The sequence below is a fragment of the Aeromicrobium sp. P2_G6 genome (genome assembly GCF_056403535.1).
On record NZ_JBFUFH010000002.1, the window covers coordinates 166,691 to 277,529 of the forward strand.

Consider the following 110,839-nt stretch of genomic DNA (forward strand, 5'->3'; position numbering starts at 1 on the left):
AGCGTCGGCCAACTCGTAGATCTGCTCCATCCTGCGTCTTTCCGCCGCGACAGGACGCCCAGAATAGAGCGGGCGGTCGCGATGTGGCTGAGCCCGACGTAGCGCGGTGGCTGCGGCCCGTTGTGTCGCGCCTTGTTGGTCCCTAAAGTGTTTAGGTGGTCCAAGCGCGTATTGCAGTGCACCAGGACTGGACTGCGCGCCAACGGGTCCTGGCCGCGGTCACTCCGATCGGGCCGGTGTTGTTGCTTGCCGGGAGCCTGGTCGCCCCCGCTGCTGCGGACGACTTCTCACCAGACGCCCCGAAGGCAACCCCTATCTTGGAGGCAGTTGCAGCCGACCGAGCACGGTCCGGTGTGGGCGGAGTTCTGATCGTGGTGGGCCTGATGTTCTTGGTCCCGGCTCTGGCGCTCACTGTCTCGAGGGTGCAAGGCAGAAGCGCGACCCTGGCCACCGTAGGGGGAATGCTGGCCATGGCGGCGATGGCCGCCGGCTCCCTGACGAACACGTTCTTCTTCACCAGCTACGGGCTCACCAGCCCCGATGTGGACGCCAAAGTGGGTGACCTCGGATCGGCATACGCTGCACTCGGCCCCGTATTGACTCCATTCTTCATCGTCTACCTGGCTGGCTCACTGATCGGATTCGTTGCGTTGGCCGTAGCAGTCTTCCGGGCGCGAAGCGCTCCTCGGTGGGCGGCAATCGCGCTGGCTATCGCGGGGCTGGGGATAGTGGTCGTCGACGCTGGCACCATCGGCGGTGTGATTCTGTCCTTGCTGTTGCTGGTCGCGTTGGTGGGTTGCGGGATCCTCGCTGGTCACGACGCCGCAGGGAACAGGAGCACCGCTAGGGCGCAATCTCTGCCGGAATGACCTGTTGTCGTCGGCAGGATGCGTCTTTTCGCCGCGAACTCTCGACACAGGAGCCGATCCACGTGGCTTGGCATCTGCAGACCAGACTGGCAAGGCTTGGACTGCTCGCACGACGCCTGCTCACAGTGCTGGGCACACCCGCGAAAACACCTCCTGATGTCGGAACGTGAGTTTGTGTAATCGTGTAATCATGTAATCATGACCAATGAGAGTGCAACTGAGAAGATCGTCGGCTGGTTCGAGGGCCGACTGCCTGCCGAGTGGCGCGCGACGCCGGCGCACATCACCCGTGACCGCGAGGAGATCGTGGTCCTGCTGACCCAGCCTGATGTGGAGCTGGCCGACCCGACTGACGTCGCGTTGGCTGAGGCCCGGATCGGTCGTGCCAAGGCTTTCCGTGAGGAGACCCGCAGCCGGCGCGTGGAGATCGCTCGCGAGGCCGAGCACCGGTTCGAGGCCAAGGTCTCTTGGGGAGTCGTCGTGGGCGACCACCGCGAGCTCTGGACCCATGTGGCGGCGCCAGTCATGACCCGCTTGCGTCAGCCACAGCGACAGGTGCTCGACACGTTGGTTGAGGCCGGTGTCGCCCGGTCGCGGTCGGAGGCTCTGGCCTGGTGTGTGCGGTTGGTCGGTCAGCACGAGGACGACTGGCTGACCGATCTGCGCGACGCGATGACGAGCGTATCCGACGTTCGAGCGAAGGGCCCAACAGCCTAGGACTCCTCTAGACGGTTCTTGAAGGGGCACGCATTGCGCACCTCCCATCGGCCTGCAGTCCTAAGGCGGACGCCAACAGCAGAGTCATTCCGCCGCGAGCGGGCCGCTGCAGGCGGCCCTACCCGGCGGTCGTTGGGGCCGACTCTGGAGCTGCAGACCCACGTTGATCGCGTCGAAGGGGATGGTTGGCAGGTACCTCGACGAGGACAATTGGTACGCCGTCTGGATCCTCGATCCACATTTCGACAAGGCCCCATGGTTCTTGGCGCGGCCCACGGACGATGTGAACACCTGCTGCCTTCAGCCGTTGATGCTCAGCTTCGAGGTCGCGAACCTGAATCCAGAGGGTCAGTTTGCTGCCGGGAGGTTCTGTGGATTGCCCACTGACCTCGAGGAAGCCAGTTCCCAAAAAGAAGACCAGCCCAGGTGCATCAGGAGGGCCGAATTCTCGAAAGACGGCGAGTCCCAACGTGTCTCGATAAAAGTGGCGGCTGCGCTCCGGCTGACACGGACGCAGCAGAATGCGGCTAGACAGAGCCTCCATAGCGTTCATCATGCCCGGACTCTCCCTTTCCCGGACGACACCCCACCAGGGCGGGCGCGATGCCGCGCCGTCCCGCGCGCCTTCTGGCCCGCTAGTAGCCCGTCATACCGCCGCGTGCAGGCGCACTCTCATGCCCGATGGTCGGGCGCATCGATTGACCTTGGGCATATTGTGCGCGCCGAAATCTTGATCCTAATCTGAATTACAGCGCCTGCTCGCACAGCTCGTCGCGGTCTGTGACGTGTACACCTGGTTCTTGCTGCGGCGGCATTGAGGAGTGTCCCGGAGCCAAATCGCCCTGGCGCTGACCGAGATCCTGAAAGGACTCCTGAAGTGAAGGTCCTCGTCTACACCGCCCCGGCGAAGGGGCATCTGTTCCCGACCATTCCGATCGTCCTCGAACTGCAGAAGCGGGGCCACGACGTCGTGCTCTATGCCCTTGGATCGGAGGTGGAACGGTTGCGCGGACTCGGGATCACGGCGCATCCGGTCGACCCAGCCCTCGACGACGTGAAGTTGCTCGACTACACCGGCAAGAATCCGCTCGACTCGCTGAAGCTCGGGACAAAGGCCTTCGTCGAGCGCGGCAGGATTGACGGTCCGGAGATGCGGGTGGCGATCGACCGCGAGGTGCCGGACCTGCTGATTGTTGACGTGCTTTCCTGGGGGGCGTGGGCGGTGGCAGAGGCATCCGGCCTGCCGTGGGCGGTCCTGCAACACGCGCCGACGCCACTCCCGTCGGCAGAGGTGCCTCCATTTGGGCCGGGGCTGAAACCGATGCGCGGTCCGTTGGGTCGACTGCGGAATCGGATACTTATGCCGCTCACGCTGGGCGCCGTTGAGCGGGCCATCATGGGCCCGCTCAACGAGTTGCGGTCCAGTTTCGACGCGCCAGTGATTCCGGACGCCAAGACGATGTTCTCCGGCCCGCCGCTGACTCTGTACCTCACGACGAAGGCGCTTGAGTACCCGCGGACCAATTGGCCCGAATCATTCTGCTTCACTGGCCCTCTCAATTGGGATCCGGCGATGGAAGCTCCGGCATGGCTAGGCGAGTTGAATCGACCCATCGCGCTGGTGACGTCATCGTCGGAATTCCAGGACGACGGCAGGCTCATCACCACTGCGCTCGCGGGCCTTGCCGGGGAGGACTTCGACGTCGTCGCCACTATGCCCGCTGGCGTCGAGGCGCAAGCGATCCCCGCCAATGCCCACCTCGAGGAATTCGTGCCGCATTCGCTCGTCCTCCCCAAGGCAGCAGTGGCCATCACCCATGGCGGCTTCGGCGCAACGCAGAAGGCCATCAGTAACGGCGTGCCCGTAGTCGTGGTCCCCTTCGGACGCGACCAGGCGGAAGTGGGCCGCCGAGTCGAGGCCGCTGGACTCGGGGTCTTCCTGCCTCTCAAGAGATTGACACCGGAACGGTTGCGCGCGGCTGTTCACGAGGCAACGGCGCTCGCCCCTGTCGTCCGCGCCTTCGCCGAACGCGTGAGAGCCGAACCAGGCCCTTCTGCCGCTGTCGACCGGCTCGAGGCCCTGGAGAAAGTGCGCTGATCCGCCGATGGCGCGAAGTTGTGCGTTCCGCGATCGCGATCGGGCGACGCGGATACCACCGGTGGCGTGCAGGACCACCCCAGCGAGCGTCATACTGCCGCGAAGAACATCCAGCCTGGTCTCAATCTTCCGCGCTAGCCTTCTCGACCAGGAGGCAAAGATGGGCGTCTACTTCGACTACTTTCGAGCACCCGACGATGGCATCGCTCGCGACACCTACTCGCTGATGGCTGGTCCCCTCAACTCATTCACCGGCGAGGGACCGCCCCTGGACGGCATCTCGACCAAGGGGATCTTCCCGGATCCACATCTCGAGCAGCTCCTGGCAATCGCTCAAGGGCGACCGTACGAACGAGGACCGAAGACCAGCACTGGGCTGTGGCCGCCACCGGACACACCACCGCCCGTGGACGAGACATCGCCCTGGTTGACCGATCCGAGCGTGGAACGGCTCGCTACTCGGGTGCGTGACGGGCTCGCAGACATCGACCCGACGAGGATCACGACGTTCGCACCCTTGTGGGCCGCGGAACAGTACGGCGATTACCCCGCCGAGGTTGCAGCTACCTGGATCACCGATCTGTCGTCCCTCGCCCGGCGTGCCCGAGGCTTCGCCGAGGAGCTGTACTGCTGGTCGTCGCTCTGACGGGTCACGGCTTCAGCGCGCGTCTTATCGCCGCGAGGGAGCGCGAGCTCATGCCGGTGCAAACCCAACGGGGGGAGGAGGCCCTCAGGACGTGCCTGGTGGGCCGTCCAGCACCCTCGGCACGTACTCGACCAACTGGATCTGGCCGTCGAAGGTACGGCTGTCCGTCATATCGAGGGCGACGTCGGGGTAGCCATCGTAGATTCGCTCATGGCCGGTCGCCCCCGTGATCACGGGGAACATCACCACCCGGAACCTGTCGACGAGGCCCGCTTCCAATAGCGATCGGCATAGCGTGACACTGCCGATGGTGCGCATAGACCTGTCGCCGGTGTCCTTCATCTTCCGCACAGCCGCTGCGGCATCGCCGGTGACTAAGGTCGAGTTCTCCCATTGCAACGGCTCGGTCAGCGTCCTGGAGAAGACAACCTTGGACATGCCTCCGAGCACATCCGTTCCCGGTTCGCCCTCTTTCGTGAAGCCGTACATGAGCCGGTAGGTGTTCGCCCCCATCAGGAGCAGGTAGTCCCCTTCGGGGTTCTCGCCCAGCCACGCGAGATACTCCGGCCCCTCGAGGCCCCACCAACCAGGCCAACCCTCGGCGGAGGCATACCCGTCGAGCGAGGTGATGAAGTCGACGACAAGCTCAGGCATGTGTACTCCTCCCGCCCTGCAATACCAGTCTGCACCCTGTGGCGGTCGCTGGCTGAGTGGCGGAGTTGGAGAGCAACGGCCGCGTTATCAGTCCGGGTGGGAGTCCACGAACCGCGCGAATGTCTGGGAAGGGAGATCCCGAGTGTTGCTCCATCCAACTCCGCAGTCCCATTTTGTCGTGCTCTCAAGCACTTGTGAATGGCTCTCTGGAACCGCACGAAGTCGCCCAGTCGAACCCCGCGGAAGGGGCACCACAAGAGCAACAGCAGATCCCGCCGCGAGGCTGCTCAACCTTGGCGTCAAGTCCGGATCCACTGCAGACGGTGGTTCATACCGCTGCGACCAGGCCCATCGTGGCGGATTCCGGGCGCCACTCAGCGTGGCAGAGGGTTCGGGCCAGTCGCGGTGACGAGCCGTTGGGGCACCCAGTCTTCGACGTGATGGAAGCCGTCGTCGAACGGTCCAGCATCGGGCTCGACGGATGCCCGCAGTGAGAGTCGATAGAACTTCACGTGGGTGAAGTCCTCGAACAAGATGTAGACGGGGTCGGGTGTGCTGTTCGGGCCCTGGAACTGCTGTCCTGTCAGGACGGGCTTGTGGGCGTCGACGAACGCGTCGAAAGTGTCGCCGACAACAACGCCGAGGTGCTCCAGCCCCATCTTGTAGACGCGCTGATGCACGGGCGGGATGAGTTCGATGAGCGGGACAGTCTTGCCGTCGAGGACTTCGAGCGGCTCGGCGGGAACGATCAACGAGATCGGGCGGCCGTTCCAGACGTTCTCGCGATTGGCGACCGCGTGGCGTTCCAGCAGGCTCCGCACGTGCGCGTACTGATCCCACTCCGGCACTCGGAACGCGAGGTGGCTGAGCAGGTACGGGCCGATGTCGATGCCGCGGGCCAGGAGGCGGTCCTGCTGCTGCGCAGCGAAGGCCCGATAGTCCCCGATGATGTCGCCCATCGGATCGGCCATCGCCGCCTCCTCTCGGCCGCCATCGTACGACGGGGACCTCGCCGTGATTCAAAGTGTGAGCGTGTGGCTGCGGGCGGACAATGGCAATAGCTGGGAACACAGCCGGGAAATTGCACCATGCTAATCCTCACCAGGGCCTCGGACCGGGGCGTCACGGCAAGGAACGTGACACCCCGCCAGCTCTTCCTGTCCCATGCCCGAAGCTACAAGTTGGACCGCGAAATCGCCGCCGGTGCTGCGCCAGAATCGAGCCCGCTCCGCGCGGTTCGGGCCCAGATTCTCGTCCGGCCGTCGTTCCGGCGCTTACTCGCGCGTCGTGTGGAAGAGCTCCTTGAGGAGGCGACGGGGCCTCCGCCGCGGATTGCGGGCTGTCGAATAGTGCCTCGGAGCACCCGGATCCTTGAGGCGGCCGGCGCGCTGCAGATGCTGATTGATCGGCTCCGGGCACCAGCGCCAGTGCCGGCTCGGGGAGTGGCTGGGGTCAGAGTCCTGCTCACGGATGGCGCTGGACCGCTGTATTACCCAGGAGACAACGACGATCTTGAGCTCGTTGTCCTGGAGATCGTCAAGCAACTGGAACCTCTCACCAATTGGTGAGCGGTTCACGGATCCATCGAGCGCTGGCGAATGCGCGCACGCCAGACCGTTGACCTGCACCGCGTCCAGAGTTATCGTCAAAGTTGTCTGACAACTTATGCAGGGGGGACGGCAAGCAGGAGGAGCGATGGCGGACAAGTCACGTGCTTTTGGGAAGGTCACCTACCAGGAGGCCGCCGACGGATATTTCGAGAAGCGGCAACTGCGCCGCCACGCCGCCTTCTGGTCACTGTGGGCGCTGGGCGTCGGGGCCGTCATCTCCGGCGACTTCTACGGCTGGAACCTCGGCATTGATGCCGGTGGCTTCGGCGGACTGCTGATCGCCGGGGTCGTCATCACGATCATGTACTACGGACTCTGCTTCAGCATTGCCGAGATGTCACCAGCGCTGCCGCACACCGGTGGCGCCTACTCGTTCTCCCGGTCCGCGATGGGCCCATGGGGCGGCTTCATCACCGGCCTGGCCGAGAACATGGAGTACGTCATCACGCCGGCCGTCGTCGTCGGCGCGATGGGCTTCCTGTCGCACGACATCGTCGTCGACCTGACCGACAACGACGGGGACTGGAACAGCCCAGTGTGGTGGTGGCTGCTCTTCTACATCGTCTTCGTCGGGATCAACATCCTCGGCGTCGAGATCACTTTCCGCTTCACCGTGGTGATCACCGTTCTGGCGCTCGGCATCCTCGCGTTCTTCTACATTGCCGTGGTCGTCAAGGGTTCCTTCGACAGCAGCCTGCTCACCAACATCAAGCCCGACGAGGGCGAGAGCTCCTTCCTGCCGAAGGGTGTCGCGGGGATCTTCCCGGCCTTGCCATTCGCGATCTGGTTCTACCTCGCGATCGAGGAGCTGCCGTTGGCTGCTGAGGAGTCTCACGATGTCGGGCGTGACCTCCCACGCGCGACCCTGTGGGGTCTCACGACGCTGGTGCTGTTCGCCGTGCTGACCCTGTTCCTGAACACCGGCGTGGGTGGCGGCGCGAAGACAATCGGCACCTCGGCGACTCCGTTGTTCGACGGTTTCAAGGCCGTGTTCGGCGAAGGCACCGGAGCGTCCCTCTTGGCGTTGATCGGGTTGATCGGGTTGATCGCGAGCTTCTTCACGATCATCTATGCGTACGGCCGCAACACGTACTCGCTGTCCCGTGCGGGCTACTTCCCGCAGGTCCTGTCGATCACCCACCCGACCAGGAACACGCCCTACGTCGCGCTCATCGCCGGTGGGGTGGTCGGTTATGCGCTCACGCTGCTCATCTACTACCTCGGTAAGGCCGAGGGCGACCTCGCGGGCAAGATCGTCGGCGCGCTGCTCTACATGGCCGTGTTCGGCGCGGTGATCTCGTACTTCATGCAATGCCTGGCGTTCATCATGCTGCGTCGCAAGCTGCCGGACATCGAACGCCCGTATCGGAGCCCAGTGGGTATCCCGGGCGCCGCGATCGCCGGTGCGATCGCCCTCGTCGCGCTCGTCTCGCTGTTCCTCAACGACGACTACCGCCCGGGTGTGTATGGCACGCTCATCTACTTCCTGCTCGGCATCGTCTACTTCGCGATCCGAGGACGGCACAAGCTGGTGTTGTCGCCGGAGGAGGAGTTCGCGATGACCCGAGGCGAGCACGGTGCGCATCTCCAGGAAGAGGGCTATGGATCGACTCACGTCTCCCAGATCGAGACTGAAGATTCGCCGCCTCGGTCACCCTGACGGGACCGGGGAAGATCGCCGTCCGATCCTCCCCGCGACCGTCCCACCCAATGCTCTACCGCCAGGTGAGGGGGAGTCGTGTCTCTGGTCCTAGGAGTCGACGTCGGCTCGCAGAGCATCAAGGCGGTGCTCGTCGACGAGAGCGGCGAAGTCGTCTCGTCCGGCTCAGCACCTCTGACGATGGTGCACGAGCACGACGGCTGGGCCGACCAGGATCCGGCTGCCTATCGCACCGCCTTGCGCGACGCCGTGCGGATGGTGACCGATGGCATCGCGGCGGACCGGATTGTGGCCATGGGTCTGGGCAGCCAGGTCGACGGCGTCGTCGCCTGCGATGCCGACGGCACTCCCTTGCGCTCGGCGATCATCTGGCTGGACAAACGTGCCACGGACCAGTGCGACCGACTGGTCTCCACGGTGGGGCCGGAACGGCTGGCCGAGCGTACTGGACTCGTTGCTGATGCTTCGCACAGCGCACCGAAGATGATGTGGATCCGCGAGAACGAACCGCAGGTCTGGCAGCGCGCCGCCATGTTCGCGCCAGTCGGGGCGTATCTGCTGCACCATCTCTGCGGCTCGTGGGCCCAGGACGCCGCGAACGCATCGTCGACGATGGTCTACGACGTCACCAAGGGTGACTTCGACGCACAGCTCTGCGAGGCCGCCGGCCTCGACCCCGCGATGCTGCCGCAGGTCCGGCCCTCGACGGACGTGGTCGGCACCCTGCGGTCCGACGTCGCCGCCGACCTCGGACTGCCGGCCACCTGCGCGGTGGTCGTCGGCACGGGAGACGAGCACGCCGCGTCTGTCGGCGCCGGTGCCATCGAGCCCGGCGTCATCGTCGACGTCACCGGTACGGCGGAGCCGGTGACCACGGTCGGCGACGAGCCTGTCCGCGATCCGCTCTGCGTGGTGGAGACCCACGGCCACGCGGTCCCCGGTACGTGGCTGATCGAGAATCCGGGATTCGTCAGCGGCGGCAGCACCCTGTGGCTCTCCAGCGGGTTGCTCGGCATCTCGCAGGGGGAGGTCTTCGCACGAGCCGGGGAGGCGCCACCGGCCAGCGACGGCGTGCTGTTCCTCCCCGCGCTGTCCGGTTCGACCGCACCGCGGTGGAACGACTCGATGCGGGGTGCCTTTCTCGGCCTTGGCATGAACCACACCTCGGCCCACGTCGCCCGCGCGGTGCTCGAGGGGTGTGCGTATGCGCTGCGCGACATCGTCGACCGGCTCGGCGCGTTGGATCTCGGTCACGGCGAGGTACGGATCGTCGGCGGTGGTGCACGAGACGACCTGTGGGCGGCGATCAAAGCCGACGTGCTCGGCCGGCCGGTACGTCGCGTCCTGTCCAAGGAGGCCACCGCTGTTGGTGCCGCGATGGTTGCGGGGGTCGGTTCCGGGGTGTTCGCGAGCTTCTCGGAGGCATCGGTCGCCGTACAGCTGGACACGAGCACCATCGATCCCGACCCTGGTGCGCAGCAGCGATACGCCGAGGCGTACGGCCGCTACCGTGCCGCCTTTGATGCCGTCGAGTCAGCGTTGGCCACATGATCAGCATTCCCGACCCGAACGCGATCCTCGCGATGCTCCGCGAACGGGGCCACGCCGACCTGCCCGACGTCGACATCCGCATCGGTGCCTCGGTGCTGGACGACGCGATCAAGGACAGCTCCGGTCGCTTTGGCACGCCCGTCATCGTCAGCGACGGCGGGCCGTACACCACGCCGGCCGGGCCAGTCGTCGATCGGCTCGCCGAACAGCTCGGCGACTGCCCGGTCATCCAGCTCGGTACGGGGACGGTGCGCGCCGACGAGGAGACCGTCGAGCGGGCTGTGGCCGAGGTCGGCGACGACCGGCTGATGATCTCGGTGGGCGCGGGCACGCTCACCGACATCGCGAAGGTCACCGCGCAACGCACTGGTAGCCGCCACGTTGCAGTCCAGACTGCCTGCAGCATCAACGGCTTCATCGCCGACCGCAGCGTCCTGGTCATCGCCGGCGCGAAACGAACTGTCGTGTCGCGCTGGCCGGACCAACTCATCGCCGACTCCGACATCCTGACCGCGGCACCAGCCGGACTGAACCTCGCCGGAGTGGGCGACCTCTCCACGGTGCCCAACGCGGTCGCCGAGTGGCAGCTCGCGGCGGGTGTCGGACATGGACCCTCCTACGATTCCGCAGTCGTCGAGCCGGTCCTTGCCGCGATGCCTGCTCTTCCATCGCTGGCCCGAGCCGCGCACGCCGCCGAGCCGGCCGGTCTCGCCGACCTCGCCCGGCTGCTGGCTGGGAGCGGGTTGTCGATGGGAATCGTCGGCTCTACGGCACCCGCATCGGGCACTGAGCACGCGGTGTCACACCTTCTGGAGATGGCCCTCACCGAACGGCAAGAAGCTGGCGCGCCGCACGGCATGCAAGTGACCGTCGCGACCCGGCTCGCGCTACGGGTCTGGCAGCTCGTCGATCGCACGATCAGGTCGACCCGGCCGCATGTCCACGTGTCCGACGAGTCCACACGTCGTGATGCGGTGGCACTCGCCTTCGCCGAGCTCGGCGAGAAGACGGTCGAGGAATGCTGGGCGGGCTACTCCGCGAAACGCAGCTGGCTGCTCGAGCACCGGGCAGATGTCGAGGCGTTGGTCACCGCCTGGGACGCGTTCACCAAGACGCTGTCGCTACCGACCCCGGAACAGTTCGACGAGGTGAGCCATGCGAGTGGTCTTCCCGCACGCGCCGAAGATCTTGGGCCCGGCTATGACGAACCGCTGCTGTTCTGGGCGCTGAGAAATTCGCATCTGCTGCGCGAACGGTTCTCGATCGTGGATCTCGCCGATCTGCTCGGGGTGTGGTCGGACGAGACGGCGCGATCGATCATCACCGACGCCGAGAACGGATGAAGGAGGACCTGTGGCTCATTTCGTGTTCATGCTGACCCACGACGACCGAACCGTCGACAACGCGGCAGAGATCGTGCCGACGTTGGCCGACACCGGGTTGCGGTACATCGGGTTCAAGGACGTCGGAGCAGACCTCGCCCGACAACGTGAGCTGACGTCGCTCGCCCACGACGCCGGCTTCGAGGTCATGCTCGAAGTCGTGTCGACGTCCAAGGAGGCCGAGCTGTCGTCGTTGCGGTCGGCGGCGGAGGCGGGGTTCGACTGGGTGCTCGGCGGCACCCACGGCGCCGAGACGGCGGGCATGCTTCCCGACAGCGTGCGGTACTGCCCGTTCCCCGGCCAGGTCGTTGACCACCCCAGCGTCCTGCTCGGCACGATCGACGAGATCGCTGCCGACGCGGAACGGCTGACCGGGCTCGACCACGTAGCGGGCCTCGATCTACTGGCTTATCGCCACCCGACCGCCGACACCCTCGAGCTGATCCGTGCGGTGGTCCAGGCATCGAGCGGCCCGGTGATCGTGGCGGGATCGATCGCGAGCATCGAGCGAGCCGTCGCGGTGAGCGAGGCCGGCGCATGGGGCTACACGATCGGCAGCGCCATCTTCGACGGCCTGCTTCCCGGTGCTCCGTCCATCGCTGATCAGGTTCGCCGCGTCCTCGAGGAGACGGATTCTGGCGCAGATACAGTGCCCGAGACCCGGACGTAGGCTGGCGACATGCCCGTGAAGAGCTTGCTTGCCGACCGCCTGCGCGACGAGCTGCTGGAAGAGATCGCCAGCGCTCAGATGCAGCCGGGAACCAAGCTGCCGACCGAAGGTGAGCTGGCGAGGCGGTTCAACGTGTCTCGGGCGACCGTGCGGGAAGCGGTGACCAGCCTGGTCGAAGCCGGCTACGTCACCCGTCGTCACGGATCTGGCAGCTATGTCGCCGAGCGTCGGCGGATGCCCCACGGTCTCGACTCGACACTGAGCTATCTCGCGATGATCGAGAGCGCCGGTGCGCACGCCGGGATGCGGGTGCTCGATGCGGTTCTTGATCATTGCTCGAAGCTCGACAGCCCCCTGCAGCTCAGCCAGGGCGACAGGGTCCTGGCAGTGGAGCGCGTCCGGACAGCCGACGGCCAGCCGGTGATCTACTCACGCGACCGCATTCCGGCGCGGCTGCTGAAAGGTGACCTCGATCTACAGAACCTCCACCCCTCGCTGTTCGGATTGCTGAGGTCGTCGGGGCATGCCGCTGACCACGCGACAGCGACCCTGCGCGCCGTCGCCAGCACCAGCCGCACGGCGAAGGTGCTCGGGGTCCGGCGCGGGAAGCCTCTGCTGTACATCGAGGAGATCGACTACGACCGCGATGGAACCCCGGTCATGTTGTCCCGGGAATGGCACGTCTCCGAGGCGTTCGACGTGCGGATCAACCGGCAGGCCCAAACGACGCCGATCGTCTCGTGGAACACAACCAGCTAGCCATGACTTCTTTTAAGGCATCCGTACAGGTATTCGCGTTCCGCTGACGCTGGTGTGAGGGCGGAATAGGCTTCCCGGAAGAGAAGCGGCCCTTTGGGTCCTGAGGAGTAGGTGCACATCGTGTTCAAGCGTCTAGTAGCCGCAGCATTTGTGACGGTCCTGACGGTCGTGGGAGTCGCGCCCGCGGCAACCGCTGCCCCCGGCGACCACGGCAACAATGGTGGCGGCGCATCGCAGCTCCGCATCGATTGGGACTGAGCAGCAACTGATCGGTCCCAGGGCACTCACCTCGGTGGGTGCCCTTGGCATGCGACCCACGAGTCAGCTCATCTGCGCCTCCGCCCCGGCGGCTTCAGCGGACCACCCCTAGTCGCGGATGCGGATCGGTGGCCGGGCTAGGCGAATATGACGAAGAGGAGGAACTCGAGGAGAATCAGGCCACCCAGAATTGTGCCGATCAAGGCGAGTCCCGCCGGCCTCCCGCGCCCATCCATGAGACCCACCACGACGGCCGCCAGAGCCAGCAGACCCATCACGATCCAGATCCAGCCGTTTGAGTCGTCGTCGCCGCTGATGAACATGCCTACGACATTGGCCACGAGTGCCGCGATCCCCAAGCCGAGGGCCAGTTGCGCTCTCGACGGTGCTGAGTCACTGCGATGTGCGTCTGTCACGGTCCGCTCCGATTCTCGAAGGTGCCCCGCCTCGACGGTACGCTCGTCGGCGTCACGGCCGCAATAGACAAGCTGCGCATCGCCGCGAGTGCCCGCCAGATCGACGGCGTGGCGGGCACTCGGGTTCGTTCCCAGGTCGCTAGGTGCACACATCCGGCATAGTCAGGCGGCATCAGGCACGATGACGATCTTGCCGTGGAGCGAGCCTTCGGCCGCGGCCGCGTGAATGTGCGGCAGCTCGCTGAGGGGAACGCGTCGAGCGACATCAACCGTGAGGTCGCCGTTGTCGATTCGTGCGACCAGCCCGGCCAGCTGCTCGCGGTCATTGTTGACGTACAGGTCGATGCCGCGGACGCCGCGCTCGTCATCACTCGGGGCAGGCATCCAGACCGTCGTGCTGACAACGACGCCTCCGTCGCGTACGCGTCCGGCGAGGGCTGTGAAAGCGGCGGGGTCGATCGGGGCCAGGTTCAACAGGACGTCGACGGGTTCGGTGACCGCGGTGGTCAGGTCCGCCGTGGTGTAGTCGACGATCTGGTCAGCTCCCTGAGCGATGACCTGATCGCTGCTTCGCGGGCTGGCGGTGGCGATCACGTGCGCGCCGGCCGCTTTGGCCATCTGCACCGCGAACCCACCGACTGCGCCATCGGCTCCAGTGATCAGGATGCGTTGGTCTGACTTGAGCTCGGCGTGGACGAACAGCGCCTGGAATGCGGTGAGTCCCACGACTGGCATCGCGGCCGCATCAGCCAGCGGGATGGCCTTGGGAGCTTGCGCCAAGCTCTCGGCTGACACCAGGACGTAGTCGGCCGCGGCACCGTTCTCGACGAACGGGAGGAAGCCGACGACCCTGTCACCGACCTCGAGATCGGTGACGCCCTCGCCAAGCTCGTCGACCGTGCCTGCGACGTCGAGGCCGGGGATGTGCGGCAGCGTGAGCGGCATCGGCCCCTGCATCAGCCCCGCGCGGATGTTGCCGTCAACACCGTTGAACGATGTGCCCGCGACGCGAACCCTGACTTGCCCGGAACTGGGGACAGGGAGGTCCACGTCCTCGTAGTGCAGGACGTCGGGACCGCCGTACTCGTGAAATCGGATTGCCTTCATGGTGATGTCTCACTCTCGAATGGAGTGCTTCGAAGTTGAAGCACTCCATGAAAGTAGCAGTGCTTCGAATACGAAGCAAGTGCTTTGAATGCGAAACATCGTTACTCTGATCACATGACTCAGACCCCCTCGTCTTTGGATGCCGTTCAGCTCCGTGCGTACTTCGCCCTCACGGAGGTGGCTGGCCTGCTCAAGCACGCGGTGGAGCAACAGCTGCGTGAGGTCGGTGACCTGAGCTTTGTCCAGTTCCAGCTCCTGGCGCGCCTCGGGCTCGGCTCGTCGACGGGCAGCGAACGCATGACTGACCTCGCTGACGGTGTCGTCTACAGCCGCAGCGGGCTGACCTACCAGGCCGGACTGCTCGAGAAGGCTGGGCTGGTCGCCCGCACCCCCTCGGCGGATGACGACCGGGGCATCACGGTCACCATCACCGACGCTGGGCGAAAGCGGCTCGAGAAGGTCCTACCCGGGCACACCGAGGTCATCAGCGATCAGCTGTTCCAGCCGTTGTCGGTGGCGGACACCCGGGCCCTCGCTGACCTGCTCGTGCCAGTGCGCGATCACATGCGTTCGGCGCCGCCGCGATCCGCGGCTCCTCGCCGCCGGCGCTGAGATCAAGCGCTCCCCGACGCACTCCAAGGAGGTCACGGTCCGGTCGCCGGTTGCTCAGGCGGGGGAGAAGAGCGCGACGGGCGTCGACGTGGCGACTACGCGGGCGTCGTCGACCATGACGTCGAGGTGGGCGAGCGTCTCGCAGACCGCCATCATCTGGTTGAACTGGTCGAGGTCGGCGAGGCGGCGCTCGCGGCGGGTCCACAGCAGGCGCTGGGCGACCTCGAGCGCTGTGGCTGGCGTGCCGAGGGAGCGCAGCACGCGCTCGGCCTCGTCGAACCGCTCGGCGTGATGGTCGAGGAGCTCGTGGACGCGGTCGTGGACGCTGTCGATCGGGTAGCCGTGCGCCGGCATCAGGCGCGCGTCGGGTCGCGTGAGCAGCAGCCGGAGCGACGACAGGTAGTGCTGGAGGGAAAGCTCGCGGGCGCCCAGCTCGAAGCCGATCGAGGGTGTGATGGTCGGGAGGACGTGATCGCCGGTGAAGAGCAATCCACCCTGATGGTCCTGGAACACGATGTGGCCCTTGGTGTGCCCGGGCGTCGGGACGACCTCGAGCTCGCGAGCGCCCAGATCGATCGACTGGGCGTCGAGCCACGAGTCTGGCAGCTCCCACGCCTCGTCGTCGAACGGCTCGGCCGCGGTGAGTGCGGTCATGTCCGCGGCCAGCGCCGGCGCACCGGCTCGCTCGAGCTCGAGGATCGAACCGACCGGTACGTTCGTCCGGATCGCCATGACCTCGCGGAGCCCCGGTTCCTCGGGACGGCCCAGGTGCACACGGGAGCCGAAGAGCCGGCGCAGCTCGACCGCGAACGTGTAGTGGTCGCGGTGGATGTGCGTGACGTAGACGTCGTGGATGTCGGCGGGCGTGTGGCGGATCGTGGCCAGAGCGGCGGTCAGCTCGTGGAGCGCCGAGGGTACGCGCCACCCGCCGTCGATCAGCGCGAGGCCGCGCGCCGTCTCGATGGCATAGACGTTGATGGCGCGCAGGCCGTCATTGGGCATCGACAAAGGGATGCGGTGCACGCCGGGCGCGACCTCGAAGCAGCCGGGATCAGACCAGGCTGAGGTCGGCACGTCCGAGGTGGCGGTCACTCGTGGGCCACCATGACCTTCTCGTCGCCCATGACGGCGATCCGGCGCCCACGCATGTCGCCGACGTCGGCCACGGCGTCCAGCCACTCCTGGCTTGCGAGCGCGGCCTCCATCGCCTCCTTGGTGTCGAAGCTCAGGACCGAGAGGCCGTCCCAGCCTTCCGACTTCTCGCCCATCGCCTCGAGGATCTCGGTGTGATGCCACCGCCGAAGGCCGGGAAGAGCGTACGTCGGGTCGGCGTGATCGTTGCGCCACCAGTCGATGAACTGCTCGTGGGTCCAGTCGCGCGGGCGGGCGGCGAGGATGATCAGGTTGTACATGCGGCTCCTAGGTCGTGGGGTGGTCGGCCGGCGTGCGGCTGAGGTCGGTGGCGAGCTTGACCGCGTCGTCGCGCGACAGCTTGCCGACACGGTTCTGCGGCAACGCGGCGACGCGGTGGACGAACTCGGGCCACTTGAACTTGGCGAATCCCGCAGCATCGAGGTGAGCCGTGACGGTGTCGAGGTCGATCTCGGCGCCGCTCGTGACAATCAGTGCGGCGGCGCGCTCACCGAGCAGCTCATCGGGGACCGGCACGACGCAGACCTGCGCGACGTCGGGCATCTGGGCGATCGCGGCCTCGACCTCATTGATGTCGATGTTGCGGCCGCCGCGGATGATGATCTGCTTCTCGCGGCCCACGATGTTGAGCGTGCCGTCGGGGTTGATCCTGGCCAGGTCGCCGGTCGGGAAGAAGCCGTCGGCTGTCAGTGCCGGCGGCTCGGGTGCGCCGTTGCGGGCATACCCGACGAAGAACGACGGCCCCATGACCTGCAGCTGACCGACCTCGCCGGGGCCGCGGGGGACCCCGTCCTCGTCGACGACCCGCACCGTGGTGCCGGGGAACGGCCGACCGTCGCGGCCGAGGCGTACGTCCTCGTCCTCGGTCGGCAGGGGAGTCGTGTGGCCGAGGCACTCCGACATCCCGAAGACGCGGAGGAACTTCGTGCCGAGCGTACGTTCGGCGCGGCCCAGCGCTCCGGAGTCCATCGGGCCGCCGCCCACCGTCATGGCGGTCAGCGACGAGAGGCTGCCGGTCGAGTCGGGCAGGATCGACAGCTGCAAGGCCATCGTCGGGACGAGCATCGTCCAGCGCACGTCGTGCTTGGCCATGAGGTGCAGCGCAGCGGACGGCTCCCAGCCGTCGAGGGCGACCATCGGTGAGCCGAGCATCGCCGGCAGGTACATCCCGAAGCAGAATGCGGCGACCGACGACAGCGGGACGAGCGCGCCGACAGGATCGCCGGGCTGCAGCCCGACGGCGTCGATCGTGCAGGTGCCGGCGTAGCGCAGGGCATCTTCCGACTGCACGACACACTTGGGCCGCCCCGTCGAGCCGGAGGTCATGGCGACGACGACGCCGCCGCGCCAGCGCTCGACCCCGCTGGTGACACCGGGACGCGCCGTCACGGTCCAGCCGTCGAGGGCCTCGGTGCGCAAGGAGAAGTGGTCCAGCGGCACGTCCCAGCCGATGATGACCGGCTCGGACGCGATGACGACGTCAGGGACGAGGTCGCTGCACGCGATCGCGAACTCGCCAGGAGTCGCGTGCCGGCTCACGACGGCGATCAGGCCACCCTGCATCCCTACGGCGAGGGCCGCGGACAACGTGCGCCAGGTGTTGTCGGCCTGCACGAGCACGGTCGGCGCTCCCTCGACGCTGGCGGCGAGGACGTGCGCGAGCAGCTCCGCCTCGCGCATGACCTCGGCCGTCGTGTGCGGGCCGGAGGCATCGATGACGGCGATCGCGTCGGGCGTCGTCTCGACGCGCGCTGAGAACTCCGCTACCAGCTGCTGCATGGACCTACCTCTTCGTCAGGATTGAATCGTGCGCTCATGGTCACCGGGCCGTCCACCCTCCGTCGACGACGAGGGTCTGGCCGGTCACGTATGACGAGGCGTCCGAGCTGAGGAACAGCAGTGCGCCGTCGACCTCGCCGTCGTGGCCGCCACGGCCGAGCATCGTGTTGCGGCGGACCCAGCGGGCCGAGGCGTCGTTGGTGAACAGGCCGTCGGTCATCTCAGTGTCGAACCAGCCCGGTACGACGGTGTTGACGCGTATGCCGCGCCGCCCCCACTGGCCGGCGAGCTCGCGGCTGAGGCCGACGACCCCGGCCTTGGAGGCGGCATACCCCGCGCCACCGATCGGTGCGGTCGACACCAGGCCGACGACCGACGAGATGTTGATGATGGAGGCTTGCTGGCCTTCCTGAACGGTCTGCGCCACGGCGACCGCGAGGTGGAACCCGGCAGAAAGATTGAGGTCGAGGAGCTCGGCGAAGTCGGCGGGTGACTCGGTCTCCGCGTCCGGCGGACCCGCGCGACCGGCGTTGTTGACCAGCACGTCGACCCTGCCGTGATCGGCCACGACCCGGTCGACGAGTGACTGGCGATCCTCGGCGTCGGTGATGTCGCATCGTACCGGGACGATGCGGTCGTCCTCCTTGGCCAGGACCTCGAGCCGGTCGAGCCGGCGAGCCGCTGCGTAGACGGTCGCGCCGGCACCGGCGAGCGTACGGGCGAAGCCCAGGCCAAGACCCGACGACGCACCGGTCACGATCGCGGCGCGGCCCGAGAGGTCGAACATCGACAAGGGTGATCCATTCACCGATTGACTCCTCATCAGTAGACAGCCGTACGTCCGCCGTCGACGGCGATGACCGAACCGGTCGTGTAGCCCGAACGCGGACCGGCGAGGTGCACGACCATGCCGACGATCTCGTCGGGCTGTCCCAGCCGGCCGGCGGGGAGTCCGTCGACGACCAGGCCGATGAACTCGTCGTCCCAGTCGGCGGCCATGTCGGTCTCGAAGGCGCCGGGCATGACGCAGTTGACCCGCACGGTCGGGGCGTACTCCTGGGCGTATGCCATCGTGAGCGCGTTGAGGCCGATCTTGGAGGCCGAATACATCGCCTCGGCCGGACTCGGCCTGACCGCGCCGATGCTCGAGATGTTGACGATCGAGCCACCGCCCGCGGCCGCCATCCGGGCACCGGCGACCGCCATCAGGCGGAACGGGCCCTTGAGGTTGACCTCGATCGTCTTGTCGAACAGGCCCTCGGGCACCTCGAGCAATGAAGGCTTCAAGGGTGCGATGCCGGCGTTGTTGACGACGATGTCGAGGCGACCGTGTTGCGCGATGATCGCGTCGATCGCCGGCTCGATCGCGTCCCACTGGCCAACGTGCAGGGGGAGCGGAGTGACGACGCTGCCGGTCTCCTCGGCCAAGGCCGCCGCGGTCTTCTCGCAGGCGTCCTCCTTGCGGCTCGACACGACGACCGTCGCACCCTCGAGCGCCAGGCCCCGGGCGATCGCACGGCCCAGGCCGCGGGTCGCACCTGTGACGAGGGCGACCTTGCCCTCCAGCTCGCGCGCGCTCACGGTGCCACCGCCGTCTGCCGCTTGAGCTCGAGCCGGGCGATCGTACGCAGGTGCACCTCGGTCGGGCCGTCGGCGATCTGCAGCGCGCGGGTGATCGCGAAGAGCCGGGCGAGGACCGTGTCGTCGCTGACGCCCGCGGCCCCGTACGTCTGCACAGCGCGGTTGACGACGGTGTGCGCGGTCTCCATCGCGGCGACCTTGATCGCGGCCACCTCCGAACGGGCGGCGGCGTTGCCCGCGGTGTCCATCAGCCACGACGCCTTGAGCGTCAGGAGGCGGATCTGGTCGATCTCCATGCGGCTGCGCGCGATCCACTCGCGCACGACACCGCGATCGGCGAGCGGTCCGCCGAAGGCCTCGCGGGTCACGGCGCGCTGGCACATCAGCTGGAGCGCGCGCTCGGCGAACCCGATGGCGCGCATCGCGTAGTGCATGCGCCCCGGCCCGAGCCGGCCCTGGGCGATCGCGAAGCCACCGCCCTCCTCGCCGAGGATGTTGCTGACCGGCACGCGCACGTCAGTGAACTGCACCTCGCCGTGCCCCAGCCGGTCGCGATAGCCGAACATCGGCAGGTCGCGCAGGATCTCGACGCCGGGAGTGTCCAACGGCACGAGCACCATGCTCTGCTGCCGGTACGACGGGGCGTCGACATCGGACTTGCCCATGAAGATCATGAGCTTGCAGTCGGGATCGAGGACCCCCGAGGCGTACCACTTGCGGCCGTTGAGCACGTAGTCGTTGCCGTCGCGGCGGATCGTCGAGGTGATGTTGGTGGCGTCCGAGCTCGCGACGTCGGGCTCGGTCATCGCGAACGCCGAGCGGATCTGGCACTCCAGCAGCGGCTTGAGCCACTCGTCCTTCTGCGCGTCGGTGCCGTACATCGCGAGGATCTCCATGTTGCCGGTGTCGGGGGCCGAGCAGTTGATGGCCTCGTTGCCGATGATCGACCGACCGACGAGCTCGGCCAGCGGGGCGTACTCGAGGTTCGTCAGCCCGCCGCCGAGGCCGTCGTGCGTCATGAAGAGGTTCCAGAGGCCCTGTTCGCGGGCGATTGCCTGCAGGTCGCGCATGACCTGCGGCTGCTCGTGCGGGTTGTCGTTGGCCTCGACCTGCGCGTCATAGACCGCCTCGGCGGGGTAGACGTGCTCGGTCATGAACGTCTCGAGCTGCTCGAGCAGCGCCGTGGTGCGGGGTGAGTAGTCGAAGTCCACGAGGAACCCTCTTCTCTGGTGTCCGGGCGCTCAGCCGAGCCGGTCGCGACCGGTACGGATGAGCGTGATGATGGTTTCGGGGAGTCGTTCCTGGTCGGGGTCGACGTGGCGGCCCTCGCGGTGGCGGCGCAGGTTGTGGCCCATGATCGCGGCCATCTTGAAGCGGCCGAGAGCGTTGAACCAGGCGAGGTCGTCGACGGGTCGGCCGTACAGCTCGACGAGCTCGTCCTCGCTGGGCAGGCCGGGGACCTCACGGCCCACGCCCGGGAAGTTGGCCCCATCGGCGAACACCAGGAACCAGCCGAGCTCGACGCGCGGATCGCCGACGCTCCAGATCTCCCAGTCGATGACGGCGCCCGGCTCGAGACCGGTCGAGATGATGTTGCCGAGCCGGTAGTCGCCGTGCACCAACGTCGGCGCGACCGACGGCGGGATTGACGAGGCGAGTCGCGCCTCGAGGTCGGCGGCGCCTTGCACGAGCGCTGGCGGCACGGCGGCCATGGTCCGGGACCAGCGCTGCAGCTCGTCGGCCGGGCTCAGGGCCGGGCCGTCAACGGGGATCTTGTCGAGCGGTACGTCGTGCAGTGCCGGGAGGATCTCGGCGGCGCGGCGCATCCGTGCGGCTGCCAGCGTCGGCTCGACCGCCGGGTCGTCCAGCACCGGCTCGAGCGACTCGCCGGTGACGAACTCCATCGCGAACCATGCTGTCTCGGTCTCGTCGATCACGAGGATCTCGGGGACGGGTACGTCAGTCGGTGCGAGCGCCTGCATGATGCGCGCCTGGCGCACCATGTCGTGGCGGCCGACCGGTCGCTGGCCCTGGGGCACGGCCTTGACGACGACAGGGCCGTTCGACGTCGGGACGCGATAGGTCAGCCCCGAGTGGCCGCCGAGCAGCGGTTCGAGGCCGTGGACCTCCAGGCCGGGCTCGGCACCTTGGAGTGCAGCGGCGACGCGGGCGCCCAGCGTGGCTTCGAAGCTCATGCTCGTGGCTCCCGCGGCAGGCCGAGCACACGCTCGGCGAGGATGTTGTGCTGGATCTCGTCGGTTCCGCCCGCGATGCGGTAGCCCGGGGCGCCGAGGACATGCTCGGTCCACGCCCACGTGCCCCACTCGCCGGAGTCGACCGTGAGCTCGGGGCCGAGCAGCATGCGGACGACCTCGGACGTACGGGCCATGGTGTCGGTGGCCAGCAGCTTGCCGACCGACGCCTCGGGTCCGGGTGCCTCCCCGGCGACGACGGCCGCCGCGACGCGCATGCCGGTGAGGCGCTGGACGTAGCTGCGGGTGACCAGGTCGGCGACGGCGTCGCGCTCGATCTCCGACAACGGTCCACGGTGCCGAGCCAGCTCGACCGCGCGGTCGGCGTTGTCGAGGCCGAGGTTCCCGGAGTCGAGGCGTTCGGCTGCGAGCACGGTCAGCGCGACCTTCCAGCCCTCGCCGACCGGTCCCAGTCGCTGCGTGTCATCCAGCACGACACCGTCGAGGTAGACCTCGTTGAAGCTGCTGCCGCCGGTCATCTGCCGGATCGGCCGCACCTCGACGCCGGGGGAGTCCAGCGGCACCAGGAACACCGTCAGGCCGGCGTGCTTCGCCGTCGTGGGATCGGTGCGGCACACCGCAATGCCGAGGTCCGCGATGCGTGCGCCCGACGTCCATACCTTGTGGCCGTCGAGGACCCATGAGCCGTCCCGCTCCACCGCCCGCGTACGTACGGCGGCCAGATCCGACCCGGCCTCGGTCTCCGAGAACAGCTGGCACGCGATGAGGTCGGTGCGCAGCATCGCGCGTACGTACTGCGCCTTCTGCTCGTCGGTGCCCCACTGCGCGATCGTGGGGGCCACGAGCTGCTGCGTCACCGAGAACATCTCGGTGCGGCGCGGTACGTCGAAGGCCGCCTCCTCGCGCTGGAACGCCAAGGCGTGCGCGAGAGGCAGTCCGCGTCCGCCGTACTCAGCCGGCCAGGTCAGTGCACCCCAGCCGGCGTCGAACTTGGCCTGCTCGTAGCGCCGGATCCGGTCGGTCTCCTCGCGCTCCTCGGCGGCGGTCCAGTTCTCGAACACCGCGACCGAGTCGTCGCCGTGGCCCCACGCGGTCGAGCGCCGGGGCGGCGCCTGCTGGGCGAGCCAGGCGCGGGCGCCGGCGATGAACTCCGTGGTGTCGGGTGTGGGCACGGTTGCTGCCTCTCAGACGGCCAGGACGGTGCAGGCGCTGATGCCCGGTGCCCCGTAGACGTGGGTGAAGCCCAGGCGCGGACCGCCGGGGACCTGACGTTCGCCGGCCTCGCCGCGCAGCTGCGTCACGATCTCGTGCACCTGGCGCAGGCCGGACGCGCCGATGGGCTCGCCGTTCGCGATGCAGCCGCCGTCGGTGTTGACCGGCATGCTGCCGTCGATCAGGGTCGCGCCCTTCTCGAGGAGCTGCTCCTGCTCGCCGTGCTCGCAGAAGCCGCACTCGGCCATGTGCATGATCTCGGCGCCGCTCTCGGTGTCCTGCAGCTGCAGCACGTCGATCTCGTCGGGGCGTACGCCGGCGGCATCGAACGCCGCAGCGGCCGCCGTGGTGCTGACGCTGGTGGGAGCTCCGGAGCCCTGGATCGATGGCGCGAAGACCTCGAACGTCCCGAAGCCCCTCGTACGCGTGACAGCCGACAGGAGCGAGACGGGCCGCCCGCCGAGCCTCGTCGCCACGGCTTCGCTGGCCACGATGATCGCGGCGCCACCCTCGCCGGGGGAGCAGAACATGTAGCGCGTCAGCGGGTCGTTGACCATGTCCGCCGTGGCGATCTCCTCTGCGGACATCGGCGTGCGCCGCCACGCGTTGGGGTTGAGCGTGCCGTTGGCGTACGCCTTCTCGGCGACCTTCGCGAGCGTCGGCGCCGTGATGCCGTACTCGCGCATGTAGCGCGCGATCTTGATGCCGAAGAACTGCGTCGTGACCATGAGGCCGGCGTCGCCGTAGCCCGACGGCAGGCCCCACTCCTCGGGAAGTGGTGCAAACGCTCCGCGACCGTGCTTGTCGAACCCCACGGCCAGGGCGATCTCGGCCGAGCCGGAGCGGATCGCGTTGACGGCGGACACCAGTGCGCTGCCGCCGGTCGCACAGCCGTTCTTGACGTTCGTGAACGGGATGCCAGTCAGGCCGAGCTCGGCCACCAGCGTGTCGGCCAGGCCCGATCCGTCACTGCCGCCGAACGCGATCTGCACGTCCGACCACTCGAGGCCCGCGTCGACCAGCGCACCCCGGATCGCCTGGACCGCCATCTCGCGTCCGCTGACCCCGGGCTGCCGGCCGAAGGCGGACAGCCCCGCTCCGACGATCGAGACGCCGTTCATGCGTCAGCTCCGGTGTACGTCGAGGTCGCGAACCGGGGGACCGGCTCGGTCGCGGTCAGGCGTACGGGGGCATGGTCCTCGAGGTCGCCGAAGTCGAGGCAGTCGAGCACCGCCTCGACCTTGACGCCGTCGGCGAGCTCGACGTATCCCACCGCGAACGGCGAGAAGCCCTCGGCCGGCGGCACGTACGGCGGGGACTTCGGCGCGAACCGCTGCACCGTGAAGCCCCACACCGTGCCGTGCTCCGACAGCTCGATGGCCACCATGGCCTGCTGGCCGCACCGCTGACACCCGTCGGCGACCGGAAAGGCGACATTGCCACAGCGCTCACACCTGCTGCCGTGCAGCCGGGGCGCTTCGTGGGTCGTGGTCACGTCATCTCCTTGTCGTGCGGCGGGGTCGTCGGCGGGGTCAGGTCAGCGGCCGACCCACTTGGGCTCGCGCTTCTCGAGGAATGCCTGCACGCCTTCCTTGGCGTCCTCGGACTGCAGCGCGTTGCCGACCGCGAGGTGCTCCATGACCATGAGCGACTGGATGTCGGCGTCGAGGCCGCGGTCGATCGTCATCTTGGTCAGACGCATCATGAACGGGCTCTTGTCCGTCAGCTGCGCGGTGAAGTCGGCGACGGTCTTGTCGAGCTCGTCGGCCGGCGCCGAGGCGTTGATCAGGTCGAAGTCGACGGCTTCCTGGCCGGTCAGCAGCTTGCCGGTCAGCATGAGCTCCTTGGTCTTGCGGATGCCGATCATGCGGGGGAGGCGGTAGATCGGCCCGGCGCCACCGAACAGGGCGCGGCGGATGTGGAAGTCGCCGATCAGGGCGTCGTCGCTCGCGATCGCGAAGTCGCACGAGATCATCAGCTCGAAGCCGCCCGCGGTGACGTAGCCCTCGAGGACCGCGACGGACGGCGTGTTCATCGAGTAGAGGCGGTCACAGACCTTCGCCGAGATGACAGCGACCTCCATCGCGGTGGTCGTGCCGACGTAGTTGGCCAGCAGCTCGTCCAGGTCGAAGCCGGAGCAGAACGTGTTGCCGCGTCCGCGGAGCACCAGCACCTTGAGCTCGGGGTCGTTGTCGACCTCGACGATGATCTCGTCGAGCCGGTGGAGCAGCTCGAGGGTCACGGCGTTCTTCTTGTGCGGGCGGTTGAGCCACACGCGTGCGACCTCGCCATCCTTCTCGAGCACGATGTGGTCGGTGTCAATCACGGCATGTCCTTTCAAAATGAACTGGATTCATTTCAGTATGGGCGACGATGGGTCGCCGGTCAACAGGGAAGTGGTGAATCAGAGGCCGACGAGCTCTGCGACGGCTGCGCGGTGCGTGCGTGAGCTGCCGAAGAGGCCCTCGTCACCCAGCGCGCGGCGGACGTACAGATGCGCCGGGTGCTCCCAGGTGAAGCCGATGCCACCGTGCAGCTGGACGGACTCGTGGGCCGCCCGGACAGCGACGTCCTGGCAGATCGCAGCGGCGACTCGCCCGGCGAGGACCGCCTCGATGGGTTCGAGGTCGAACATTGCTGCGGCATAGCGCGACGCGGAGCGAGCTCGCTCGAGGTCGACCAGCAGGTCGGCGAGTCGGTGCTTGATGGCCTGGAACGATGCGATGGGTCGGCCGAACTGCTGCCGCTCGAGGAGGTATGCCGTCGTCGCCTCCAGTAGATGCGTGGCCATCCCGGTGTGCTCGGCGGCGACGCCGATCGCCGCAGCGGTGGTGACCGTGCTCCATGCGTCCGCGAAGTCGTCCGGCCCGACCAACAGTGCTGCGCCCGCGCCGGCCAACGACACATCGCCCAGGGGGCGGGTCTCGTCGAGGACGCGCCGAGCCTGGATGGAGACGGCCTCCTGGCGCAGGTCCACGGTGAAGAGCGCCGTGCCGGTCCGGGTCGAGGCGGGCACGATCAGATGGTCCGCGGACTCAGCGCTGAGCACTTGACGAACCGATCCGTCGAGGACCCAACCGCCGTTCAACAGCTCAGCCGTGAGGTCGGCTGGTGAGGGCCAGGCCACGGTGGCGGTCTCACGACCGGATGCGACCGCGTCGAGGAGCTTCTCGTCCGGATCGGCTGTCAACAGCGCCTGGACGGCCACGACCCCCGAGGTGAGGATCGGCTCGGTGAGCAGGGCGCCACCGGTCTCCTCCAGCACGACGCCGACCTCACGGAGGCCGAAACCTGCGCCGCCCAGAACCTCGGGGATGGCCAACGTGCCGATCTCGACCTCGGACATCAGGCGATGCCAGGTGTCGTCCGACTTCGTGACGATGGCGCGGACGATGTCGCGCAGGTCGTCGTGCTCGGCGACCGGCGTGAGGATCGACGGATCGGCGCTGGGCGAGACGTCGTACGTGCGCGGGCCGGCGGTGGAGCTGGGGGACATGAGGACCTCGGTGTCGTGACTGGAGCAAACTGAGACGAATTCAGTTTATGTCAGCGACGACGCACAAGCCAGAGGCAAGTCCCAGGATGCCTCCGTCAGGAGGCGACGCGGACCTACTTGGCGTCGACGAGGCGGGCCGCGGCCTCGGCCATGACGCCCGTGATCTGCTCGAGCGTCATCTCGCCGCCGGGGCGGTACCAACGCCACACGCCGACGACCAGCGCGAGCAGCATGCGGGCGGTCAGCAATGCGTCGGTGACGCGGAAGGTGCCGTCGTCGATGCCCTTCTGGACGAGCCCTGTCCAGTTGTGCTCGATCTCCTGGACGAGAGAGCGGCACAGCAGGCGCTCTTCCTCTTCCTTCTTGGACGGCCTCGGGGTGGCGAGGAGGTCCATGTGGTTCTGCAGGATGCGTCGCTGCAACGCGTCGCGGGGGGAGGCTTCGTACGCGCTCGCGACCGCCGCGGCCAACGCGGCGCCAGAGTCGGGAGCGGAGGCGGTGGCGGTCTGGAAGCGCTCGACCGAGTTGCTCAGCTCGAGCCGCATGATGGTCAGCAGGCAGTGCACCTTGGACTCGAAGTAGTGGTAGAGCGCGGTCTGGCCGATGCCGACATCATCGGCGATCGTGGCCCACTTGGTGTGCTCGAAGCCCTCTTCGCCGAACCGGTCGATCGCGGTGGCAATGATGACGGCGCGCTTGGAGCGCGGGCTCTCGGTGCGCGGTGCGGTGTCCACTGTGCTCATCGGTGCGATGTCCCAACTCTCGATGCCATGGTCGCCCAGACCTGAACTCGGCTCACTCGTACAGTGCCACGGGTGAAAGCGTGTGGCAATTCAGGCCCTTTGTGAAAACGCGTCCAGAACTGATATGAGTTCAGTATGACGCATGATGCTCTGAAATGCCCGGAAGACGACCGGTGAACCTGCTGAGCCGCCAGGTCCAGGTCTGGTCCTATCCCCGAGGACCGGTCCGGCCGGAGCACTTCGAGGTCGTCGAGGTGCCGGTCGAACCGGTCGGTCCGGGCGAGGTGCTGGTGCGCAACACCTGGACATCGGTCGACCCCGGACTCAGGCTCCGGCTGCGTGAGGCCGCGCCGGAGGGCTACTTCGTGGCTTTCCCGTTGCATGCCGCGATGGACGGCATCATGACGATCGGCGAGGTCATCGAGTCACGGGCCGACGGGTTCACGGTCGGCGACACGGTGTGGCACGCGCTCGGCTGGCGTGACTACGCCGTTGTCGACGCCTCCGCCGTGCAACTCAGCGGCCTCGGCACCCTGCGTGCGCTCGACACCTCGATCGCCGAGCCGCAGTGGTATCTCGGCGCGCTCGGGGGCATGGGCCTCACGGCGTACGCCGGACTGTCGGTCGTCGGAGCGTTGAAGGGCGGCGAGACCGTGTGGGTCTCGGCCGCCGCCGGTGCTGTCGGCAGCCTGGCCGTCCAGATCGCGAAGCTGCACGGCAATCGCGTCGTCGCCAGCGCCGGATCCGACGACAAGGTCCGGTGGCTGCTCGACGATCTCAAGGTCGATGTGGCCTTCAGCTATCGCGCGGGCCCCGTGAGCGAGGGCCTTGCCGCTGCAGCGCCGGAGGGCATCGATGTCTACTTCGACTGCGTCGGCGGCGATCACCTCGAGGCCGCGCTGGACGGGATGCGCCGGGATGGCCGGGTGGCGATCTGCGGGTCGATCTCGGAGTACGAGTCCGAGCCGGCCGGCCCACGCAACCTGTTCCTCGCTGTGGCGAAGGACCTGACGATCCGCGGCTTCCGGGGCAGCAGCAACCTCGACCTCCTGCACACGATGCAGGCCGAGCTCGGGAGCGCCCTGGCGGATGGCCGGTTGCAGCAGCGCGAGACCGTCTTCGACGGCCTGACCAACGCTCCGAACGCCCTCATCGAAATGATCGCCGGTCGGACGTCCGGCAAGACTCTCGTCCACATCACCGATGCACGCTGAAGGGTTGGCTCCCATGACCACGATGAGCACCAGGATCGACGGCAAGGTCGTGCTCCTGACCGGGGCGACGGGCGGACTCGGCTCGGCCGCCGCGCGTCGGATCGCCGACGAGGGCGGCCACCTCGTGCTGACCGACCTCGATGTCGCAGCATGCGAAGCGCTGGTCGAGACGCTGGCGGACACCCCGGGGCGGCACACCGCGATGGCGCTCGACGTCGCGGTCGAGGAGCAGTGGCGCGAGGTGGCCGCCATGGTCGGCCGGGAGTACGGCCGGCTCGACGCGTTGGTCAACAACGCGGCGATCGGGAGCATCGCGACCGTCGAGGACGAGGAGGTCGAGCACTGGGACCGGGTCATGGCGATCGGGGTCAACGGGGTGTGGCTCGGCATGAAGCACTGCGGGCCGCTGATCGCCGATGCCGGCGGCGGCTCGGTCGTCAATGTGTCGTCGATCCTCGGCACGGTCGGCGGCTTCGGCAACAGCGCGGCCTATCACGCAGCCAAGGGAGCCGTGCGTACGTTGACCAAGAACGCGGCGCTGCACTGGGCGACCTCGGGCGTACGCGTCAACTCCCTGCACCCGGGATTCATCGGCACCGAGCAGCTGCTCGAGCGGCACGAAGGGTCCGAGCGTCACGCGGCGATGCTCGCGGGCACGCCCATGGGTCGCCTCGGCCGCGGCGAGGAGATCGCCGCCGTCGTCGCGTTCCTGGTGAGCGACGACTCGACGTTCATGACCGGGTCGGAGGTCTACGTCGACGGCGGGTGGACGGCGGCCTAGGCGGCTTCTAGTCGGGCACCACGACGAGGCGGCCGCGAACGTCGCCTTCGCGCAGGCGTCGGTACGCATCGAGGGTCTCGCTGAACCGCACGACCTCGATCTCCGCGTCGACCAGGCCGCGCTGCGCCAGGTCGACGACCGCCTCGAGGTCCTGCCGGGGTCCCCAGAACGGCGCGCTGACGTGCCAGCCGAGCGGCAGCTCGCGGCCCTTGGCGACCGTCATCGAGCCGCCCGCACCGCCGATCAGGACGAGCCGGCCGCCAGGGGCGAGCGCGCCGGCGCCCTGTGACAGCGTGCCGTCGGCTCCCACGAAGTCGAGCACGACGTCGACGAGCGGTGTGCTCCGATCCTCCCCGAGCCGGTTGATCGCCTCGCCGACCGAGGCCGCGGTCGTATGGGCGCCGTGTGCGCGGGCCACCTCGAGCGCGGCCGGCCGGGTGTCAACGGCGACGATGTGAGCGGCGGTCGTCTGGGCGAGGATCTGGACCGCGAGATGGCCGAGCCCGCCCACGCCGATGACCATCACGGTGCTGTCCCGGTCGATCGCGTCGCGGTGCAACCGGATCGCATGGTGCGCGGTGAGCCCCGCGTCGGCGAGGGGCGCGAGCTTGGCGGCGGAGATCCCGTCGGCCGCCACGAGCTGCCGTTCGGACGGCACCAGGACGTACTCGGCCAGGCCGCCGGGCTTGCCCAGCCCGCAGCCGACCCGCCGCTCGAGGTGGAGGCAGTGGTTCTCCTGGCCGCGGCGGCAGTTGGGGCACGTGCCGCACGACCAGACGCCGTGCACGACGGCGAGACGATCGAGCCAGCTCGCCGCCACCCCGTCACCGACCTCGACGACGGTGCCGGCGACCTCGTGGCCGAGGGTCATCGGCAACGCGTACGGCAGGGTCCCCGGCGCGCAGTCCATGACGTGCAGGTCGGAGTGGCACAGGCCGACGGCATCGACACGCAGCAGCAGCTCGCCCGGACCCGGCTGGGGGACCGGGATGACCCTGACCTCCGGCTCACTCTGCCACGCCGTGAGCTGGACGGCGCGCATCGTGGGAGAGGTCATCAGGGCTCCAAACTGAGTCGAGGTCGCTGTCGAACGTACTCGACATCGGCCGGAAACTGAACTAGGTTCATCTTGTGGCTTCGAACGATCTCCGGCTGGCGCACTACTACGCGACCCTCGACGACATCGGCATCCGCGACGCGGTCTCGCTCCTTCACGACGAGGTCAACTACGCGATCGTGCTTCCCAACGGGACGCATCGGGGGACCAGTCGCCAAGGCATCCTCGACTACCTGGAGTCGCGTCCTCCGGTGCAGCGCCGGCATCACCTCCTGCGCACTGCCGTCGACGGCGACACGGAGTTCGTCTACGGCGCAGTCACCGACAACGACACCGTGACGGGCCGGTTCGCCGCGGTCGCGCGCATCGACGACGGGGCGATCCGGGCGTACCAGGTGACATTCGACCTCGAGCTCGTCGTGGTCCCGTCGGGGGAGGACGCATGACCGACACACCTTTCCTGGACGCGTGGTTCGAGTTCATGGACTCCGACCGGCCCGAGCGGGTCCTCGACCTGATCACCCCCGACTTCGAGATGTCGATCCAGTTCTCGACGGGCTCCGGCAACGCGGCGGAGTTCCTCGGCGACCGGGCCGGGCTGGTGGCCTACCTCGAGCAGCGCGAGGTCAGTGTGCTCGTGCACCACCTGACGCACGGCGCGCGTGTCGAGGACGTCGAGATGGCGTTGGGCAAGACGACCCGCGACGGGGCCTTCGAGGCGGCATTCAATGTCTCGGCCGAGCTCGACACGGCCGCCAACAAGGTCCGCAGGCTGCTGATCGCGCGTACGCCTGAGATCGAGTTCGGCTGACCCGGTTTTCGTTGGCTGAAAACGGTCTTCCTGGCCACGTTCCTCCGTCGGTACGTTGTGCCGCCTCAGCCTGCAGCCAAGGAGTCCCATGTCCCACCGTGACCTGATCGATCCCGAGTCCCGAGTCAGCCTGGACGCCTTTCTCGAGGCTTTGCCCGGTGGCTTCAACGCGATCCCCGACATACAGGCGCGCCGGGCCACCGCTTCTGCCGTGCTGGCCTCGCTCGAGATCCCGGAGAACCCACGGGTCACCCACGAGGACATCTCGATCGCCGGACCCGATGGCGCGCCAGACATCACCGTCCGGGTCTATCGACCGATCGATGCGAGCGGACCTCTCCCGGGCATCTACTTCATCCACGGCGGAGGCATGGTCCTCGGTGACCTCGACGACGAACACCCCGCGGCCGAGCTCGTCTGCGAGCAGGTCGGGGCCGTCGTAGTGTCCGTGCAGTACCGGCTCGCGCCCGAGCATCCCTATCCCGCCGCTGTCGAGGACTGCTACGCAGGCCTGGAATGGCTGTCGAAGAACGTGGCCGAGCTGGGCGTCGACGCCGAGCGGCTGGCGATCTACGGTGCGAGTGCCGGAGGCGGCCTGACGCTGGCCACAGCACTCCTCGCGAGGGACCGCGGCGGTCCCGCGCTCTCGTTCATGATGCCGATCTACCCGATGATCGACGACCGGAACGAGACGGCGTCAAGCCACGAGATCACCGACATCGGTGTCTGGGACCGGGCCGGCAACATCGAGGCGTGGGAGTGGTACCTCGGCGGGCAGGAGGCCGACCAGTACGCCGCGCCGGCCCGGGCCGCCGACCTCAGTGGCCTGCCACCGGCGTTCATCGATGTGGGGACGGTCGACCTGTTCCTGGATGAGGACCTCGTGTTCGCCCAGCGGCTCATGCGCGCCGGCGTACCCGTCGAGCTGCACGTGCACCCAGGAGCGTTCCACGCCACGGAGCTCGTCGCCCCTCAGTCGGCACTGTCACAGCGGATCTGGGCCATGCGGATCGACGCGTTCCGTCGTGCACTTGCCTGATCCTCATCCGTACGCCCACGGCTGCCCTGACGGCTGGATAGGCTGTCGCTGTCTGCCGGGGCGAAAGGACGTGACGCGTGAGGTTGCGGGGTCCTTCCTCCGACGATCGGGGCTCAGCGGGGCTTGCTGATGCGCGCCAGGCGGGTCGCGGGCGAACAGTTCTCGAGGCCGCGGGTCAGGTTCTTCTCGTCGTCGGCCTGTGGATGGCCTACCTGCTCTGCCGGCACGTGTTCGAAGGGACGGAGCGCGTCGCCCGGGCGCACGCTGACGACGTCTGGTCCTTCGAGCGCTCGATGCGGCTGCCGAGCGAGGCCCGGTTGCAGGAGCGGTTCCTCGAGTCCGACACCGCGGTCCGTGTCATCAACGCGATCTACCAGTACGTCCACTTCCCGGTGATGGTCTGCACGCTGGTCCTCCTGTACGCACGACGGAGGGACGCCTACCGCTGGTTCCGCAATGTCCTGATCCTGACGACGGGTCTCGCGCTGGTCGGCCACATCGCGTACCCGCTGTCGCCGCCGCGGCTCGAGCCGAGCTTCGGCATGGTCGACACCGGCACGGAGTTCGGCCAGAGCACATACGCCGGCAGGCCCGGGACGGGCTTCACGAACCAGCTGGCGGCGATGCCGTCAATGCACGTCGCGTGGGCCGCGCTCATCGCGATCGCGGTCATCCTGTGCCTGCGCAGCCCCTGGCGTTGGCTGGCGCCGCTGTATGCCGTGACGATCCTGATCGTCGTCGTGGTGACCGGCAACCACTACTGGCTGGACGGCATCGTTGGGCTCGCGCTGCTGGCGATCGCGATCCTGGTGCTCCGTCCGCCCCGGACCGTCGCGGCGAAGGTCTAGCGCGTCGCAGTCGCCCGTGACTCGTCGCGTTTGCGGGCGCGATAGGCCGCGGCCTTCATCTTGTTGCCACACGTCTCCATCGCGCACCACTCGCGTCGGCCGCCCCGTGACGTGTCCACGTACGTCTGGGTGCAGCCGGGGCGCGAGCACTCCTTGAGCAGCCGCACTGCAGGACGCTGCAGCCGCGCATGCCGCCCGCGAGCAGGAGATCGCCGCGAAAGACCCCGAGTGGCCGCAGTGGTACGCGGCGCGCATGACGCCGAGGTTGGCCGGCTGAGCGAGGCTACTGGCCCAGCAGGATCTCGAGCAGGTTCTTCTGGGTCGGCGTCGGTGACGGCGACGGCTTCGTCGTCGGCGCCGGAGGCTTGGTCGTTGCCGTGGAAGGCTTGGTGGTCCTGGCCGCGGGCTTCGGCGCCGGGACGACTGGATCGCTGTCAGGCGACGGTGTCGTCTTGCTCGGGGTGGGCGTCGGCTTCGTGGTGGCGCCGGGCGTACGGCCGCCGACGAGCGGCGAGTCGTTGGCGGTCACGGGCAGTGACTCGAAGCGGTTTGCTGTCGCGGAGTCGCCACGGGTGAACGTCAGCACGGCCGCCGTCGCGATGGTCGTCACGACGCCGGTGGCCACGATCTTGTGGATCTTGCTCATCCGCATGGGAGGGCTCCTGTGCTGGGACGTGCCTCGGCCCAAGGGGAGTGGGTGGCCGCGGCAACGCTCGGGACAGACTATCGGTCGACCTCCACCTCAACCGAATCGTCTGGACTCTGGGACTCCTGGAACGCCAGGGCAGTGCACACGTCGAGATGTGCCGCGCCAAAGATGAGCTGGGCGAGCTTGCGTCGGTTCATGGTGCCTCCGGCAATAGATTCCATGGAATGTATGTGCTAGCGTAGCAAACATGATTCCAAGGAATATACTTACGCGGAATGCTGGTGGGGCGGCATGACCGATCTCTCCACGGTCTTCACGGACCTCGTCCGCTACCAGATCGGCCTGTGGAACGCTGTCGACGCGAGGCTTCGAGCCGACCACGACCTGCAGCTCAGCCACTTCGAGCCCCTGCAGATCATCGCGGCCCGGCAGGGTTGCCGGGTGTTCGACATCGCCGAAGAGATGGTCATCTCGGTGGGCGGCACCAGCAAGCTCGTCGATCGTCTCGAAGCGGCCGGTCACGTGCGCCGCACGGCCAATCCGGGTGACCGCAGGTCCTCGATCATCGAGCTCACTCCGGCCGGCAGCCGACTGCTGACCAAGGCCACGGTGACGTACGAGGACGAGCTCGACGTCCGGCTGGGATCGTTGATCTCCGCAAAGGAGCTCGACCGGCTGGCGTCGACGCTCGCGACGTTGCGCTCCGCCACGGCCAAGGCCGGCGACGATGCCTGAGACGATGCGCGCGGTCGTCCTGGACGCGCCTGGACCGCCCGAGGCGCTCGTGATCCGTGAGCTGCCGGTGCCGACACCCCAGCCCGGATGGGTCCTCATCGAGGTCAAGGCGTTCGGTCTCAACCGCTCGGAGCTGCACACGCGGCTCGGCCTTGCCGAGGGGGTCACGTTTCCGAGGGTCCTCGGCATCGAGGCCACAGGCGTCGTGGCCGCCTGTCCCGGCGGCGAGTTCGAGCCGGGCCGGCAGGTCGTGACGATGATGGGCGGTATGGGCCGTCAGTTCGATGGCGGCTATGCGGAGTACACCTGCGTACCAGCCGAGCAGGTGATCGCGTTCGACAGTGGGCTCGACTGGGCCACGCTGGGCGCGGTGCCCGAGATGGTCCAGACGTCGTACGGCTCACTGACTGTCGGGCTCGACGCGCAGCCCGGTCAGAGCATCCTCATCCGCGGCGGCACCTCGTCGGTCGGGATGGCGACGGCGATCCTGGCCAAGCAGCGCGGCATGACGGTGTTCTCGACGACTCGCGACCCGGCACGAGCGGCGTCGCTGACCGCGATCGGCGTCGACCACGTGATCGTCGACGACGGAGATGTCGCCGCGCAGTTGCGCGCGATCGCGCCGGACGGAGTCGACACGGCGCTGGAGCTGGTCGGCACGCCGACCTTGCCCGACACGCTGCGCGGCGTCAGGGTGCACGGGGTCGTGTGCTTCACGGGCATGTTGTCGAACGAGTGGACCGTCCGCGACTTCTACCCGATCGACTACCTCCCGCGCGGAGTACGGCTCACGGGCTACTCGGGTGAGGCGGGCGACCTGCCGGCTGCGGTGCTCCAGGACTACCTCGACGCCGTCGCCGCGGGGGACGCTCAGGTCCCGCTCGACCGGGCGTACGCCCTCGACGAGATCGTCGAGGCGCACCGAGCGCTCGAGAACGGTCATGGCGGCGGCAAGCTCGTCGTGACGGTCTGACCGGGAGGCCGAGAGTTCGACCGGGTCGGGTAGTTTCACGCCATGACGGAGTCCACGCCCGGCAACCCCGTGATCCTCGTGGTGGCCACCCCTGAGCACCACGCCTCGTTGGCCAATGAGTTCGCCAGCCGGTACGCCCGCGACTACGACCTGCACGTCGTCGAGGGCGGCCCTGAGGCGTACGCGCTCAAGGGCTATCTCATGTCCGAGGGCCGACAGGTTGCGCTGGTCGCCGTCGACCACTCGCTCGAGGGTGGTGCGCTGCCGTTGCTCGACAAGCTCCGCGTGGCGTCGCCGACGAGCCGGCGGGTCGCCCTGGTGCCGGCCAAGGGATTCGCCGCGGCGCTCGACGAGCTGAGGCCTGCACTCGGCCAGGGCCGGCTAGACACCTACCTGATCATCCCGCAGGGCGCCCGTGACGAGGAGTTCCACACCGCGATCTCGGAGTACCTCTCCGACTGGAGCTGGTCGGCGACGGCGCCGGTGGTCGCAGGCGTGCAGATCGTGGACGACGGCACGCAGTCGTCCATCCCCGGGATCCGTGACTTCCTCGACCGGATGGGCATCGCGTACGAACGGTTCCTCCCCGACAGTGAGGAGGGTCGCGACCTGATCGCCTCGATCGACGGCGACACGACGCTGCCGATCGTGCGCGCCTTCGGCCGCGAGCCGGTCACCGCGGCGACCGAGCGCACCGTCGCCGCGACGTTCTACGGCACGCCGACCGACCTCGGCGACGACTTCATCGCCGATCTGCTCGTCGTCGGCGGCGGGCCCGCAGGGTTGGCCGCGGCGGTCTATGGGGCGTCGGAGGGGCTCGAGACCGTGGTCCTTGAGTCAGAGGCGATCGGGGGGCAGGCCGGGACCAGCTCGATGATCCGCAACTACCTCGGCTTCCCGCGCGGCGTCTCGGGCATGCGGCTGGCGTTGCGGGCGCGCGTGCAGGCGACGCGCTTCGGCGCGCGGCTCTACACCGGTCGGGCCGTCACGGCTCTCCGCGTCGGCGATGTCCACGAGGTCGACTTCGACGGCGGCACGCTGCGCGCGCGCACGGTACTCGTGGCGTGCGGCGTGACCTACCGCCGCCTCGGCGTCCATGCGCTCGAGGAGCTCGAGGGTCGGGGTGTGCACTACGGCGCCGCAACGAGTGTCGCCCGGGACATGCAGGACCGTGACGTGTTCATCGTCGGTGGCGGCAACTCAGCCGGTCAGGCGGCGATCCACCTGGCACGGTTCGCCAACAGCGTCACGATCGTCGTACGCCGCCAGGGTCTCGAGGCGACGATGTCGGCATACCTGATCAACGAGATCGCGACCCACAAACGCATCACCGTGCGCACCGGCGTGCAGGTCGTCGACGGCGGCGGTGACGGGCGATTGGAGTGGATCGACCTTGAGGACTCGGGCGGGACGACCGAGCGGATGTCGGCCGGCGGGCTGTTCCTCCTGCTCGGAGCCGATCCGGGATGCAGCTGGCTGCCGCCGGAGGTGGTCCAGGACGAGCGGGGCTTCGTGCTGACCGGCCGGGAGATCCCGATGGACCGGTGGGTCGACGGGCGGCCACCGGCACCGCTCGAGACCACGACGCCGGGCATCTTCGCCGCCGGCGACGTCAGGTCCGGCTCGATGAAGCGGGTCGCGTCGGCCAGCGGCGAGGGCGCAGCCTCGGTGTCGCAGGTGCATGCGCACCTCGCACCCACCACCCCCGTCGGCTGATCTGCCCGATCGTCTCACCATTCGAACAGGTGTTCGACAATGTCGCCGGTTTGCCGTAGCATTGTCAATGCGCCGATCCGGAACGAAATGGATCGGGTGAGAACCCTTCAGTGGGCCCCAAGGTTGATGATGACTCCCTGCCCGTACGGTCTGAAGGCTTCTTGTGTCTGTTGCTCCGGTCGTGTCGCTCCTGCACCCGTTGGTGGGTGCGGTCGAGCAGATCGAGGGTGCGTTGGATCGGATGCCTGTCGGTGGGTGGTCGGGTCTGGAACCGGTGGTGTTGCGGGAGTGCGCCGAACGGTTGATGCGGGTCGAGGCACGGGTCAAGGCCCAGCTGATGGCCGTCACCCGGGCGCTGGACGAGACCGGGTTGGCCAAGGCGTCCGGGGCGTCGTCGACCGGGGCGATGTTGGCCGGGTCGTTCGGCGGTGACCGTCGGGCAGCTGACGGGCTGATCAACCAGGCCAAACAGCTCGACCGCGCACCCGCGACCGGGGACGCACTGGCCCGCGGTGACATCGGGCCGGCGCAGGCGGCGATCATCGCCTCCGCTGTCGCCGACCTGCCTGAGGACACCACCCCGGAGCAGAAGCAGGCCTGTGAGGACACGCTGATCGGCGACGCCGGCCGATACACGCTCAAGGACCTGCGGTCGCGGTCCAGGCGGATCACCGACCAGTTCAAACCCGAGCCCCAGGTCGACCAGATCGAGAACCAAACGCTGGAGGACCAGGAGAAGGACGCCTGGCGGCGTTCGGAGTTCTGGATGGTCAACGACGGCGACGGSACCTGCCGCGGCGGGTTCCGSATCCCCGAAGCCCAGGCCGACATGCTCAAGACYGCGATCGARGCCATCAGCGCACCCCGCCGCGACCACCTCCACGACCACACCCCGGCCGCGGAGTCCTACTACGACAAAGACCTGGAATACCGGCACCGCCTCGGCATGGGATTCGCCGAGCTGTGCAACCACCTGCCCGGCGATCAGCTCCCCGGCAAAGGTGGACTTGGCGCTACGTTGATGGTCCGGTTCGACTACGACACCCTCGTCGCCGGCATCAAGCCCGCCACGTTGTCCACCGGCACCCGCATCTCCGCCGGGCAGGCCCGGCAGATGGCCTGCCGGCTCGGCATGATCCCGCAGGTGTTCAACGGCAAATCGCTCCCTTTGGATCACGGACATGAGCAACGCGTCTTCACCAAGGCCCAGAAACAAGCCCTGGACAACCGTGACGGCGGGTGCACCTTCCCCAGCTGCGACAGGCCACCCGAATGGTGCGAAGCCCACCACTGGCGCACCAGATGGGCCGACGGCTCCCAAACCACACTCGACGACGGGGTCCTGATCTGCCCCTTCCACCACCGCACCGTTCACGATGGCTGGGCGATTCGAATGTCACCGGTCGACAGCTACCCCGAATACAAACCACCCGGCTCCGACACCTGGAAACGCAACCACCGCTGGCGACCCTGAGTGCCAAGTTTGGGTTTCAGTCAGGCGTACGGACTGGTCGCCAGCTGGTGACCAGCATCCCGGCCGCGCCGAGGACTCCCGCTGCGGCGGCGCCCAGGCCGATCGCGACACCGTCGAGGTCCAGGCCGAGCGCGTGGTCGAGCGAGGCCTGCCCGCCGCCGAGGACGGCGAGCGCGGTCAGCGCAAACGCCATCGTCATGACGTACTCATAGCCCTCGCCCTCACGGAAGATGAAGAAGCCGTTGCGCCGGTGCACCGTCACGAACGCGACGGTCATGATGCCGATGCCTGCCGCGGCGGCGACCGGCACGAGGAAGCCGGCGAGCAGCGCGGCACCTGCCGCCAGCTCGAGGTAGGAGCTCACGGCGGCGTGCACCTTGGCCGGTCGCAGGCCGATGCTCTCGAACCAACCGGCCGTGCCCTTGAGCCCACCGGGGCCGAAGCCGTGGTTCCACCCGTGTGCGATCAGGGTGACGCCGAGGGCGAGACGGAGGATCAGGGACGCGGTGTCGAGCTCGTTCATGGGACTCCTTGGGTGCGGGCGACGGACAGCCTACGGGTGTCGGACTCGGACCCATCTGGTCAGCAGCCCGTCGTCGGCCTCGATCGCGTGGCCGAGTGTCATCTGGTGGTGCACGGCGTCGTCGCCGTGCGCGATGCGTGGCGCGCCGCCGGCCGCGAGGACCGGGGCGACCGTGAGGCAGAGCTCATCGACGAGGTCGAGCCTGATGAGGTCGCCATGCAGGCTGGGTCCGCCCTCGCACAGCACCCGCAGCCAGCCCCGGTCCGTGAACTCGGCGAGCACCGTGCTCCAGTCGATCTCCCCGTGGCCCTCGGCGATGACCTCGACGGTCTCGCGGAGCGCGGCGAGCGCCTTCGGCTCGGCGTCGGCAGTCGTCACGACGACCGTGCCGGGGGCGACAAGCGCCGGGGGAATGCCGAGGGTGCGGCTCACCAGCACCATCGTCGGGACCGGTGACAAGCCGAGCCGCGCGCGCCGTTCCGTGTCGACCTCGAAGTCGGCGTACCCCTCGTTGCGGGCGGTGCCGGCGCCGACCACGATGACGTCCGCGAGCGACCGGAGCAACGCGAACACCCGGGTGTCGGTCTCGCCGCCCAGCGTCCCGGACTTGCCGTCCTGGCCGGTGGCGGCGCCGTCGAGCGTCGACACGAAGTTGGTGCGCACCCATGGTCGGTCGGTTGCTGGGTACGCGTAGAGGCGTTCGAGCTCGGCGGCGTCGAGGGTCATGCGTGCAGCCTACGAAACGCCCCACGATGCGGCCATCGGTGTGCTCTCATGAGTCATGAGCCCGGTGCCTGCCGCCATCACCAAGGAGATCGCCGGCTTGCGCAAGGCCGTACGCGCAGCTGTGCCGGCCAGGACGGGCGGCAACCTCCTGATCGGCAGCTGGAACCTGCGGGCGCTGGGCGACCTGACCGAGAAGTGGAACGCCGGCCCCAACGACTCGCCCAAGCGGGACTGGCGCTCCGTGGCGCTGATCGCCGAGCTCATCTCGCACTTCGACGTGTTCGCGGTGCAGGAGGTGCGGCGCAACACGACGGCGCTGCGCTTCCTCATGGAGCGGCTGGGTCCGTCATGGCGATTCATCACGTCGGACGTCACCGAGGGCGACGCCGGCAACGGCGAGCGACTGACCTTCCTCTACGACTCCGAGCGCGTCCAGCCGTCCGGGCTCGTCGGTGAGATCGTGCTGCCCGACGCGGTCGACAAGCCGGCCAAACAGTTCGCGCGGTCACCGTATGCCGCCAGCTTCACGACCCGAGGCGTCGAGTTCATCCTGACGACGGTGCACATCATCTGGGGCAAGAACGCCGCGGCTCGGGTGCCTGAGCTGTCGGCATTCGCACGCTGGATGCGGGCCTGGGCGGATCGCACGGATGACTGGAACCAGAACCTCTTCGTGCTCGGCGACTTCAACATCGACCGGCTCGACGACCCGCTCTACCAGGCGTTCATCTCGACCGGCCTGTTCACGCCAGGCGATCTCAGCGCCGTGCCGCGCACGATCTTCGACGACGACAAGTCGCGGCACTTCTACGACCAGATCGCCTGGTTCTGGGACACCGACAGCCCCGTGCTCGCAGACATCCTCACGGGTCTGACCTACAGCAGCGCCGGCTCGGTCGACTTCGTCCCGCACGTGTTCGCCGGGCTGACCAAGAACGCACTCTCGTGGCGGATCTCGGACCACTTCCCACTGTGGGTCGAGTTCCACGTCGACTGAGCGTTTGTACGCTGGCTGCCATGGAAGCCATCAATGTCTCGCAACAGCCTTCGGGCGACGGGTGCGCCGAATGTCTCGCGGACGGCGGGTGGTGGGTCCATCTGCGTCGCTGCGCCGCGTGCGGCCACATCGGCTGCTGTGACACGTCTCCGGCTCAGCACGGCACGAAGCACTTCGAGGAGACTGGTCACCCGGTCATCCAGTCGTACGAGCCCGGAGAAGACTGGTTCTGGGACTTCCGGACCGATCAGGCGCTCGACGGGCCTGAGTTGGCGCCGCCCCGGCACCATCCTGTCGACCAGCCGGTGCCGGGACCGGCAGGTGCCGTCCCGGCCGACTGGCGCGCGCAGGTCCACTAGTCCGTCGGGCTGGGCTGGGTCTCCGGGTCGGTGTCCGGCGCGGCATCTGGGGCGCCGCCAGGTCCGGGATCGCCGCCGGGCAGGACCTCGGGGAATGCCGGGTCAGGCAGGTCCGGCGACGTGGGCTCGCTCGGTTCGTCCTCACCGGGGCCGGTCGGCTCGTGGGCGGGTTCGGGTGGGGCGACGCTCATGCTTCCTCCTGGTGGACGCGTGAGGAAGGCGTACCCGCGACAGGTCGGCTCAATCGCTGGCACGATGAACCTGCTGACGTACGGACGGAGAACCCATGACCACCGAAGCCCTTCCACAGGCGGTTGCCGACTTCTTCGCGGCGACCAACACCGACGATCGCGGCCGATTCCTCCGGGCCTTCGCCGACGATGCCGTGCTCGACGACTGGGGCCACATCTACGCCGGCAAGGATGCGATCGCCGGTTGGAACGACACCGACAACATGGGCGTGTCCAGCCACATCGACGTCGTCGGCTTCGACGAGCGGGACGGGAAGTACGTCGTGTCGATCCAGGTCACGGGCGATGGCTACAACGGTGGCGGGTCGATGACGTTCTCACTGGACGGCGAGCCGATCTCCCGCGTCGTCATTGCGGGCTGAGCTCGCTGACTCGGGTCCGGCGTGGCTAGACCGTTGCGCCGGCGAGCAACGGGTCGCGCCGGGTCCAAGCCCAGCGCAGGGCGATGACCGAGAACGCGAGTGTGATGAGGTTGATCCCGGCCTCGATGATGCCACCCGACCCTTCGGTGTAGATGCCGTTCTCCAGGTCGTACAGCACGTCCATGCCGAGCAGGTACATGCCGGCTGATCCGGCGGCGATGAGCCACAGCAGCGCTGTGGGGGACCGTCTGGCCAGCGCGACGAACGCGAGGACACACGTCAGTCCGAGCCAGGCGTCCGCTAGCGGGAAGGCATTCTCGAACTCGACGTAGGCCTGGGTGGTGTCGCTCTCGATCCACGAGCGGTTGGTGAACCAGATCGTCCAGTACGCCACATTGATCACGACGGCGACGACGAGCATGATCTGGATCCCTCTTGACGTCATGCGCGTCAGCGTAGGGGGATTCGGTTGCCCGCACATGCAGAACCGGCGCCCTCCGAGGAGGGCGCCGGCTGGCGCTGATCTAGCCCTGACGGGCCTTGAGACGCGGGTTCTGCTTGTTGATGACGAACGTGCGACCACGGCGGCGTACGACCTGCGCGCCGGGCTGGTTCTTGAGCGACCGAAGCGAGTTGCGGACCTTCATGTCTGATCCTTTCGTTGCGTGAGCATCACGCACACATGACAACGATTGTCAGGTAGCCGCTATTCCCAGGAACCCGATCGGCCTTGCTTGAGGGAGCTCCGCCGCTTCTTGGCGTCGAGCCGGCGCTGCTTCGAGGCTCGGCTCGGACGGGTCGCGCGGCGTGGCTTGGGCGGCACGATCGCCTGGGACACCAGGTCCTCGAGGCGTACGCGGGCGGCCTCGCGGTTGCGGTGCTGGGAGCGGTACTGCGACGACACCACCGTGATCGTCCCGTCGACCAGCCGGTTGCTCAGCCGCTGGGCGGCGAGCTCCTTCTGGGTGGGGGGGAGCGCGGTGGTGTCGGAGAGCGACCAGATCAGCTCGACGCGTGTGTCGGTGGTGTTGACGTGCTGGCCGCCGGCGCCCGACGAGCGAGAGAACCGCCAGGTCATCTCGCTCTCGGGCAGGGACAGGCGTCCGTTATGACTCATCGTCCGCAAGTATGCGGTACATCGCCTTCCGGGCGTCCTCCACCACGGCCTGGGCCTTCTGGCGCTGCTCCGGCGTGCCGGCCTGCGCGACCTGTTTCCAGGCGTTGATGAACCCTTTGAGCCCGTGGGCGAACTCGCGCATCTCGTGGGTCGGATCGCCCTGGGCGTCCTCCCACGGCGTGCCGAGCTGCTCACGGTTCTCCTCGACGTACGCGGTGCCCTCATCGGTCAGCGTCGCGGTCTTGCGACCCTCGACGCGCTCGAACGTGATGAGCCCCTCGTCCTCGAGCTGCTGAAGCACGGGATAGATCGAGCCGGGGCTGGGGGTCCAGCTGCCGTTCGACCGTTCGCCGATCTCCTGGATCAGCTGGTAGCCGTGCTGCGGCTGCTCGCTGAGGAGCAGGAGCGCTGCGGCGCGGACGTCGCCGCCCCGTCCGCCGCGACGGCGACCACGCGGGCGGCCGGGGCCGCCGAAGCCGGGGCCGAAGCCGAACTCGCGGCCGAAGCCGGGTCCGAAGTCGCGCTCGGGGTTGTGCCTGCCGCGCCGGCGATCTGCCGGGCGGCGCTGTTCTGAGAAGTCATTGCTTCGCATGGGGGTGACCCACTTTCTCTACTTTCGATCGACCACCGATCGGTTGCCGATAGCTAAACGATATATCGCTAATGGATCGAATGCAAGCCAACTTTGATGGGCACGCGAAAATGCCCGGTCTCCGAGGGGGAGACCGGGCATGTCGCTGTGGGGCGGGTCAGCCGCCGGCGACGTAGTTGTTGAGCTGGTCGCGCTCGAACTCGAGCTGCTCCATGCGGTACTTGACGGCGTCGCCGATGCTGACGACACCGACGATGGCGCCGTCGTCGATCACGGGAATGTGACGCACGCGGTGCTCGGTCATGATCGACATGAGGCCGCCGAACGAGTCCTCGGGTGCGCACATCTGCACGTCGGTCGTCATGATGTCGGCGACCTTCATGTCGCGCGGGCTCTCGACCGTACGCAGCTTGCGGACGATGTCGCGCTCGGACACGATGCCCAACATGGCCTTGCCGTCGTCGCTCACGATCAGAGCACCGACGTTCAACTCAGCCAGCACGTCCAGCAGCTCCTGCACCGTGGAGTCGGGGGTGATGGTGTAGACGGCATCGCTTCCCTTGGAAGCCAGGACATCGCTCACGCGCATAAGGGACACACTCCTAGTCTCTGTCTTCGCAGCGTAACCCCCGGCGAGCGCCAAGTGCGAGTGATTGTCCGGCAGGCGCGACGGCAATGTGCATACTGAGGAATGGACGACTGCTGCAACCGCGAGGACTACGACGATACGTTCGGCGACCGGTTCGCTCGCAAGATGGCTCGTCGCTATCGCCGGCGAGGGCTGAGCCGGTCCGAGCGCGCGATCGTCCGCTTCCTCCAGGATCGCGGCATCGAGGGCGCGACCGTCCTCGAGATCGGCGGCGGCCTCGGCGAGCTGCACGTCGAGCTGCTCCGTCACGGCGCGGCGAGGGCGACCAATCTCGAGATCTCGACGAAGTACGAGCCGGAGGCCGCGCGGCTGCTCGACCGCTCGGGCCTGGCCGGTCGTGTGGATCGCCGGTTCCTCGACATCGCCCAGGAGCCCGACGACGTGGCGGCGGCCGACATCGTCGTGCTGCACCGGGTGGTGTGCTGCTATCCGGACCACGAGCGGCTGCTCGGCGCGGCAGCCAGCAAGGCAGGGCGACTGATGGTGTTCAGCCACCCGCCCCGCAACAAGCTGACGAGGTCGCTGCTGTGGTTCGACAACATGGTGCGCAAAGTCAAGGGCGACACGTTCCGGACGTTCGCCCATGAGCCTGCGGACATGGTTGGCGTCGCTCGCCGGTCCGGGCTCCAGGACACCTACCGGTGGCGCGGCATCGGCTGGTGCGTGGTCGGGCTGGAGCGTTAGGGCAGGTCTTCGCGCCCGCCCTCGCTGAGCTCGCGGGAGGTGCCCCCAGGCTCGCGGGTGAAGTCGAAGCTGCGTACGTTGTCGCGCTCCGGCTCCGGCTCGTCATCCGGCTCGTCGGTCCAGTACTCGTCCGGCGGACCCTGATCGGGGAAGTGCCCGAGGTAGGCCATCGCGGCGTCGTGCAGCCGGCCGTTGGTCGCGAGCGCGTTGTCGCCCCACGGCCCGGGCTGCCCGGCGAGGCTCGTGAACGTGCCGCCGGCCTCTCGCACGATGACGTCGAGCGCGGCCATGTCCCACAGCTTGAGCTCGGGCTCGGCGGCGATGTCGACGGCGCCCTCGGCCAGCAGCATGTAGGACCAGAAGTCGCCATAGGCGCGCGTGCGCCAGCAACGGCGCAGCATGGCCGTGAAGGCGTCGCCCTTGCCGATCGCCTCCCAGCCGCCCATCGATGCGTACGAGAACGAGGCGCTGTCGAGGTCGGATACCCGGGAGACCCGGATCTCGCGGGACGACATGAGGGACTTGCCGGTGTAGGCGCCGGTGCCCTTGCTGGCCCACCAGCGGCGGCCGAGGGCAGGCGCCGAGACGCAACCGGCGATGACCTCGCCGTCCTCCTCGAGCGCGATCAGCGTCGCCCAGACGGGCACGCCGCGGACGAAGTTGGAGGTGCCGTCGATCGGGTCGATGATCCAGCGCCGGCCCCCGGCGCCGGCCGTCCCCTCGACCTCACCGTGCTCCTCGCCGAGCACGATGTCGCGGGTGCGAGCGGACTTGAGGGTGCGCCGGATGGCGGCTTCGACGGCCTCGTCGGACTCGGTCACGTACGTCATGTCCGGCTTGGTGTCGACCTGCAGATCGATCGCGCCGAAGCGGTCCATCGAGAGGTTGTCGGCGTTGTCGGCGAGTACGTGAGCGAGGCGCAGATCGTCGTTGTACGAGTGAGCCATGGCCCTCAGAGTACGGCTTTGTGCCCCCAAAACGGCCACCGGCACTCGCTCAGTAGTCGTCCTTCTGGTTCATGCTCGCAAGGATGCGGCGGAACGACTCGACCCGCTCGGGCGGCAGCGTCCCGTCGGCCATGGCGACGTCGAGCGCGCACTCGGGCTCGGTGGCGGAGTGGAGGCAGCCCCGGGGACAGTCCCGCGTGACGTCCTCGAGGTCGGGGAACGCCTTGATGAGGTCGTCGATCTCGACGTGCGCGAGGCCGAACGACCTGATGCCGGGGGTGTCGATGATCCAGCCGCCGAACGGGAGCTCGAGGCTGATCGCCGATGTCGACGTGTGCCGGCCGCGGCCCGTCACGGCGTTGACGTAGCTGACCGAACGGTTCGCGTCCGGCACCAACGCGTTGACGAGCGTCGACTTGCCGACGCCGCTGTGCCCGACGAGCACGCTGACCCGGTCGCGCAGCGCATCGCGTACGCCGTCGAGGTTGCCGTCGCGTTGCGTCACCACGACGCGTACGCCCAGTGGTTCGAACATCGCCACGATCTCGTCGGGGGAGCCGAGGTCGGACTTCGTGAGGCACACCAGCGGCTCCATGCCGGAGTCGAACGCCGCGACGAGGCATCGGTCGATCAGCCCGGCGCGCGGCGGGGGATCGGCGAGTGCGGCGACGATGACGAGCTGGTCGGCATTGGCGACGATGATGCGCTCGATCGGGTCGTCGTCGTCCGCGGTGCGACGCAGCACCGTGCGGCGGGGCGTGACCTCGACGATGCGGGCCAGTGAGCCGTCGGCGCCGCTGACATCACCGACGACGCGTACCTCGTCGCCGACGACGACGCCCTTGCGGCCGAGGTTGCGCGACTTCATCGCCGTGATCGACTTCCCGCTCCCTGAGCTCGGCGAAGAGTCGTCGAGGGTGACGGTGTAGCGGCCGCGGTCGATCGTCACGACCCGGGCGGTGTCGGCGTCGTCGTAGTTGGGGCGGATCTTGGTGCGCGGCTTGGTGTGCCGGCGCGGCCGCTCGAACTGCGCGTGCTCGTCGTCGTCCCTCATGTCATCAGGTCCGTCATGTCATCAGGCGTTCCCAGACCGGGGCGAAGTTGGGGTACGTCTTGACCGTCGTCACGACGTTCTCGACGTAGAGGTCCGGCGTACGCAGACCGAGGATGACGCCGGCGTGCGCCATCCGGTGGTCGTTGTACGTCTGGAACGTCTCGCCGTGCAGCGCGCGGGGGCGGATGAGCAGTCCGTCGTCGAGCTCCTCTGCATCACCGCCGAGCCGGTTGATCTCGGTCACGAGCGCCTTGAGCCGGTCGGTCTCGTGCCCGCGCAGGTGCGCGACTCCGACCAGCGTGGACGGGCGCTCGGCCAGGGCCGCGATGGCGGCGACGACGGGCGTCAGCTCCCCGACGTCGTGCAGGTCTAGCTCGACGCCGTTGAGCACGGGGCCGGCCGTGAAGACAAGATCGGCGCCGTCCTGCTCGACCGTGCCACCGAACGCCGGCACGATCGTGCGCCACGCGTCGCCGGCCTGGTCGGTGTCCTCGGGCCAGTTTCGGATCCGGACGCGGCCGCCGGTGACGAGGGCGGCGCCGATGAAGACGCCGGCGTTTGACAGGTCGGGCTCGATCTCGACGTCGAGCGCGCTGATCGGCCCGGGGTGCACGTGCCAGCGGTTGGGTTCGTCGGTGTCGACGCGCACGCCGCGGCGGCGCAGCTCGGCGACCGTCATGTCGATGTGCGGCATCGACGGCAGCGTGGCGCCGGTGTGCCGCAGCTCGAGGCCCTTGTCGAAGCGGGCTCCGGCGAGCAGCAGCGCCGAGACGAACTGGCTGGACGACGACGCGTCCACCTCGAGCTCGCCGCCGGTGACGTGGCCGGCGCCATGGACCGTGAACGGCAGTGCACCCCGGCCCTCATCGTCGACCTGGATGCCGAGATCGCGCAGCGTCGCGATCGTAGTGCCCATCGGGCGTACGCGGGCGTGCTCGTCGCCGTCGAACGTGACGGCGGCGGTGCCGAGCGCCGCGAGCGGGGGGACGAACCGCATGACGGTGCCGGCGAGGCCGCAGTCGATGTCAGCCGGCTCCGAGCGGTCCCATGCCGAAGGGGTGATCGTCCAGGTGACGCCGTCGCGATCGATCGTGGCGCCGAGAGTCGTGAGCGCTCCGAGCATGAGGGTCGTGTCGCGCGACCCGAGCGGTCGGGTGAGCACCGACGGCCCGTCGGCCAGTGCGGCGAGGATCAGGACGCGGTTGGTCAGCGACTTGGAGCCGGGGACCAGCACCTCGCCGTCGAAGGGCGTGTCGCGGTAGGGCGCGAGCCAGGGCAGCGGGGCAGTCATCGCCCCCAGCCTATCGGCGTCAGCGCGGCGGTTTACCAGGAGAACGTGGTAAACCGCCACTTCTCCGGGCAGATTTGCCCGGAGAAGTGAGGGGTTGCCCGGTGAAGTGACCCCGTACGGCGTCAGCCGCGCAGGTGATCGATCTGGTCGTGCACGGACGCGGCAGCCTCGCTGACCTTGTCCTTGGCGCGCCGGCCGATGAACTTCTTGTGCGGGTCGGGATCGAGCGTCGCCATCAGCAGGCCGCCGGCGATCGAGACGTTCTTGAGGAAGTGGATCCGCTGGTTGCGGCGCGCCCCCGGATCGGTCTCGTTCCAATAGGGGTGCCCCGCCAAGGTCGTCGGCGGCATCGTCGCGGCAAGGCCGAGCGCGGCGAGGCGCGGGAGCCGGCCGCTCGCGAGGGCGAGGCCACCGAGCAGCTGGGCGGCACCGTTGGCGCGGACCAGATTGGAGGCGGTGACGGGCAATTCCGGCGCGAGCTTCTTGATCCGGTCCGCCGTCGCCTGGGCCTTGGCCACGCGGGGGCCAGGATCCTTGAGCGCTGTCGCACCGCCATAGATGAACATCGAGGCGAGCATCGGACGGGCCACCGTGCGCAGGAGGGTCATGCCTCATTCATACCCGAATGCGTGCAGGAGGCAAGCCAGGTGTCACGTCAGGGGCCAGAGACCGGCCCGGAAGGACGCCGCATTGTTGGCGAGCACGGGGTCGCCGGGCGCGGACACACTCACGGTGCCTGAGGAGTGCACGAGATCGTGCGAGTTCGCGATGAACGTCGTGCCCTGGCCCGCGGCGAGCCGGGTCGAGCAGGTCACGGTTCGCAGCCATTGGTTGGCGGCCTCGTCGCAGGTCCACCCGCGACTGACGACTCCGCCGAAGTAGACCGAGCGTTGAAACGCCAAGGTCACGCTTACGGTCTCGGCTGCGGCCCGTCCGCGGTTGGTGGCGCTGATGTCGACCGTGATGCGGCGTTGCAGCAGGGGCAGCAGGTTGTTCGAGACGCGGACGGAGGCGATCCCGTAGTCGGTCGGGACGATCGGCTCGACAGGTGGGGTGGTCGGCTCCGGAGTGCGATCCGCCGACAATGGGGCGCCCTTCTGCTTCGGCTCCGTCTCGGCGGTCGCCGCAGCTGCGGGGACGGACGCGGTCGGCGTTGGCGTAGGAGTGTGCGTGGGCGTGGGTGTCGTGGTCGTCGGTTCCGGCTCGGTTGCCTCTGACGTCGACGGTGTCGGCGCTGGCGTGCTCGCCCGTGGCGAGGAAGCCTCCGGCTGATCTTTGACGGTCGAGCCGGAATCGTTCGTCAGCGCAATCGTGCCAGCGGTGGCGACCGTCACGACGATCGCCGCAGCTACGACACCCTGCGCGCCGGTGCCGGCCACTGCGCTCCCTGCCGCCTTCACAGGGGCGAGGAGCGCCTCAGTGACAGCGCCGAGTCCGCTCAGCGACGCGCCAGCGCTGACATATCCGGCCGCCGCGGTGCCGAGGAGCGCCGGGCCGAGGATGCCGGAGAGGTTGGAGTTGACCTCGGACAGCTCGAGGTAGAGCCCCGTGCATCGGCTGCACTCGTCGAGGTGCGCCTCGACACGGGCCGAGTCGCGGGCCGAGAGGCCCTTGCGGACGTACGCGCCGAGCATCCCCGTGGTCGTGCGGCAGGCTGTGTGCAGGCTCGGCGCCAGATGGTTCTGCAGGTATGCCTGACGCAGCCCCTCGCGGGCGCGGTAGGCCAGGGCCGAGACGCTGTTGGGGCTCATCCCGAGCAGCGGTGCGATGTCGGCCGGCTTCTGGCCCTCGACGTCCAGGTGCCACAGCACGAGCTGCCATCGCTCGGGCAGCGCGGCGAAAGCGGCAGCCGCGGCGCCCTGCTCGAAGCGCATCGCGGCAGGGTCGACGAACTCGACCACGCGATCCAGCTCGGCCTCGTCTCCGGTCGTCCGGACCCGCTTCTGCCGGCGGGTGCGGTCGATGTGGAGCCGGCGGATCGACGTCAGCAGATAGGCGCGGAAGAACTCGTCGGGGCCCTTGCCGGCCTGCAGGAGCGCCAGCACGCGGGTGAAGGACTCGGCGACCAGGTCATCGGCGTCCGGGCCGGGGACGAGCTGCGCGGACAGGCGTGCCGCCGCGGCCCGATGGCGGTCGAAGAGCTCGCCGTACGCCTCGGTCTCGCCGTTGCGCACCGCTTCGATGAGCTGCGCGTCGCTCGCCTCGACGCGGGTGGTGCTGATGTCTGACACGGCTTCCTCCCCTGTAAGCACAACGACCCAGGGACGAGGCGGTCACGAATCGTGCCGAACCGCGTCATGCACGCCTCCCTCATACGTCTCATGTGTGTCCATCGGCGAAAAGGGAGGGAGCGCCTCATGTTCAGCTCGGGATTGGATGATGCGCTCCTCGCCGACGCGGTCCGCGATGGCCGCCCGGATGTCGCTGGCGTTGCACTCGAGGTGGGAGCGAGTGCAGCGCGGCTCGGCGTCCCGCTCCATGAGGTCCTGGACCACATGGAGCGGGCCTTCGCCGGGCGGGAGCCGTCGTACGAAGCGACCCGGGCGGCCGTCCTGGCCTGGGCCGACGAGGCCTTGGTCCTGCACGCGGACATCTCGTGCGAGGATCCGCTGACCTCGTTGGCCTCCACGGCGTACGTCCGCTCGCGGCTGGCGGAGATGTACCGCGGGGCAGAGCGCGACGGCCACCTGGTGTCAGAGCGAAGCGCCCTCGTGGTGGTCGAGCTGCCGGGCCGGCACACGGGCCATGAGATCGAGGAGTCGCTTCGCGCGCTCGACGTGGCGGAGGCCATGCGGGCGGTGTTCGCCGGCGACGAGACGGTGGCCCAGATGTCGCCGCGACGGTTCGCCGCCCTGGTCGGCCGCGAGCGGGCCGACGTGGTGTCGATGAGCCTGCTGCGGATCCTGCTCGAGCGTGCCCTCGGCAGCCACGTCCAGCCGCGGCTGTGGGTCGAGGAGCTGCCACCGTCAGCAGACGGGATCTCCAGGGTCCTGGCCGGCCTGGCGGAGTAGGCCGCAGTGTCGGTGCCTGCGCCTACGCTTGAGGTATGTGCGGGCGCTACGCAACGACCCAGACCTCGGCTTCGCTCAACCAGGCCTTCGAGGTCGACCTGGCCAACTCCTTCGTCGAGCTCGAGGCCGACTACAACATGGCGCCGACCAAGCTCGCGCCGTTGATCATCGGGCGACGCCCCGAGGAGCTCGCCGCCGACGCCCCGCCGCAGCGCGAGCTCATGACTGCTCGATGGGGGCTCATCCCCAGCTGGGCCAAGGACCCGTCGATCGGCAACCGCATGATCAATGCGCGAAGCGAGACCGCCGCCGAGAAGCCGGCATTCAAGAAGGCGTTCGCCCGTCGCCGCGGTCTCGTACCGGCCGACGGCTACTACGAGTGGTACGCCGGCGAGGCCCGCGAAGGTGAGCGCAAGCCCAAGAAGCAGCCGTTCTACATCACGCCCAAGGATCGCTCCGTCCTCGCGATGGCCGGTCTCTACGAGTTCTGGAAGGACCCCGAGACGGACGAGTGGGTCACGAGCTACACGATCCTCACGACCAGCGCCGAGGACGACATGGGCCACATCCATGACCGCATGCCGCTGTTCCTCGAACCCGATGCGTTCGATGCCTGGCTCGACCCTGCGCCCAAGCCGTTCGAGCAGCTGAACGAGCTGCTGATCCCGGCAGCCCCGGGCCGGCTCGACGCCTACCCCGTGTCGACCGAGGTCAACAACGTCGCCAACAACGGACCCCAGCTGATCGAGCCGCTCTCCCCGGAATAGCCGGTGCCTCCGAACGGTTGAACAGGCCAGGAGGTCAGATGCTGACACAGACGATTCCGCGTGAGAGGTCCCTCACGCCACTGAGCCCACGTCCGAAGCCCGGAGTAGGCTGGGAGGCGATGACGATCACCGGCGAAACCCCTGAGAGCGCCGACCAGCGCGACACTGAGACCTCGGAGCAGCAGCAGGCGCGCTTCGAGGCCGACGCCCTGCCATTCCTGGACCAGCTCTACTCCGCCGCGCTGCGCATGACGCGCAGTCCGCATGACGCGGAGGATCTCGTTCAGGAGACCTACGCCAAGGCGTTCAGTGCGTTCCACCAGTTCAAGCCCGGCACCAACCTCAAGGCCTGGCTCTACCGCATCCTGACCAACACCTACATCAACTCGTACCGCAAGAAGCAGCGCCAGCCGCAGCAGATCACGGACGAGATCGAGGACTGGCAGATCGCCCGTGCCGAGTCGCACGGGTCGAGCGGCCTCAAGTCGGCCGAGATGGAGGCGCTCGAGCACCTCCCCGACAGCGACGTCAAGGACGCGCTCCAGGCGCTGCCCGACGACTTCCGCTACGCGGTCTACCTCGCCGACGTCGAAGGTTTTCCCTACAAGGAGATCGCCGAGATCATGGACACGCCGATCGGCACCGTGATGTCGCGGCTGCACCGCGGTCGCCGCATGTTGCGCGAGATGCTCGCCGACTACGCCCGCGATCGCGGCATGGCCGTCACGGGAGCAGGTGACAAGGCATGACTGGTCCGTGCGAAGGGCCCGACTGCGAGAAGGCACTCGAGAACCTCTACCTGTTCATCGACCAGGAGATCGACACCGCGAGCTGCGCCGAGATCCAGTCGCACATCGACGAGTGCACGGACTGCCTCGGCGAGTACGACCTCGAACGCGTCGTCAAGTCGCTCGTGTCGCGGTCATGCTCCGAGGTGGCGCCCGAGCCGCTGCGCGAGAAGGTGCTGTTCTCGATCCGCAAGGTGCACATCGAGATCACCGAGCAGAAGTCGATCTAGCCGCGGTCAGAAGCCGAAACGAAGAAATCCCCGTCCATCGGACGGGGATTTCTTGTTGTCACGCGTTGGGACGCTTGCCGTGGTTGGCGCCCTTCTTGCGACGTGCACGACGCTTACGACCGGTCTTGCCCATGATGATCCTCCTCGGAAGTCGAGGTCTCAGTCTCCCACAGGCGCAATGCGCGCCAGAAATCGCTCCCGGTCGACGATGACCCGGCGCACCTCGCCGGTCGCGAGCAGCGTGCCACCGGCGTCGTGGGCCGCGACCTGGAAGCGTACGAGCCGGCCGTCGGTGTGGATGACGTTCGCCGTCGCGGTGACCTCGGCCCCAACGGGGCTCGCGGCCAGGTGCTGCAGGTCGACCCGTGTGCCGACACTGGTCTGGGTCGCGTCGAGCTCGAGCGCGGCGCAGGTCGCCTCTTCGCACCACGCCAGCACCCGCGGAGTGGCGAGGACCGCAAGGTCTCCGCTGCCGAGCGCCTGCGCGGTGTCGGCATCCGTGACGACATGCGTGACACTCGCCGATTCCATCCCCCCAACCTAACGCTGACGCGTGGGTTGCGTCCGCTGACGCGTGGGTTATGACGGCCCACGCGTGGGTTGCGTCGGCTGATGCGTGGCTTACGACCAGGCGCAACTCACGCGTCAGCGGACGCAACTCGCGCGTCAGCGGACGCAACTCGCGCGTCAGCGGACGCAACCCACGCCTCAGCGGGCGTAACCCACGCGTCAGCGGACCTAACCCGCCCCCTACTCGCAGAGCTCGTGGGGTACCCCAGCGTCAGCGGGGTGGGGTCAGAGGGTCAGGGAGAAGGCCCAGAGGTTGACGTCGGGCTCCGGGGTCCAGTCGAGGTCGGGGCGACGGACGAAACCCAGCCGGGTGTAGAGCCGGTGCGCGGGCACCATGTCGTCGAGGGAGAACAGCAGCACCTCGGTGAGGCCGGCGGCGCGGGCGAGCTCGAGGCAGTGCTCGACGAGGGCGCGGCCGATTCCCCGACCCCGCGCCTCCGGGGCGATCGAGAGCGTACGGAACTCGCCCTGGTGCGGCTCCTTGGCGAGCTGCGCATCGGCGGATCCGTACGGGCACCAGGTCACCGTGCCGAGCAGCTCGTCGTCCTCGATTGCCACCAGGAGGGTGCTCTTCTGCGCACGCGACGCGGCGTCGGCGAGCCAGCCGGCGTAACCGTGGTCGTACGAGCCGTCGGGATAGAGCAGATAGCCGTCGGCGTCGTAGCCGGCAACCGTGAGGGCACCGACCGCTTCGTACTCCTCCTCGAGGGCGGGCCGGATCACCACGTCAGATGCCGGTGGTGTTGCGCGGATAGGCCGCATTCACGTCCGTCATGACGTTGACGAGATAGGGGATGCCGGAGGCAAAGGCGCGGTCGAGAGCCGGGCCGATCTCCTTGGGGTCGGTCACCATCTCTCCACCTCCGCCCAGTGCCGTGACGACCTGGTCATAGCGCGTCTGCGGCGCCAGGTCCGCCGCGACGTCATAGCCGTACAGCCACTGCATCGGGCCTTTCTCCAGCCCCCACGCGGAGTTGTTGCCGACGATCATGACGACCGGCAGGTTGTGACGTACGAGGCTGTCGACGTCCATCAGCGACATGCCGGCCGCGCCGTCGCCGTAGAGCAGCACGACCTGGCTCGACGGGCGGGCGATGCGGGCAGCCATCGCCGCACCCATGCCGGCGCCGAGGCAGCCGTACGGTCCGGGGTCGAGCCAGCCGCCTGGGCGCTTGGGCTCGACGAACTTGCCGGCGAACGACACGAAGTCGCCGCCGTCACCGATCACGACCGCGTCGTCGGCGAGTCGGGGGAGCAGCTCTCCATAGATGCGGGCGGGGTGGATCGGGTCCGCTTCGGCCATGAGCAGCTCGCTGTCACGCTGGGTCGCCGCGGCCACCTCGGCCTGGAGTGCGCCGATCCACGACGACCAGTCGGGTCGCCGGCCGTGCTGTGACGGGGACATGAGCGAGTCGAGCAGTCCCGTGAAGAACAGCGTCAGGTCTCCGCAGGCCGACCCAGCAAGCTCGGCGTGCGTCGAGACCTGGCCGGGGGAGTCGGCGACATGGACGGTACGCGCGGGGGTCGTCCCGTCCTTGCCGCCGAAGATCCCGTATCCCAGGCGGAAGTCCAGGGGCGTGCCGACGACGATCACGAGGTCGGCCTGGTTGAACGAGGTCGAGCGCGCCTTGGTGACGAGCTGCGGGTGGCCGCCGGGCACGATGCCGCGGCCCATGCCGTTCGAGATCACCGGGATGCCGGTCTCCTCGACGAAGTGCAGCGCAGCGACTTCCGCGCGGTCGGCCCAGACATCGGTGCCCAGGACCAGCACCGGACGCATCGACTCGCGGATCAGCTCGGCGATCTTCGCCAACGAGTCCGGGTCCGGCTCGATCGGCGCCGTCGTGTTGCCCGGAGACTGCGTCGTCACCGTGGTGCTGTTGAAGAACTCGTCCATCGGCACGTCGACGAACGTCGGGCCGCGGTGGGACGACCCGGCCAGGGTGAACGCCTCGTCCATGGCCGGGGCGATGTCGTCGACCTTGTGCGCCGTCACGGCTGACTTGGAGACCGTGTCGAGGATCGGCGGCTGGTCGAGCTCCTGCAGGCTTCCGGAGCCCCAGCGGTTGTTGGGCGCGCGACCGCCCACGACGACGAGCGGCGAGCCGGAGAAGCTGGCCTGCGCGATGGGGCTGACGCCGTTGGTCACGCCGGGCCCGGCGGTCAGCACGGCCAGTCCCGGCGTACGCGTCAGCTTGCCGATCGCCTCGGCGGCGAACACCGCCGTCGGCTCGTGGCGTACGTCGATGATCGGCATCGGCGGCTCGGCCTTGACGGCGGCGTCGTACATCGGGAACACGTGCGCGCCCGAAAGCGTGAACATCGTCTCGACGCCGTGCGCGCGGGCCACGTCGACGGCATGGACTCCGCCGTGACCTTCTCGGGGCTCAGTGGTCATGCACGCACGTTACTGGAGCGTCAGCCGAGCGGCTTGGCCCTGGTCGTCGGCCGATAGAGCCACGGGCTCTCGGCCCTGATCTGGTCGAGAACCGCCAGCAGCAGGTCCGCACGGTGCGCGGGCTGTTCGGCGAACAGCTCGGCATCGGCGCGGAGGTCGTCGCGGCCCTGGACACCGAGGGCGAGCTGCAGATGCAGCGCACGCAGGAACGACGAGGTGTTGCGGACACCGGGCGACGGCCACTCGGCCTCGAGGTGGCCGCGTGTGCGGGGCGGCTTGATGCCGGCACCGAGCCGCGCGAGCCACGGCTCGACGATGCTGGGATCGAGCTCGTTGCGGTGCAGCAGCGTCATGACGGCGTATGCCAGCCGGTCGTCCTCGCCATGACGCCAGATGTACGCAGTCGGGGTCAGCACGCGGTCGGCGATGACGTCGAGGAGCACCGTCAGCTCGAGCCGGCCGAAGTGTCGCGACCGCGCGAGGGCGGCCAGCAGGTCGGCGCCGTGCGCGATCGAGTTGGCCCAACCCTGCTCGGGGATCCAACCCCGGTGGTCCTGTTCCCGGACGTACCAAGCCGTCGCCCGGTCGCCCCAGTCGAGGACCGACGAGGCTGACATCAGGTGCTCGTTGTTGTCACGGCCGATGATCTCGGCGAGCATCAGCGCGCTGTAGGAGCGGCGCATGACCGAGACGTCGCCGTCGTGGCCGAGGCCGTAGCGCAGGCCGGGCGCGATGCCGTCGCCCAGCCCGGACAGCAGCTCGTCGTAGACGCCGCGGGTGATCCACGTGGTCAGCAGCGGATAGGCGAGGTCTTCACGCCAGCGGGGATTGGAGTGGCCCAGCATCTCGACGAGCTCGACAGTGCACTCGTCGAGGCTACGGTCGCCGGGTACGTTCATCCCGTTCTGCATCACGGTTTGCCAGTACGCCTCAGACACTCACACATCGTGCCACGTCTCAGGACATAGGCTGACCGGGTGCCCTCCCTGGACGACATCGTGCGTTTCCAGACGTCGTTGAGCCCCGACGACGTCGCCTGGCTGCACGCCCTGGTGACGGACTGGCAGATCATCGCCGACCTGTCGTTCGCGGACCTGGTGCTCTGGGTACCCGACGCCGAGGCCAAGGGAATGTGGGCCGGAGCGCAGATCCGTCCCACGACCGGGCCGACCACGCTGTTCGAGGACGTCGCCGGCACCTTCATGCCATCGGGCCGGATCGACGAGATCGAGCAGGCGCTGACGTCGGGTGAGATCGTTGCGGAGCGGATCGCCGAGCTGCCCGACGGCCGCCGTATCAGGGTCGAGCTCATCCCGGTCACGCACGCGGGCCGCACGCTTGCCGTGATCTCCCGGCGCAGCGCGGAGTCGGCCCTGCGCACCGCCAGCACGCTCGAGGCCTCGTACTTCGAAGTGGCCGGCGAGCTGGCCGAGATGATCCGCCGCGGCGAGTTCCCCTTGCCCGGCACCCGGTCCGACCTGGCCGACTCCTTGCGGGTCGGCGACGGCTTCGTCCGTACGAACGCCGCCGGCACGGTTCGCTATGCCAGCCCCAACGCGATGTCGGCATACCGCCGCCTGGGCCTGGTCGGGGACCTGGTCGGCACCCAGCTCGGCCACGTCACGTCGGGACTCGTCGACCGCAGGCCGACCGATCGGGGAGCGCGCAGCATCCTCGGCGGCGAGGCCAGCACCGAGGCTGAGATCGAGAACGCCGCAGCCTCGCTGCTCCTGCGGGTCATCCCGCTGCGCTCGGACGGGCACCGCAGCGGCGCTCTGATCCTGTTGCGTGACGTCACCGAGCTGAGGCTCCGCGAGCGCGAGCTCGTGTCCAAGGAGGCGACGATCCGCGAGATCCACCACCGGGTCAAGAACAACCTGCAGACCGTCGCCGCGCTGCTTCGGCTGCAGGGCCGCCGGATGGAGCTGCCCGAGGCCCGTGCCGCGCTCGACGACGCGGTCCGCCGGGTCGGCTCGATCGCACTGGTGCACGAGACCCTCAGCCAGTCGTTCGACGACAACGTCGCGTTCGACGAGATCGCGGACCGCCTGCTCCGCACGGTGCTCGACGTGGCCGAGGAGACGTCGAGCAGCGGTCGGGTGAGCGCGGAGCGGATCGGCTCGTTCGGGCTGCTGCCCGGTGCCGTCGCGACGCCACTCGCCATGGTGCTGACCGAGCTGATCCAGAACGCGTCGACGCACGCGTTCGGCACGCAGGGCGGCACGTTGACGCTGGCGGTCAACCGCATCCGCGATCGTGTACGCCTGAGGGTCAGCGACGACGGCAAGGGGTTGCCTGCGGACTTCGACCCGGCAAGCAGCCTCGGGCTGTCGATCGTCACGACCTTGGTCGAGGGCGAGCTGCACGGGTCGCTGGCGTTCGAGCCACGGGTCCGCGGTGGCACGACCGTCGCCATCTCGCTCAACGTCTAGATGCAAAGAACCCCGCGGCCGAAGGCCACGGGGTTCACCGATACGTGCGTACGTCAGGCAGTACGAATACGTGCCCGAGCATTGCGGCGCTTCAGCGTACGACGTTCGTCTTCGCTCAAGCCTCCCCACACACCGTGGTCCTGTCCGGACTCGAGTGCCCATTGCAGGCACTGCTCGCGGACATCACAGCGGCGGCATACGACCTTGGCCTCTTCGATCTGCAAGATGGCGGGACCCGTGTTGCCGATGGGGAAGAAGAGCTCAGGGTCCTCATCCAGGCATGCAGACTTATGACGCCAGTCCATGGGGACACTCCTTCCCGTTCGGTGATGCGCCTTGGGCAGGCCTGTTTGACCTGTGACCAAGGCTTTGACCTCCATGTTTTCAACATTTCAACTGCATTACAAGGGCTGTGCCGTTCGCGAATTGTCGGATGGGTCACACGCTCCCTAGGCTGAGGACGTGAGCGCTAACGTGCGGCCGTCCGGAATGGCCCGAAACCTCCTCCTCGTGGCGGCCATGATCGTCCTCGCGGAAGCCCTGACGTGCGTCGTGCTGGCGGTCCTCGGCCTCTTCGATCTGGGCGATGACAGCGTGGGCACCGGCATCGGTGTATCGCTGATCCTGACGGTCTACGGCGGGTTCCAGGCGTGGGCAGCCTGGCGGGCGACCCAGGGGGAGCAGTGGGCCCGCAGCCCGCTCGTGGTGACCCAGATCATCCAGCTCATCATTGCGTTCAACCTCGCTGACGTACCGACCTGGATCGCGGTGCTGGTGGGGGCCTCGGCGGTCGTCACGCTGGCCTGCCTGCTGGCCCCGCCTGTGACCCACGCCCTCGGAAGTGACCAGTCAGTATGAGAGACTGACGGCCGGGCACAACCCGTGTGTCCCCGCTGCGGCGGGAGCAATGAGCGGCATACTTGCCGCGCCGGCGACCTGATCGGTCCCGATGAGAACGTACGGAACGTCCCCGAGGGATTCCCACCATGGTTGCCACTGATACTGATTTGCACACAGACACGCCTGACCCCGACGACCCGATCTTCGCGCTGCACCGGGGCGGCAAGATGGCGATTGCCGCGACCGTACCGCTGCGCAATGCCCAAGACCTCGCGATGTCCTACACGCCCGGCGTGGCCCGGGTCTGTGAGGCGATCGCCGCCGACCCTGCGCTGGCCCACGACTACACCTGGGTCTCCAACACCGTTGCGGTGGTCACGGACGGCACGGCAGTCCTCGGTCTCGGCGACATCGGCCCGGCCGCATCGATGCCTGTGATGGAGGGCAAGGCTGTGCTGTTCAAGCAGTTCGGCGGTGTCGACGCGATCCCGGTGGCCCTCGACACGACGGACGTCGACGAGATCGTCGAGACGATCGTGCGGCTCGCTCCGACGTTCGGTGGCATCAACCTCGAGGACATCTCCAGCCCGCGCTGCTTCGAGATCGAGCGGCAGCTGATCGAGCGTCTCGAGATCCCCGTCTTCCACGACGACCAGCACGGCACCGCCGTCGTGACCCTGGCCGCACTCATCAACGCGGCCCGCCTGACCGACCGCGAGCTGGACGACCTCAAGATCGTCATCTCGGGTGCCGGCGCCGCGGGCGTCGCGATCATGAAGATGCTCCGCTCGGCCGGGGTGCGCAAGATCGCCGTGGTCGACCGCTCCGGCGTGATACATCCCGGACGCGAAGGACTGGACGTGGTCAAGGCCGGCATCGCCGAGGCGACCGCTCCGTGGGCCAAGCCGGGCACGATCGCGGATGCCCTCGACGGGGCCGATGTGTTCGTCGGCGTCTCCGGGGGCACGATCCCTGAGGCGGCGGTCGCGTCGATGGCGCCCGACTCGATCGTGTTCGCGATGGCCAACCCCAACCCTGAGGTCCACCCCGACATCGCGCACAAGTACGCGCGGGTCGTCGCGACCGGGCGCTCGGACTTCCCCAACCAGATCAACAACGTGCTGGTCTTCCCCGGCATCTTCCGTGGAGCGCTCGACGTGCGCGCGACGCGGATCTCCGAGGGCATGAAGCTCGCGGCGGCCAACGCGATCGCCGATCTCGTCGGCGATGACCTCAGTGAGACGTACGTCATCCCGTCGCCGTTCGATCCGCGGGTAGCCTCAGCCGTGGCACGCGCCGTGACCGACACCGCGCGCCGCGAGGGCCTGGCCCGCCGCCCGTACTGACCCACCTCACAGGAGCTGCATGTTCGCCGTCTACGCAGGCACGATCGACCCCCACGATCCGTTGGCCGGATTGGTCATTGGGGAAAGGCCGGAACCAAAGACTCCGGATGGATGGACCAACGTAACGGTAAAAGCCGCCTCAATAAATCATCACGACGTATGGAGCCTGCGAGGCGTGGGCCTGCGCGAGGAGTCGCTGCCGATGATCCTCGGCTGCGACGCCGCCGGGCTCGACGAGGACGGCAACGAGGTGCTGGTGCACGCCGTCATCAGCGATCCGTCGTGGCGTGGTGACGAGACGCTCGACCCGAAGCGTTCGCTGCTGTCCGAGCGTCACCAGGGCACGTTCGCCGAGAAGGTCGCGGTGCCGACCCGCAACGTCGTGGCGAAGCCTGCCGGGTTGTCGTTCGCCGAGGCAGCCTGCCTGCCCACGGCGTGGCTCACGGCATACCGGATGCTCTTCACCCAGTCCGGCCTGCAGCAGGGCGACACGGTGCTGGTGCAGGGCGCCGGTGGCGGCGTCGCCACCGCGGCGATCACGCTCGCCCGCGCTGCGGGCTTCCGCGTCTACGCGACGAGCCGCGATGAGGACAAGCGCGACAAGGCCCTCAAGATCGGCGCCCACGAGGCGTTCGAGTCCGGCGCCCGGTTGCCGAGCAAGGTCGACGCCGTCATCGAGACTGTCGGGGCTGCGACCTGGTCACACTCGGTCAAGTCGATGCGGCCCGGCGGGACGATCGTCATCGCCGGAGCGACGTCCGGCGATGCTCCGTCGCACGCCGAGCTGACCCGGATCTTCTTCCAGCAGATGCGCGTGCACGGCTCGACGATGGGCACCCGCGACGAGCTGCACCGCCTGGCGCAGTTCATGGACGTCACCGGCACCCGACCGCTGATCGACCGGGAGATCCCGATGGCCGATGCAGCCGACGGACTCGCCTCGGTCATCGCCGGCGACGTCTTCGGCAAGATCGTCCTGACGCTCTAGGCTCACCGAGATTTGGATCGATCTGCACCACGTTGGACCTCGCAGTGGTGCAGACGCATCCAAATCTCGGGGCAGTTAGACGTACGCGTTCCTACTCATCATCGTCGTCGAGGCGTGCCAGCCACGTCGCCAGGCGCTCGACGGGGATCTCGAACTCGGGGTTGAGGTCGACGAACTCGACGAACCGCTCGGCGAGCCAGGCGAAGGTGACCTCCTCGTCACCTCGCCGGCTCTGGAGCTCCTCGATCCCGCGGTCCGTGAAGTACATCGATCAGCTGAAGGCCTGCTGCATCAGCGTGGCCTGCTCCTCGACGTGCCGGTTGTGCGAGCCGACCGACGGGGCCGACGACTCCGGGCGCGAGACCCGCAGCAGCGGAAGGCCGTCGAACTCGCCGCTGTAGTGCAGCGCGACGTGGGGCCACGGACCCTGGTTGGCCGGCTCGTCCTGGACCCAACGGACCTCGCGGGCGTTGACGAACTGGCCCACCGCCGCGTTGAGCTCGGACGTCGGACGCGGGTAGAGCTGCTCGAGGCGCACGATCGCGGTGCGGGACTGGCCCGGCTCCCGCTTCTCGCGCTCGGCGAACAGGTCCCAGGCGATCTTGCCGGAGCAGACCAGGACGCGCTCGACCTTGGACGCCTCGACCGAGTCGTCGCCGATCACCGGACGGAACTTGCCAGACGTGAAGTCCGCCGGCTGCGAGGCCGCGGCCTTGCTGCGCAGCATCGACTTCGGCGTGAAGACGATGAGCGGACGGTGCTGCGTCTGCAGGTTCTGACGACGCAGCAGGTGGAAGTACGACGCGGGGGTCGACGGCTGAGCGACCGTCATGGTGTCGTTGGCGCACAGCTCGAGGAACCGTTCGATGCGGGCCGACGTGTGGTCGGGACCCTGGCCCTCGTGGCCGTGCGGCAGGAGCAGCACGACGCCTGACTTCTGGCCCCACTTGCTCTCGCCCGCCGAGATGTACTCGTCGATGACCGACTGGGCGCCGTTGACGAAGTCGCCGAACTGCGCCTCCCAGATCGTGAGCGCCTCCGGCCGGGCGACCGAGTAGCCGTACTCGAAGCCCAGCGCGGCGTACTCGCTCAGCAGCGAGTCGTAGATGTAGAACGTCGCCTGGTCATCACCGACGTTGGCGAGCGGGGTCCACTCGTTGGCGTTGGTGCGGTCGATGATCGTGGCGAACCGCGACGAGAACGTGCCGCGCCGCGAGTCCTGGCCGGCGAGGCGTACGGGCCGCCCGTCGAGCAGCAGCGAGCCGAGCGCCAGGATCTCTCCGGTGCCCCAGTCGATCGGGCCGGCGCTGATCGACTGCGCGCGACGTTGCAGCTGCGGCAGGACCTTCGGGTGGACCGTGAAGCCCTCGGGCACGTTGGTGTAGGAGTCCGCGATCGCCTTCATGGTCTCGGGCGTGATCGCGGTCAGCAGCTCACCGGCGTGCTCGGGCTTGTCGGGGTAGTCCGGGGTGCGCATGTAACCGGGATCGGTCGCGCTCTCCTTGACCTCGGCGAAGTTGCGCTCGAGCTGGGCCTGGTAGTCGCTCAGCGCGGCCTCGGCCTCCTCGAGCGTGATGTCGCCACGACCGACGAGCGCCTCGGTGTAGAGCTTGCGCACCGACTTCTTGGCGTTGATCGTGTCGTACATCAGCGGCTGGGTGAAGCTCGGGTCGTCGCCCTCGTTGTGACCGCGGCGGCGGTAGCAGACCAGGTCGATGACGATGTCCTTGTGGAACGTCCGGCGGTACTCGTAGGCCAGGTGCGCCACGCGGATGCAGGCCTCGGGGTCGTCGCCGTTGACGTGGAACACCGGCGCCTGGATCATGCGCGCGACATCCGTGCAGTACATCGATGAGCGTGACGACGACGGTGCCGTCGTGAAGCCCACCTGGTTGTTGACGATCAGGTGGATCGTGCCGCCCGTGCGGTAGCCGCGCAACTGCGAGAGGTTGAGCGTCTCGGCAACGACTCCCTGCCCGGCGAACGCGGCATCGCCGTGCACGAGGACGGGGAGGACGGGGTACTCGGCACCGCGGTTGAGCCGGTCCTGCTTGGCGCGGGCGATGCCCTCGAGCACGGGATCGACGACCTCGAGGTGCGACGGGTTTGCCGCGACCGAGACCTTGATCTTGTCGCCGTTGCCGGAGGTGAACTCACCCTCGACGCCGAGGTGGTACTTGACGTCGCCGGAGCCCTGGACCGTACGCGGGTCGATGTTGCCCTCGAACTCGCGGAACACCGAGCCGGCGTGCTTGCCGGCGATGTTGACCAGCACGTTGAGGCGACCACGGTGGGCCATGCCGATGCAGACCTCGTCGAGCTGGTCTGCCGCTGCGGCCTCGCAGATCTCGTCGAGCACGGGGACCGTGGTCTCGCCGCCCTCGAGGCTGAACCGCTTCTGGCCGACGAACTTGGTCTGCAGGAACGTCTCGAAGGCCTCGGCCTGGTTGAGCTTCTGCAGGATGCGCAGCTGCTCCTCGCGGGGCGGCTTGGTGTGCGGGCGCTCGATGCGCTCCTGGAACCAGGCGCGCTCCTCGGGATCCTGGATGTGCATGTACTCCAGGCCGATCGTCCGGGCGTAGGAGTCGCGCAGGACGCCGAGGATCTCGCGCAGCTTCATGAAGCGCTTGTCGGTCTTGAACGATCCGGTGGCGAACTCGCGGTCGAGGTCCCACAGGGTCAGGCCGTGCGACGCCGTGTCGAGGTCGGCGTGGCTCCGGGCCCGGTTGTCGAGCGGGTTGGTGTCGGCCATGAGGTGACCGCGCACGCGGAACGCGTGGATCAGCTCGAGGACGCGAGCCTGCTTGTGCACCTCGTCGTCGTGACTGACGGCGATGTCCTGGGCCCAGCGGATCGGCTCGTAGGGGATCTTGAGGGCGCGGAAGATCTCGTCGTAGAAGTCCTCCTCGCCGAGCAGCAGGGCGTGGATCTTCTTGAGGAACTCGCCGGACTGCGCGCCCTGGATGACGCGGTGGTCGTATGTCGAGGTCAGCGTCATCATCTTGGAGATCGCCATCTGGGCGAGCGTGTGCTCGCTGGCGCCCTGGAACTCCGGCGGGTACTCCATGGAACCGACGCCGACGATGACGCCCTGGCCCTGCATGAGGCGCGGGATCGAGTGGTTGGTGCCGATGCCGCCGGGGTTGGTCAGGCTGACCGTGGTGCCCTGGAAGTCGGTGACCTCGAGCTTGCCGTCGCGGGCCTTGCGGACCATCGACTCGTACGCCGCCCAGAACTCGGCGAAGCCCATCGTCTCGGCGGCCTTGATCGAGGGAACCAGGAGCGTACGCGAGCCGTCCGGCTTCTTGAGGTCGATCGCGAGGCCGAAGTTGACGTGCTCGGGCTTGAGCTGGTTGGGCTTGCCGTTGACGACCTCGAAGCCGGTGTTCATCTCGGGCATCGTCTTGAGCGCCTTGACGATCGCCCAGCCGATGAGGTGCGTGAACGACACCTTGCCGCCTCGTGCGCGGGCGAGGTGGTTGTTGATCACGATGCGGTTGTCGAACAGCAGCTTGACCGGCACCGAGCGCACGCTCGTCGCGGTCGGGACGGCCAGGCTGGCGTCCATGTTGGCGACCGTGCGGGCAGCGGCTCCGCGCAGCACGACGTTCTCGACCTCGCCGGGACCCGCCTTGGGGGCGTCAGCGGCCTTGCCGTTGGGCGTCGCGGCCGCAGCGACAGGACTGGTGGGGGCATCGACCGCGGGCGCCACGGGGGTTGGCGGATCGACGTGCACGGGTGACGCAACCTGGCTCTGGGCCGGGGTGACGGTCACGGGCTGGGTCTTGGGTGCCGGAGGCGTTGACGACGTCGGAGCGGTCGGTGCCGGGCTGGGCGCCTCGGTCCTGGCCTCGGCGGCGGGCTGCTCGGCAGGCTTGGTCGCCGCAGGTGCCTGCGTCGTCGGGCTGCTCGCCGCGCCGTTGGGGGACGTTCCGTTGCCGGAGCCGTTGGCCATCGCCGCACCCTCGCCGGTCTGGAAGAACGTCACCCAGGTGGCGTCGACCGAGCTGGGGTCCTGGCGGAATCGCTCGTACATCTCTTCGACGAGCCACTGGTTGGTGCCGAAATCAGGGGTTGAATGGTCTTGTGAGGACTCGGCCACAGCCTCGATCGCCTCTTCCGAATTGTGTGCTGGCGCATTTGCGAAAACTACCCTCAACAGGGTAACGCGACGCTCCATTCGCCCGCAGGCAGGTTCGCGCTGGAATTGCCGCGATCTTCACGCTGGGATGCGCAGACGTGGCAGACATCACGTCCGACAGGTACGTCGCGCGGATCACGCCGAGATGACCACCTCGGGTTCGCGATCGACGAAGCGGCCGAACGCGGCCGCCTCGGCGTCGAGAGCCCGGCGCATCGGGCCGGTGAGTCGTGGGGCACGGTCGACCGTGATCTTGACCGTCTTTGCCGTGATGGCACGCGTCCACCGCCCGCTCAACCGACCGTCGATCATCAGCAAGCCGCTGCCGCGCATGACGTCGTCGACCGAGCCGTCGAAGCCGTCGTAGTCCACGGGATCTCGTGCGTAGGAGATGTACTCGTCGAAGTTGGACAGCAGCATGACCCGCGGCACCTCGGCCTCGACCGGCTCGTCGAGCGTCCAGTAGGCCTGGCCGTCGAGGTCGAGCGGTCGCAGCTCGGCCAGCTCGATGGCACGTCTGCTGTCCGTCAAGGTCACGCTGGTCCACCACGCCAGGTCCTTGTCGCGGAACGGCCCGTGGCCCTGCGCATAGCGCCGCGCGCCTTCCGCGAGGAGCTCGTCGTGGGTGCGGTCGACGGTGGCGGGAGGCAGCGCGACATAGGTGTGCTGCTTGCCCCTCATGGGGCCGTTGGCGGCGAGCAGGCTGATCTCGGCGTTCATCATCTGGTGAACCAGGAACGTCCCCGCGGCCTGCAGGCCGGCCCCCTCGAGCGCCTCGGCGAGCTCGGCCCGGGTGTGCGGTGCACCATCGGCAAGTGCGGCGACGATGACCTCGGAGCCTCGATCGATGAGCTCCATGCTGAGACCCATCGCGGACCAGCTCGACGTCATGAGCTGCCGGATCCGGGGCGCGGTCAGCATCATGAGCCAGTGCAGGTCGGCCGGGTCGACGAAGTGCCAGGTCGGCCGCAGGATGTGGGTGCGGAGGAAGTCACCGCGGCCGAACGCGGCTTGGGCGTCAGCAAGCGTCAGCCCCGTCGTGCGCCGGGCGACGGCCCACAGCGCCATGTCGTGCAGCTGCGACTGGACGCAGCCCAGATGTCGTACGACGTCGATGGCGGTCTCGAACCGAGGCGACCCCAGCCCCTGGGCGTGGAGTCGGCCGGGAACGGTTGGCTTCACGGATCCAGCATGTCGTACGACGCGGACGTTTTCGCGCGCACGCGTACGCCGGTTAGGGCGTCTCCATCGCGACATCCAGCGTGATGTCGACGTTGTTGGCCAGCGCCTTGCTGACCGGACACGCGATCTTCGCTGCCTCCGCGGCCTCGATGAATCCTGCCTCGTCGATGCCCTCGGCCTCGCCGCGCACCGTGAGCACGACGGTGCTGATCGTCAGGCCCTTCTCGGGGTGGATCTCGACCGTGACATCGGCCTTGACCTCCATCGTGAGAGGTGTCGCACCGCGCTTGTTCAAGGCGCCGGCGAGCGACATGGCGTAGCACGCGGAGTGCGCCGCTCCGATGAGCTCTTCGGGGTTCGTGGCACCACCACCGTCATCGGACGCGCGCTTGGGGAAGGAGACCTCGAACGTACCGAGGCCCGAGCTCGTCAGCTCGACCTGTCCGGAACCGTCCTGCAGGCCGCCGTCCCAGGCCGTGCGGGCTGTGCGTGTGGGCATCGTGAACCTCTTCCGTCTCGGGTGTCCTGATGACGCTACTGCGGCAAGTCGCGCGCGGAAAGGTCGCGCAGGCCAGGGGAGTGAAACATTCCCGGCGTCCCGCGGCATGTTCGTGATGTCATGTTCGAGCCGACCGGAGGTCCACCACCCCATGATCGAGATCACCACGTGAAGTCCGATGCCGAGCTGTTGGCGTCGTCGGGCCACGACCCGCAGGCGTTCCGCCAGCTGTACGACCGCTACGCCGAGGCGATCCACGCCTTCTTCCTGCGCCGTACGTCTGACCGTGAGGCCGCCCTGGACCTCACCGCCGAGACGTTCGCCCAGGTGTGGACGTCCCGGCACCGATTCGTCGACCAGAAGGACGGGTCTGCCGGGCCATGGCTGTTCGGCGTCGCCCGCAACGTCCTGTCCCGCTCGGCACGCGAGCGCCGGATGATCAACGAGGCCAGCGAGGCCCTGCGGATCACCAAGGGCCGCTCGTCCGCCACCCCTGACACCTCGTGGATCGACGGCATGGACGCCGATCTGGAAGCTGCCCTCGCGACCCTGCCCGATGCCCAACGCATCGCGGTCGAGCTTCGCGTCCTGTCCGACCGTCCGTACGACGAGGTCGCCGAGGCCCTGGACTGCACGCCGACCGCGGCCCGCATCCGCGTGTCACGCGGCCTCGCCCGCATGCGGACCTCCCTCCAGCCCGCCTCCACCCCGAAGGAATCCTCATGAGCGCCACGACCCACACAGACCTCAGCCGCATCGGCGACGAGCTGGAGCAGGCCGTCGCCGCCCAGATCGCCGGATCCATCGTGGTGCGGCGCCGCCGCAAGCAGCGGTCCCGGACCACGATCGCGGCGTTCGCGACCGTCGGGGTCATCGCCATCGGCGGTGGGGCCGCGGCGGCGGTCAACCTCCTCTCGTCGGACACCGTCGAGCAGGGCATGCCGGGCAGCAGCGTGATCTTCATCGACACCGATCCCACGTGCACCAAGAAGAGCGACATCGAGTTCGACTGCACGCTCGCGAAGGCGCCGAGCAAGGAGATCCTCGCGGACTACAAGGGCACCAAGGAGACGTTCAACGACGCTGACGACAACATCGCGGGCGGCTGCATCGGCCAGGACTCGGCCGGCCTGCACTGGACGTGCTACGCGGGCGAGAAGGCCGTGGAGATGGACATCATCGGCCCGGACCTCCTGGGCCAGCACACCAATGGTCCGGCAGCGGGCTGAAAAAGATCGTCCCGGGTTGTCGAATCGCCCCGCGTCCGTTCGACGTACGGGTGAAGGCGCCGACAGTCGGCGTCCACGACAACCCGGGAGACGATCATGGGATCCATCACCTCAAGCCTCTTCATCTCGCTCGACGGCGTCATCGAGTCGCCCGAGACCTGGCACTTCGACTACTTCGACGACGAGATGGGCGCGGCGGTCGGCGCGCTGATGAGCAACGCCGACGCGACGCTGTTCGGGCGGCAGACGTACGAGGAGATGGCGAGCTACTGGCCGGCCGCGGACCCGAGCGATCCGTTCACGGCGCAGATGAACGGTGCACGCAAGTACGTCGTGTCGACCACGTTGACCCAGGCGACCTGGGAGAACTCGTCGGTCATCAACGGTGACGTGGCGGCCGAGCTGACCGCCCTCAAGCAGGACACGAATCTGGGTACGACCGGCAGCGCCACGCTCGTCCGCTGGATGCTCGAGCAGGGGCTGGTCGACGAGCTGCACCTGCTGGTGCATCCCGTCGTGGTCGGTGGCGGCAAGAAGCTGTTCGCCGATGGTGCCAAGGTTCCGCTCCGGCTCGCCTCTGCCACTCCATTCATGTCAGGCGTGCTGCACCTGGTCTACACGCCGGCGGCCTGACGCGGTCAGATGCCGAGCAGCTCCCGGGACACATCCCAGAGCCGCTCGGCATTGGCCGCGTCCAGCGCATACGGCGCGACGCCGGTCATGTCGTTGGTGGGCCGGTCGACGACGACTGCCTCCTGGTTGTTGACGAAGTAGCGACCGCCGATGCCCTCGAGCAGTGGGCTCGTCGCCAGCAGGACCGACGTCGACGCACCCTGCTCGGTCGTCTTGCGTTGGTCCGGTGGCGTCTGCGAGCCGCCGATGTGACGCTGGAGGTTGGTCGCGATCGCGCCGGGCATCAGCGAGTTCGCGGTGATGCCGTCGGAGGCCCAACGCTTCGTCGCCTCGACCGCGAACAGCACGTTGGCGGTCTTGGACTGTCCGTACGCGGCCCATGGGTCGTACGGCATGAACCGGAAGAACAGGTCGTCGAAGATCACCGGCGAGCGGAAGTGGGCGCTCGAGCTGACCGAGACGATGCGGGCGTGGCCGGCCGCCGCGAGCGCGTCGTGCAGGCCGGCGGCGAGCTTGAAATGGCCGAGGTGGTTGGTCGCGAACTGCAGCTCCCAGCCCTGGGGGGTGTACGTCTCGGGGGTCGCCATGACGCCGGCRTTGTTGATCAGGATGTCGAGCGGGCCGTCCCACTCGGCGACGAATGCGGCGACGCTGTCGAGGTCGGTCAGCTCCAGCCTTCGTGCGTCGACCGTGCCGCGGGTCGTCGTGGCGCGGATCTCCGCGGCGACCTGACCACCCACCTTGACGTCACGCACCGCGAGCGTCACGTGCGCGCCCGCGCCGGCCAGGGCACGGGCCGTCTCGATGCCGATGCCGGACGCGCCGCCCGTCACGACGGCGCGCTTGCCGTGCAGGTCGATGCCGGCAACCACCTCAACGGCGGTCGCGTTGATGTCGAAGGGCGTCGTGATGCGATCCATGCCCTCCAGCATGCGGGATCAGCTCACATGGGGGTATTCGGCCGCACGCTTTTGGAATGCCAGGATGTCGGGGTTCTGGATGACGCCGTCGCGGATCTCGATCGCGCGCCTCAGGGTCTCGTCGGCGTCCCACGAATCCGGGCCGGCGAGGACCTTCGGCACGTACGGCAGGAGTGCCTGGCTGATCTCCCAGGTCGCCGAGTTCCAGAGGTACGACGGGCTGTGGTCGACTGCGTAGTAGGTCACGCCGTTGCCGACCGTGAACGTCGGCTCGTCGAACGACGTCGGCTTGGCCCACTCGAATCCCATGCCCTCGTCGCACGAGACGTCGACGACGAGCGTTCCGGAGTCGAGTGTCGGCAGGTCGTCGTTCGTCAGGAAGGTCATGGGGGAGTTGGGGTTCTGCAGGACGCAGTTGACGATGACATCGTGCTCGGCGAGCAGGGCCGGCATCGGGACCCACGCCTCGTCGACGAACGCCCGGCTCTCGGCGGGCGACGCGGCAGGGTCGAAGTGCACGATGCGGGCCGAGTGGATCGGTGCGCTGACGGCGGCGACGCCGCGCTGGGTGAAGATGTCGACGTCGTGGATGCCGTGGGCGCTCAGCGCGGTGACCGCGCCACGGGCCGTCGCGCCGAATCCGATGACCGCTGCGCTGAGCCGGCGGCCATAGTTGCCCGTGAGCCCGCCGATCTCCATCGCGTGCAGCACCGAGCAGTAGCCGGCGAGCTCGTTGTTCTTGTGGAAGACGTGCAGCAGGAAGTTGCCGTCACCGCTCCAGTGGTTCATGACCTCCCACGCGACGAGGGTCAGCTTGCGGTCGATCGCGGCCTGGGTGAGCGCGCGGTCTTGCACGCAGTGCGGCCATCCCCACAGGGTCTGCCCCTCACGCATGCCCAGCAGGTCCGACGGCTGGGGCTTGGTCAGCAGGATGACGTCGCAGCGCTCGATCAGCTCGGCGCGGGTCAGGATGCCTCCGACATACGGCCTCAGCTCGTCGTCGGACCAGCCGAAGTCCCCGCCATAGCCCTCCTCGAGGAACACGTGCGGGCGCAGCGCGTCGGTCAGTCTCTCGAGGTGCCTGGGGTGGATCGGCAGACGCCGCTCGTTCTCCTTGGCGGTGTGGGCGATGACTCCGAGGTCGAGCTGGTCCATGCGGACTCCAGACGAGTGGTCGCGCACCGGACCTGCTGCCCCGTGGCCTCGACTGTTCGCAGACTACAGCGGAGGCGCGACCCCTCGACCGTCGCGGAGTCCGTTGCGACCGTGCGGTCCGCGGGTCAGGCCGACCAGCGACGCAGGGTGACCTTCGCGTTCCGCAGGGCCATGACTTCTGCTCGCAGATATCGGCGGTGCCCACCCATGGTCCGGACCACCGTGAGGTTTCCCGAGTTGGCCCACTCGCAGACGGTCTTCGTGTGCACGTCGAAGATCGCGGCGACCTCCGCAGGCCTCATCAGGACGTCGGGTTCGTTGACGACTTTCATCTCAGTCCACCTCCGTGCGGTGGTGAGGTGCCGGGTGTGAGTCGTGCCTGAAGGTTGCGATAGCCATGAATAGCTCCCCTGGTTGCTGGTTCGGAGGTTGAAGTGCCGGTCCCGGGCCGCCGGTCCACGGCGGCCTGTGTCGGGATACCAGAAGAATGCATCCGTCCGGGGCGACTCGCCCGTCGAACGCTAGATCCTGTGGAGGTCCGCAAAACATTGGAACGACGGGCTGCGGTAGTCCGCAACGGCTGCGGCTCCCCGTCGTCGGCGGCGATCGCGCGGTCGTTCTCGACGGCCTATGGCGTGCGGCGTAGGGGGATCCGGCGGCGAGCCGGGGCGTTGGCGCCCGCGAGCGTCGCCACGAGCTGGGCCCGGGTGTGGACGCCGAGCGAGCGGTAGATGTGTGTCAGCCGCAGCTCGACCGTGCGGACCGACACGAAGAGCTCTTGGGCGATCTCGCGGTTGCGCAGACCCTGCACGACCAGCAGCGCGACGTCCCGCTCGTCCTGGTTGAGCTGCTCGAGCATCCGGGCGCCGTCGCTCGGTGCCGGTGTGGGCGCACCCACAAACAGCAGCTCGTTCGTGCGCGCCGCCCAGGCTTCGGCTCCGGCAGCTTCGAACGCCGCGACGGCGGCCATGGCTGTGCGCCGGCTCTCGACCGTCATCCCGAGCTCCTCCTGACGAATGGCCAGGCACCTCAGAGTTCTGCCGAGCTCGTACGGCAGCTCGTCGCGGCCGAACTCCTTCACCGCAGATTCGAGCAGCTCGAGTGACGGGCGGCCGACCTCGACGAGCGCGCGGCAACGCATCAGAGCCAGGTCGCCCCACCTCGATCGGTGCGAGGACAAGCGCCGCTCAAGAGCCGCCATGGTCGCAGCAGCCTCCTGGACGCGACCCGTCATGACGCACACCTCGGTGTAGTCGGCCCAATGGCGCAGCAACGTCGGGTTGCGGAACCAGGTCGAGGCGGCGCTGACCTGACGCAGGTCCATGACGGCCGCCTCCGCGTCACCGGTCAGGAGATGCAGGGCGCCGCGCAGTCCGATCGCGCGTCCGCGAACCGCTTGGCTGGCCTCGCGCGACGCCAGCTTGAGACACTTGTCGATGAGCTCATCTGCCTCGTCGGCCCGGCCGAGCGAGTAGGCGTACCACGCCTGCAGATAAGCGAAAGCGGACGTGCCGCGGGTGAGCGAGGGGGCCCGGCCGTCCCAGGAGTCCACCGCCGCGCGGGCCAACCGGAACTCGGCGGCGTTGATCTCGTTGCGGATCGATCCGTATGTCGCAAGGTCGTGTCGGAGCCCGTTGCGGCTCGCCGGATGGTTCATCACGACGGTGAAGAGGTGCCTGGCCTCCGAGTAGGCCTCGCGCACGGTCATGGCCCGGGCTCGCAGCAGCAACAGATCGGGATCTGCGGCGATGGAGTCGTCGAGCCCCGCGTCAGGAGGTGTGGCGATGATCGAGGTGCCCTCCAACCCGTCGATGATGTCTCGCATGGCCAGGAGCTTGAGCCGCGTGGGCTCCGACACGTCGTCGGCGAGGAGCAGTCCTTGATTGATCAGGCCGCGGGCCTCGTCGGTCTCCCAGCGCTCCGAACGGAACGCGGCACCGAGGCACAGCATGGAGCACGCACCCTCGGGGTTGGCGTCGGCGTGCAGGTTCGCGATCGTCGACAGCTCGTCGTCGACCAGGTGCTTCTTCTTGAACAGCTGGGCCATGAGCCGGATGTTGAGGATGTCCATCAGCTGCTGAGGTGCCGTCGTCGCCACCCTGGCGCGGGCGCTGTAGCGGTCGGCCAGCAGGAGGTGGCCATCTCTCAGCAGGTGGTTGCACAGCCGGATGAGCGCCCCAGCGTGGTCCTGGATGTGCTCGGCTCGGCTCAGGGCTCGCTCGGCGAACTCCACGGCGGCAATGATGCGCGCTTCGTCGACCAGCGAGACGGCGGCGCCCAGGAGCTGGTCGACGCTCTGTGGCCCGCGGGCTGTGGAGCTGTGGTGCCACGTCGCAAGCCGCTGATCGTGCGGCTCGCATGCCTTCGCCAGGGTGGCGTGGTGCTCCCTGCGTGACTTGGATCCCTGGTCCCAGTAGAGGCGGCTGCGCAGCCGTTGGTCGGTGAACGTGGCGTACGGCCCCCGGCGCTTGAGCAGCCCGGCGTCGATCAGGTCCTCGATGTCGTCCGCGGCGTCGGGCACGACCCTGCCGAGCGCGGCGAGGTGCGCGAGCGGAGCAAGGGCAGCCAGCTGGAGGATCCCACGCGCTGTGGGAGTGAGAGCGTCGATGGTCCTGGCCGTGACCTGCTCGATCGTGGCGGTGGGGCGCGGCGGCAGGGCGACCGGGGCTGCGCCGTGCAGCTGGTCGTCCTGCAATTGGGCGACTTGTTCTGAGAAGACTCGGAGGTTCCCGCCGGCGTACGTGGCGAGTGTCCGCAACGTCGACGCGTCGAGGTCGCGGTCCCTGGCGGCGATCTCGACGATGTCGTCGGCCGTCAGAGGGAGCAGCCGGGTGGGGGTGAATCCGGGCACGGCATCTGCTGACTCGACGTCGGTGGCGGTCGCCACGAGCCACAGGGACGTGCCGGCGAGATGGGACGCGATCATGCCGAGGATGGTTCGGCTAGCGCCGTCCATCCGGTCGAGGTCGTCGATGAGGGCCACTGTCGGGGGAAGACCGAGACCGCGGATCAGGGCCAGCAGGTCGTAACCGGCAGCGAAGAGTGCTTCCGGCTCCTCGGAACGGAGCGAGAAGTGGCGATGGGCCTCAGAGGCCGGTTCCTGCGTTAGCGCGGCGAACAAGGATGCGAATCCGGCGAGCGGGAAACGCCACTCGGCCGGATGGACCCGGACGAGGACGGTCGGGGTGGTCGGCACGGCGTGGGCGGAGGCCAGCAGGTGGCTCTTGCCGCTGCCGTGCTCGCCGAGAAGCAGCAGGGCGCTCTCGTCGGCGGACTGAGGAACGGCGGCTAGTGCCGCGTAAGCGTCAGCTCGACTGATTGACTCCATCCGTCGTCGCTCCTCAAACCGGGGTCCTGTGGCATCAATCCCCCGGCTGTCGCTGGCACGTGCGCGTCGATGGATGGGTGCATCGCTCTCCTCTTCCTGGCCCGCTGCGGTCGTGCCTCGACCGATCCTTGCGATCTCCTCTATCACTACACACATATGAGACGCGGTACACGCGTTTCATGACGTCACTTGCTGCGATTCGAACAAAAATTCCGAATTTTCGGGTTTGCGGGCGGCGCGAACACATCGTGCCCGGCTGTCCCGTACGTCGAGGGCCGGTGAAGAGTGCACGATGGGCGATTTCGGCGTTTGAAGACCCACCGCTCGTGCCATTGCCACCATTCGGCCCGGGGAGTGAAGTGGAGCCTGTAAGCAACCCGTGAGACGGCTCCGCCAGGCCGCTCGCCGCAAAGAATGCGAGTGAGTGATGAAGGCAGAGTCAGGGCTGAGAGTCGGAGTCGTCGGCTGCGGATATTGGGGTTCGAAGCACGTACGCACCCTCCTGTCGCTCGAAGCGGTGTCGAGCGTGTGCGTGATCGATCCGAGCGACGAGAGGCGTGCCGCGGTCACGCGTGTGTATCCGCGTGTGGGCGAGTACGGAGCTCTCGCCGACGCGTTGGGACAGCTCGACGCGGTGGTGATCGCTGTGCCACCGACACTGCATGCCCCCCTCGCGCTGGAAGCCATCGCCCGTGGGGTCCACGTCCTGGTCGAGAAGCCGCTTGCGCCGACCGTCCGGGAGGGGCAGGCCATGGTGATGGCCGCCGCGAAGAAGGGCGTGACCCTGATGGTGGGCCACACCTTCGAGTATCACTCGGCGGTGTGGGAGCTCCGCTCCATGGTCCAGCGAGGCGAGCTGGGCGACCTGTACTACCTCGACACGGCCAGACTCAATCTCGGTCTGTATCAACGTGATGTCAACGTGGTGTTCGACCTGGCCCCGCACGACGTCTCGATCTTGAACTACGTGCTGGGGTCGACGCCGTCGATGGTCGAGTGCTGGGGAGCGCGCAACGCACACCCGAGGCTCGAGGACGTCGCTCAGCTGAGGCTCTACTACGACGACCCGGGTGTGTTCGCCAACGTCCACGTCAGCTGGCTCAACCCGAAGAAGGTTCGCCAGGTCACGGTGGTCGGTAGCCACAAGATGGTGGTCTTCGACGACCTCAAGGCCGAGCAGCGGGTCAAGGTGCACGACAAGGGAGTCACCGCCCTGACCGACGGCGCGGACCTCACCGCAGTCCCCATGTCGTACCGGCACGGCGACATCGTCTCGCCCTATCTCGCGATGAACGAGCCGCTGCGCGTCGAGGACGAGCACTTCCTGAACTGCGTGCAGACAGGATTGCGGCCGCTCACCGATGGCGAGAGCGGACTCGCGGTGGTCCGGGTGCTGGAGGCCGCGCAACGCGCGATGTGCGACGGGACCGCTGTTCGCCTGCCCGGGCAGGCGCGGGATCTCGCACCTGCCACGTCGCTGAACGGGGCAGCGTCGACCCGCTCGGTCGCCAAGACCGCCCTCAACGGGGCCTCGCACGGGGAGCGAGTCGGATGATTGCCCGGGCAGCCACGGCGGCTCGGTCTCCACGGTCACCGTTCGGCTTTGTCCCGTTCCTGGACCTCGGTACGACGACCGCCGTGGTCGCCACCGAGGTGCGTGTCGGCTGGGAGAAGGTGATCTCGTCCAACCGATTCGTCGGCGGCGAGGAGGTCGAGGTCTTCGAGCGTGAGTGGGCCGAGTACTGCGGAACCGAGTACGCAGTCGGGGTCGGCAACGGGACCGACGCGTTGATCCTGGCCCTGCGCGCCCTCGACATCGGCGCCGGCGATGAAGTCATCGTGCCGGCGAACACGTTCGTCGCCACGGTGGAGGCCATCGTGCTCGCCGGTGCCACACCTCGGTTCGTCGACGTGGACCTGGGCACCGGCCTGATGGGCGCTGCCGAGGTCGAGGTCGCGGTCTCCGACAGGACTCGAGCGATCGTGGCTGTGCACCTGTTCGGTCAGCTCACTGACATGGACGCCCTCGCCCGGTGCGCGACCCGACACGGCTTGGTGCTGATCGAGGACGCCGCCCAGGCACACGGCGCGACGTGGCGCGGCATCCGAGCGGGAGGCTTCGGCGCCGTCGGCTGCTTCAGCTTCTACCCCGGCAAGAACCTGGGAGCGTTCGGCGATGCCGGCGCCGTGGTCACCTCGGATCAGCGCATCGCCGAGCTCATTCGCTCGATGCGCGACCACGGCAGACCGGGAGGTTCGGCAGAACGGCACTATGACCATGTCCGGATCGGGACCAACAGCCGGCTGGACACGGTTCAGGCCGTCACGCTGTCCGCCAAGCTGCCGCACCTCGATGAATGGAACGACGACCGCCGCCGCCTGGCCCGGCTGTATGCCGAGGAGCTCCCATGCACCGTGGTGCCCCTGGGTGAGCTCGAGCAGTGCCGAGGGTCGCGCCACCTGATGGTGGTCAGGGTTCCGCAGCGGGACCGCGTGCGGACCGATCTCGCGGCTCTCGGTATCAGCACCGGCGTCCACTACCCGACGCCGTGCCACGAGCTCGAACCGTATCGGCACTGGTCTCCCGGGCACCTGCCCAACGTGGAGGCCCTGGCCGGACAGATCGTGTCGCTACCGATGTACCCGCGGTTGCCCGACACCGACGTGATGTGGGTCTGTGAAGCGCTCGGGCGAGTCACAGCTGGCCTGGAGCCCTTCCGTGACCGACCAGGGGAGTGAGCCCCGGCAGGTCTTCCTCTCCGAGGAGGACGGCTGGGCATACGGGCCATGGGGACGGGGATTCCTGCGCTGCGGGACGGTGGTCTACAGCGGGTGCACCATCGGGGAACGCCTGGAGACCGGGCACAACGTCGTGATTCGCGAGGACTGCGTGATCGGGGACGACGTGTCGATCTGGAGCAACACCGTGATCGACCCCGGCACCGTGATCGGGCACCGCGTGAAGATCCACTGCAACTGCTACGTGGCGAAATACACCGTGATCGGCGACGACGCGTACCTCGGTCCGGGTGTCAGCATCGCCAACGACTTGTATCCCGGGCAGCAGGGCTCGCGCGAGGTGAGGTCCGGGCCGTCGATCGGGGCGGGCGCCCAGCTCGGCGTGAACACGACGGTGCTCCCGTTCGTGCGGATCGGCGACGGAGCCCTCGTCGGCGCCGGCTCGGTGGTCACCCGCGACGTGGAGCCTGGGTCGGTGGCCTTCGGCAACCCCGCTCGGATGCGTGGACGGGTCGAGGATCTCACGCCGGTGGAACAGCGCGTCGACGGAACAGACGGCCCGGCCGGGCAGCGGTACTCGTGGCGCGAGCAGGACGTGCCAGCGGACGAAGGGCCCGTCCCATGAGCCCGCGGCGCCAGCAGGATCTTCGCCGGCTCAGTCAGTACGCGGGCAAGCGAACGTTCGACGTCGTGGTGGCGTCGCTGCTCCTGATCCTCCTGTCGCCGGTGATGCTGGCGGCCTTCCTGGCCGTGCGCGCGACCAGTCCTGGCGGTGCCGTGTTCCGCCAGGTCCGAGTCGGTGCGTTCGAGCGGCCGTTCGTCCTGCTGAAGTTCCGCACGATGGTGCGCGACTGCTCGCACGAGTCACATCAGGCCTTCGTCCGGCGGATGATGGCCGGCGACGACCCGCGGTCACACGACGGCTTGTACAAGCTGGACCAGGACCCGCGCGTCACCCCGGTGGGACGCTTTCTGCGGCGTACCAGCATCGACGAGCTTCCCCAGCTGGTCAACGTGATTCGCGGCGACATGTCCATGGTGGGCCCCCGTCCTGTCCTGCCGTGGGAGGTCGAGCTCTTCCCGATCTCGGCATTCAGCCGGTTTCTGGTGCTGCCCGGGCTCACCGGCCTGTGGCAGATCAGCGGCCGGAACCGGCTCACGATGCTCGAGGGACTGCACCTGGACGTGGAGTACGTCTCGAGGTGCACGCTGTCCACGGACCTGCTGATCCTCCTCTGCACACCGTGGTCGATGCTGCGCGGAGGCGCCCGATGAAGCCGGCAGGGCACCAGCCGCCGTTCGGGGCCGAGGACCTCGCCATCGATGCCGGTGCGGCCCGAGACACCATGACGGTCGCGGTCTGGACCATGGTCAGCAGGGTGACCGGCGTGGCCCGAGTCATCGTCATCGGCGCCGTGCTCGGACCGACGTACTTCGGCAACTCGTACCAGCTCACGAACGTGTTGCCGAACCTGGTCTTCTACGGCTTCCTGGCCGGATCGCTGCTGTCATCGCTGCTGGTTCCCGCGCTGGTCCGGCACATCGACGCCGGTGACGGCGACGAGACCGGCCGGGTGGCCGGCGGATTTCTCGGCGTCGAGTGGTCGATCCTCGTGGTCGTGGCCCCGGTGGCGATCCTCGTGGTGCCGCTGTTCCTGCCTCACGGGGAATCGGTCGTCCTGCTGGCCGTGCTCGCGGTACCGCAAGTCTTCTGTTACGCGATGGTCGCATCGGCGACCGCGGTGATGTACGCGAACCGTCGCTATCTGCTCGCCGCCGCGGTGCCGGCGCTCGAGAACCTGGGTGTGATCGCAGTCCTGGCCCTTGCCGGTCTTCTGTTTGCAGACCCGTCGGGCGGATCGGTGTCGACCGGTGCGGTCCTGCTGATTGGCGGCGGGTCCACCCTCGCCGTGATGATGCACGCCGGCGTCCAGTGGTGGGGCGTGCACCGATGTGGTGTCACCCTCATGCCGAGGGCCGGCTGGCGAGACCCGGACGTCCGACGGGTCGTGCGCCGCGCAACGTGGTCCATGGCCCAGGCCGGCCTGCTCGCCGCCCAGACGCTTCTGCTGCTGGCCATTGCCGGGCAGGTGGCCGGTGGCACGGTGGCCATGCAGATGTCCTTGAACTTCTACGCGCTGCCGCTGGCGATCGCGGCGGCGCCAGTGGGTCTCGCGCTCCTGCCGAGGCTGTCCCGAATGACCGAGGAGGACCGGGCGAGCGATTTCGCCGCCGCCTACCAGCGCGCTCTGGGGCTGGCACTGTTCCTGGTGGTTCCTGCCGCGCTCGGGTACGTCGTCCTTGCGGTCCCGCTGGCGAATGTCGTGGCGGTGGGCCAGATGTCCAGCACCGTCGGTGTCGCGATGGTCACCGGATCGCTGAGCGCTCTGGCGCTGGGACTCGTGGGCGAGACGTTGTTCGTCATCTCCACGCAGGCCGCGTACGCGCGCGGAGATGCCAGGACACCGCTGCTCTCGATGGTGCTGCAAGGTGTCGTCTGCGTGGCGCTCGTCGTGCCGGTCGCTTTCGTCGATGGTCGCGTGCTGGTCACGTTGTTGGCCGGAGCATTCGCCGCAGCCTCGGTGGTCGGTGGCGTGCATCTGTCGTACAAAGTGAGCCGCGAGCTCGCGCCGGCAACGCACCAGCTGTGGCCGTCCGTCATGCGTACCGTCGCGGCCAGCCTGGCGATGGCCGCGGTGGCATGGTGTGCCGCGGCCGTCGCGACGGCAACGCTGGAGGGCACGTCCGGTTGGCTCGCGGCCAGCGTGGCGGGCACGGTGGCCGGCGTCGCGGCCTATCTGGGAGTGCACCGAGTCCTCGGCTCGGTGGAGCTGACGTGGTTGCTCGACGGAGCCCGTGGCGGTCGGACCGTTCCCGAATCGAGCCCGGCATGATCACCGCCGTCGCCCACCAGAACGGGCCAGTGGTCGTCCCCGCCGAGCGGCCAGATCGGGTCCAGGCGCTCTCCGTCCTGTTGATCGGCTTCGTGGCGGCGGCCGGCACGGGGTTGCTTGCCGCGAGGGCGCCTCTGTTGTGCCTCGGCCTGCTGCTCGGAGCAGTCCTGACAGTGGTCGTCTGGCAGCGCCCGGTTGTCGCGGCCTACCTGCTCATCGGAGTCACCCCACTCGTGGTCGGGATCGACCGGGGCAGGGTGGTGCCCCAGATGCGGGTCAACGAGGCGCTGGCGCTCTTCCTCGTGCTCGTCCTCTGCGCAAGAGCCGCTGTGCACCGCCGGCCCTGGGGCAGAATCCGACTGCACATCGATCCGGTGTCCCGATCGTTCGTGTGGTTCGCGCTCGCCGCTTCCGTGATCCCGCTCATCTTCATGGTCGCTCGCGGCCGCCCGGTGGAGATGGACGACCTGAACCACGCCGCCGTCATGTGGAAGTTCCTGCTCGTGTACGTGATCATCCGTCTCACCGTGCGCACCGACCGCCACGTCACGGTGGCGTTGTGGGTCTCGTTGGTCGTCGCCGTGCTGGTGGGTGTGATCGGCATCCTGCAGTCGCTCGACCTGCTTGGCGTGCGTGAGATGCTCGAGCCGTTGTACGCCCCGTTCGGCTACAGCGATGGCGTCCAATCCGCCCGGGCTGGTTCGACGGTCGGCCTACCAGCCGCCACGGCGGACCTCATGGTGCTCAACCTGGTGGTCGTACTGGGACTGGTGACCCGGAAGCCGGCCCTGGCCAGGTACCTGGCTCCCGTGGCGTTGGTGCTTGTCGTTTCGGTGTTCTCGGCCGCTGAGTTCTCGAGCGTTCTCGGGCTCGTGGTGGCCATGGTGTGTGTCGCGGTGCGGCTGCGCCGGCTCGACCTACTCCGATCGTTGGTGTTGCCCCTGCCGGTTGCAGTGGTGGCGATGTGGCCGACCATCGCACCTCGCCTCGCGGAGTTCTCGTCGCTGCACGGCCTGCCGACCAGCTGGTTGGTGCGCTACCACAACCTGTCGAGCTACTTCTGGCCACAGATCGTCGACGGCAGCAACTTCCTGGTCGGGGTCCGGCCCGCTGCGCGGATACCTGTCGAGGGGACGTTCGGATTCATCTGGATCGAGAGTGGCTACCTGTGGCTGCTGTGGGGAGGTGGCCTGCCGCTGTTCGCGGCGTTCTGCTGGTTCGTGTCGGCGGGCCTGAGGGCGACCGGGCCTGCTGCCCGCCTGCTGGCCACCCCGGCGTCCGTCGCCGCCCTGGCTGCGTACACAGGTCTGGTTTCGTGCGTCGTGCTGATGCTGTTCGATCCACACATCACCTATCGCGGCTCGGCCGACGCATTGTTCGGATTCCTGGCCCTGTCCGCCTGCGGAAGTCAGGTCGTCGAGCAGGGCCGGCGACGACACCATCGAACCGTTCAAGGAGGACCACTGTGAGGGCATCAAGTCTTTCGACAGACCGCAACACCGGGATGCTGCGTCTCTATGCCTGGACGATGATCGTCACGACAGTTCTTGCCGTGGGCGTCGCGTTGTACGTCTCCCGCACCGCCAACCGGTACTCGTCCACCGCGGAGGTCGTGGTGGCCCCGACCATCACGCGGAGCGGCAACTACATCCAGCCGTCGATGCCGACCGAGCAACGAGTGGCGACCTCCACGGGTGTCATCAGCACAGCGGCTGAGCGTATCGGAGTGCCGTACAAGCAAGCGGCCGACCACGTTGTCGTGACGGTGCCTGTTGACACGGAGATCCTGATCTTCACCTACACCGCCGACACGCCCGCCGCGGCGCTGAGCGGTGCGAAGGCCATCAGCGAGGCATACCTCGAGGCGCGCAATCCGAAGACGGGCAAGGATGCGGTCGCCAGCCTCGTCGGCCCACCCGCGTTGCCGTCCACGCCCGTGGGGACCAACTACCCCGTGGTCCTGGGCGTGGCAGTGCTCGGTGGGCTGTTGACCGGATACGTCTTCGCCCGGGCCTGGGACCGGGTTCGGGGTCGGATCCGGACGATCGCTGACGCAGAGCAGTGCACGAACCTCGATGCACTGGCCCTGACGCCGCGCCTGCCGAGCACGTCCATCGAGGCCGATCGACAATGGAAGAAAGGGCACGTACAGCTTGACCCACTCGGCGCACGGGTCCTGGCTGAGATCGAGGGAGAGAAACGGTCCTCCCTGCTCGTGACCGGTGCCGCGTCCGAGTGTGGCAGCACCGCGGTCGCGGTGATGACGGCGCTCGCGCTGGTGCGGATGGGGCGTGTCGTGGTCCTGGTGACCGCAGAAGACCAGGTCGTGTCGCGGATGTCCAGCGACCGGGATTCACAGCGCCGAACCGAGGGCACCTCTCCCGATGTCTGGCCGAATCCGCTGACGGCCGAGCACGAGGGGCTGCATCTTGTGCCCGTGCCCCGGTGGGACAGTGCCGGGATTGCCGCGACGAAGTTGGCGAATCTGCTTCCAGAGCTCCAACGCCGCCTGCCGGAGGCGCTGATCGTCATCGACGGTCCACCGGCCTGGTACAGCGCTGGGATCGCCCTGCGGGTGGACAAGATCCTGCTGGTCGTCGCCCTGGGTCACTGTTCGCGCAAGTCGACCGCGATCGCAGTGCAGGCCCTGGACCACTGCGCCGAGAAGGTGATGGGCATGGTCATCACCCCACGGGGTGGGCGACGACAAGGGTTGGTCCCGGTTCCGGGCACGGTCTCCCGCCAGGCGAGCAGCGTACGGCCCGCGACGCCTGAGGTGGATGCGGCGCCGACGACCTCCCCGCGGTCACCCTCCGGGACTGCTTCCACCCCTCCCGCCCGGACGGACCAGACGGACCGGACGGACCAGACGGACAAGGCGGCCCGGTCGAGTGTTGCCAAGCCCGACCGGACCAGCAATGCCAAACGTCGTCCGAAGCGGCAACCGAACGGTGAACCGACCAGCTCGGTCCTGTCGTGATCTCATCCCGGTTGCCGTCAGGAAAGGGACGAGCGCTCTGGGCTGTCCTCGTCGGGCTACTGCTTCTCACCGTCGTCTCGTTGCTGGCAGCGGGCATGCGAGACGCGACGACGGTGCTGGACCGCGGGGAGCAACAGGGCTCCGCTCCGGCTCCGGATCCGTCGGTCGACCCGCTGGCTCCGGACCCGGACGGATACTTCGCGACGAAGCCGGCGGGCTCCTGGAAGGACCTGCCCTCGGACGAGGCCTGCGCCCGCCAGGTGCACCGCTCGCCGTGGGAGCCCAGGCCGAGCAACACCACGGCCAACCACACGCGGCCCAAGCTCTCCGACGTCCGCAGGTCGTTGGCGTCGCGGCCGCGTGGCGACGGGAGCACGTATGCGCCTCGATTCAACACCTGGTTGCTGCCACGGGTGAGCGGACAGCACACCGGGACCACGGACGAGAACATCCAGTGGGCGGCCTGCAAGTGGGGGATCTCCGACAACCTGCTCAGGGCCATGGCTGCAGCTGAGTCGACATGGTTCCAAGGCTTGCGTGAGCCTGACGGCAGCTGTGTTCCCAAGCGTGGCTGCGGCGACAGCATGCCGCAGCGAACCGCGGAGACCCGGCGGTACTGCCACGAGCTGAGTCGCTACGGGTACGACTACACGCGAGACTACGCCGACGGGCAGTGTCCGCAGACCTTCTCCATCATCGGAGTCATGGCGTGGGAGGACCCGAGCTGGGGTCGGATGGCGAACAACCAGAACGGCACCTTCCCCTTCAGCCGGGACTCGACTGCCTTTGCGCTGGACTACGCCGCCTCCCAGCTGCGGGGGTGCATGGAGGGGTGGATCACCTGGCTGAGCGAACGCGACGGATATCGCCGCGGCGACGTCTGGGGGTGTGTCGGGTTCTGGTACAGAGGTGACTGGAATCTCCCGGGAGCGCGCAAGTACGCCAACCGGGTCAAGAAGCTGATGGACGATCCGTTCTGGCTGCGGCCGAACTTCGGCGAGGACGCGCACCGTTAGCGGACCGACCGGCCGCTACCAGGTCGGCGATGGTCTCGAGGTAGACCTCGCTCTGGCGTTCCCAGGCCAGCTGCGACAGCACTCGCTCGCGACCGACCCGGCCGAGCCGCAGGCGCTCCATGGGGCGGTCGAGCAGGCTGACCAGCTCGCGGGCCAGCGCCTCGGTGTTCCCGGGAGCCACCAGTACCGCCGCGCCCTCGGCCAGCCGCCGCGTCTCCTGCATGTCGTAGGCCACCAGCGGCAGCCCGACTCCGAGGTAGTCCATCGCCTTCACGGGGGTGACTTCGGGTTGCAAGGACGAGTCCATGCCTACATCGGCGGCGGCGAGATGGCGATACAGATCCACGTCGCTCAGCCAACCCGGGAACCAGACGTTCTCGCGAAGGCCGAGCTCGTCGACCATGAGCCGCAGCTCCTCGAGGCACTCACCGTCTCCGATCAGCGCGAACACGACGTCGTCACGACCCCACGTGTGGACCACACGTTCGGCCACCCTGACCACATCGTCGACCCGGTCCTGTCGACCCATCTTGCCGGCCCACGCCACGACGAAGGAGAAGTCGCGTCGAAGGTGCGAGGGCGTGGGTAGGTGCGTTTCCTCGCGCCCGCGTTCGAGCCGCTCCAGCACAGGCCCGTTGCGGACCACGTGGACGCTCTCGGGCGCGCCACCCGAGCCGATCAGGCGATCGCGCAAGTGGTCGTTGACGGTCAGACTCGCGTCGACATGAGCCTGGGTACGCCTCTCCAACCAGTGCAGCACCTGCATGGCTCGTGCCGGCGCGGAAGCGTATCTCTGCGCCACCGTCTCAGGCATCAGGTCACGCTGGTCGAGCAACACCGTCACGCCGAGTCTTCGAGCCAGCGCGGCGATCGGGAAGTACAGGTCCGGTGGCTGACAGATCTGCAGGACGTCGATGCGCTGACGCAGGTGCAGCTGGACCAGGCGCGGGATCTGGCGTGTCAAGGAGGCGGCGTACTCGCGAACGTGTCCCATGGTGGAGGCGCCGTCCGCCGGCGCCCGGTACTCGAGCAGTGTCAGTCCCGGCCGGTCTCGCCACAGGTCGTTGTCGTCATCGCGGCGCGTGATCACCGAGACCCGGCATCCAGCCGCGCAGAGCGAGTCGACCTGCTTGCGCAGGCGACCGTCAACGCCGAGCGACACGTTCTCCACGATCGCCGCGACGTGGACCCCGCGGAGGTCGGTCATGAGCGGCTCGACGAGGCATCAGTGCCGACCGGTTCGGTCTGTCGACCGGTCAACGGCGAGGACCACGCCACCACGGCCTCGCCCGCGGCAGGGCCACGAACCACCCATTCCTCGTCGGCCAGCTCGGGGACCGACCGCGCACGGCGGCGCCACCAGGCAGCGACCTCTCGCGGGAGTGCGTGCCACGCCTCGGGGTCAGCGCTCAGCTGATCCAGGAGGTCGCTCCACGCCCGAAGCATCCCAGGGCAGTGCACATAGTCGGGATGGGCGATCATCAACACCAGACCGCCCCGCAATCGAAGCGCGTCGACCTTGGACCGCCACACGGACCCATCCGTCATGCCGAGGACCTCGAACAGCGTGTGGTCCTGTGGCAGCGTGATCGGGAGCTCGACGAGGTCGTCGATGAAGTACGGCAGGTACGTGCAGCAACCGCCCGGGCGCGGCTCGTGCGGTGCACTGTCGGTGTAGGACGAGTCGTAGTCGAAGCCGAGCAGAGGCATCAGCTCCCACGATCTCTGCGTGGCAGGAGACCGGAAGCCGACCGCACCCCAGTGGTCCGCCCAGGCCCGCATGGCGGGAAGTCGCTTGCGCAGCATGCGCCTCGATGCCAGGTCTCGACCGTCGTGGCGCAAGCCGTGCACCCCGATCTCGCAGCCCTCGGACCGCAAGCCGTCGAGCAGCTCGTCGGCGACCGCGTAGCGCTCCGGCACCAGGTTCCACACGGACCGCAGGCCACGCGCACGCTCAGGGGCCCGCAACGCCTCGATCGCGTCGCGGCCGGTCGAGGTCTCGACGTCATGGGTCAGCACGAAGGCAGATGCGTGGCCGTGCGGCCATGGACGCAGGTACGGGACGGGCTCCCCGGCGATCTGCTCGAGCCGTTCCAGCAGCCAGTCGTAGAGGTCATGCAGCGCGTGCTCCTCGGGCCACCTGGGGAAGTTCGGATAGCTCAGTCGTGCTGCGTGGCCGCGTCGGAGCATGAGCTGAACCTTCCGTGGCAGCAATGGGCGGATCGTGTAGTAGACCGTCACCACCAGCTGGCGCAGCCGGTTCCGCAGCCGGACGTCATCGAGCTCGGTGTACTGCTCCGACCACAACCAGGACATCGCCTCGCCCGGATCGAACGGAAGGAAGATGCTGCCTCGGTCGCTGGTCCAGACGTGTCCCACGGCAGTACCGTCAAGGTGTTGGACGGGGGTGAGGGGCCGCCACCCCTCACCCCCGATTTCTCGACGACATCCAAGCCCCTCAGGTGACCCGGTGAACACCGGGCACACGAGGTCGATGCCTGCGAGCTTGTGGTGACCCGTCTGGGTGCCGGGCGCGTGGCGGCCCTCCTCGGCGCGGGCCCACAGGAGCCGCGGCCCCAGCGGTGACGAAGAGGCGTGCAGTGCGCCGACGTGCCTGGGCAGGCCGCGGCTCAGCGACCGGTCGACGGTCATCGGGATGCGCATGTAGTCGCCGAACGCGAAGGGGGCCGACGACGTGAACATGTGGCACCTTCTTGTCTAGAGTCCGCGGCGGGTGGCCAGGCGGGGAAGGATCCCCAGCTCGGCCAGCATCGGCAAGGGGTCATCGGCTGCCCAGACGGCGCCCACGTCGATCCCGCGCAGGGAGCGCAGGTAGTCGCCGGCGCGGAGGCGGCGGCGGCTCATGTCGCGGAGCGCGTTGGGCACGTCCGTGGCCAGGCGGACCCATCGAACTCCGGAGCGCGCGCGACAGGGCTGCACTGGGAGCCCCAGCTGGTCCCGGTGCAAGAGGGCGGGGAAGTCGACGCCGGCCGCAGCTCCGAGTCCGTGGTAGCCCCACGTTCGGGCGTTGACGTCGAGCAGCTTGACCGCGCCGCTGTGCTCATCCCGCTTGAACTCCAGCTCGACCAGGCCGTAGTAGTTCATCTCTCGCAAGAGTCGTAGCGAGGGTGCTTCCAGCTCCGGCAGATCAACGGTCTCGACGTACGTGCTGGCGCGACCGAAGTCGGACGGGTGCTGGCGCCGTCGGATCACGGTCATCGTCCCCACCGGCTCACCGTCCTTGACGAACGCGCAATAGGCGAGCTGCCCCTCGCCGCCGCCGGGCACCAGCTCCTGGACGATCACTTCCTCGGCCGGGATGATCGCCGTGGCCTGGCGGAACTTCTGCAGCAGCTCTGCTCGATCGTTCGCCCGCCATGCCTTTGCACCGGTCGCGTAGAAGAAGTGCTCCTTGATCGCGGGCTTGATGATCACCGGACTGTCGAAGGCGATCTCGGACAGGTCCGCCTCGCTTCGCGGGAACCAGCAGCGAGGAACCTCGATGCCGAGCCGCGCGGCGACTTGGTACGTCTGGCGCTTGTCCCAGGCGATCCGGACCGACTCCCAGGGCGGTGTCGGGACCCGGAAGGTCCGCGCGAGCTCGTCGCGGTTCCGCGCCACGGCCGCGACCGTCTCCTCGCGGGTCGGGAACAGGACCCACCCGTCGAGTCCGAAGCGACGGGCCGCATCGTGCAGCGCATCCGTCGTGGCTTCCGAGCTGCGCAGTGTCGGCACCCTCAGGGAGCGCTGAACGTACCTAGAAGACGGTGCGATGGAGACCTCGTCGTCGAGCACTGCGACGGGGATGCCGCGCCTGCCCAGGCTCCGGGCGATCCCGAGTCCTTGGTAGTCGCCGCCGACCACCAGCGCTCCCGGGATGCCGTTGGATGCTGCGTACCTCAGGGACCGGCCGGTCGAGGTGATGGTCATCGCGCGACCGCTGCAGAGCGCGGCGTACGTCGAGAAGCTCGCCGCGTGTCCTGCGCCGCAACGGTCTTGGCGATCGCCTTGGAGCTGAACCAGCTGCCGGCCACGAAACGCATGACCGGGCCGAACGAACGCGCAGCCGGAGCCCCCAGGAAGTGCAACCGGGGGACCGAGGACTCCAGGCCGCGCCTGAGCACGGGATAGCCGTCGACGCAGTGAACCTGGTCGACCAGTGCCCGATCGAGGAATGGATAGCGACTGATGTCCACGTCGTACCCGGTGGCGAAGAGCAGGTGGTCCACCCGACGTCTGGTGCCGTTCGAGAGCTGCAGGTCGACCTTGCCTTCATGGGGGATCGCGCGGGTGACGACCGCACCGGTGGTGATCGGCACCTCGGGCAGTCGCGGCTTGAGCCATGCCGCCCCGGCCGGGCGGATCGCGCGTGCGGCAATCACGTCGAAGAGCGGACGGGGGACACGACGGAAGACCTCGGGTGTCGAGACGAGCCGCGAGATCCCGACCGGGCCGACGTCGGTCGGTGAATAGAACACCGGCGCGAAGGGGCCGAGGGACTTCATCAGACCGCCGGTGTGGAGCCAGTGAACCTGCGGCTGCCTGGCCAGCACCTCGACGTCGACACCGCCCTCGTGCATGAGGGCCGCCGACTCCAGGGCACTCTGCCCTGCACCGATGATCGCCACGCTCGTGCCACGGAACCGTTCGTAGTCGCCGTGGTCGGCCACGTGCGAGGCGAGGTCCGTCGGCAGCTCACGCAACATGGCTGGACGTCGGGGGAACTCACCGATGCCCGTGGCGACGAGGACACGGCCGGCGAGAAGACGGGTGTCGTCGTCGAACGTGAGCATGAAGCCACGAGCGTGGCGTTGCAGCTGGACGACCTGCCGGCGGATGACGTCGGGAGCGACGCGACGCTGGTACCAGAGGCCGTAGTCGATGAAGGACGTCAGCGACATGTGCTGTTCGACCACGGCATGAGTTTCAGCGGTGTACCCCTCCATCGACAACGGCCCGGTGACGTCACCGATGGACGATCCAGCGCGGCGCGAGCGCATCCACAGACCTTTGGGCATCGTGTGCCAGAACGACATGGGTTCGCCGATCACGCACACTTCGCGTCCCGCGGCGCGCAGGTGCTCGGTCGCTCCCAGGCCGTGGGGTCCCGCCCCGATCACCGCAATCTCGGTCTCGTCCATGCCGCCTCCGTTGATCGTGAGGCGTCGTGGTGATCGGGCCTCGCGGGTGGGTTTGAACCCACGCTAAGGATGCGAAGGAGACGGCAGAATCCCACGAAGGGGCCATCTTTTTGCCGTAATGGCCCGATGGCGACAATTCGAACATTTGGCTGTGAGGACCTGTGTGTCGATCCGTTGTCGCACAGGACAATGGGGTCAGGAAGGAACCTTCGTCATGACAGTTCAGCTCAATCACACGATCGTGGAGTCCCACGACAAGCAGGAGGCCGCGACCTTCTTCGCCGACATCCTCGGCTTGCCGAGGCCCGAGGCGTACGGGCCGTTCCTTGTCGTGCACACCGGCAATGACGTCTCGCTCGACTTCGTCGATGCCCAAGGTCCGGTGCATCCGCAGCACTATGCGTTCCTGGTCGACGAGGAGGACTTCGACCAGGTGCTTGAGCGGATCACGAACCGCGGCCTGATGTTCTGGGCCGATCCGTTCCACCGGCAGCCGGGCCACATCAACCACAACGACGGCGGTCGCGGCGTCTACTGGGCCGACCCGAACGGTCACAACCTGGAGATCATCACCCGGCCCTACGGCGGATGAACGACAGCGCCGCGACCTTGCCGGTCGTGGCGCTGTGCGTTCCATTCGCCTATGCCTTGAGGCTGCTGAAGAACTCGCGGATGTCGACCGTCAGGACGTCCGGGCGCTCCAGCGAGGCGTAGTGTCCGCCGGTCTCGTGCTCGGTCCAGTGCACGACGTTGCTGTTGTCGCGGTCGGCGAACGTGCGGATCGACTTGAAGTCGTCGGCGAACACCGCAACCCCGGTCGGTGCGTGGTTGACGGCCGGCTCGACCTCGGCGTGTGCCTCCGCGTAGTGATAGCGGCCGACCGACGCCGAGGTGTTGGTGAACCACTCGAGCGACACCTCGGTGAGGATCTGCTCGCGGGTGACCAGGCTCGTGCCGTTGCCGAACGACATGAACAGCTCGTTCCAGGCCAGCTGGCCGACGGGGGAGTCGGAGGTCCCGGCCGCGATCGTCTGGGGCCGCGACGCGTTGATGGCGTTGTAGCCGCCGACCGACTGGAACCACTTCATGTGCTCGAGTGCTGCGTAGTCCTTGGGCTCGAGCTTCTCGAACTCCGCCGGGTCGCCGGACGGGAAGGAGAACAGCTGCAGGACGTGCAGGCCCAGGAACCCTTCGGGCTGCAGCAGGCCGAGCTCGCGGGCGACCATCGCACCGCCGTCGCTGCCGTGGGCGCCGTACGAGTCGTAGCCCAGCCGGCGCATCAAGGTGTCGTACGTCCGGGCGACGCGTGCCATGGTCCAGCCGTGGTCGGTCACTGGCGTGCTGAACGTGAAGCCCGGCATGGACGGGACGACGACCGAGAACGCGTCCTCGGCCTTGCCGCCGTGGGCGACCGGGTCCGTGAGCGGACCGATCATGTCGAGGAAGTCGACGAACGATCCCGGGTACGTGTGGAGCAGCAGGATCGGGGTCGCGTCCGCCTCGGCAGACGGCACGTGGATGAAGTGGATCGTCTGGCCGTCGATGTCGGTGAGGTAGTGCGGGAACTCGTTCATGCGCGCTTCCTGCGCTCGCCAGTCGAACTCGCCGCGCCACTGGGCCACCATCTCCTGGAGGTAGTGGTTGGGCACGCCGTACGTCCAGTCGTCGCCGGGTGCGGGCGCCGGGTAACGGGTGCGGGCGAGCCGGTTGTCGAGGTCATCGATCTCGCTCTGGGGGATGTCGATGACGAACGGGCGGATGTCGGTTGAGGTGCTTCGCTGTGTGGTCATGAAACCACCGTAGAACCGATATAGGAACACTTCGTTCCTAGTTCTGGGATAGATTTCAGACATGTTGGAAACGTCCGCCAGACTGCTCGCCCTCCTCTCTCTTCTGCAGTCCAGGCCGCAGTGGTCGGGCACCGAGCTGGCCGGCCGGCTCGTCGTCACGACCCGCACGATCCGCAACGACATCGACCGCCTGCGTGGCCTCGGCTATCCGGTCAACGCGGAGCGCGGCGTGCACGGCAGCTATCGGCTCGGCGCCGGAGCGGCCCTTCCGCCCTTGCTCTTGGAGGACGACGAGGCGATCGCGGTCGTCCTGGGCCTGCGCGCCGCGTCGACGAGCTCGATCGAGCGGGTCGCGGAGAGCAGCGCGATCGCGCTCGCCAAGCTCGAGCAGGTGCTGCCGTCTCGTCTGCGCCGCCAGGTCACCACGCTCTCGCAGGTGACGACCCAGGTCGCCGACGATGCCGGCATCAACGACGCCGATCCGCGATTCGATCCGGAGACGTTGACGGCGGTCGCCGCAGCGATTCGCGACGTGGAGTGGCTGCGGTTCGACTACGACGGGGAGCCACGGCTGGTCGAGCCGTACCGGCTGGTCAGCTGGGAGCGCCGCTGGTACCTCCTCGGCCGTGACCCGGAGGCCGTCGCGTGGGGGGTCTTCCGGCTCGACCGGATGGAGCTGCGCATGCGTACCGGTCGCCGCTTCGCGCCGCAGCCGCTCCCGGACGAGGATGTGAGTGCGTACGTCATGCGGGCCGTCGCGTACCAGGGATGGGCGGTGCACGCACGCATCACGGTGCTGGCCCCGGCGTCTGAGGTGAGGGCCAGGATCAACCCTGCGGTCGGCATCGTCGAACCGGTCGACGACGAGACCTGTGTGCTCATCACCGGTGCCGACAGTGTCGCGACGACGGCGGTGTACGTCGGCCTGCTCGACATGGACATCCGCGTCGAGGAACCACCGGAGCTCGTCGAGCGGCTGAAGATCCTCAGCCGCCGCTACGGCGAAGCGGTGAGCTGATCTCGCGTTTGTGACTGCGCCCCCGGCAGGACTCCGTCGGGCGCTGAGACTCATTCGTACAGACGCTTAAAGTGGAATATCCTCGCCCTCGCGGTCCCGATGATGGTGACCAACTCCCAGCCTGCTGCCGTCCGCGTGGATGACCACGCGGTCGTAGGGCAGCAACTGTTGATCGTTGCCTGCGATGACCCAACTCCATTCGGAGCCGTCAAGGGGGTCAGCGCCGCTGACTTCCAGCCGAGCGTATGCCCATCTCTTCCTCGCCACGCGGTCTTCGTTGCATCATCAGACCGCTCGTGTACTGAATCAGGCGATACGTAGCACCTGATTAAGATGCTGGACCGCCACCAACTCGCCATCCACCTCGGGGTTTCAAATGGAGTCGGCAGATGATCGTTACATGCGATCGAGAAGATCCGTTTTCTTTGCAGCGAACTCTTCATCCGTGAGGATGCCCGCCGCGTGAAGATCGGCCAGCTTCTTGATCTGGTCAGCAACATCAGGGGCAGGCGGTGGTGCTGTAGATACCGACGACACGGCATTCGCGGGAATGGATCGCAAATCCTCGAGGATGGCCTGGCCAGCGGCCTCGAGAGCCCTGCCGGCCTTGTCATCGCCGCTCAGCATCTGTCCTTCAGTCGAAAGGGTGTGCACCTTTCGATCCGTGACGATGGTGAGGGCGAGGGTGCGCCGCTGCTTGGATGCCAACGGACCGGTCCATGCAGCGCCGATCGTGCTCCGGTCCTGCACCTGCTCCGAGTACTTGATTGACTTCAACTGCTCATAGGGCGACAAGCCAGTCAGCATGTTTAGGCCGCCGCGACCAACCCGGACAAATCCTCCGTCGTAGATGGCGACCCGGGTCAACCCGAACTGCTTCTCGATCATGAGGTTGCCAGCCTTGGTCGCGCCCTCTGCCTGCTGAGCCTTCTGGTTGTCGACCTGAGCCTGCACCTTGTCGACAGCGCCTCGAAGCCAGCCCTTCTTCTCGTCGCTCATGCCACTGATCCTCGCTCATATCGGTGGCTCGTGCGGTCGATTCGGTATTGCGAAACCTGGCGCGAGCGCGGCGGACTGACCGACGAACCCTGCATGATGCTCAATATTCGAGGCAACTGACTCAGCTTGGGCATTGTCCGGGCGTCACCTCGGTAGGCTCAGTCGATGGGCATTTACAGATGAACCACATCCAGACGCGCATCTTGGAGAAGTACGACGGCAAGGTTGACGTATCTGACGCCAAGGATCCCGACGCGGCCATTCGGACCGGGGTCTGGCCGCTTGGGTAGTTGAAGAGTTGTCAGGGTGTACGGAAGGAGCGTCCAAGCCGTAGTCGGTGTGGCTTTGGCGTCCTGAATGGTCAGGCTACGACGCGGTGACCGGGATGTAGAACGGCGCTGAGTCGAACACAAACTTGCCGGCACCTTCGGGGATCGCGGCGCGGTTGCACCCCTCGACGTACTTCCCAGCGTCAAGTTCATCCGTCGGCATGTCGTTGCTGTCGCAGATGAACCCCGAGAACTCGTAGACCTTGCCGTCTTCGCTCTCGAAGTGGCCCTGGAACGACGGGTCGCTAAGCACCGTCGTTCCAGTGTTCTCGACCTTGATGTCGTACTGGAGGAAGCGCGTGAGATCGGGGTAGTCCTCCTCGCCGTCGGGTTCACGCTCGGTGATGGCAACCTTGTTTAAGGTGACGGCCATTTCGCCCGGCTCGCCGTCGTAATTCTCGGTCTCGACCTTGACGGTGGAGCCCTCCTTTAGCTCGGTGGGCTCGGGAGCCTCCTTGGACTCGCTGTCGGTAGCGTCAGCGTCGGAGTCGTCCTCGCCGAAGCCGCTGAACGCGTCCTCGATGCCGGAGGTGATGCGGTGGTTCTCGTACAGCATGCCGGAGTAGAAAGTGCCACCTAGAACGACGAGTGCGCCTACGACGGCGAGGACTTTCTTCAATGAGACCTGCTTGTCCACGGGGAGCCTTTCACCGAGGGAGTACTTGCGATCAAGCAATCGTGCCCGACAGGCTTACCGTTTGTTCACCGATCGCGACAGTGCGTTCCCACAGTCAGGAGCCCAAGACCTTTACGCGTGGCTGCGGAAGCAGGGGGCGGTAGGGCGAAGGCTCGTCAAGGCAAGCAGACCCGGATCGTCGGAATCTCACGTCCACACCCGGATCGTCGGAATCTCACGTCGCTAAGGCGGCACAGGACGGCCCAAGGGCGATCGGCAACGCTCCGAGCGGCAGAGGAGGTGCCCACGATCGTGCCCACGGGCTCAAATCGTCTCACATCGCGGTCGCTATTTCAGCCTGCAATTGCGGCCAAACAGTCTGGCGCCCCCGGCAGGATTCGAACCTGCGCTTCCGCCTCCGGAGGGCGGCGCTCTATCCCCTGAGCTACGGGGGCCGAAATACGGCCAACTGCGGTGTGAGCCTACCCCACAGGCACTACCCTGTTGCGGGTGCCCAGAGTGCTTGTCGTCGACGACACCGCCTCGATCAGATTCCTCATCCGGACCAACATGGAGCTCGCCGGATTCGATGTCGATGAGGCGGTCGATGGTGCCGATTGTCTCGAGTTCCTGCGTACGACCGAGGTGCTTCCCGACGCCATCACGGTCGACGTCATGATGCCCCGCCTCGACGGCATCGCGACGGTCTCGGCGATCCGTGCCGACCCCAGGACCAGGCACATCGCGGTCGTGATGGTGACGACGCAGGGCCACCCAGCCGACATTCAGCGGGCCAAACAGGCCGGGGTCGATGCGTACGTGACCAAGCCGTTCGATCCTGACGGGTTGATCGAGACGGTCGAGGAAGCGATCGAGCAGGCCAAGAATCGTGGCGACGAGTAGGCCAAGTCCTTGAGTGGCGCCATCCCGGGACGTACGGTTGCCGTACACGGATTGGAGGTGGTTCGAGGATATGAATAGCTCTTGGACTTGTGAGGTGGCTGTCCGCTAGCCGCAAGGCTCAGCTAGTGGCAGCGAATTCCCGCAGCCACCCGACCCGCAGGGCGTCGAGTTGTCCACTCGACCGCGCTCCTACTCTCCGGAGGCGAGTGCAGCCCTGCGGGTCGTCCACGTTTAGGGCGCCAACGGGACGGCCGATAGTCTTGGCGGGTGACTCCCGAGCAGCTTTCTGCGGCCATCGTCGGTGCCCTCACCTCCCTCAGCGAGGCGGGGACGATCGCGCTGCCCGACGGGGTGCCGGCCGAGGTGCTGGTGGAGCGTCCGAAGGTCAAGGAGCACGGCGACTACGCCACCAACATCGCGCTCCAGCTGGCCAAGAAGGCCGGCATGAACCCCCGCGAGTTCGCCCAGCTGCTGGCCGACCAGCTTGCTGCGGCTGAGGGCATCGCGAGCGCGGAGATCGCCGGGCCCGGCTTCCTCAACATCCGCGTCGAGGCCGGCGCCCAGGGCGCGCTCGCCCCGCAGATCGTCGCGGCCGGCGAGGCGTACGGCACGAGCGACCTCTACGCCGGACAGAAGGTCAACCTCGAGTTCGTCAGCGCCAACCCGACCGGCCCGATCCACATCGGCGGCGTGCGGTGGGCCGCGGTCGGCGACTCGCTGGGCCGCATCCTGTCGGCGATCGGCGCCGACGTCACGCGGGAGTACTACTTCAACGACCACGGCATGCAGATCGACCGCTATTCCCGCTCGTTGCTGGCCAACGCGCGCGGCGAGGAGGCGCCGGAGGACGGCTACGGCGGCCAGTACATCTCCGAGATCGCCGAGACCGTCGTCGCCAAGCACCCGGACGTCCTGACGCTGCCCGAGGCCGAGGCGCTCGAGACGTTCCGTGCCGAGGGCGTCGACCTGATGTTCACCGAGATCAAGAAGAGCCTGCACGAGTTCGGTGTCGACTTCGACGTCTACTTCCACGAGAACGACCTGCACGAGTCCGGCGCTGTTGAGCGGGCCATCGCGCGGCTCCGCGAGCTCGGCATGATGTACGAGCAGGACGACGCGACCTGGCTGCGTACGTCCGACTTCGGCGACGACAAGGATCGCGTCGTCATCAAGTCCGACGGCCAGCCGGCCTACATCTCCGGCGACCTGGCCTACTACCTCAACAAGCGTGAGCGCGGCTTCGACCGCTGCATCATCATGCTGGGCGCCGACCACCACGGCTACGTCTCACGGATGCTCGCGATGTGTGCCGCATTCGGCGACACCCCGAAGGTCAACCTGGAGCTCCTGATCGGTCAGCTGGTCAACCTCGTACGCGACGGCGAGCCGCTGCGCATGAGCAAGCGGGCCGGCACCGTCATCACGCTGGAGGACCTGGTCGAGTCGATCGGCGTCGATGCCGCCCGTTACGCGCTCGCGCGCTACTCGACGGACTCCACGATCGATCTCGACCTCGACCTGTGGGCCAAGCAGGACAGCGACAACCCGGTCTACTACGTCCAGTACGCCCACGCGCGGCTGTCGTCGATCATCCGCAACGCGGTCGACCTCGGCGTCGTGATCGACGAGTCGACGTTCGACCCGTCGCTGCTGGCGGTCGAGCAGGAGGGTGCTCTGCTGCGGGCGCTCGCCGACTATCCCCGGATCGTCGCCCGTGCGGCCGAGCTGCGCGAACCGCACCGCGTCGCGCGCTACCTCGAGGACACCGCCGCGGCGTTCCACAAGTTCTACGACGTCGCGCACGTGCTGCCCAAGGGCGACGAGGAGCCCAGCGACCTGCACCGGGCCCGCCTGATGCTCGTCGCGGCGACGCGGCAGGTCATCGCCAACGGCCTCGGCCTGCTCGGCGTCAACGCCCCGGAGCGTATGTGATGCGCAGTCACGAGGCAGGCGCGCTTCACGGCCAGTCCGGCGATCGCGGACCGGCCTGGCTGCGTACGCCCGAGGACGCCAACGAGCTCGTCCCGCACCTCTGGTCATCGTCGGTCTCCAAGGTCGACGGGGTGCTGACCGTCGCGGGGGAGTCCGTCACGGATCTCGCCGCCGAGTTCGGCACGCCGACGTACGTCGTCGACGAGGACGACTTCCGGCGCCGCGCCCGCGCGTTCAAGGACGCGTTCCCCAGCGCTGATGTCTACTACGCCGGCAAGGCGTTCCTCTGCGTCGCGACCGCTCGCTGGATCGCCGAGGAGGGACTCAACCTCGACGTGTGCACTGGCGGAGAGCTGGCCGTGGCGCTCAAGGCCGAGTTCCCGCCGGAGCGCATCGGCCTGCATGGCAACAACAAGTCCGTCGCCGAGCTGCGCCGTGCGCTCGAGGTCGGCGTCGGCCGCATCATCATCGACTCGATCGAGGAGATCGAGCGGCTGCGCGACCTGACTGCCGAGCTCGGTGTCACGGCACCGGTCATGATCCGCGTGACCGCAGGCGTCGAGGCGCACACCCACGAGTACATCTCGACGTCGCACGAGGACCAGAAGTTCGGCTTCTCGATCATCGGCGGCGACGCCCTCGACGCCGTACGCCGCGTGCTGGCCGAGCCGGGGCTCGAGCTGCGCGGACTGCACTCGCACATCGGCTCCCAGATCTTCGTGACCGACGGTTTCGAGGTCGCGGCTCGCCGTGTGCTGCGGCTGCACGCCGAGGTCGAGAAGGAGCTCGGCGTCGCACTGCCCGAGTTCGACCTCGGCGGCGGCTTCGGCATCGCCTACACGACGCAGGACGACCCGTCGACGCCCGAGGACCTGGCTCGCGGCATGCTCAAGATCGTCGACGACGAGTGCGCTGCCATGGGGATCGACGTGCCTCATTTGTCGATCGAGCCCGGCCGCGCGATCGCCGGCCCGTCGACGTTCACCCTGTACGAGGTCGGCACGACCAAGTCCGTGGCGCTCGACGGCGGGGCGTCGCGGCGCTACATCTCGGTCGACGGCGGCATGAGCGACAACATCCGGCCCGCGCTCTACGGTGCTGACTACTCGTGCACTCTCGCATCGCGATCCTCGGACGCGCCGGCCCTGCTGAGCCGTGTCGTGGGCAAGCACTGCGAGTCCGGCGACATCGTGGTCAAGGACGAGTTCCTCCCCGGAGACGTCCAGGCCGGCGACCTGCTCGCGGTGCCGGGCACCGGTGCCTACTGCCGTTCGCTGGCCAGCAACTACAACCACGTACCTCGCGCCGCGGTCATCGCCGTGCGCGAAGGCGAGGCCCGCGTCATCCTGCGCCGTGAGACCGAGGACGACCTGCTCGCCCTCGACATCGGCTGACGCGCATGACCCACCGCTACGCCGCCCGGTTCGTGGCGATGGTGGTGACGGGTGTCGTCGTGGGGGTCGTCGTCGCTGTGCGCGGCGGCGGCGCGTCGTCGATCGTCCTCGGCTGGGCCGCCGCGTCACTGGTGTATGTCAGCTGGGTGTGGTTGCTGATCGCCCGCATGGATCCTGCCGAGACCAAGAGCCACGCGGCTCGCGAGGACCCGGTCCGGGGTCTCGCCGAGGTGCTGATCCTGGTGGCGAGCCTCGCCAGCCTGGCGGCGGTCGCGATGCTGCTGGTCGACGCCCGATCGGCCTCTGCCGCGCGCAGTGGTGTGCTTGCGGCGATGGCGCTCGGCAGCGTGGCACTCTCGTGGTTGCTGATCCACACGCTCTTCACGCTGCGCTACGCGAGCCAGTACTTCGCCGGCGATCCCGGCGGCATCGACTTCAACACCGACGAGCCACCGCGATACGTCGACTTCGCCTACGTCGCATTCTCACTCGGCATGACGTTCCAGATCTCCGACACCAACTTGCTGACCAGCGCGTTCCGGGCGACGGCGTTGCGGCACGCCCTGCTGTCGTACGTGTTCGGCACCGTCGTGGTCGCGACCACGATCAACCTCGCCGTCAGCCTCTCGAGCTAGCGGCGCAAGAGCCGCCTCGGTCCGGGGCCGGTCGTCGCGAGCCAGTCGTCAGGGTTGTAGAGCGAGCAGCTCTTGAGGGACAGGCAACCGCAACCGATGCAGCCGTCCAGGTTGTCGCGGAGCCGCTGCAGCTGGTCGATGCGGGAGTCGAGGTCGGACCGCCAGTGCTGGGAGAGCCGCGCCCAGTCCGCCTTGGTCGGCACCTTGTCGTCAGGGAGCGACTCCAGCGCCTCGCGAATCGCCGCGAGGCTGATCCCGAGCCCCTGGGAGACCCGTATGAACGCGATCCTCCGCAGCACGTCGCGGTGGTATCGACGCTGGTTGCCCGCGGTCCGCTCACTCTCGATGAGCCCCTCGCGCTCGTAGAAGTGGAGCGCCGAAACCGCCACCCCGGCACGTTCAGCGACCTCACCCGGGGTCAACGGCTGATGCTTCGAGATCGTCATGACCTCAACCATACTTCGGGTTGCCGCTTGACCTCAACCACACTTGAGGTTGTGGACTGTCTCCACCGACGACGAAGGAGCAGCATGCACGCGATCAGGCAGTACGAGCTCGGTGGGCCCGAGGTCCTCCTGTATGAGGAGGTCCCCGACCTGGAGCCAGGGGAGGGGCAGGTTCGCATCGCGGTCAGTGCCAGCGGCGTCCACTACCTCGACACCTCGCTCCGCGCCGGCTTCACGAGCGAGGTGCACCGGCCGTTGCAGCTGCCGATGACCCCGGGTCGTGAGGTTGCGGGCCGGATAGACGCAGTCGGCGCCGGCGTGGACTCCTCGTGGGCGGGCAAGCGCGTCGTCGCGCACCTGGGCATGGCGAGCGGCGGGTACGCCGAGCAGGCGGTCGCCGCCGTCGAGAGTCTCCACGAGGTGCCCGACGGGATGCCGTGCGCCGTCGCGGTCGCCTCGATCGGCACCGGGCGTACCGCGGTGGGCATTCTGGACCAGTCACCTGTCGAGGCCGACGACGTCGTGGTGGTGACGTCGGCGGCCGGCGGTCTCGGTGTGCTGCTGATCCAGGCCGCGAAGGAAGCCGGTGCCATGGTCGTCGGGCTCGCCGGGGGAGAGGAGAAGGTCGCCATTGCCCGGTCCCAGGGTGCCGACGTGGCGGTCGACTATCGCATCGACGGCTGGGAGGACATCGTCCGCCGTGAGCTCGGTGGCGACCTCGCGACGCTGGTCTTCGACGGCGTCGGGGGCAAGACCGCCAACGCGGCGTTCGAGCTGCTGGCCCCCGGCGGCCGGCTCATGCAGTACGGCTGGTTCACGGACGAGCCGGCAACGTACGACGACCCGCGCAAGACCGTGAAGATGCTGCTCGGTCCGCAGATGCTGGCCCGGCCCGGCGGCTTGCGGTCGCTGGAGGGCGAGGCGCTCGCCCGCGCGGCCGACGGCACCCGCGTGCCGCTCGTCGACGCTGCCTTCCCACTGTCGGACGCCGCCGGGGCACATCGGGCGCTGGAAGGCCGGCAGACGTACGGCAAGGTTGTCCTCGTGCCGGACGCTCTCCTGTGACTGCAATCGCCACGTCCGAGCGGTTGTGGCTCGGGCCGTATGGCCGCGTGGTCGCGGGGATCTTCTCGCTGGCGTTCCTCGTTGCCTTCGAGTCGCTCGCCGTCATGACGGTCATGCCGCTCGTGGCCGACGAGCTGGACGGGCTGAGCCTGTACGCCCTCGCGTTCGCCGCGCCCACCGCCGTCGCGGTCGTCTCGATGACGATCGCCGGGCCGCTGATGGACCGACGCGGCCCAGGTCTCGCCCTACGGACCGGCGTCGGGATCTTCGCAGCCGGGCTGCTCGTGGCCGGTCTCGCGCCGACGATGGAGATCTTCCTGGCGGGACGTGCCGTGCAGGGCCTCGGCATGGGATTCGTCGGTGTCGGTCTCTACGTCGTCATCGGCAGCGTGTTTCCCGAGCACATGCGCGCGCGGGTGTTCACCGTCATGACCAGCGCCTGGGTCCTGCCCGCTCTGGTGGGGCCGGTCATCGCCGGGTTCATCGCCGACCAGCTCGGCTGGCGCTGGGTCTTCCTCAGCGTCCCGCTGATCGCGGTCGGATCGCTCGTCCTGATCTGGGAGGCGCTCAGCCGCCTGGACGGCGATCCGAGCGTCGCGCCAGACCGGCGGCGGCTCTGGTGGGCGTCGCTGACCGCGGGAGGCATCCTCGCCGTCAGTGTCGCCGGCCAGCGTTCCGTCGCCTGGTGGCCGGTCCTGCTGATCGGCTCGCTCGCACTCGTCGGGGCGTACGCGCCGAGGCTCCTGCCCCGGGGCACATGGCGGGGTCGGCGGGGACTGCCGAGTGTCATCGCGAGCCGGAGTCTGCTGGCGGCCGGCTTCTTCGGCGCCGAGACGTACGTCCCGCTGTCGCTGGTCGAGCACCGCGGCCTGAGCGTGTCCCATGCCGGGTTGTTGCTCACGAGTGCGGCTGTCCTCTGGTTCAGCGGCTCGTGGGTCGCCGCCAATGTGCGGGCTCTGTCCTCGAAGCCGCTGCGGGTGCGTCTCGGCGCGGCCTGCGTCCTGCTCGGCACAGCCTCGGGGTTCCTGACCCTCACTGACGCGGTGCCGGTCCTCGTGATCGCGGTGACCTGGAGTGTCGGCGGCCTCGGCATGGGCATGGCTGCCTCGACCTTGGGGGTGCTCCTCCTGGACCACTCGGCGCCCGGTGAGCAGGGTGCCAACAGTGCCGCGATGCAGACCAGTGACGCCGTCGTCCAGTCGCTGGTGCTCGCGATCGGCAGCGTCGTCTTCGCCGTCATGCTGGGCGTCGACGAGATGACCGGGTATGTCCTGGTGTTCGCGCTGGCGTCAGCAACCGCGGCGCTGGCGGTGGCGTCGACCGTCCGGCTCAGCGAAGCGTCGGGTCAGCCGACGCAGACCGTGACGTGATTGACGCCCTTGGCGGTCTGCTTCGTCACCGCGACCCCGTCGACGAAGATCGTGCACGTCGCATAGGTCGAGGTCTGAAGTGCCTGCACTGCCGCCTGCGCCACCGGCAGGCCTCCCCGAACGGTCTTGCTGACCTCGAGGGTCCGACTGGCGATCTTGGAGCCGTCGCCACCCTTGCTGCGGTAGCGCCATCCGGCGTACATCGCGCCATCGGATGTGAAGCGGATGACCACCTTGTGGATCGTGTGGTCGCTGGACGCGTTGGCGAACGGGTCGACCGCACCGGTCTTCAGCGCGCTGCCGACCTTGCTCGGGCCGACCTTCGCGGTCGCCGGGGGATCCGTCACGCGCGGCTCGAGGCCCTGAGCGCGCTGGATCTCCTCCCGCGTCGAGACCTTGTCGGCGTCCGATGGCCCGCTGAGCAACATCGAGAGGAGCGTCACGACGATGACGCCGACGCCGACAACCACTGCCGCCGTGGACCACCGCTGGACGAGTTTGCTCTTCAGACGCACGAGGAACCTTTCGGGATGATCAGGAGGTCGGCTGACGAGCCGATCCTTCGGGTTTGTCAACGATCCCAGTTCTCCCGGGTCACGCGCCGACCCTCTCGGCAGCTGTCCATCACACGGGGGACATCCGCACCTCGACGCCCGCGCCGATACCCTTGACCGGTGAGCGAATCCTCGTGGTCCCCCGATCGCCCGCTCCGCGTTGCCCTTTTGGGCTGCGGGGTCGTCGGCACGGAAGTAGCCCGACTGCTCACGAGTGACTCCGCAGAGCTGGCCCAGCGTGTGGGCGCCCCGCTCGAGCTCGTCGGCATCGCCGTACGCCGCCTGGGACGCGAACGCGACCTCGACGTGCCGGACGAGCTGTTCACGACCGATGCTGCCGGCCTGGTCGGCCGGGGCGACATCGATGTCGTGATCGAGGTCATCGGCGGCATCGAGCCGGCCCGCGAGCTGATCCTGTCTGCGCTCGACAACGGCGCCTCGGTCGTGACGGCCAACAAGGCCCTGCTCGCCGAGGACGGCGAGACGCTGTTCGAGGCCGCGCAGAAGGCCGAGCGTGACCTCTACTTCGAGGCCGCCGTCGCCGGCGCGATCCCGATCGTCCGACCGCTGCGCGAGTCGCTGGCCGGCGACCGGGTGCAGCGGGTGCTGGGCATCGTCAACGGGACGACCAACTTCATCCTCGATGCCATGACCACGACGGGTCAGGGCTTCTCCGAGGCGCTCGACGAGGCTCAGCGGCTCGGCTACGCCGAGGCCGACCCGACCGCCGACATCGAGGGATTCGATGCCGCGTCCAAGGCCGCGATCCTCGCCGGCCTCGCATTCCACACTCGAGTGACGATCGGCGACGTCCACCGCGAGGGCATCAGTGAGGTCACCGCGGCAGACGTACGCTCGGCGGCCGAGATGGGTTGCGTCGTCAAGCTGCTCGCGATCTGCGAGCAGCGCGAGACGGCCGACGGTCCCGCGGTGTCCGCGCGCGTACACCCGGCGATGATCCCGCTCTCGCACCCCCTGGCCTCGGTGCACGGCGCCTACAACGCGGTGTTCGTCGAGAGCGAGGCTGCCGGACAGCTCATGTTCTACGGCCCGGGCGCGGGCGGGGCGCCCACCGCGAGTGCCGTGCTCGGTGACGTCGTCTCGGTCGCCCGCAACCGCCGCAGCAACGTCTACGGCCCCGGCGAGTCGACCCACGCCCAGCTCGAGGTCCTCGACATCGGCCGCGCTCGCACGCGCTACCACGTGTCGATCGACGTCGACGACCGTGCGGGCGTGCTTGCCTCGGTCGCCGGCGCGTTCGCCGAGTTCGGCGTCTCGATCCGCACCGTGCGCCAGGAGGGCAGCGGCGACGACGCCCAGCTCGTCATCGTGACGCACGAAGCCGACGACGCGGCACTGTCGGCGACGGTCGCCTCACTCCGGGGCCTCGACATGGTTCGCGACGTGTCATCCGTGATGCGCGTCGAGGGAGGATCCTGATGGCCCACCTGTGGCGCGGCGTGATCGAGGAGTATCGCGAGTGGCTGCCGGTCACGCCCGAGACGCCGGTCATCACCCTCGGCGAAGGTGGCACCCCGCTCGTCCACTCCGCGTGGCTGTCGGGCATCGCCCGAGGCGATGTGTGGCTCAAGGTCGAGGGCGACAACCCGACCGGCTCGTTCAAGGACCGCGGCATGACCGCCGCGGTCTCGGTCGCGGCAGGCGACGGCGCCAAGGCCGTGGTGTGTGCCTCGACCGGCAACACCTCGGCCTCCATGACGGCATACGCGGCCAAGGCCGGCCTCACCCCGATCGTTCTGGTCCCGCACGGCAAGATCGCGGCCGGCAAGATGGCGCAGGCCGTCATGCACGGCGCCGAGGTCATCCAGGTCAAGGGCGGCTTCGACGAGTGCCTCCAGCTGTCCCGCGCACTCGCCGACCACTACCCGGTCGCGCTGGTCAACTCGGTCAACCCCGTACGGCTGCAGGGCCAGAAGACGGCCGCGTTCGAGATCGTCGACGCGCTCGGCGCGACCCCCGACCTCCACGTCCTGCCCGTCGGCAACGCGGGCAACATCTCGGCCTACTGGCTGGGCTACCGCGAGTACGCCGAGGCCGGCATCGCGACCAAGACTCCCGTCATGTGGGGGTTCCAGGCCGCCGGCGCCGACCCGATCGTCCAGGGTGCGCCGATCCCGCACCCCGAGACCGTCGCCACGGCGATCCGCATCGGCAATCCGGCGTCGTGGCACCTGGCCGAGGCGGCTCGCGACGAGTCGGGCGGTCGCATCGCTTCCGTGACCGACGAGCAGATCCTCCAGGCCCAGCGCGACCTCGCCTCGCACGACGGCGTCTTCGTCGAGCCGGCCTCTGCTGCCGGGGTCGCGGGCCTGATCGCGGCCGCGTCGTCTGGTGAGGTCGAGGCCGGACAGACGATCGCGATCACGGTCACCGGCCACGGTCTCAAGGACATCGACACCGCGCTCTCGGGAGCCGGTGCGCTGGTCGACGCGATCATCGAGGCCGACGTCGACGCTGCGGCGGCCGCCGCCGGTCTCGTATGACCTTCGTCGCCGGGCCGGTCACCGTACGCACGCCGGCCTCCAGCGCCAACCTCGGCCCCGGCTTCGACGCCCTCGGTCTGGCCCTGACGATGTACGACGAGATCACCGCCGAGGTCGTGGACTCGCCCGGACTCGACATCCAGGTCTCGGGTGAGGGTGCACGGGACGTCCCGCGCACCAGCGACCACTTGGTCGTCACGGCGATGACCGCAACCTTCGACCTGCTCGGCGTACGACCTGCCGGACTGCGTCTGGAGTGCGTCAACGCGATCCCGCACGGGCGCGGACTCGGCTCGTCGGCGGCGGCGATCGTGGGCGGGATCGTGCTGGCCCGAGCGCTCGTGGAGGACAGCGAGTCCAGGCTCGACGACCGGGCCGCGTTCCAGCTCGCGGTCGACCTCGAGGGTCACCCCGACAACGTCGCGGCTGCGATGTTCGGCGGGCTGACGATCGCGTGGATCGACGGCGCCTCTGCCGAGGTGGAGCGGCTCGACACGGCAGTCGCGGTCACGGCATTCGTGCCCCCCGAGGCGGTGTCGACCGAGAAGGCCCGCGGCCTGCTGCCCGAGACCGTGCCGCACAGTGACGCAGCGGTCAACGCCGGGCGCGCCGCGCTGCTGATCGCGGCGCTCACGACGGCGCCGGAGCGGCTCATCTGGGCCACGGAGGACCGGATCCACCAGACGTACCGGGCCGAGGCGATGCCTGAGTCCTACAAGCTGTTGCGGCAGCTGCGGGTGGAGGGCGTCCCGACGATTATCTCGGGGGCCGGGCCGACGGTGCTGTCGTTCGCACGGGACCTCGCAGGGTGGGCTCCACAGGGGTGGGCCGTGCACGAGCTCGACGTCGACGCCGAGGGTGCGCACACGCTCTGACCAACGCCTGCGAGATGAACCCGACAGGAATGCCGGATGACCCTCTGGTGTTACAGTGGATGCGTCGGAGTCGAGTGCGAAACTCCCCGACAGTGACAAGTAGCAGTGCCATTCAAGCCGCCCGTCGGATACGGGCAAGCCTTTATGCGATCCGGATCTCTCCGGACATCAGGCCTTGTGGCCTCATCCAAAGGAACCTACGTGACTGAAACCACCATCACACCTGAACCCTCCACGCCTGCGGGTGACACCGCGGCGGCCGCCCCCAGGAAGACCGGGGGAGGACTGGGCGGAAAGGTGCTCGCCGAGCTGCAGGAAATCGCCGGCGACCTCGGCATCACCGGCGCCGACAAGATGCGCAAGGGCGCTCTCATCGACGCCATCAAGATCGCCCGCGGAGACGCCGGCACCTCCACCAAGGCCGCGGTCGCCGCGGCAGCGCCCAGCAAGGTCGACACCTCCAAGGGTGACGCCGCTGCGGCAGCCAAGGTCGAGCAGCCCGCCGCTGAGGCGCCGGCCGCGGACGAGTCCAAGAGCGACTCCCGCAAGGACAAGTCCGAGTCGAAGAACGACTCCCGCAACGACAAGAACGACAAGAACGACAAGAACGACCAGCCCGACGCCAAGTCGGACAAGCCCGAGTCCAGGAACGACTCGCGTGGCGACGACTCCTCGGACGACGAGTCCGGCCGTGGTCAGGGCCAGGGCAACCGCAACCGCAACCAGAACCGCGACCAGAACCGTGACAACGAGGGCGGCAACCGCAACCAGGGCCAGGGCCAGGGCCAGGGCGGCAACCGCAACCGCAATCAGAACCGTGACAACGAGGGCGGCAACCGCAACCAGGGCCAGCCCCAGGGTGGCAACCGCAACCAGGGCGGCTTCGAGGACGAAGAAGACGGTGGCATGGGCCGCCGTCGCAACCGTCGCGGCCGCAACCGCAACGCGGGCGGACGCGGCTCCGAGGTCGACACGACCTACACCGAGGACGATGTCCTCGTACCGGCTGCCGGCATCCTCGACATCCTCGACAACTACGCGTTCGTCCGCACGACGGGCTACCTGCCCAGCGAGAACGACGTCTACGTGTCCCTCTCCATGGTCCGCAAGTGGGGGCTTCGCCGCGGCGACGCCGTCATCGGCCAGGTGCGCCAGCCCCGTGAGGGCGAGCGCAAGGAGAAGTTCAACCCGATGGTCAAGATCGAGTCGGTCAACGGCATGACCCTCGACGAGAGCCTCAAGCGGGTCGAGTTCGCCAAGCTGACCCCGCTCTACCCCTCGGAGCGCCTGCGTCTCGAGGGAGAGGCCGGCGGACTGACCGGCCGGGTCGTCGACCTCGTCGCCCCGATCGGAAAGGGCCAGCGTGGCTTGATCGTGTCGCCGCCCAAGGCCGGCAAGACCATGATCATGCAGCAGGTCGCCAACGCGATCACCGAGAACAACCCCGAGTGCCACCTGATGATCGTCCTCGTCGACGAGCGTCCGGAGGAGGTCACCGACTTCCAGCGCACCGTCAAGGGTGAGGTCATCGCCTCGACGTTCGACCGCCCGGCCACCGACCACACGACGGTCGCCGAGCTGGCCATCGAGCGGGCCAAGCGCCTGGTCGAGCTGGGTCACGACGTCGTGCTGCTGCTCGACGGCATCACGCGCCTCGGCCGTGCCTACAACCTCGCGGCCCCCACCAGCGGGCGCATCATGTCCGGTGGCGTCGACTCGTCGGCGCTCTACCCGCCCAAGAAGTTCTTCGGCGCCGCGCGCAACATCGAGGACGGCGGCTCGCTGACGATCCTCGCCACGGCGCTCGTCGAGACCGGCTCGCGCATGGACGAGGTCATCTTCGAGGAGTTCAAGGGCACCGGCAACTGGGAGCTCCGCCTGCGTCGCGACTTCGCCGACAAGCGCATCTTCCCGGCGGTCGACGTCGACGCCTCGAGCACGCGCCGCGAGGAGCTGCTGATGGGCAAGGACGAGCTCGCCGTCGTGTGGAAGCTGCGCCGGGTGCTCTCGGGCCTCGAGGGCCAGCAGGGCCTCGAGCTCATCCTCGACAAGCTCAAGAAGACCACGAGCAATGTCGAGTTCCTGATGCAGATCAACACCACGCTGCCGCAGGACGGCAGCAACAACGGCAAGTAGCCACCCAGCACCACGCGAAAGCGCCCGTCGACCTCGCGGTCGGCGGGCGCTTCTGCATTGACTCGTGGAGTAATTCAACAAGTGTTGATATTATGTCGAGATGAAGTCCGAGACGATCGGAACCACGATCTTCTTCTTCCTCGCGCCAGGCACTGTTGCGGGACTCGTGCCGTGGTGGCTGTCCGGGTGGGACCGGCCTGACGGCGGCCTGCGCGTCACCGACGTCGTCGGCGCGACCGTCGTCGTGATCGGTCTCGCGGTGGTGATCGCCGCCTTCGCGCAGTTCGTCCGGGAGGGGCGGGGGACACCCGCGCCGGTGGCGCCGACCGAACAGCTCGTCGTGGGAGGGCTCTACCGGTATGTCCGCAACCCCATGTATCTCGCGGTCGCGGCGCTCATCGGCGGCCAGGCGCTGATCTTCCACAGCGCCGCCGTCGTGTGGTGGTTGGTGGCCTTCGGGGTGCTGGTGTTCGCGTTCGTCACCGCCTACGAGCAACCGACCTTGCGCAGCACGTACGGCGCGAGCTACCAGGCGTACTGCGATGCCGTTCCGGGTTGGTTTCCGCGGTTCACCCCGTGGCGGGGATGAACGGTCCGTGCAGCCGTGGTTGTGACTTGCAACTACGCTGAAGCCCATGACTTCTGCATATGACTTCTCCGCGACGGCGATCGACGGCACCGAGCGGCTGCTGGCCGACTACAAGGGCAAGGTCCTGCTCGTCGTCAACACCGCGACCCAGTGCGGCTTCACCCCGCAGTTCAAGGGGCTCGAGAAGGTCTATCAGGAGTACGTCGACCGCGGCCTCGTGGTGCTCGGCTTCCCGTGCGACCAGTTCGGCCACCAGAACCCCGAGTCGGACGAGGACACCGCAGTCTTCTGCGAGCGCAACTTCGGCGTGACGTTCCCACTGTTCTCCGAGGTCGACGTCAACGGCGACAACGCGCACCCGCTCTACCAGTGGCTGAAGTCCGAGAAGTCCGGGCTGCTCGGCAGCACCAAGATCAAGTGGAACTTCACCAAGTTCCTGATCGACGCCGAGGGCAAGGTCGTGAAGCGCTACGGCTCGACTACGGCACCCGAGGACATCAAGGACGACATCGAAGCGCTGCTGCCTGCTGGGAATTAATCCTGGGCCGATTTCCTTATACGTACTGCCGACTGGCACAATTCATCCTTGGTTCTGGTTCACGGATCGCATCCCGCGATACGACCCAGCGACCGCCGAGAGGACATCATGAAGCAAGGCATTCACCCCAACTACGTCGAGACCCAGGTCACCTGCACCTGTGGCAACTCGTTCACCACGCGCAGCACCGCCACCGATGGCACCCTCCGTGCCGACGTGTGCGCCGCATGCCACCCGTTCTACACCGGCAAGCAGAAGATCCTCGACACCGGCGGCCGCGTCGCCCGCTTCGAGAAGCGCTACGCCAAGAAGACGACCGAGAGCAAGTAGCTCCACTCCGGCACCGACCCGTACGCCAGCCGTGCGGGTCGGTGCCGTTGTCGTGTCCGCACCCATCCGCACCGAGTCCGAGGAGCCATCGTGTTCGAAGCCGTCGACACGCTCGTCGCCGAGCACGCCGAGCTCGAGGTCCGTATGTCCGACCCTGCGGTGCACTCCGACCAGGGCCTGGCCAAGAAGCTCGGCCAGCGGTATGCCGAGCTGACCGCGATCGTCAAGACCTATCGCGAGTACCAGCAGGTCACCGATGACCTCGAGGCTGCCCGCGAGCTGGCCGCCGAGGACGAGTCGTTCGCCGCGGAGATCGAGACGCTGGAGCCGCGCCTCCACGAGCTGAGCGAGCGGCTGCAGCGCCTGCTCGTGCCCCGCGACCCGGCCGACTCCAAGGACGTCATCATGGAGATCAAGGGCGGCGAGGGCGGCGAGGAGTCGGCCCTGTTCGCCGGCGACCTGCTGCGGATGTACACCCGCTACGCCGAGCAGCGCGGCTGGAAGACCGAGATCATCGACGCGACCGAGTCGGCGCTCGGCGGCTACAAGTCCGTCACGATGGCGGTCAAGGCCAAGGGCACGCCCGAACCCGGCGAGGCGCCGCACGCCCTGTTGAAGTTCGAGGGCGGCGTGCACCGCGTGCAGCGAGTCCCCGTGACTGAGTCGCAGGGCCGCATCCACACCTCCGCAGCCGGCGTCCTGGTGCTGGCGGAGGCTGAGGACATCGACATCGAGATCCACGACAGCGACCTGCGCATCGACGTCTACCGGTCGTCCGGTCCGGGCGGCCAGAGCGTCAACACGACGGACTCGGCCGTACGCATCACGCACCTGCCGACCGGCATCGTGGCGAGCTGCCAGAACGAGAAGAGCCAGCTGCAGAACAAGGAGCAGGCGATGCGCATCCTGCGCGCCCGGCTCCTCGAGGCCGCACAGGCCGCAGCCGACGCGGAGGCGTCCGACGCCCGCAAGTCGCAGATCCGCACGGTCGACCGCTCCGAGCGCATCCGCACCTACAACTTCCCGGAGAACCGCATCTCCGACCACCGCACGGGCTACAAGGCCTACAACCTCGACCAGGTCATGGACGGCGCCCTCGACGACGTCATCAAGTCGCTCGTCGACGCCGAGCTCTCCGACCGCCTCGCCGCAGTCGAGTCCGGGGAATGACCGAGCGCCAGCGAGGGAAGAATCGGGCACTCGCGCCGTCACCTTTGTACCGTTTCTTCTTCTCGAAGGTGACGGCGTGACCGGCGTACGTACGCTGGCCGAGCGCCTGCTGGCCCAGGCGACCGAGACACTCGAGGCGGCCGGCATCAGCTCGCCCCGGCACGACGCAGAGTCGCTGTTGAGCCACATCACCGGCGTCCCGCGCTCGTCGCTCATCAGCCGGGCCAAGCCCAACCCGCTGCAGCAGGAGACGTTCCAGGAGCTCGTCGACGCGCGCGCCCGGCGATTCCCGCTGCAGCACCTGACCGGCTCGACGGGCTTCCGCTACGTCGACATCGAGGTCGGTCCCGGCGTGTTCGTGCCGCGGCCCGAGACCGAGGTGCTC

At 68.1% G+C, this 110,839-nt stretch carries 118 protein-coding genes and 1 tRNA gene (1 of these 119 only partly in view); 61 read left to right on the forward strand and 58 right to left on the reverse strand.

The window, feature by feature from the left end; genetic code table 11:
• Window positions 1-236 precede the first annotated feature (236 nt).
• Window positions 237-869, forward strand: a complete 633-nt coding sequence (locus AC1DVU_RS07200; RefSeq protein ID WP_476921754.1) for a hypothetical protein — start codon at window positions 237-239, stop codon at window positions 867-869.
• A 198-nt stretch (window positions 870-1,067) separates the two neighbouring features.
• Window positions 1,068-1,586 carry a hypothetical protein gene (locus AC1DVU_RS07205; RefSeq protein ID WP_476921755.1) on the forward strand — a complete coding sequence of 173 codons (519 nt, stop codon included), beginning with the start codon at window positions 1,068-1,070 and terminating at the stop codon, window positions 1,584-1,586.
• 118 nt (window positions 1,587-1,704) lie between these two features.
• Here AC1DVU_RS07205 and AC1DVU_RS07210 read toward each other — a convergent pair whose 3' ends face one another.
• Window positions 1,705-2,142, reverse strand: coding sequence for a VOC family protein (locus tag AC1DVU_RS07210; protein ID WP_476921756.1), 438 nt, complete (start codon window positions 2,140-2,142; stop codon window positions 1,705-1,707).
• Between the two features lie 321 nt (window positions 2,143-2,463).
• Here AC1DVU_RS07210 and AC1DVU_RS07215 point away from each other — a divergent pair, with 321 nt between their 5' ends.
• Both AC1DVU_RS07215 and AC1DVU_RS07220 read left to right on the forward strand, forming a co-directional pair.
• Complete coding sequence (locus AC1DVU_RS07215) at window positions 2,464-3,684, forward strand: glycosyltransferase (protein WP_476921757.1); 1,221 nt, start codon at window positions 2,464-2,466, stop codon at window positions 3,682-3,684.
• A gap of 160 nt (window positions 3,685-3,844) precedes the next feature.
• A complete protein-coding gene (locus tag AC1DVU_RS07220) occupies window positions 3,845-4,330 on the forward strand; it encodes a hypothetical protein (protein ID WP_476921758.1) in 486 nt (161 codons plus the stop codon).
• Between the two features lie 84 nt (window positions 4,331-4,414).
• On the opposite strand, the gene AC1DVU_RS07225 is transcribed toward AC1DVU_RS07220, so the two are convergent.
• Both AC1DVU_RS07225 and AC1DVU_RS07230 read right to left on the reverse strand, forming a co-directional pair.
• Window positions 4,415-4,984 carry a dihydrofolate reductase family protein gene (locus AC1DVU_RS07225; protein ID WP_476921759.1) on the reverse strand — a complete coding sequence of 190 codons (570 nt, stop codon included), beginning with the start codon at window positions 4,982-4,984 and terminating at the stop codon, window positions 4,415-4,417.
• 374 nt (window positions 4,985-5,358) lie between these two features.
• Window positions 5,359-5,955, reverse strand: coding sequence for a VOC family protein (locus AC1DVU_RS07230; RefSeq protein WP_476921760.1), 597 nt, complete (start codon window positions 5,953-5,955; stop codon window positions 5,359-5,361).
• A 724-nt stretch (window positions 5,956-6,679) separates the two neighbouring features.
• On the opposite strand from AC1DVU_RS07230, the gene eat reads away from it, so the two are divergent.
• The 6 genes from eat (at window position 6,680) to AC1DVU_RS07260 (ending at window position 12,874) form a co-directional block, all read left to right on the forward strand.
• Window positions 6,680-8,254 carry an ethanolamine permease gene (gene eat, locus AC1DVU_RS07235; protein WP_476921761.1) on the forward strand — a complete coding sequence of 525 codons (1,575 nt, stop codon included), beginning with the start codon at window positions 6,680-6,682 and terminating at the stop codon, window positions 8,252-8,254.
• A 78-nt stretch (window positions 8,255-8,332) separates the two neighbouring features.
• Window positions 8,333-9,805, forward strand: coding sequence for a xylulokinase (locus tag AC1DVU_RS07240; protein ID WP_476921762.1), 1,473 nt, complete (start codon window positions 8,333-8,335; stop codon window positions 9,803-9,805).
• Entirely contained in the window at window positions 9,802-11,148 is a 1,347-nt protein-coding gene (locus AC1DVU_RS07245; RefSeq protein WP_476921763.1) for an iron-containing alcohol dehydrogenase, read from the forward strand. The genes AC1DVU_RS07240 and AC1DVU_RS07245 overlap by 4 nt, the downstream gene beginning before the upstream one ends.
• 10 nt (window positions 11,149-11,158) lie before the next feature.
• Window positions 11,159-11,857 (forward strand): beta/alpha barrel domain-containing protein, encoded by a 699-nt coding sequence (locus AC1DVU_RS07250; protein WP_476921764.1) that lies wholly within the window; start codon window positions 11,159-11,161, stop codon window positions 11,855-11,857.
• 9 nt (window positions 11,858-11,866) lie between these two features.
• A complete protein-coding gene (locus AC1DVU_RS07255) occupies window positions 11,867-12,616 on the forward strand; it encodes a GntR family transcriptional regulator (protein WP_476921765.1) in 750 nt (249 codons plus the stop codon).
• Window positions 12,617-12,736: 120 nt separating this feature from the next.
• Window positions 12,737-12,874 carry a hypothetical protein gene (locus AC1DVU_RS07260; RefSeq protein WP_476921766.1) on the forward strand — a complete coding sequence of 46 codons (138 nt, stop codon included), beginning with the start codon at window positions 12,737-12,739 and terminating at the stop codon, window positions 12,872-12,874.
• A 137-nt stretch (window positions 12,875-13,011) separates the two neighbouring features.
• Here the strand turns inward: AC1DVU_RS07260 and AC1DVU_RS07265 are convergent, their stop codons facing one another.
• Both AC1DVU_RS07265 and AC1DVU_RS07270 read right to left on the reverse strand, forming a co-directional pair.
• Window positions 13,012-13,443 carry a hypothetical protein gene (locus AC1DVU_RS07265; RefSeq protein ID WP_476921767.1) on the reverse strand — a complete coding sequence of 144 codons (432 nt, stop codon included), beginning with the start codon at window positions 13,441-13,443 and terminating at the stop codon, window positions 13,012-13,014.
• Between the two features lie 9 nt (window positions 13,444-13,452).
• Window positions 13,453-14,397, reverse strand: coding sequence for an NADP-dependent oxidoreductase (locus AC1DVU_RS07270; RefSeq protein WP_476921768.1), 945 nt, complete (start codon window positions 14,395-14,397; stop codon window positions 13,453-13,455).
• Window positions 14,398-14,511: 114 nt separating this feature from the next.
• Here AC1DVU_RS07270 and AC1DVU_RS07275 point away from each other — a divergent pair, with 114 nt between their 5' ends.
• On the forward strand, window positions 14,512-15,009 hold the full coding sequence (locus tag AC1DVU_RS07275) for a MarR family winged helix-turn-helix transcriptional regulator (RefSeq protein WP_476921769.1): 498 nt from the start codon (window positions 14,512-14,514) through the stop codon (window positions 15,007-15,009).
• Window positions 15,010-15,063: 54 nt separating this feature from the next.
• Here AC1DVU_RS07275 and AC1DVU_RS07280 read toward each other — a convergent pair whose 3' ends face one another.
• From AC1DVU_RS07280 to AC1DVU_RS07340, 13 genes are all read right to left on the reverse strand, one after another.
• Window positions 15,064-16,101 carry an MBL fold metallo-hydrolase gene (locus AC1DVU_RS07280; protein WP_476921770.1) on the reverse strand — a complete coding sequence of 346 codons (1,038 nt, stop codon included), beginning with the start codon at window positions 16,099-16,101 and terminating at the stop codon, window positions 15,064-15,066.
• Entirely contained in the window at window positions 16,098-16,421 is a 324-nt protein-coding gene (locus AC1DVU_RS07285; RefSeq protein ID WP_476921771.1) for an EthD family reductase, read from the reverse strand. The genes AC1DVU_RS07280 and AC1DVU_RS07285 overlap by 4 nt, the downstream gene beginning before the upstream one ends.
• Window positions 16,422-16,428: 7 nt before the next feature.
• Entirely contained in the window at window positions 16,429-17,940 is a 1,512-nt protein-coding gene (locus tag AC1DVU_RS07290) for a class I adenylate-forming enzyme family protein (protein WP_476921772.1), read from the reverse strand.
• 40 nt (window positions 17,941-17,980) lie between these two features.
• The gene (locus AC1DVU_RS07295; protein WP_476921773.1) at window positions 17,981-18,748 is read right to left on the reverse strand and encodes an SDR family NAD(P)-dependent oxidoreductase; all 768 of its coding nucleotides are present in this window, start codon (window positions 18,746-18,748) and stop codon (window positions 17,981-17,983) included.
• A 14-nt stretch (window positions 18,749-18,762) separates the two neighbouring features.
• Window positions 18,763-19,521, reverse strand: a complete 759-nt coding sequence (locus AC1DVU_RS07300) for an SDR family NAD(P)-dependent oxidoreductase (protein ID WP_476921774.1) — start codon at window positions 19,519-19,521, stop codon at window positions 18,763-18,765.
• Complete coding sequence (locus AC1DVU_RS07305) at window positions 19,518-20,732, reverse strand: acyl-CoA dehydrogenase family protein (RefSeq protein WP_476921775.1); 1,215 nt, start codon at window positions 20,730-20,732, stop codon at window positions 19,518-19,520. The genes AC1DVU_RS07300 and AC1DVU_RS07305 overlap by 4 nt, the downstream gene beginning before the upstream one ends.
• A 30-nt stretch (window positions 20,733-20,762) precedes the next feature.
• Window positions 20,763-21,716 carry a phosphotransferase family protein gene (locus AC1DVU_RS07310; RefSeq protein WP_476921776.1) on the reverse strand — a complete coding sequence of 318 codons (954 nt, stop codon included), beginning with the start codon at window positions 21,714-21,716 and terminating at the stop codon, window positions 20,763-20,765.
• Entirely contained in the window at window positions 21,713-22,906 is a 1,194-nt protein-coding gene (locus AC1DVU_RS07315) for an acyl-CoA dehydrogenase family protein (protein WP_476921777.1), read from the reverse strand. Before AC1DVU_RS07315 ends, AC1DVU_RS07310 begins: the two co-directional genes overlap by 4 nt.
• Window positions 22,907-22,918: 12 nt before the next feature.
• Complete coding sequence (locus AC1DVU_RS07320) at window positions 22,919-24,067, reverse strand: thiolase family protein (protein ID WP_476921778.1); 1,149 nt, start codon at window positions 24,065-24,067, stop codon at window positions 22,919-22,921.
• Window positions 24,064-24,441 carry a Zn-ribbon domain-containing OB-fold protein gene (locus AC1DVU_RS07325; protein ID WP_476921779.1) on the reverse strand — a complete coding sequence of 126 codons (378 nt, stop codon included), beginning with the start codon at window positions 24,439-24,441 and terminating at the stop codon, window positions 24,064-24,066. The genes AC1DVU_RS07320 and AC1DVU_RS07325 overlap by 4 nt, the downstream gene beginning before the upstream one ends.
• 42 nt (window positions 24,442-24,483) lie before the next feature.
• On the reverse strand, window positions 24,484-25,272 hold the full coding sequence (locus tag AC1DVU_RS07330; RefSeq protein WP_149689103.1) for an enoyl-CoA hydratase/isomerase family protein: 789 nt from the start codon (window positions 25,270-25,272) through the stop codon (window positions 24,484-24,486).
• 78 nt (window positions 25,273-25,350) lie between these two features.
• Window positions 25,351-26,442 carry an acyl-CoA dehydrogenase family protein gene (locus AC1DVU_RS07335; protein ID WP_476921780.1) on the reverse strand — a complete coding sequence of 364 codons (1,092 nt, stop codon included), beginning with the start codon at window positions 26,440-26,442 and terminating at the stop codon, window positions 25,351-25,353.
• 113 nt (window positions 26,443-26,555) lie between these two features.
• Entirely contained in the window at window positions 26,556-27,185 is a 630-nt protein-coding gene (locus AC1DVU_RS07340) for a TetR/AcrR family transcriptional regulator (protein ID WP_476921781.1), read from the reverse strand.
• A gap of 155 nt (window positions 27,186-27,340) precedes the next feature.
• Between AC1DVU_RS07340 and AC1DVU_RS07345 the strand changes: the two genes are divergently transcribed.
• Together AC1DVU_RS07345 and AC1DVU_RS07350 are read left to right on the forward strand one after the other, a co-directional pair.
• Complete coding sequence (locus AC1DVU_RS07345) at window positions 27,341-28,399, forward strand: NADP-dependent oxidoreductase (RefSeq protein WP_476921782.1); 1,059 nt, start codon at window positions 27,341-27,343, stop codon at window positions 28,397-28,399.
• Window positions 28,400-28,412: 13 nt separating this feature from the next.
• Window positions 28,413-29,180 (forward strand): SDR family NAD(P)-dependent oxidoreductase, encoded by a 768-nt coding sequence (locus AC1DVU_RS07350; protein WP_476921783.1) that lies wholly within the window; start codon window positions 28,413-28,415, stop codon window positions 29,178-29,180.
• Window positions 29,181-29,187: 7 nt separating this feature from the next.
• Here AC1DVU_RS07350 and AC1DVU_RS07355 read toward each other — a convergent pair whose 3' ends face one another.
• Window positions 29,188-30,237 carry an NAD(P)-dependent alcohol dehydrogenase gene (locus AC1DVU_RS07355; protein WP_476921784.1) on the reverse strand — a complete coding sequence of 350 codons (1,050 nt, stop codon included), beginning with the start codon at window positions 30,235-30,237 and terminating at the stop codon, window positions 29,188-29,190.
• 74 nt (window positions 30,238-30,311) lie between these two features.
• On the opposite strand from AC1DVU_RS07355, the gene AC1DVU_RS07360 reads away from it, so the two are divergent.
• The 4 genes from AC1DVU_RS07360 (at window position 30,312) to AC1DVU_RS07375 (ending at window position 32,935) form a co-directional block, all read left to right on the forward strand.
• Window positions 30,312-30,683 (forward strand): nuclear transport factor 2-like protein, encoded by a 372-nt coding sequence (locus tag AC1DVU_RS07360; RefSeq protein ID WP_476921785.1) that lies wholly within the window; start codon window positions 30,312-30,314, stop codon window positions 30,681-30,683.
• Window positions 30,680-31,048 carry a hypothetical protein gene (locus AC1DVU_RS07365; protein WP_476921786.1) on the forward strand — a complete coding sequence of 123 codons (369 nt, stop codon included), beginning with the start codon at window positions 30,680-30,682 and terminating at the stop codon, window positions 31,046-31,048. The genes AC1DVU_RS07360 and AC1DVU_RS07365 overlap by 4 nt, the downstream gene beginning before the upstream one ends.
• Window positions 31,049-31,136: 88 nt before the next feature.
• Entirely contained in the window at window positions 31,137-32,087 is a 951-nt protein-coding gene (locus AC1DVU_RS07370) for an alpha/beta hydrolase (protein ID WP_476921787.1), read from the forward strand.
• 77 nt (window positions 32,088-32,164) lie between these two features.
• Complete coding sequence (locus AC1DVU_RS07375) at window positions 32,165-32,935, forward strand: phosphatase PAP2 family protein (RefSeq protein ID WP_476921788.1); 771 nt, start codon at window positions 32,165-32,167, stop codon at window positions 32,933-32,935.
• Here the strand turns inward: AC1DVU_RS07375 and AC1DVU_RS07380 are convergent.
• Together AC1DVU_RS07380 and AC1DVU_RS07385 are read right to left on the reverse strand one after the other, a co-directional pair.
• Window positions 32,932-33,102 carry a CGNR zinc finger domain-containing protein gene (locus AC1DVU_RS07380; protein WP_476921789.1) on the reverse strand — a complete coding sequence of 57 codons (171 nt, stop codon included), beginning with the start codon at window positions 33,100-33,102 and terminating at the stop codon, window positions 32,932-32,934. The two genes, AC1DVU_RS07375 and AC1DVU_RS07380, sit on opposite strands and share 4 nt — an antisense overlap.
• A gap of 116 nt (window positions 33,103-33,218) precedes the next feature.
• Entirely contained in the window at window positions 33,219-33,581 is a 363-nt protein-coding gene (locus AC1DVU_RS07385; RefSeq protein WP_476921790.1) for a hypothetical protein, read from the reverse strand.
• A gap of 294 nt (window positions 33,582-33,875) precedes the next feature.
• Here AC1DVU_RS07385 and AC1DVU_RS07390 point away from each other — a divergent pair, with 294 nt between their 5' ends.
• From AC1DVU_RS07390 to AC1DVU_RS07405, 4 genes are all read left to right on the forward strand, one after another.
• Window positions 33,876-34,319 (forward strand): MarR family winged helix-turn-helix transcriptional regulator, encoded by a 444-nt coding sequence (locus tag AC1DVU_RS07390; RefSeq protein ID WP_476921791.1) that lies wholly within the window; start codon window positions 33,876-33,878, stop codon window positions 34,317-34,319.
• Entirely contained in the window at window positions 34,312-35,292 is a 981-nt protein-coding gene (locus AC1DVU_RS07395) for a zinc-binding alcohol dehydrogenase family protein (RefSeq protein WP_476921792.1), read from the forward strand. The genes AC1DVU_RS07390 and AC1DVU_RS07395 overlap by 8 nt, the downstream gene beginning before the upstream one ends.
• Before the next feature lie 42 nt (window positions 35,293-35,334).
• Entirely contained in the window at window positions 35,335-37,008 is a 1,674-nt protein-coding gene (locus AC1DVU_RS07400; protein ID WP_476921793.1) for an NAD(P)/FAD-dependent oxidoreductase, read from the forward strand.
• 163 nt (window positions 37,009-37,171) lie between these two features.
• Window positions 37,172-38,482 carry an HNH endonuclease signature motif containing protein gene (locus AC1DVU_RS07405; RefSeq protein ID WP_476921794.1) on the forward strand — a complete coding sequence of 437 codons (1,311 nt, stop codon included), beginning with the start codon at window positions 37,172-37,174 and terminating at the stop codon, window positions 38,480-38,482.
• 16 nt (window positions 38,483-38,498) lie between these two features.
• Here the strand turns inward: AC1DVU_RS07405 and AC1DVU_RS07410 are convergent, their stop codons facing one another.
• Complete coding sequence (locus tag AC1DVU_RS07410) at window positions 38,499-39,005, reverse strand: DoxX family protein (RefSeq protein WP_476921795.1); 507 nt, start codon at window positions 39,003-39,005, stop codon at window positions 38,499-38,501.
• A gap of 30 nt (window positions 39,006-39,035) precedes the next feature.
• On the reverse strand, window positions 39,036-39,731 hold the full coding sequence (locus AC1DVU_RS07415) for a pyrimidine reductase family protein (RefSeq protein WP_476921796.1): 696 nt from the start codon (window positions 39,729-39,731) through the stop codon (window positions 39,036-39,038).
• Window positions 39,732-39,786: 55 nt separating this feature from the next.
• Here AC1DVU_RS07415 and AC1DVU_RS07420 point away from each other — a divergent pair, with 55 nt between their 5' ends.
• Window positions 39,787-40,728, forward strand: a complete 942-nt coding sequence (locus tag AC1DVU_RS07420; RefSeq protein WP_476921797.1) for an endonuclease/exonuclease/phosphatase family protein — start codon at window positions 39,787-39,789, stop codon at window positions 40,726-40,728.
• Window positions 40,729-40,748: 20 nt separating this feature from the next.
• Window positions 40,749-41,087, forward strand: coding sequence for a UBP-type zinc finger domain-containing protein (locus AC1DVU_RS07425; protein WP_476921798.1), 339 nt, complete (start codon window positions 40,749-40,751; stop codon window positions 41,085-41,087).
• Here the strand turns inward: AC1DVU_RS07425 and AC1DVU_RS07430 are convergent.
• Entirely contained in the window at window positions 41,084-41,278 is a 195-nt protein-coding gene (locus tag AC1DVU_RS07430; protein WP_476921799.1) for a hypothetical protein, read from the reverse strand. The genes AC1DVU_RS07425 and AC1DVU_RS07430 overlap by 4 nt on opposite strands.
• A gap of 95 nt (window positions 41,279-41,373) precedes the next feature.
• Here AC1DVU_RS07430 and AC1DVU_RS07435 point away from each other — a divergent pair, with 95 nt between their 5' ends.
• Window positions 41,374-41,700, forward strand: a complete 327-nt coding sequence (locus AC1DVU_RS07435) for a nuclear transport factor 2 family protein (protein ID WP_476921800.1) — start codon at window positions 41,374-41,376, stop codon at window positions 41,698-41,700.
• 25 nt (window positions 41,701-41,725) lie between these two features.
• Here the strand turns inward: AC1DVU_RS07435 and AC1DVU_RS07440 are convergent, their stop codons facing one another.
• The 5 genes from AC1DVU_RS07440 to AC1DVU_RS07460 all read right to left on the reverse strand — a co-directional run bounded on the left by AC1DVU_RS07440 (window position 41,726) and on the right by AC1DVU_RS07460 (window position 43,998).
• On the reverse strand, window positions 41,726-42,145 hold the full coding sequence (locus AC1DVU_RS07440) for a hypothetical protein (RefSeq protein ID WP_476921801.1): 420 nt from the start codon (window positions 42,143-42,145) through the stop codon (window positions 41,726-41,728).
• A 79-nt stretch (window positions 42,146-42,224) separates the two neighbouring features.
• A complete protein-coding gene (gene ykgO / locus AC1DVU_RS07445; protein ID WP_476921802.1) occupies window positions 42,225-42,347 on the reverse strand; it encodes a type B 50S ribosomal protein L36 in 123 nt (40 codons plus the stop codon).
• 59 nt (window positions 42,348-42,406) lie between these two features.
• On the reverse strand, window positions 42,407-42,817 hold the full coding sequence (gene arfB, locus AC1DVU_RS07450; RefSeq protein WP_476921803.1) for an alternative ribosome rescue aminoacyl-tRNA hydrolase ArfB: 411 nt from the start codon (window positions 42,815-42,817) through the stop codon (window positions 42,407-42,409).
• Window positions 42,807-43,409: a PadR family transcriptional regulator gene (locus AC1DVU_RS07455; RefSeq protein WP_476921804.1), complete on the reverse strand. Its 603-nt coding sequence runs from the start codon at window positions 43,407-43,409 to the stop codon at window positions 42,807-42,809. The genes arfB and AC1DVU_RS07455 overlap by 11 nt, the downstream gene beginning before the upstream one ends.
• Window positions 43,410-43,566: 157 nt before the next feature.
• Window positions 43,567-43,998 (reverse strand): CBS domain-containing protein, encoded by a 432-nt coding sequence (locus AC1DVU_RS07460; protein ID WP_476921805.1) that lies wholly within the window; start codon window positions 43,996-43,998, stop codon window positions 43,567-43,569.
• 102 nt (window positions 43,999-44,100) lie between these two features.
• Here AC1DVU_RS07460 and AC1DVU_RS07465 point away from each other — a divergent pair, with 102 nt between their 5' ends.
• Window positions 44,101-44,742 (forward strand): class I SAM-dependent methyltransferase, encoded by a 642-nt coding sequence (locus tag AC1DVU_RS07465; RefSeq protein WP_476921806.1) that lies wholly within the window; start codon window positions 44,101-44,103, stop codon window positions 44,740-44,742.
• Here AC1DVU_RS07465 and AC1DVU_RS07470 read toward each other — a convergent pair.
• From AC1DVU_RS07470 to AC1DVU_RS07490, 5 genes are all read right to left on the reverse strand, one after another.
• Window positions 44,739-45,689 (reverse strand): inositol monophosphatase family protein, encoded by a 951-nt coding sequence (locus AC1DVU_RS07470; RefSeq protein WP_476921807.1) that lies wholly within the window; start codon window positions 45,687-45,689, stop codon window positions 44,739-44,741. The two genes, AC1DVU_RS07465 and AC1DVU_RS07470, sit on opposite strands and share 4 nt — an antisense overlap.
• Before the next feature lie 49 nt (window positions 45,690-45,738).
• Window positions 45,739-46,743 carry a ribosome small subunit-dependent GTPase A gene (rsgA, locus tag AC1DVU_RS07475; RefSeq protein ID WP_476921808.1) on the reverse strand — a complete coding sequence of 335 codons (1,005 nt, stop codon included), beginning with the start codon at window positions 46,741-46,743 and terminating at the stop codon, window positions 45,739-45,741.
• A gap of 13 nt (window positions 46,744-46,756) precedes the next feature.
• Window positions 46,757-48,034 (reverse strand): 3-phosphoshikimate 1-carboxyvinyltransferase, encoded by a 1,278-nt coding sequence (gene aroA / locus AC1DVU_RS07480; protein ID WP_476921809.1) that lies wholly within the window; start codon window positions 48,032-48,034, stop codon window positions 46,757-46,759.
• 122 nt (window positions 48,035-48,156) lie between these two features.
• Window positions 48,157-48,642 (reverse strand): DoxX family protein, encoded by a 486-nt coding sequence (locus AC1DVU_RS07485; protein ID WP_476921810.1) that lies wholly within the window; start codon window positions 48,640-48,642, stop codon window positions 48,157-48,159.
• A gap of 42 nt (window positions 48,643-48,684) precedes the next feature.
• Window positions 48,685-50,265 (reverse strand): sigma-70 family RNA polymerase sigma factor, encoded by a 1,581-nt coding sequence (locus tag AC1DVU_RS07490; protein ID WP_476921811.1) that lies wholly within the window; start codon window positions 50,263-50,265, stop codon window positions 48,685-48,687.
• 126 nt (window positions 50,266-50,391) lie between these two features.
• On the opposite strand from AC1DVU_RS07490, the gene AC1DVU_RS07495 reads away from it, so the two are divergent.
• From AC1DVU_RS07495 to rsrA, 4 genes are all read left to right on the forward strand, one after another.
• Complete coding sequence (locus AC1DVU_RS07495; protein WP_476921812.1) at window positions 50,392-51,045, forward strand: hypothetical protein; 654 nt, start codon at window positions 50,392-50,394, stop codon at window positions 51,043-51,045.
• A gap of 35 nt (window positions 51,046-51,080) precedes the next feature.
• Window positions 51,081-51,812, forward strand: a complete 732-nt coding sequence (locus AC1DVU_RS07500) for an SOS response-associated peptidase (RefSeq protein WP_476921813.1) — start codon at window positions 51,081-51,083, stop codon at window positions 51,810-51,812.
• 119 nt (window positions 51,813-51,931) lie between these two features.
• Complete coding sequence (locus AC1DVU_RS07505) at window positions 51,932-52,561, forward strand: sigma-70 family RNA polymerase sigma factor (protein WP_476921814.1); 630 nt, start codon at window positions 51,932-51,934, stop codon at window positions 52,559-52,561.
• Complete coding sequence (gene rsrA, locus AC1DVU_RS07510; protein ID WP_476921815.1) at window positions 52,558-52,830, forward strand: mycothiol system anti-sigma-R factor; 273 nt, start codon at window positions 52,558-52,560, stop codon at window positions 52,828-52,830. The genes AC1DVU_RS07505 and rsrA overlap by 4 nt, the downstream gene beginning before the upstream one ends.
• A gap of 58 nt (window positions 52,831-52,888) precedes the next feature.
• Here the strand turns inward: rsrA and AC1DVU_RS07515 are convergent, their stop codons facing one another.
• From AC1DVU_RS07515 to AC1DVU_RS07535, 5 genes are all read right to left on the reverse strand, one after another.
• Window positions 52,889-52,963, reverse strand: a complete 75-nt coding sequence (locus AC1DVU_RS07515) for a 50S ribosomal protein bL37 (protein ID WP_369797015.1) — start codon at window positions 52,961-52,963, stop codon at window positions 52,889-52,891.
• A gap of 26 nt (window positions 52,964-52,989) precedes the next feature.
• On the reverse strand, window positions 52,990-53,361 hold the full coding sequence (locus AC1DVU_RS07520; RefSeq protein WP_476921816.1) for a thioesterase family protein: 372 nt from the start codon (window positions 53,359-53,361) through the stop codon (window positions 52,990-52,992).
• Between the two features lie 264 nt (window positions 53,362-53,625).
• Window positions 53,626-54,126, reverse strand: a complete 501-nt coding sequence (locus tag AC1DVU_RS07525; protein WP_476921817.1) for a GNAT family N-acetyltransferase — start codon at window positions 54,124-54,126, stop codon at window positions 53,626-53,628.
• Between the two features lies 1 nt (window position 54,127).
• Entirely contained in the window at window positions 54,128-55,798 is a 1,671-nt protein-coding gene (locus tag AC1DVU_RS07530; protein WP_476921818.1) for an acetolactate synthase, read from the reverse strand.
• Between the two features lie 20 nt (window positions 55,799-55,818).
• On the reverse strand, window positions 55,819-56,736 hold the full coding sequence (locus tag AC1DVU_RS07535) for a DUF2785 domain-containing protein (RefSeq protein WP_476921819.1): 918 nt from the start codon (window positions 56,734-56,736) through the stop codon (window positions 55,819-55,821).
• Window positions 56,737-56,775: 39 nt separating this feature from the next.
• Here AC1DVU_RS07535 and AC1DVU_RS07540 point away from each other — a divergent pair, with 39 nt between their 5' ends.
• Window positions 56,776-58,230 (forward strand): sensor histidine kinase, encoded by a 1,455-nt coding sequence (locus AC1DVU_RS07540; protein ID WP_476921820.1) that lies wholly within the window; start codon window positions 56,776-56,778, stop codon window positions 58,228-58,230.
• Window positions 58,231-58,283: 53 nt separating this feature from the next.
• Here AC1DVU_RS07540 and AC1DVU_RS07545 read toward each other — a convergent pair whose 3' ends face one another.
• The gene (locus AC1DVU_RS07545) at window positions 58,284-58,535 is read right to left on the reverse strand and encodes a WhiB family transcriptional regulator (protein ID WP_082530375.1); all 252 of its coding nucleotides are present in this window, start codon (window positions 58,533-58,535) and stop codon (window positions 58,284-58,286) included.
• Between the two features lie 157 nt (window positions 58,536-58,692).
• On the opposite strand from AC1DVU_RS07545, the gene AC1DVU_RS07550 reads away from it, so the two are divergent.
• From AC1DVU_RS07550 to AC1DVU_RS07560, 3 genes are all read left to right on the forward strand, one after another.
• Window positions 58,693-59,088 (forward strand): hypothetical protein, encoded by a 396-nt coding sequence (locus AC1DVU_RS07550; protein WP_476921821.1) that lies wholly within the window; start codon window positions 58,693-58,695, stop codon window positions 59,086-59,088.
• A 128-nt stretch (window positions 59,089-59,216) separates the two neighbouring features.
• Window positions 59,217-60,416 carry an NAD(P)-dependent malic enzyme gene (locus AC1DVU_RS07555; RefSeq protein ID WP_476921822.1) on the forward strand — a complete coding sequence of 400 codons (1,200 nt, stop codon included), beginning with the start codon at window positions 59,217-59,219 and terminating at the stop codon, window positions 60,414-60,416.
• 19 nt (window positions 60,417-60,435) lie between these two features.
• Window positions 60,436-61,404 carry a zinc-binding dehydrogenase gene (locus tag AC1DVU_RS07560; RefSeq protein ID WP_476921823.1) on the forward strand — a complete coding sequence of 323 codons (969 nt, stop codon included), beginning with the start codon at window positions 60,436-60,438 and terminating at the stop codon, window positions 61,402-61,404.
• Window positions 61,405-61,495: 91 nt separating this feature from the next.
• Here AC1DVU_RS07560 and AC1DVU_RS07565 read toward each other — a convergent pair whose 3' ends face one another.
• The 4 genes from AC1DVU_RS07565 to AC1DVU_RS07580 all read right to left on the reverse strand — a co-directional run bounded on the left by AC1DVU_RS07565 (window position 61,496) and on the right by AC1DVU_RS07580 (window position 67,226).
• Window positions 61,496-61,672, reverse strand: coding sequence for a DUF6104 family protein (locus AC1DVU_RS07565; protein WP_476921824.1), 177 nt, complete (start codon window positions 61,670-61,672; stop codon window positions 61,496-61,498).
• A 3-nt stretch (window positions 61,673-61,675) separates the two neighbouring features.
• A complete protein-coding gene (locus AC1DVU_RS07570; RefSeq protein ID WP_476921825.1) occupies window positions 61,676-65,506 on the reverse strand; it encodes a multifunctional oxoglutarate decarboxylase/oxoglutarate dehydrogenase thiamine pyrophosphate-binding subunit/dihydrolipoyllysine-residue succinyltransferase subunit in 3,831 nt (1,276 codons plus the stop codon).
• Between the two features lie 174 nt (window positions 65,507-65,680).
• Window positions 65,681-66,727: a winged helix DNA-binding domain-containing protein gene (locus tag AC1DVU_RS07575; protein ID WP_476921826.1), complete on the reverse strand. Its 1,047-nt coding sequence runs from the start codon at window positions 66,725-66,727 to the stop codon at window positions 65,681-65,683.
• A 52-nt stretch (window positions 66,728-66,779) separates the two neighbouring features.
• Window positions 66,780-67,226 (reverse strand): OsmC family peroxiredoxin, encoded by a 447-nt coding sequence (locus tag AC1DVU_RS07580; protein WP_476921827.1) that lies wholly within the window; start codon window positions 67,224-67,226, stop codon window positions 66,780-66,782.
• A gap of 168 nt (window positions 67,227-67,394) precedes the next feature.
• Between AC1DVU_RS07580 and AC1DVU_RS07585 the strand changes: the two genes are divergently transcribed.
• The 3 genes from AC1DVU_RS07585 to AC1DVU_RS07595 all read left to right on the forward strand — a co-directional run bounded on the left by AC1DVU_RS07585 (window position 67,395) and on the right by AC1DVU_RS07595 (window position 69,088).
• On the forward strand, window positions 67,395-67,952 hold the full coding sequence (locus tag AC1DVU_RS07585) for an RNA polymerase sigma factor (protein ID WP_476921828.1): 558 nt from the start codon (window positions 67,395-67,397) through the stop codon (window positions 67,950-67,952).
• A complete protein-coding gene (locus AC1DVU_RS07590) occupies window positions 67,949-68,455 on the forward strand; it encodes a hypothetical protein (protein ID WP_476921829.1) in 507 nt (168 codons plus the stop codon). The genes AC1DVU_RS07585 and AC1DVU_RS07590 overlap by 4 nt, the downstream gene beginning before the upstream one ends.
• Before the next feature lie 96 nt (window positions 68,456-68,551).
• Entirely contained in the window at window positions 68,552-69,088 is a 537-nt protein-coding gene (locus tag AC1DVU_RS07595) for a dihydrofolate reductase family protein (RefSeq protein ID WP_476921830.1), read from the forward strand.
• Window positions 69,089-69,093: 5 nt separating this feature from the next.
• Here the strand turns inward: AC1DVU_RS07595 and AC1DVU_RS07600 are convergent, their stop codons facing one another.
• From AC1DVU_RS07600 to AC1DVU_RS07615, 4 genes are all read right to left on the reverse strand, one after another.
• Window positions 69,094-70,008, reverse strand: a complete 915-nt coding sequence (locus AC1DVU_RS07600) for an SDR family NAD(P)-dependent oxidoreductase (protein WP_476921831.1) — start codon at window positions 70,006-70,008, stop codon at window positions 69,094-69,096.
• A gap of 18 nt (window positions 70,009-70,026) precedes the next feature.
• Complete coding sequence (locus AC1DVU_RS07605; protein ID WP_476921832.1) at window positions 70,027-71,163, reverse strand: N(5)-(carboxyethyl)ornithine synthase; 1,137 nt, start codon at window positions 71,161-71,163, stop codon at window positions 70,027-70,029.
• 125 nt (window positions 71,164-71,288) lie between these two features.
• Window positions 71,289-71,495 (reverse strand): helix-turn-helix domain-containing protein, encoded by a 207-nt coding sequence (locus AC1DVU_RS07610; protein ID WP_476921833.1) that lies wholly within the window; start codon window positions 71,493-71,495, stop codon window positions 71,289-71,291.
• A 296-nt stretch (window positions 71,496-71,791) separates the two neighbouring features.
• Window positions 71,792-74,491: a helix-turn-helix transcriptional regulator gene (locus AC1DVU_RS07615; protein WP_476921834.1), complete on the reverse strand. Its 2,700-nt coding sequence runs from the start codon at window positions 74,489-74,491 to the stop codon at window positions 71,792-71,794.
• Between the two features lie 427 nt (window positions 74,492-74,918).
• On the opposite strand from AC1DVU_RS07615, the gene AC1DVU_RS07620 reads away from it, so the two are divergent.
• From AC1DVU_RS07620 to AC1DVU_RS07655, 8 genes are all read left to right on the forward strand, one after another.
• Window positions 74,919-76,046: a Gfo/Idh/MocA family protein gene (locus AC1DVU_RS07620; RefSeq protein ID WP_476921835.1), complete on the forward strand. Its 1,128-nt coding sequence runs from the start codon at window positions 74,919-74,921 to the stop codon at window positions 76,044-76,046.
• Window positions 76,043-77,230: a DegT/DnrJ/EryC1/StrS family aminotransferase gene (locus AC1DVU_RS07625; protein ID WP_476921836.1), complete on the forward strand. Its 1,188-nt coding sequence runs from the start codon at window positions 76,043-76,045 to the stop codon at window positions 77,228-77,230. Before AC1DVU_RS07620 ends, AC1DVU_RS07625 begins: the two co-directional genes overlap by 4 nt.
• The gene (locus tag AC1DVU_RS07630; RefSeq protein WP_476921837.1) at window positions 77,211-77,855 is read left to right on the forward strand and encodes an acyltransferase; all 645 of its coding nucleotides are present in this window, start codon (window positions 77,211-77,213) and stop codon (window positions 77,853-77,855) included. Before AC1DVU_RS07625 ends, AC1DVU_RS07630 begins: the two co-directional genes overlap by 20 nt.
• Window positions 77,852-78,505 (forward strand): sugar transferase, encoded by a 654-nt coding sequence (locus AC1DVU_RS07635; protein WP_476921838.1) that lies wholly within the window; start codon window positions 77,852-77,854, stop codon window positions 78,503-78,505. Before AC1DVU_RS07630 ends, AC1DVU_RS07635 begins: the two co-directional genes overlap by 4 nt.
• Complete coding sequence (gene murJ / locus AC1DVU_RS07640; RefSeq protein WP_476921839.1) at window positions 78,502-80,124, forward strand: murein biosynthesis integral membrane protein MurJ; 1,623 nt, start codon at window positions 78,502-78,504, stop codon at window positions 80,122-80,124. Before AC1DVU_RS07635 ends, murJ begins: the two co-directional genes overlap by 4 nt.
• On the forward strand, window positions 80,121-81,593 hold the full coding sequence (locus AC1DVU_RS07645) for a hypothetical protein (protein ID WP_476921840.1): 1,473 nt from the start codon (window positions 80,121-80,123) through the stop codon (window positions 81,591-81,593). Before murJ ends, AC1DVU_RS07645 begins: the two co-directional genes overlap by 4 nt.
• The gene (locus AC1DVU_RS07650) at window positions 81,590-83,104 is read left to right on the forward strand and encodes a hypothetical protein (RefSeq protein WP_476921841.1); all 1,515 of its coding nucleotides are present in this window, start codon (window positions 81,590-81,592) and stop codon (window positions 83,102-83,104) included. The genes AC1DVU_RS07645 and AC1DVU_RS07650 overlap by 4 nt, the downstream gene beginning before the upstream one ends.
• A 95-nt stretch (window positions 83,105-83,199) precedes the next feature.
• Window positions 83,200-84,120: a hypothetical protein gene (locus AC1DVU_RS07655; protein WP_476921842.1), complete on the forward strand. Its 921-nt coding sequence runs from the start codon at window positions 83,200-83,202 to the stop codon at window positions 84,118-84,120.
• Here AC1DVU_RS07655 and AC1DVU_RS07660 read toward each other — a convergent pair.
• Genes AC1DVU_RS07660 through AC1DVU_RS07675 form a run of 4 tightly spaced genes read right to left on the reverse strand, consistent with a single transcriptional unit; the run spans window position 84,056 to window position 89,261 of the window.
• Window positions 84,056-85,327, reverse strand: a complete 1,272-nt coding sequence (locus AC1DVU_RS07660) for a glycosyltransferase family 4 protein (protein ID WP_476921843.1) — start codon at window positions 85,325-85,327, stop codon at window positions 84,056-84,058. The genes AC1DVU_RS07655 and AC1DVU_RS07660 overlap by 65 nt on opposite strands.
• On the reverse strand, window positions 85,324-86,823 hold the full coding sequence (locus tag AC1DVU_RS07665) for a polysaccharide deacetylase family protein (RefSeq protein ID WP_476921844.1): 1,500 nt from the start codon (window positions 86,821-86,823) through the stop codon (window positions 85,324-85,326). Before AC1DVU_RS07665 ends, AC1DVU_RS07660 begins: the two co-directional genes overlap by 4 nt.
• A gap of 15 nt (window positions 86,824-86,838) precedes the next feature.
• Complete coding sequence (locus AC1DVU_RS07670; protein ID WP_476921845.1) at window positions 86,839-88,050, reverse strand: carboxylate--amine ligase; 1,212 nt, start codon at window positions 88,048-88,050, stop codon at window positions 86,839-86,841.
• On the reverse strand, window positions 88,047-89,261 hold the full coding sequence (locus AC1DVU_RS07675; protein ID WP_476921846.1) for an FAD-dependent oxidoreductase: 1,215 nt from the start codon (window positions 89,259-89,261) through the stop codon (window positions 88,047-88,049). Before AC1DVU_RS07675 ends, AC1DVU_RS07670 begins: the two co-directional genes overlap by 4 nt.
• A 214-nt stretch (window positions 89,262-89,475) precedes the next feature.
• On the opposite strand from AC1DVU_RS07675, the gene AC1DVU_RS07680 reads away from it, so the two are divergent.
• Window positions 89,476-89,853, forward strand: coding sequence for a VOC family protein (locus tag AC1DVU_RS07680; protein ID WP_476921847.1), 378 nt, complete (start codon window positions 89,476-89,478; stop codon window positions 89,851-89,853).
• Window positions 89,854-89,902: 49 nt separating this feature from the next.
• Here the strand turns inward: AC1DVU_RS07680 and AC1DVU_RS07685 are convergent, their stop codons facing one another.
• Window positions 89,903-91,051, reverse strand: coding sequence for an epoxide hydrolase family protein (locus AC1DVU_RS07685; protein WP_476921848.1), 1,149 nt, complete (start codon window positions 91,049-91,051; stop codon window positions 89,903-89,905).
• Window positions 91,052-91,112: 61 nt separating this feature from the next.
• On the opposite strand from AC1DVU_RS07685, the gene AC1DVU_RS07690 reads away from it, so the two are divergent.
• Complete coding sequence (locus AC1DVU_RS07690) at window positions 91,113-92,069, forward strand: helix-turn-helix transcriptional regulator (protein ID WP_476921849.1); 957 nt, start codon at window positions 91,113-91,115, stop codon at window positions 92,067-92,069.
• Between the two features lie 396 nt (window positions 92,070-92,465).
• Here the strand turns inward: AC1DVU_RS07690 and AC1DVU_RS07695 are convergent, their stop codons facing one another.
• The 3 genes from AC1DVU_RS07695 to AC1DVU_RS07705 all read right to left on the reverse strand — a co-directional run bounded on the left by AC1DVU_RS07695 (window position 92,466) and on the right by AC1DVU_RS07705 (window position 94,468).
• Window positions 92,466-93,068 (reverse strand): SHOCT domain-containing protein, encoded by a 603-nt coding sequence (locus tag AC1DVU_RS07695; RefSeq protein ID WP_476921850.1) that lies wholly within the window; start codon window positions 93,066-93,068, stop codon window positions 92,466-92,468.
• Between the two features lie 366 nt (window positions 93,069-93,434).
• Entirely contained in the window at window positions 93,435-94,034 is a 600-nt protein-coding gene (locus AC1DVU_RS07700) for a hypothetical protein (protein WP_476921851.1), read from the reverse strand.
• A 359-nt stretch (window positions 94,035-94,393) separates the two neighbouring features.
• Window positions 94,394-94,468: transfer RNA gene (locus AC1DVU_RS07705), tRNA-Arg, on the reverse strand.
• Window positions 94,469-94,523: 55 nt separating this feature from the next.
• Here AC1DVU_RS07705 and AC1DVU_RS07710 point away from each other — a divergent pair.
• From AC1DVU_RS07710 to AC1DVU_RS07725, 4 genes are all read left to right on the forward strand, one after another.
• Window positions 94,524-94,916, forward strand: a complete 393-nt coding sequence (locus tag AC1DVU_RS07710) for a response regulator (RefSeq protein WP_476921852.1) — start codon at window positions 94,524-94,526, stop codon at window positions 94,914-94,916.
• Between the two features lie 267 nt (window positions 94,917-95,183).
• Window positions 95,184-96,848, forward strand: coding sequence for an arginine--tRNA ligase (argS, locus tag AC1DVU_RS07715; protein ID WP_476921853.1), 1,665 nt, complete (start codon window positions 95,184-95,186; stop codon window positions 96,846-96,848).
• Window positions 96,845-98,242 carry a diaminopimelate decarboxylase gene (gene lysA, locus AC1DVU_RS07720; protein ID WP_476921854.1) on the forward strand — a complete coding sequence of 466 codons (1,398 nt, stop codon included), beginning with the start codon at window positions 96,845-96,847 and terminating at the stop codon, window positions 98,240-98,242. Before argS ends, lysA begins: the two co-directional genes overlap by 4 nt.
• Before the next feature lie 5 nt (window positions 98,243-98,247).
• Window positions 98,248-98,877, forward strand: a complete 630-nt coding sequence (locus AC1DVU_RS07725; RefSeq protein WP_476921855.1) for a DUF1345 domain-containing protein — start codon at window positions 98,248-98,250, stop codon at window positions 98,875-98,877.
• On the opposite strand, the gene soxR is transcribed toward AC1DVU_RS07725, so the two are convergent.
• Window positions 98,874-99,323 (reverse strand): redox-sensitive transcriptional activator SoxR, encoded by a 450-nt coding sequence (gene soxR, locus AC1DVU_RS07730; RefSeq protein WP_476921856.1) that lies wholly within the window; start codon window positions 99,321-99,323, stop codon window positions 98,874-98,876. The two genes, AC1DVU_RS07725 and soxR, sit on opposite strands and share 4 nt — an antisense overlap.
• A gap of 84 nt (window positions 99,324-99,407) precedes the next feature.
• On the opposite strand from soxR, the gene AC1DVU_RS07735 reads away from it, so the two are divergent.
• Together AC1DVU_RS07735 and AC1DVU_RS07740 are read left to right on the forward strand one after the other, a co-directional pair.
• Entirely contained in the window at window positions 99,408-100,388 is a 981-nt protein-coding gene (locus tag AC1DVU_RS07735) for a zinc-binding dehydrogenase (protein ID WP_476921857.1), read from the forward strand.
• Window positions 100,385-101,758, forward strand: a complete 1,374-nt coding sequence (locus AC1DVU_RS07740) for an MFS transporter (RefSeq protein ID WP_476921858.1) — start codon at window positions 100,385-100,387, stop codon at window positions 101,756-101,758. The genes AC1DVU_RS07735 and AC1DVU_RS07740 overlap by 4 nt, the downstream gene beginning before the upstream one ends.
• Here the strand turns inward: AC1DVU_RS07740 and AC1DVU_RS07745 are convergent.
• Window positions 101,734-102,273: a hypothetical protein gene (locus AC1DVU_RS07745; protein WP_476921859.1), complete on the reverse strand. Its 540-nt coding sequence runs from the start codon at window positions 102,271-102,273 to the stop codon at window positions 101,734-101,736. The two genes, AC1DVU_RS07740 and AC1DVU_RS07745, sit on opposite strands and share 25 nt — an antisense overlap.
• A gap of 159 nt (window positions 102,274-102,432) precedes the next feature.
• Here AC1DVU_RS07745 and AC1DVU_RS07750 point away from each other — a divergent pair, with 159 nt between their 5' ends.
• From AC1DVU_RS07750 to prmC, 9 genes are all read left to right on the forward strand, one after another.
• A complete protein-coding gene (locus AC1DVU_RS07750) occupies window positions 102,433-103,752 on the forward strand; it encodes a homoserine dehydrogenase (protein WP_476921860.1) in 1,320 nt (439 codons plus the stop codon).
• Window positions 103,752-104,816 (forward strand): threonine synthase, encoded by a 1,065-nt coding sequence (gene thrC / locus AC1DVU_RS07755; protein WP_476921861.1) that lies wholly within the window; start codon window positions 103,752-103,754, stop codon window positions 104,814-104,816. The genes AC1DVU_RS07750 and thrC overlap by 1 nt, the downstream gene beginning before the upstream one ends.
• Window positions 104,813-105,691, forward strand: a complete 879-nt coding sequence (gene thrB / locus AC1DVU_RS07760; protein WP_476921862.1) for a homoserine kinase — start codon at window positions 104,813-104,815, stop codon at window positions 105,689-105,691. Before thrC ends, thrB begins: the two co-directional genes overlap by 4 nt.
• Window positions 105,692-105,892: 201 nt before the next feature.
• A complete protein-coding gene (gene rho, locus AC1DVU_RS07765) occupies window positions 105,893-107,827 on the forward strand; it encodes a transcription termination factor Rho (protein ID WP_476921863.1) in 1,935 nt (644 codons plus the stop codon).
• A 100-nt stretch (window positions 107,828-107,927) separates the two neighbouring features.
• Window positions 107,928-108,416 (forward strand): methyltransferase family protein, encoded by a 489-nt coding sequence (locus tag AC1DVU_RS07770; protein ID WP_476921864.1) that lies wholly within the window; start codon window positions 107,928-107,930, stop codon window positions 108,414-108,416.
• 46 nt (window positions 108,417-108,462) lie between these two features.
• Window positions 108,463-108,954 carry a glutathione peroxidase gene (locus tag AC1DVU_RS07775; RefSeq protein ID WP_476921865.1) on the forward strand — a complete coding sequence of 164 codons (492 nt, stop codon included), beginning with the start codon at window positions 108,463-108,465 and terminating at the stop codon, window positions 108,952-108,954.
• A gap of 108 nt (window positions 108,955-109,062) precedes the next feature.
• Window positions 109,063-109,284, forward strand: coding sequence for a 50S ribosomal protein L31 (rpmE, locus tag AC1DVU_RS07780; RefSeq protein WP_476921866.1), 222 nt, complete (start codon window positions 109,063-109,065; stop codon window positions 109,282-109,284).
• Window positions 109,285-109,374: 90 nt separating this feature from the next.
• The gene (prfA, locus tag AC1DVU_RS07785) at window positions 109,375-110,454 is read left to right on the forward strand and encodes a peptide chain release factor 1 (RefSeq protein WP_476921867.1); all 1,080 of its coding nucleotides are present in this window, start codon (window positions 109,375-109,377) and stop codon (window positions 110,452-110,454) included.
• A gap of 76 nt (window positions 110,455-110,530) precedes the next feature.
• Window positions 110,531-110,839 carry the start of a peptide chain release factor N(5)-glutamine methyltransferase gene (gene prmC, locus AC1DVU_RS07790; RefSeq protein WP_476921868.1) on the forward strand. It continues 543 nt past the right edge of the window, so the window shows 309 of its 852 coding nt (coding positions 1-309); its start codon is at window positions 110,531-110,533; the stop codon falls past the right edge of the window.

Bases quoted from the DNA above. Each gene is read 5' to 3' on its own strand.
- AC1DVU_RS07205 (WP_476921755.1), top strand. From the start codon at position 1,068: ATGACCAATGAGAGTGCAACTGAGAAGATCGTCGGCTGGTTCGAGGGC.
- AC1DVU_RS07210 (WP_476921756.1), bottom strand. From the start codon at position 2,142: ATGATGAACGCTATGGAGGCTCTGTCTAGCCGCATTCTGCTGCGTCCG.
- AC1DVU_RS07220 (WP_476921758.1), top strand. From the start codon at position 3,845: ATGGGCGTCTACTTCGACTACTTTCGAGCACCCGACGATGGCATCGCT.
- AC1DVU_RS07225 (WP_476921759.1), bottom strand. From the start codon at position 4,984: ATGCCTGAGCTTGTCGTCGACTTCATCACCTCGCTCGACGGGTATGCC.
- AC1DVU_RS07230 (WP_476921760.1), bottom strand. From the start codon at position 5,955: ATGGCCGATCCGATGGGCGACATCATCGGGGACTATCGGGCCTTCGCT.
- eat (WP_476921761.1), top strand. From the start codon at position 6,680: ATGGCGGACAAGTCACGTGCTTTTGGGAAGGTCACCTACCAGGAGGCC.
- AC1DVU_RS07245 (WP_476921763.1), top strand. From the start codon at position 9,802: ATGATCAGCATTCCCGACCCGAACGCGATCCTCGCGATGCTCCGCGAA.
- AC1DVU_RS07255 (WP_476921765.1), top strand. From the start codon at position 11,867: ATGCCCGTGAAGAGCTTGCTTGCCGACCGCCTGCGCGACGAGCTGCTG.
- AC1DVU_RS07265 (WP_476921767.1), bottom strand. From the start codon at position 13,443: ATGTGTGCACCTAGCGACCTGGGAACGAACCCGAGTGCCCGCCACGCC.
- AC1DVU_RS07270 (WP_476921768.1), bottom strand. From the start codon at position 14,397: ATGAAGGCAATCCGATTTCACGAGTACGGCGGTCCCGACGTCCTGCAC.
- AC1DVU_RS07275 (WP_476921769.1), top strand. From the start codon at position 14,512: ATGACTCAGACCCCCTCGTCTTTGGATGCCGTTCAGCTCCGTGCGTAC.
- AC1DVU_RS07285 (WP_476921771.1), bottom strand. From the start codon at position 16,421: ATGTACAACCTGATCATCCTCGCCGCCCGCCCGCGCGACTGGACCCAC.
- AC1DVU_RS07290 (WP_476921772.1), bottom strand. From the start codon at position 17,940: ATGCAGCAGCTGGTAGCGGAGTTCTCAGCGCGCGTCGAGACGACGCCC.
- AC1DVU_RS07310 (WP_476921776.1), bottom strand. From the start codon at position 21,716: ATGAGCTTCGAAGCCACGCTGGGCGCCCGCGTCGCCGCTGCACTCCAA.
- AC1DVU_RS07320 (WP_476921778.1), bottom strand. From the start codon at position 24,067: ATGAACGGCGTCTCGATCGTCGGAGCGGGGCTGTCCGCCTTCGGCCGG.
- AC1DVU_RS07335 (WP_476921780.1), bottom strand. From the start codon at position 26,442: ATGTCCCCCAGCTCCACCGCCGGCCCGCGCACGTACGACGTCTCGCCC.
- AC1DVU_RS07340 (WP_476921781.1), bottom strand. From the start codon at position 27,185: ATGAGCACAGTGGACACCGCACCGCGCACCGAGAGCCCGCGCTCCAAG.
- AC1DVU_RS07345 (WP_476921782.1), top strand. From the start codon at position 27,341: ATGCCCGGAAGACGACCGGTGAACCTGCTGAGCCGCCAGGTCCAGGTC.
- AC1DVU_RS07350 (WP_476921783.1), top strand. From the start codon at position 28,413: ATGACCACGATGAGCACCAGGATCGACGGCAAGGTCGTGCTCCTGACC.
- AC1DVU_RS07355 (WP_476921784.1), bottom strand. From the start codon at position 30,237: ATGACCTCTCCCACGATGCGCGCCGTCCAGCTCACGGCGTGGCAGAGT.
- AC1DVU_RS07365 (WP_476921786.1), top strand. From the start codon at position 30,680: ATGACCGACACACCTTTCCTGGACGCGTGGTTCGAGTTCATGGACTCC.
- AC1DVU_RS07370 (WP_476921787.1), top strand. From the start codon at position 31,137: ATGTCCCACCGTGACCTGATCGATCCCGAGTCCCGAGTCAGCCTGGAC.
- AC1DVU_RS07385 (WP_476921790.1), bottom strand. From the start codon at position 33,581: ATGAGCAAGATCCACAAGATCGTGGCCACCGGCGTCGTGACGACCATC.
- AC1DVU_RS07390 (WP_476921791.1), top strand. From the start codon at position 33,876: ATGACCGATCTCTCCACGGTCTTCACGGACCTCGTCCGCTACCAGATC.
- AC1DVU_RS07395 (WP_476921792.1), top strand. From the start codon at position 34,312: ATGCCTGAGACGATGCGCGCGGTCGTCCTGGACGCGCCTGGACCGCCC.
- AC1DVU_RS07400 (WP_476921793.1), top strand. From the start codon at position 35,335: ATGACGGAGTCCACGCCCGGCAACCCCGTGATCCTCGTGGTGGCCACC.
- AC1DVU_RS07410 (WP_476921795.1), bottom strand. From the start codon at position 39,005: ATGAACGAGCTCGACACCGCGTCCCTGATCCTCCGTCTCGCCCTCGGC.
- AC1DVU_RS07415 (WP_476921796.1), bottom strand. From the start codon at position 39,731: ATGACCCTCGACGCCGCCGAGCTCGAACGCCTCTACGCGTACCCAGCA.
- AC1DVU_RS07420 (WP_476921797.1), top strand. From the start codon at position 39,787: ATGAGCCCGGTGCCTGCCGCCATCACCAAGGAGATCGCCGGCTTGCGC.
- AC1DVU_RS07425 (WP_476921798.1), top strand. From the start codon at position 40,749: ATGGAAGCCATCAATGTCTCGCAACAGCCTTCGGGCGACGGGTGCGCC.
- AC1DVU_RS07430 (WP_476921799.1), bottom strand. From the start codon at position 41,278: ATGAGCGTCGCCCCACCCGAACCCGCCCACGAGCCGACCGGCCCCGGT.
- AC1DVU_RS07435 (WP_476921800.1), top strand. From the start codon at position 41,374: ATGACCACCGAAGCCCTTCCACAGGCGGTTGCCGACTTCTTCGCGGCG.
- AC1DVU_RS07440 (WP_476921801.1), bottom strand. From the start codon at position 42,145: ATGACGTCAAGAGGGATCCAGATCATGCTCGTCGTCGCCGTCGTGATC.
- ykgO (WP_476921802.1), bottom strand. From the start codon at position 42,347: ATGAAGGTCCGCAACTCGCTTCGGTCGCTCAAGAACCAGCCCGGCGCG.
- arfB (WP_476921803.1), bottom strand. From the start codon at position 42,817: ATGAGTCATAACGGACGCCTGTCCCTGCCCGAGAGCGAGATGACCTGG.
- AC1DVU_RS07455 (WP_476921804.1), bottom strand. From the start codon at position 43,409: ATGCGAAGCAATGACTTCTCAGAACAGCGCCGCCCGGCAGATCGCCGG.
- AC1DVU_RS07460 (WP_476921805.1), bottom strand. From the start codon at position 43,998: ATGCGCGTGAGCGATGTCCTGGCTTCCAAGGGAAGCGATGCCGTCTAC.
- AC1DVU_RS07465 (WP_476921806.1), top strand. From the start codon at position 44,101: ATGGACGACTGCTGCAACCGCGAGGACTACGACGATACGTTCGGCGAC.
- AC1DVU_RS07470 (WP_476921807.1), bottom strand. From the start codon at position 45,689: ATGGCTCACTCGTACAACGACGATCTGCGCCTCGCTCACGTACTCGCC.
- rsgA (WP_476921808.1), bottom strand. From the start codon at position 46,743: ATGAGGGACGACGACGAGCACGCGCAGTTCGAGCGGCCGCGCCGGCAC.
- aroA (WP_476921809.1), bottom strand. From the start codon at position 48,034: ATGACTGCCCCGCTGCCCTGGCTCGCGCCCTACCGCGACACGCCCTTC.
- AC1DVU_RS07485 (WP_476921810.1), bottom strand. From the start codon at position 48,642: ATGACCCTCCTGCGCACGGTGGCCCGTCCGATGCTCGCCTCGATGTTC.
- AC1DVU_RS07495 (WP_476921812.1), top strand. From the start codon at position 50,392: ATGTTCAGCTCGGGATTGGATGATGCGCTCCTCGCCGACGCGGTCCGC.
- AC1DVU_RS07500 (WP_476921813.1), top strand. From the start codon at position 51,081: ATGTGCGGGCGCTACGCAACGACCCAGACCTCGGCTTCGCTCAACCAG.
- AC1DVU_RS07505 (WP_476921814.1), top strand. From the start codon at position 51,932: ATGACGATCACCGGCGAAACCCCTGAGAGCGCCGACCAGCGCGACACT.
- rsrA (WP_476921815.1), top strand. From the start codon at position 52,558: ATGACTGGTCCGTGCGAAGGGCCCGACTGCGAGAAGGCACTCGAGAAC.
- AC1DVU_RS07520 (WP_476921816.1), bottom strand. From the start codon at position 53,361: ATGGAATCGGCGAGTGTCACGCATGTCGTCACGGATGCCGACACCGCG.
- AC1DVU_RS07530 (WP_476921818.1), bottom strand. From the start codon at position 55,798: ATGACCACTGAGCCCCGAGAAGGTCACGGCGGAGTCCATGCCGTCGAC.
- AC1DVU_RS07545 (WP_082530375.1), bottom strand. From the start codon at position 58,535: ATGGACTGGCGTCATAAGTCTGCATGCCTGGATGAGGACCCTGAGCTC.
- AC1DVU_RS07555 (WP_476921822.1), top strand. From the start codon at position 59,217: ATGGTTGCCACTGATACTGATTTGCACACAGACACGCCTGACCCCGAC.
- AC1DVU_RS07560 (WP_476921823.1), top strand. From the start codon at position 60,436: ATGTTCGCCGTCTACGCAGGCACGATCGACCCCCACGATCCGTTGGCC.
- AC1DVU_RS07565 (WP_476921824.1), bottom strand. From the start codon at position 61,672: ATGTACTTCACGGACCGCGGGATCGAGGAGCTCCAGAGCCGGCGAGGT.
- AC1DVU_RS07580 (WP_476921827.1), bottom strand. From the start codon at position 67,226: ATGCCCACACGCACAGCCCGCACGGCCTGGGACGGCGGCCTGCAGGAC.
- AC1DVU_RS07590 (WP_476921829.1), top strand. From the start codon at position 67,949: ATGAGCGCCACGACCCACACAGACCTCAGCCGCATCGGCGACGAGCTG.
- AC1DVU_RS07595 (WP_476921830.1), top strand. From the start codon at position 68,552: ATGGGATCCATCACCTCAAGCCTCTTCATCTCGCTCGACGGCGTCATC.
- AC1DVU_RS07605 (WP_476921832.1), bottom strand. From the start codon at position 71,163: ATGGACCAGCTCGACCTCGGAGTCATCGCCCACACCGCCAAGGAGAAC.
- AC1DVU_RS07610 (WP_476921833.1), bottom strand. From the start codon at position 71,495: ATGAAAGTCGTCAACGAACCCGACGTCCTGATGAGGCCTGCGGAGGTC.
- AC1DVU_RS07615 (WP_476921834.1), bottom strand. From the start codon at position 74,491: ATGGAGTCAATCAGTCGAGCTGACGCTTACGCGGCACTAGCCGCCGTT.
- AC1DVU_RS07620 (WP_476921835.1), top strand. From the start codon at position 74,919: ATGAAGGCAGAGTCAGGGCTGAGAGTCGGAGTCGTCGGCTGCGGATAT.
- AC1DVU_RS07625 (WP_476921836.1), top strand. From the start codon at position 76,043: ATGATTGCCCGGGCAGCCACGGCGGCTCGGTCTCCACGGTCACCGTTC.
- AC1DVU_RS07635 (WP_476921838.1), top strand. From the start codon at position 77,852: ATGAGCCCGCGGCGCCAGCAGGATCTTCGCCGGCTCAGTCAGTACGCG.
- murJ (WP_476921839.1), top strand. From the start codon at position 78,502: ATGAAGCCGGCAGGGCACCAGCCGCCGTTCGGGGCCGAGGACCTCGCC.
- AC1DVU_RS07645 (WP_476921840.1), top strand. From the start codon at position 80,121: ATGATCACCGCCGTCGCCCACCAGAACGGGCCAGTGGTCGTCCCCGCC.
- AC1DVU_RS07655 (WP_476921842.1), top strand. From the start codon at position 83,200: ATGCGAGACGCGACGACGGTGCTGGACCGCGGGGAGCAACAGGGCTCC.
- AC1DVU_RS07660 (WP_476921843.1), bottom strand. From the start codon at position 85,327: ATGACCGACCTCCGCGGGGTCCACGTCGCGGCGATCGTGGAGAACGTG.
- AC1DVU_RS07665 (WP_476921844.1), bottom strand. From the start codon at position 86,823: ATGTTCACGTCGTCGGCCCCCTTCGCGTTCGGCGACTACATGCGCATC.
- AC1DVU_RS07670 (WP_476921845.1), bottom strand. From the start codon at position 88,050: ATGACCATCACCTCGACCGGCCGGTCCCTGAGGTACGCAGCATCCAAC.
- AC1DVU_RS07675 (WP_476921846.1), bottom strand. From the start codon at position 89,261: ATGGACGAGACCGAGATTGCGGTGATCGGGGCGGGACCCCACGGCCTG.
- AC1DVU_RS07680 (WP_476921847.1), top strand. From the start codon at position 89,476: ATGACAGTTCAGCTCAATCACACGATCGTGGAGTCCCACGACAAGCAG.
- AC1DVU_RS07685 (WP_476921848.1), bottom strand. From the start codon at position 91,051: ATGACCACACAGCGAAGCACCTCAACCGACATCCGCCCGTTCGTCATC.
- AC1DVU_RS07690 (WP_476921849.1), top strand. From the start codon at position 91,113: ATGTTGGAAACGTCCGCCAGACTGCTCGCCCTCCTCTCTCTTCTGCAG.
- AC1DVU_RS07695 (WP_476921850.1), bottom strand. From the start codon at position 93,068: ATGAGCGACGAGAAGAAGGGCTGGCTTCGAGGCGCTGTCGACAAGGTG.
- AC1DVU_RS07725 (WP_476921855.1), top strand. From the start codon at position 98,248: ATGACCCACCGCTACGCCGCCCGGTTCGTGGCGATGGTGGTGACGGGT.
- soxR (WP_476921856.1), bottom strand. From the start codon at position 99,323: ATGACGATCTCGAAGCATCAGCCGTTGACCCCGGGTGAGGTCGCTGAA.
- AC1DVU_RS07735 (WP_476921857.1), top strand. From the start codon at position 99,408: ATGCACGCGATCAGGCAGTACGAGCTCGGTGGGCCCGAGGTCCTCCTG.
- thrC (WP_476921861.1), top strand. From the start codon at position 103,752: ATGGCCCACCTGTGGCGCGGCGTGATCGAGGAGTATCGCGAGTGGCTG.
- thrB (WP_476921862.1), top strand. From the start codon at position 104,813: ATGACCTTCGTCGCCGGGCCGGTCACCGTACGCACGCCGGCCTCCAGC.
- AC1DVU_RS07770 (WP_476921864.1), top strand. From the start codon at position 107,928: ATGAAGTCCGAGACGATCGGAACCACGATCTTCTTCTTCCTCGCGCCA.
- AC1DVU_RS07775 (WP_476921865.1), top strand. From the start codon at position 108,463: ATGACTTCTGCATATGACTTCTCCGCGACGGCGATCGACGGCACCGAG.
- rpmE (WP_476921866.1), top strand. From the start codon at position 109,063: ATGAAGCAAGGCATTCACCCCAACTACGTCGAGACCCAGGTCACCTGC.